Source organism: Paraconexibacter sp., assembly GCF_059438195.1.
This window is the reverse complement of the sequence record NZ_JBLKKY010000010.1, coordinates 1-84,790: the sequence shown is the minus strand read 5'-3', so window position 1 is coordinate 84,790 and position 84,790 is coordinate 1. Positions and strand designations below refer to the sequence as shown.

Below are 84,790 nucleotides of genomic sequence, written 5' to 3'. Positions count from 1 at the left end.
CGGGGCCGGGCGCCCGGGGCGGGCGGGACCGACATCCACGGCCGCATCGCCGCCGGCGTTCCGGGGCCGGGCGTCCGGGACGGGCGGGACCGACATCCACGGCCGCATCGCCGCCGGCGTTCCGGGGCCGGGCGCCCGGGCGGGCGGGCCGGCGTTCCGGGGCCGGGCGCCCGCCCGGCACCCGACCCCGGTTGCGGCGCCCATCTCGGGGCGCCGGTGCCCACCGGCCCTAGAGCGCGACGACTCCGCGCTTGCGGCTTGCGAGGAAGTAGCGCTCGAAGGCGAGCTTCGCCCAGTGCGCTTGAGGCCCGGAGATGACGCGTGCGGTCGGCTCGTGCCCGTCCGCGTAGCGACCGTGCGCGAGCACGTGGTCGGCCTTGAAGATGATCCCGCCGTTGCCGGCGTCGAGCACGCAGATCGCGGAGAGGTCGGAGAGCGGCATGTCCTTGTGCTCGCCGCCCTTGATGTCGGCGACGATGTTGTGCGCCGCGACCTTCGCCATGGTCTCGCTCATCTGACCGGTCTTCGGGACGCCCGCAGGCACCTCGGTGTCCTCGGGCGGTGCGATCGCCGACGCGACGCCGGAGGAGTAGACGTCCTCGAGGTCGGGATGGCGGAAGCGCTCGTCGATCGGGACGAAGCCCATCGGGTTCGCGAGGCCCTCGGCGTCCTTCACGGCGTCGACGCCGGCGAAGGGAGGCACGAACATCGCGTACTTGTAGGGGAGCCGCTCGCCGTTCGCGAGGACGACCTCGTCCGCGGTCACCGAGTCGAGCGCGGTGTTCGGGAACCCGCGGATGCCGAGCCGGTCGAAGAACTTGGTCACCTGCTCACTCGAGTCGCCGACGCCTCCGAGCCCGAAGTGGCCGAGGTAGGGCTCGGCCGAGACGAAGGTGACCGGCGCGACGTCCTCGAGGCCCGCCTTCTTGATGCGGTGGCGGACGTTGAAGAGGAACTCGTACGACGCGCCGAAGCACGAGCCGCCCTGGGCGGTCCCGATGACGACGGGCCCCGGATCCTCGAGGAAGCGGTCCCACGCCTCGCGCGCCATGACCGCGTGGTCGAGGTTGCAGACCGACTGCGTGTAGCCGCCCTCGGGGCCGAGCCCCGGGATCCGCTCGAAGGCGAGGCGAGGTCCGGTCGCGACGAGGAGCTTGTCGTAGGTGACCTCGCGCCCGCCGTCGGTCGTCACGACATGCCCGGCGGTGTCGATCTTCGCGGCGCCCTCGCCCACGAACTCGATGCCCTTGCGCCCGTAGAGCGGGGCGAGCGGGAACGTGACGTCGTCCTTGTCGCGGATGCCGAACGGCAGCCAGATGAGCGACGGGATGAAGGTGAAGTGGTCGCGGGGATCGAGGACGACGATCTCGTGCTCGTCGTCGAGCGCCTTGCGCATCTCGAGTGCGGCGGTCATCCCGGCGAAGCTCGATCCGAGGACGACGACGCGCTGGCGGCTGGTGGACATGTCGGCTGCTCCTTGAGTGGTGTCGCGGCGGGTGCCGAAGGGCGGAGACACAGCGTCGCGCGTCGCGGTCGCTGCGCCATCGGTACTGAGCCGACGTCCCCGCGGGGGACTACGGAGGGCGGCCGCGGAGCCTCCACGACCGCCCTGACGAGGCGTCAGGCGGTGAGCTCCGCCTTGCGCTTGCGCAGCTCCGCGGACATCTCGCGGATCGCCTCGGGCGTGCGCTGAGCGCGGATCGCGCGGCGTCCCATCTCGATCCGGGCGTCCTCGGTCGCGCGCTCGAGCGAGGACTGGAACTCGCCGAGCTCGTCGCCGGCCCGCGAGCGGGCGTCGTGCATCGCGGACCGCAGGCGCTCCGTCGCGCGGTCGAGCTGCTCACGGAGATCGTGCGTCGCCTGCTCCCTCGCGTGATCGATCTCGTCGAGCGCGCGCTGGAGGTGGTCGATCGTGCCGGCGTCCCCGGTCGTGCGGGTCGCCGGGGTCTTCTGCGGGCTGGCCATCGTGGGGCTCCTCTGGGGTGGGGTCAGCTGGGCGTGACGAACGGGTCCGAGGCCGACGCGTCGTAGAGCGCCTCGAAGCGCTCGGCGTGCGCGCGGTAGACGACCTCTCGCTTCACCTTGAGCGTCGGCGTGAGCTCTCCGGCGTCGCCGGTGAACGCGCGCCCGAGGACGGCGAAGCGCTTGATCTGCTCGATCGGCGCGAAGCGCGCGTTCGTCCGCGCGACCTCGGCGGCGAGGACGGCGAGGACGCGCTCGTCGGCGGCGAGCGTCGCGAGGTCGGCCTCGGGCACGCCGGCGGCGCGCGCGAGCGCGGGCGCCTCGTCGGGCTCGAGCGCGAGAAGCGCCACGAGGTACGGGCGGCGGTCGCCGAAGACGACGGCCTCGCCGATGTAGCGCGACTCGCGCAGAGCGGCCTCGATGACGAGCGGCGCGATGTTCTTTCCGCTCGAGGTGATGATGAGCTCCTTCTTGCGGCCGGTGATCCGCAGGTACCCGTCCGCGTCGATCTCACCGACGTCGCCGGTGCGCAGCCAGCCCTCGTCGAGCGTCGCCTCGGTGGCCTCGGGGTTGTCGAGGTACCCGGAGAAGACGCACGGGCCGTGCAGGAGGATCTCGCCGTCGGCGGCGATCCGCACCTCCATGCCGCGAAGTGGCCTGCCGACGGTGCCGACCCGCATCTCGTCCGGGACGTTGAGCGTCGCGGCGGCGCAGGTCTCCGTCAGCCCGTAGCCCTCGAGGACCGGGATCCCGCAGGCGCCGAAGAAGTCGATGACGTCCGGGGCGATCGGCGAGGCGCCGGTGAGCGCGAGCTCGAGACGATCGCCGAAGAGCGCGCGGATCTTCCGCAGCACCATGCGGTCGGCGATCGCGTGCCGCACGCGCAGCGACGCCGACGGCGACTCGGCGTCGCGCATCCGCGCGCCGGTCGTGATCGCGGACCGCGCGACGCGGGCGCGGAGCCCGCCGCCCTCGCCGAGGCGGTCGAGCGCCTGCGCGTGGATCTTCTCGAAGAGCCGGGGCACCGACGGCAGGTGGGTCGGGTTCGCCGCCCGCACGTCGTCGAGCAGGAGCGCCGGGTCACCCCTCCAGTAGGCGATCGTCGCCCCCACGTCGAGCGCGACCATCTGCGCCACGCGTGCGAGGGAGTGGGCGAGCGGGAGGAACATGAACATGACCATGGGCTCGGCGAGCGCGAGGCGCTCCTCATACATCCGCACCGCGGAGAGAACGGCGCGATGCGTGAGGACGCAGCCCTTCGGCGGCCCGGTCGTGCCCGAGGTGTAGATGATCGTCGCGACGTCGTCGGCGGCGATCTCGTCCTGCGCCCGGTGGACGCGCTCACGCTCCGTCACGCCGGCGATGCCGCGCAGCTCGTCGAGCGTGACGACGCCGGGGACGTCCGCGCCCTCGACGACGACGACGTCCTCGAGGAGCGGGCACTGGCTGCGGATCCCCGCGACGAGCTCGGCGTGGCGGCGCGAGCCGCAGACGACCATGCGCGAGCCGGAGTGCTTGAGGATGTACGCGCACTCCTCCGGCGAGCTCGACGCGTAGACCGGGACGACCGCCGCCCCCGCGCTGAGCACGGCGCAGTCGACGAGCGTCCACTCCGGCGAGGTGTCGGCGAAGATCGCGACCCGGTCGCCGGCGTCGATGCCCGCGACGAGGAGGCCCGCGGCGGTCTGCCGGACGAGCTCGCCGAACTCGCCGTAGGTCCAGCTCAGGCTCTTCCCGTCGCGCTCGACGCTCATCGCGACCCCGCTGTGCTCGGCGGTCGTGTCGAGCACCATGCGCCCGAGCGTCGGGGCGCCGACCGATCGCGTGCGCAGGGACGGGGGTGCGGTGACGGTCCTCATGGCTCAGCCCTCCGGGGCGTCGATGACGGCGAGCTGCCGACGCAGGGCGCGGTGCTCCTCGGCGAAGCTGCCGATCGCACGGCGCAGCGCGCGCGGGACCTCCCCGTCGGGGTAGTCCTCCTGACGGTCACGGAGCTCCGCGAGGACCTCCGCGACGCGAGCGGCCCGCAGCGAGACGCGGGCCGGGTCGTTCTCCTCCCCCACGCGAGCCATCAGGCGGCCGCAGGGGTCGTGGGGGTGCCGAGCAGCGTCGCGACCTCGTCGGCGAACGCGGCGACAGCGTTCCAGTCGGTGTACTCGTGATCGCGCGAGGTGTCGATCGACCCGCCGTGGCGGCGGGCGACGGCGCGCATGAGGAAGCGGGTGAAGACGTCGTACTCCCGGTAGCGGAGCGCTCCGGCGACGCTCGCCGTCCGGTCCGGCATCCATCCGGTCTCCTCGAGGACGTCGTCGACGTACCCGCGTACGATCTCCCGCGACTCGGCGTCGTCGTCGGCCGCCATGAGGGACACGCTGAAGAGGGCGGAGGGTCCCGAGGCGATGGCCCAGCGGTTCTGCTTCACCCACTCGTGGACGGCGTCCTGATGGTGCCCGACGTGGACCGAGGCGCCCACGACGACGGCGTCGTAGGCGCTCGGATCGGTGGACGGGTCGGCGCCGACGTCGGCGAGGTCGGCCTCGAGGCCGCACTCGCGGAGCCGGTCGGCGATGCGGTGCGCGATCTTCGCGGTCTGGCCGTGGGTCGTCGCGAAGGCGAGCAGGACGGAGGGCATGGGGCGCACGATCTCGTGCCGCGACCGGCGCGGCATCGGTGCAGCACCGCCGTCGCATCCGTGGAGACCACTGAGCCGCGGCGCTCACGGGTCCTCGGTCGTCTCCTCCGCGTGCTCCGCCGCCTTGCGCCGGTGCTCGCCGGCGTCGGGCCGCTCCTCGTAGAGCGCCTCGAGGCGCGCGATGATCTCGTCGGCCTCGCCGGTGACGCGCGTCCCGTCGTCGAGGACGAGGACGGGGATCTCGTCGGTGTCCACCGCCGCGCGCATCTCGGCGCGGTCGTCGCCGTCGGCGGCGACCTGCCGCGCGACGAAGGGGACGCCCAGCTCGGTGAGCCGCTGGCGGACGGCGTGGGAGTACGGGCACCACTCGGCCTGGTAGAGCTCGATCATGCCCGTGCTGTACCCGCGCACCGCGTCGCGATGCGCGGACCGGCGGCTCAGCTCAGCGCAGGCCGACGCGGGAGGCGAGCGCGGCCTTCGGGAGCGCCCCGACGATGCGGTCGGACTCGTGCCCGCTTCGGACGACGACGATCGTCGGCACCGACTGGACCCCGAAGCGCTGCGCGAGCACGGGCTCCGCGTCGATGTCGACCTTCACGATCTTCACGGCGCCGGCGTGCTCGGCGGCGATCTGCTCGAGGACGGGCGCGACCATGCGACAGGGGCCGCACCAGCTCGCGTGGAAGTCGACGAGCACGGGCACCGACGCGGCGACCTCGGCGTCGAAGCCGCCCGTCGTGGCGTCGACGAGCCAGGGGAGCTTCGCGTGGCAGCGCCCGCACGCCGGCGTGCCGGAGGGCGTGGGGTTGAGCCGGTTGCGCTGACCGCACGACGGGCACGTCGTGATCGGCGCCGACGGGCGCGCGGCGCGCGCGTGCGTGCTCACGAGGCCACCTCGTCCGCGGACTCGCCGAGGTGCCGGACGAGGTCGCTGTCGGCGAGGACCCCGAGCGCGGGGCCGTCCTCCGTGTCGGTGACGAGGACGTGGCTCACCTTCGCGCCGATGCAGACGTCGATCGCCTCGCGGAGCGTCGCGCCCGGCCGGATCGTCGCGGGCGCCTCGGTGACGGCGTCGCGCGCCCGGGCCCCGGCCCACTCGCCGAGATGGCTGTGGAGCATGCCGCGCGCGGTGATCCAGCCGAGCGGCTTCTCGTCGACGACGAGGACCGCGTGGACGTCGTGGGTGGCCATCGCGCGCGCGGCGAGGGAGAGCGGCGCGTCGGCGGGCAGCGTGACGACGCCCGCGCGCATCACCTCGCGGACGGGGCGGTCGAGACGCTGCGCGGATTTCATCGGGACGGTCGAGAGCATGTGGGCGGGTCTCCTCGGAGGGTGTTCGCGGGCAGCATCGTCGACCGCGCGTCGCCCGCCATCCGGTCGCTGCCCGGCGGCGTGTCCGTAGGAGTCCGCAGCCTCGACGGACGGCCGCGCTCACTTCGCGTTCGCCGGCTCCTTCGGCTGCAGGAACGGCTCGCGTCCCTCGGGCTGTCCCGCCTCGATCTCGCGGCCGCGCTCGACCTCGGCGTCGAACTCGGCGCCGAGGAGGATCGCGAGGTTCGAGACCCACAGCCAGACGAGGAACACGACGGCGCCGCCGAGCGCCCCGTAGGTCTTGTTGTAGGACCCGAAGTTCGCGACGTAGAACGCGAACCCCGCGGAGGCGATGATGAGGACGACGACGCCGACGGCCGCGCCGGGGGTGAGCCAGCGCCACCCGGGATGCCGGACGTTGGGCGCCGCCCAGTAGAGGAGCGCGAACATCGCGACGACGACGGCGAGGATGACCGGCCACTTGGCGATGCCCCACACGGTGACGGCCGTCGACCCGAGGCCCATGATGTCGCCGACCTGCTCGGCGAGCGGCCCGGTGACCGCGACCCCGATCGCGACGGCGACGAGCATGAGGAGAAGGGCGACGGTCGTGAGGACCCGGGTCCCGAGCGTCCGCCACAGCGGCCGCCCCTCCTCCACCTCGTACATCGCGTTGGAGGCGCGCATGAACGCCGCGACGTAGCCGGACGCCGACCAGAGCGCGGTCGCGAGGGCGGCGACGAAGAGGACTCCGGCGGTGCCCTGGCTGCCCTGGAGGTTCCCCACGGCGTCGACGAGGATCTCGCGCGCCGGGCCGGGCGCGAGCTCGGTGATGTTGTCGATGAGGGTCTCCGTCGCGGAGGTGCCGAGGAGCCCCACGATCGAGACCATCGCGAGGATGGCGGGGAAGATCGAGAGGATGCCGTAGTAGGTGAGCGCCGCCGCCCAGTCGGTGATCCCGTCCTCGCGGGCCTCGCTCCACGTGCGCTTCAGGATGGCCTTCCACGAGCGTCCCGCGAGGTCCGTCGGCTTGCGGGGGAGGCGGGAGTGATGCGTTCCGCGTGCCATGCCCGCCCCCCGTCAGCCGCGTCTCGCGATGCGCCAGACGACGAAGCCGGCGACGACGAGCCCGGCGACGACGAGGACGGGGGGGCCGCCGGCCTTCGACGCCGCCTCGTCGACGCGCGTCTTCGCCTCGTCGACGCGTGCCTTCGCGTGCGCCTTCACGTCGGCCTTCTCGGCGAGGGCGGCGACCGTGTCGCCCAGCTCCTCGCGCGTGTGCTCGATGTCGTCCCGGATGTCGTGCGGGGACCGCGCGCCCTGGCCGCTCACGACGCGCTCCGCGCTCGCTGCGCGCTGCTCTTCGCCCATCGGACGTCCTCCTTCGTGCTGTCGATCGCCTGCTCGGGCACGAGCGGCGCCGCCTTCTCGACGCGGCCCTTGCCGACGAGCGCGAGGACCCCCGCGACGAGCGCGTAGACGCCGCCCACGATGAGCGCGCCGAGCCACGCGTCGAGGAACGTCGCGAGGCCGAGGATCGCGGCGGCGGTGAGCGCGCCGAGCGCGAAGAGCCCGAAGAGGCTCGCGCCGCCGAACATCCCGGCGCCGATCCCCGCGCGCTTGCCCTTCTCGGTGAGCTCGGCCTGCGCGAGCTCGATCTCCTTGCGGACGAGGTCGCTCGTCTGACGGCTCAGATCCTTGGTGAGGTCGCCGATCGAGCGCTCGTCCGGCGCGCCGTTGCCGGTCGCCATCTCGCTGCTCCTTTCTCGCGGTCGGCCCGGCGGTGCCCGGAGTCCGCGGACCCGATGCGCGGCGTCGCGTCCGCTGGCGCGCCGGCGTCAGCTCGAGGTCGCGCCGTCGCGGCCCGTGGCGGCCTCGAGGACGCGCATCGCGTCGACGGAGATCTTCACGCCCTTGCCGACGCAGAACACCGCCACGAGCAGCAGGACCGACGCGATGAGGAGGCTGAGGAGCGACATGAGCCCGGCCGCGACGACGCCGAGGAGGCCGCGGATGAACCAGCCGCGGGCCGCCCGGCGGAGCACGATCGCCTCCGCCTCGGCCTCGCGGCGGCGCTGCTCGTCTCGTGTCCCCCGGCGGCGGGCCATCGCGGGGAGTCTGCCACCGCCGCGGAGCGGGCGGGCGTCAGGCGGCGGCGAGCCCGAGCGGGACGTCGGGGACGATCTCCCCGGTCCAGTCGAAGCGTCGCAGCTCGACGGCGCGGTCTCCGCGGCGCGCCTCGACGACGATGCCCCAGGTGCGCTCGTGGACGAGGACGACGGCCCCCGGATGCCGGTGCCGGAGGTCGAGGATGTCCCGCGCCTGCTGATGAGTGAGCTCCCGCTCCACGAGATGCTCATCGGCACCTGCGCGCCGGTCCTGGAGAGCCGGCCGCCCGAACCGGGGGATCAGCCGACGGTGCGGGCGAGGAGCCCCTGGAAGGACGCGGTCGCCTCCCGCAGCTGCGGCGAGTCGCCGCGCTCGACGAACTCGAGCACGAGCCCCTGGATGCTCGCGAGGATGAGGATCTCGGTCGCCTCTCGCGGATCCTCGAGCTCCCGGCCGCTCTCCAACGCGGCGTCGAGCCGCGCGGCGATCCGGCGCCGGAGGCCGTCGGTGAAGTGGCTGGCCGCCCGCGCGAGCGCCGGGTTCGTCGCCGCCTCGGCCCGGATCCCGAGCCACGCGACCACGAGCGCCGGGTCGTTCGTCATCCCCTTCCACATCGTCTCGAACCCCGTGACGGCGATGTCGCCGGGCTCGTCGAGGCCCACGACCGACTCGTCGATCTGCCGCAGGAGGCGGCGACCGAGATGGAGGACGACGTGCTCGAAGAGCCCCTCGCGCGAGCTGAAGTAGTAGAGGACGGCGCGCTTCGGGAGGTCCGCCTCGTCGGCGACCCGCTGGAGCGAGGTCCCGGCGTAGCCGTCGCGGGCGAGGCAGCGCAGCGCGGCGTCGACGATCTCGGCCGCGCGCCGCTCGCCCTTCCGCGTGAGACCCCCGTCGGCCCGCATGGGGCGCAGCGTACCGACCGCTGGACAAGAACGCACCGATCGGTACATTTCTTCTCGTGACCAGCGTACGCCCGGTTCCGCTCGACGTCCGGCACCCCGCACCGGGGATCGCGCGGTTCACCGTGCCCCTCCTCTTCCCCTCGCCCGACCACCTCCACGTCCACGTCCTCGACACGCCCGAGGGGCCGCTCGTCGTCGACACGGGCTGCGTCGGCTCGGAGGAGGGCCTCGACGCGGGCCTCGACGCGCTCGGCGTCGAGTCGCCGCAGGTCCTCATCACGCACGCGCACATCGACCACTGGGGCCTCGCGACGCGCATCACGGACCGCATCCTCGCCCACGACGGGATCGAGGAGGCGCTGGCGCTCGCCTCGGGCGCGCGGGCGCCCCGCGTCCGCTATCCCGGGCTTCCCGATCCCGACGTGATGCACGAGGCGTTCCGGTCGTACTCGAGCCTCCACGAGGGCGTGCCGCGTGTCTCCGCGCTGCACGACGGCGACCGCATCGGGGAGTGGGTCGTCCTCCACACGCCCGGCCACGACTCCGTCCACATCTCGCTCCTGCGCGAACGCGACGGGGTGCTCCTCTGCGGCGACCTCCTCCTCCCCGGCTTCACCCCGAACATCCAGCCGCACTGGGACGAGGACGCCGACAGCCTCGACGACTTCCTGCGCTCGCTCGACCGCATCGCCGAGCTGCCGATCTCCGCCGTCCTCCCCGCGCACGGCGAGCCCTACGCGGACGCCGCGGGCCGCGCGCGCGAGCTGCGCGAGCACCACGCCCGGCGCCTCGAGCGCCTGCTCGCCGCGCTCGAGCACGGGCCGCAGGACACGGCCGCGCTGCGCGACGCGGCGTTCGGCGAGCATCACGCCTCGGCGGCCGACCGGCTGCTCGCCGCGCTCGAGACCCACGCGCACCTCGACCACCTCCGGCGCCGCGCCGAGGTGAGCCTCACGCCCGACGAGCGCTGGGCGCTCGCCGCCTGAGCGCGGCCGAGAGCCGGCGGGTCCGCGTCAGCCGGCGACGAGGCGCTCGCGGAGGTCGACGAGGTCCGCCTCGTCGAATCCGTGGGCGTCGAGCCACTCGAAGGGACCGCCGTGGACGTCGTCGAGCAGCTCGAAGACGCGCTCCATGGTGCCCGGGCGGGGGGCGTGGATCTGCGCGTCGTCGACGCGGATCTCGGCGGCGTACGTCGGAGAGGCGGCGAGCCGGGCGACGATCGCCTCGATGTTGCTCGCCGTCGCGATGTAGTCGGCGGCGATCGCCTCGCGCTCGACGCCCGCGACGGCGAGCGCGAGGGCGACGACGACGCCGGTGCGGTCCTTGCCGGCGGCGCAGTGGACGAGGGTCGCCCCCTCGGTCCGCGCGATCGTGCGCAGGGCGCCGACGATCGAGTCGGGGCGGCGCTCGAGGTACCCGAGGTAGGCGCGCACGGTCGGCGTCTCGTCGGGGAGGTCGGCGCCGTGGCCGTCGCCCCACGGGATGACGGTCGTGAGATCGAGGTCGGTCCCGCCCCCCGTCTCGGGGTAGAGGGAGCGGTGCTCGATCCGCACCCGGGGCTCGTGCTCGAGCGGCCCGGGCCCCTCCGAGCGCAGCTCGAAGCCGGTCCGCAGGTCGACGACCGAGCGGACGCCGATGCGGTCGACGAGCGTCTCGACGTCGGCCGGCGTGAGGTCCTGGAGGTTGTCGGAGCGCACGAGGACGCCGGGCGCGACGTGTCCACCGGCGACGAGAGGCAGGCCGCCGACGTCCCGGGCGTTCACTGCGCCGTCGAGGTGGATCGTCGTCGTCGGGCGGATGGAGCGCACGCACCCAGGGTAGTCGCTGGCCGTCGCCGGCCCGTGAAGACCCCGTGGCCCGCCGACAGAACGGCGACAGCGCATGCACTTGCGCATCCTCTGCGCCGTGGGCGATGATCGCGGGCATGCGCACGACGCTCCTCGCCCTCGCCGCCTCGGCCGCCGCCCTCCTCGTCGCCGCCCCGGCCGCGACGGCCACGATCGTGCCGGGACAGGGCATGGCCGGCGCGGCGCTCGGGATGTCGAAGGACGAGGTGCGCGACGTCCTCGGCAGCCCGACGGAGTCCCGGACGAAGCGCGACGACTTCGGCCGCGTCACCCGCTGGTACTTCAAGGGACCCAAGATCCACGTCCTCTTCCGCGCCGGCGAGGACGGGATGCAGGCGACCTCGTTCCTCACCCGGCGCGGCGTGACCCGCACCGAGGAGGGCAGCGGCGTCGGGACCTCGTCCTCGGCCCTGCGACGCCGCCACGAGGGGATCGTCTGCGAGCGCTACCCGGGCGTCGACCGCCGGTCGTGCCACCTCGGGGACTTCCTCCCCGGTGAGACGGTCACCGACTTCCGCCTCGGCCGCAGCGGCCGCGTCGGCAGCGTCGTCATCGGCTACGTCATCGACTGACGCTCCCGCCCGCCGAACCGGATTCCTGGTGCGCCATGACGCCCACGGAATCCGGTTCGACCGCTCGCGGGACCGCTCAGCCGACGATGCAGCGGTAGCTCGCCGTCGCCGCGACCGCCTGCGAGGCGACTGCGCCGTCCTCGGCGACCGTGACGTACTCCGTCGACTCCGGCAGGTCGGGGAGCGGATCGGGCAGGTTGAGGCCGGCCTGCACGGAGACGTCCGAGGCCATCTCGCCGGCCCCGAGGTTCACGTTGTCGAGCGTCCGCGCGAAGGCGAGCTCGCTCGCCGACGGGAGGTGACGGCCCGCCTGACCGCACACCGCCGACGCCGTCGCCCAGTCGGCCGCGTCACGCGGCGTCGTCTCGATGCACGCGTCGCCCGCCTGCGTCGTCCCCTCCGGGCACGAGCCGCCGCCCTGCTGGCCGGCGGCGATGATCTGCGCCGCCGTGAGGCCGCCGACCTTCTTCGCGTCGGCGCTCGCCTCGGCGATGATCTCGGAGGCCTGCTTGTTGTCGAGGCGGTCGGCGTTGAGCCCGATGGCGATCGCGGTCGCGTTGGTGATGAAGGGCGCCGCGTTCGGCTTGGGCGTGAGGAGGCTGTTCCCGGCCTGGATGATGCCTCCGATCGGGCCGGTGTCGAACACGAAGTCGAACGCCTTGCCGCCCGAGAGGTTGTTGACGCGGATGCACGGCGTCGAGACGTCGGGATCGAAGATGTTCGGCTGCAGCGACGAGCGGCAGCCGTAGATCGCTCCGCCGCCGGCGCCCTTGTTCGACTGGCGCGTCCCGTAGGTGCCGCGCGCCGTCTCGGCGATGATCTCGGTCTCCTTCTTGGCCTCGACGCTCTGCCCGCCGCTCGGATTGCGCTCACCGAGCTCGATCGGCGCCGCGAAAGCGACCGCCGGCACCGTGGCGAGCGCGATCCCGGCGGCGACCGCGGTTGTCCGTGATGACGTGAAGATCTTCATATACCGATCGCAACTACCGTCACGACCGAGGGTTGCGGTGCCGCGCCCGGTTCCGGAGCGGCATCCGGGCTTCGGAACCGGGACGGACGGGGCCCCGGCCGCCACCGGGGTCCCCTCCGTCCTGGACGCACAACGTCGCAGACGATCCCCGTCCAGCTCGATCGGCCCTGGGGGGAGAACAGCCTGTCCGTTCGGGAGAGAACGGATCGCGACTGCGCCATGGCTGTCGCGCACGCGCCGGCCGCGCGCGTCAAGATCGGCCCATGAGCGTCGTCAAGATCAACGCGATCGAGGTCGCGCCGGGCATGGGCCCGGCGCTCGAGGAGCGCTTCGCGAAGCGCGCGACCGAGGTCGAATCCATGCCGGGCTTCGAGAGCTTCGAGCTGCTGCGCCCCGTCGAGGGCGAGGACCGGTACTTCGTCTACACGCGCTGGGAGAGCGAGGAGGCGTTCCGCGCCTGGGTCGAGAGCCCTCAGTTCACGCGCGGGCACGCGCAGGCCGCGCAGAGCTCCGGAGGCCCGGTCGCCACCGGCTCGAGCCTCCTCGCGTTCGAGGTCGTCGAGCGCACCGAGCACACGCCGGCGGACTGATCGCGCGAGCGCTCGCGCGCCACTTGCAATCGCGATTCGCGACGCGTTAGGTTCGGTCCAAGCGCGACCGGGGACGGAGAGGGCGCAGGACCTGAGGGCGAGGCCGCCCTCGGGGTATCCCGCCGTCCCCGGCCTGCGCCTCCATGCGCCGCCCGCGCCGTCGGGACCCGTCAGTCCCGGTCGTCGAGCCAGCGGGCGCGCTCGAGCGCGTCGGCGATCGCGATGCCTGCGATCTCCGAGCCCTTCGCGGTGAGGTGGATCCCGTCGTCGGCGCGGACCTTCACGACCTCGCCGCGGTAGGCGATCTTCTCGCGGTAGGCGCCGTCGGGCGTGAAGAGGGCGTGGAGGTCGAGGACGCGGACGTTCTCGCGCTCGGCGGCCGCCGCGCCGACGGCGGTGTTGATCGCCCGCGTGAAGCGCGCGCGTCGCGGGTCCCGGGGGATGGGCAGCGTGAGCCACAGCACGCGTCCTCGTCCCTCGCGGGCGTAGATCGTCATGAGCCCCCGGACGCGGCGGGCGTACTCGGCGGCCCACGGCGCGTCGCAGCAGCGGATGCCGTCCTCCCCGCCCGGGAACGCGTAGCCGTCGTTCGCACCGACCGTCACGACCGTGACGTCCGGCCGGTGCTCCTTCACCTGGCGACGGGCGAGCGTCGCCCACCTGCTGCGACCGGGGGTCGAGATCCCGCGGCCGGGGTGCGAGTCGCTGCGGACCCGCCCCGCCGACCCCAGGATGTCGGCGAGCACGCCGTCGAAGCCCTGGCTCGTCGAGTCCCCCGTGACGAGGACGAGCGGCCCGCGGCGACGCGGCCGCAGCCGCGAGGAGCCGACCGCGACGTACTCGGCGAGACGGTGGTCGGCGATCTCGATCGCGACGCGGAGCTGGCCGTCGCGGCGGACGCGGAAGCGCTTCGTCATCCCGCGGCTCGTCGGGGGCACATCGACGAGGCGGCAGCGGCGCCGGGTGTTCACGCGCGCCCCGCTCACGCACAGCTGCACCGGCGTGCCGAGCCGCCAGCGGTCGACGAGCCGGACGCTGACGACCTCGCCGCGGCGCGCGCGTCGAGGGACGTGGATGGCGACCCGGTTCGCGCACGACGGCGTGCGGATGTCGAACTCGTGGAACGTCGGCTCGGGCTCGCCGGGGGCGGTGGCCGCCGCGGCGAAGCGCCGGACGACGCGATCGCATCTCCAGGTCTCGGCGGCGGACTGGACCGCGATGCCGCGCCGGTCGGCGGAGACCGTGCCCAGCTGGCGGGGACGCCCCCCCTCGATCTCCGCGAATGCGACGACCGAGCCCTGCACACCGGAGAAGAACATGTCGAGCTGGCCCGCGTTCTCCTGCGAGACGGCGAAGGTCCGCCCCTCGAAGGGCAGCTGGGCGCTGGCCGCGGGCGGCCCGGCCAGGACGGCCGCGACGAGGGCCGCGACGGCGAAGACGAGTCGACGACGCACCGACGCGACGCTAACGGGCGTCGACGCGGCGCGTCGCAGTCGGAGGTGACCATGACGCGATCGGAGGTTCGGCCACCGCGCAGACGAAAGCTCCCGCTCGAGGCTCGGGGGTGGCACCATTGAGCGCGATGCCGTCGTACGTCAGCCTCGTGTCCGGCGCCGTCGGGCTGAGCCTGGTCCTCGCGGTCCTCGCCCCGGCCCCGCGCATCGCGCTCCACCGCGCGGCCGCCGCCTGCCGGCTGCTCATGCTCGGCGGGATCGCCGCGCTCGTCGTCGCAGCCGCGATGCCGGCCTTCGACGTCTGGTACCCCGCGATCGCGGTCTCGGGAGCGGCGCTCGTCCTGTGGTTCACGATGTTCTGGCTCGCGCGGCAGCCCGCGCTGTGGGAGTCGAGCACGCGCGAGGAGGCGGACCGCAGCGACGGCGACGACGACTCCGACGGCGGAGGCGGAGGCGGCCCGCCGCACGACCCCCGACCCGACCCGGACCGCGGCTCCGGGCCGTCGGAGCCGCTCCTCGACTGGGACGCGTTCGACCGCGAGCGCCGAGGCTGGGAGCGCGACCGCACGCCGGTCGGCGCCTGACGGCCCCGCGCTCAGCGCATGAGCCGGCGCTCGAGCGTGAGCCCGGCGGCGGACAGGAGCAGCAGCGTGCCCGCGCCGAGCGCGCCGATCGCCAGCGCCGGCGAGAGCGTGTAGAACGCCGGATCGAACCCGGTCACCGCCCCGATCTCCTGGGACAGGCTGCCGTCGAGCCCGATCGTCGACCCGAGCCCGGCCTGCGCCCAGCGCGAGATCGTGAGGTTCGCGAGCGCCTGCATCGGCTCGAACATCGACGCGTACGGGATCACCGCGCCGGCGAGCAGGAGCTGCGGGATGAGCAGGAGCGGCACCGAGCTCGTCGCCTGGTCCGTCGTGCGGACCGCGGCCGACAGCCAGAGCCCCGTCGCCGTCGCCGCCCACGCGCACACGACGCAGACGAGGTAGACCTGGACGTCCGTCGCGACGCCCTGCCCCAGGGGCTGGAGCGCGAGCACAGCGAAGACGAGGAGCGCGACCTGGAGCGCGACGAGCGGGAAGAGGACCGCGCACTTCGCGACGAGGTAGGCGTCGAGCCGCACGCCGACCGCCGTCTCGCGCTCGACGATCGCCCGCTCCCGCACGATCTCGCGGCAGCCCGCGATGATCCCGAGCCAGATGCTCCCGGTGAGGAGCAGGAAGCAGAGCATGACGGCGTAGTAGTCGCCGAGCGTGGCGTCGTCGATGATCCCGGGAGGGAGCGCGAGCCCGATGCCGATCCCGATGATCGGGGCCTGGCCGATGAGGATCGCGAGGAGCCTCCGGTCGCGGAGCATGCAGAGGCGGTAGCGCGACGCGAGTGCCTTCGCCTGCGCGCCGAGGGGCGGGATCGCGACCTCGCGGTCGCGCCGGGCACGCGGCGGGGCGACGGGCGCGGGGACGGCGGCCGCCGGCTCGGCGTCCTCGTCGTCGGCGACGAAGCCGAGCGCCTCGTAGACCTCGTCGTAGCTGGAGACCGCGAAGCGCGTGAGCATCTCCTGCGGCGACCCGACGAAGCGCAGCTCGCCGCCCGGCGCCAGCACCGCGACCGTGTCGCAGAGGCCGAGGCTGCTCGTCGCGTGCGTGGCGACCATGACGCCGCGGCCCTCGTCGGCGAGCCGGCGCAGCAGCCGCATCATCCGCGCCTCGAGGACGACGTCGAGGCCGGTCGCCGGCTCGTCGAGGAGGAGGACGGGTGGGCGGCCGACGAGCTCGGCGCCGCACGAGACGCGCCGTCGCTGACCGTCGGAGAGGTCCGCGATCCGCGTGTCGGCGCGGTCGACCATGTGGAGCTCCTCGAGCACCTCGTCGGCGCGAGCGTCGAGCTCGCGAGCGTCGCGGACCGACGGGAGGCGCAGCTCCGCGGCGTACCTCAGCGCCTCTCGCACGGTGAGCTCGGGGTGCAGGAGCGTCCCGAACGGCACGTAGCCGACGTCGATCGATCGCAGCCGGACCGGCTCGCCGCCGAGGGCGACCGTCCCCTCCACCGGCTCGATGACGCCGGCGAGCGCCCGGAGGAGCGTCGACTTCCCGGAGCCGCTCGGCCCGATGACCCCGACGAGCTTGCCGACCGGGACGTCGATGCTCGCGCGCTGGAGGATGACCTGGCCGCCGGCGACGACCGTCACGTCGCGCGCCTCGAGCCCCTCCGCCGCGACGGCGACCTGCTCCCTCTCCTCGAGCACGCGCATAGCCTCGCGCATCCGCGGCCCGCGCGTCGCGATCCCCCTTCCGCCGCCCCGAGTGAAGTTGACGCCTGCGTCACCTTTGCGCCGCCGGCCGTGCTCGTCCGCTACCTTCACACGATGTCGAACGCTCGTGACCTCCGCGTCGTCATCATCGGCGCGGGCTTCGGGGGGATCGGCGCCGCGGTCGAGCTGCGGCGTCACGGGATCCGCGACGTGACGATCCTCGATCGCGCCTCCGCGATCGGCGGCACGTGGCACCACAACACCTACCCCGGGGCGGCCTGCGACGTCCCGAGCCACCTCTACTCGTACTCGTGGGCGACGCGGCGCGACTGGTCGCGCCTCTGCTCCCCGCAGCCGGAGATCCTCGAGTACCTGCACGGCGTCGCGCGGGAGCGCGGCATCGACGAGCTCTTCGTCGGTGACACGGAGGTCGAGTCGTGCCGGTGGGACGACGAGACGCGCTCGTGGACCGTCTCGAGCGGCGACGGCCGCGTCTGGGAGGCCGACGCGATCATCATCGCGACCGGCCAGCTCCACCGCGCCTCGTACCCGCGGCTCGAGGGCCTCGACGACTTCGCCGGGCACAGCTTCCACTCCGCCGAGTGGGATCACGACTACGACCTCCGCGGCAAGCGCGTCGCCGTCGTCGGGACGGGCGCGAGCGCCGTCCAGTTCGTCCCGGAGATCGCGAAGGAGGTCGCGCACCTCGACGTCTACCAGCGCTCGGGCAACTGGTTCATGCCCCGCAAGAACCGCGCCTATCCCGCGCCGGTGAAGTGGGCGCTCGAGCACGTGCCCGGCCTCCAGGCGTTCCGGCGCCGGTTCGTCTACCACTACGGCGAGTTCCTCACGCGGATGATCCGCCACCCGAAGACGTGGGGCCGCCTCGGCCGCATCCGCTCCGAGCTCTTCATGCGCTGGCAGCTCCGCGACCCCGAGCTGCGCCGCAAGGTGTGGCCGGACTACACCTTCGGCTGCAAGCGCGTGCTCTTCAGCTCGCACTGGCTGCCCGCGCTCCAGCGTCCGAACGTGTCGCTCCACACCGAGCGCGTCGCCCGTCTCGTCCCCGAGGGCGTCGAGACCTCCGACGGCGTCGTCCACCCCGCCGACTGCCTCATCTGGGGCACCGGCTTCAAGACGACCGACTTCATGTTCCCCATGGAGGTGACGGGCCGGGACGGGCTGTCCCTGCGCGACGCGTGGGCCGAGGGCCCGCACGCCCACCTCGGCATGACGGTCCCGGGCTTCCCGTCGCTGTTCGTCATGTACGGGCCGAACACGAACACCTCGGGCGGCTCGATCATCGTCTACCTCGAGGCGCAGGCCCGCTACATCCGCGCCGCCCTCCAGGAGGTGCGCGACCGTGACGCCGCCGCGATCGAGGTCCGGCCCGAGGTCGAGGCCGCGAGCGACCGGGCGGTGCAGGCGCGGTTCCCCGGGACGGCGTGGACCCAGTGCGACTCGTGGTACCGCGACGCGTCGGGGCGCATCGTCACGAACTGGCCGGGCTACATGGTCGAGTACGAGGAGCTCACCCGCGAGCTCGCCCCCGAGGAGTACGTCTTCCATCCGCTGCCCGACCGGGAGCCGGCCGCGGCGTAGGACGACCGGCGACACTCGGGGCGGCGCGTCCCGTCACGCCCGCGACGCAGCGCCGTCGCGCCGCGGCGGGAACGCGAGGGAGATGCGCGCACCGCCGAGCGGCGACTCCCCGACGTCGATCCGCGCCCCGTGGTGCCGGGCCTGCTGGGCGACGAGCGCGAGGCCGAGGCCCGAGCCCGGCCGGTCGCCGCCCGAGAGGCGGTGGAACGGCTCGAAGACGCGCTCGCGCTCGGCCTCGGGGATCCCCGGCCCGTCGTCGTCGACGACGAGCTGCGGCCCGCGGTCGGCGCCGCCGGCCTCGACCGCGATGGCGACGGTCCCTCCGGGCCGCCCGTGCCGCACCGCGTTCTCGGCGAGGTTCTCGACGACGAGGCGCAGCCCCGGCTCCCACCCGTCGATGTCGACGCCCTCGTCGGGGACGGCGACCTCGAGCGTCGCCTCGGGGTGGCGCTGGCGCACCCGCGCCGCGGCGATGTCGGCGACCTCCGCGAGGTCGACGTGCCCGTGCTCGACGGGCGCCGCGTCTCCCCGGGCGAGGGCCTGCAGCCCGTCGAGCAGCTCGACGAGCCGGCGCTGCTCCTCGAGGGCGTCCGCGGCGAGCTGCGTGCGCTGCTCGTCGTCGAGCTCGGGGTGGCGCGCGATGATCGAGAGCGTCGCCTGGACGCTCGTGAGCGGCGTGCGCAGCTCGTGGCCGGCGTCGGCGGCGAACCGCCGGGTCGCCTCGAACGCCCGGTTGCGCTCGCGGACGCTCTCGGCGATGCGGCCGAGCGTCGCGTTGAAGCTCCGGGCGAGCGACTGCAGCTCGGCCGCCCCCTCGACGGGGAGTCGCCGCTCGAGATGCTCGTCGGTGACGATCTCGCTCGTGGCCTCGCGCAGCCGGCGCAGCGGCCGCAGGACGAAGTCGGCCGCGAGCCAGGTCCCGACGCCGGCGACGAGGAGCATCGCGAGGCCGATCGCGAGAAGCCGGGCGCGCCGGTCGGACACCCGCTCCTCCAGCGGGGCGAGCCGCGTCGCCGCCTCGATCCGCGCGAGGCCGCCGAGCTCCTCGTCGTCGAGCGTCTTGGCGAAGATGCGGATCTCCTCGCCGTCGACGGTGCGCGTCGAGAAGCCGAGCGGAGCGGGCTCGCGAAGCGGCACGGCGAGGCCGGAGCGCAGGACGATCGTCTCGCCGATCGAGATCCGCAGCGAGCTGCCGGTCGCCCGCAGGACGGCGTCGAGCCGCTCGTCGACGTCGGGGAGCGCCTCCTCGACCGCCGCGAGGGCGGCGGTGTCGGAGAGCTCGGCGGTGCGCACGAGGCGGTCGTCGAGGTCGTCGCGCTCGGAGCGCTCGACGCCGCGGGCGACGAGGACGCCGCCGATCGCGAGGACGAGGGCGAGGACGAGGACGACGCCGGCGGTGAGCCGACCGCGGAGACCCGAGGCGGGAACGCGCACGGCGTGAGGCTCTCAGACCCGCAGCACGAAGCCGACGCCCCGGACGGTGTGGAGCACGCGCGGCTCGCCCCCCGCCTCGAGCTTGCGGCGGACGTAGCCGACGAACACGTCGGCGATGTTCGTCCCGGGGTCGAACGTGTAGCCCCAGACCTCCTCGTGGAGGCGGGCGCGGTCGAGGATCTCCCCGGGGTGGCGCATGAAGAGCTCGAGGAGCGCGAACTCCCGCTTCGTGAGGCCGAGGTCGCGGCCGCTGCGGCGCGCGGTGAACGCGTCGGGGTCGAGCTCGATGTCCCCGGCGACGAGGGTTCCGTCGGCGGTCGACGGGCGCCGGCGCAGCAGCGCGCCGAGACGGGCGACGACCTCCTCGAGCGCGAACGGCTTCACGACGTAGTCGTCGGCTCCGCTCTGCAGGCCGGTGACGCGATCGTCGAGGTCGTCGCGGGCCGAGAGGATGCAGACGGGGACGTCGTCCCCCGCGTCGCGGATCCGCCGGAGGACCTCGAGGCCGTCGAGGTCGGGCATCGTGAGGTCGAGGAGCACCGCGTCGGGCTGGACCTGCTCGACGGCGGCGAGCGCCGCCCGCCCGCCGGAGGCCGCGACGACCTCGAACCCCTCGAGGTCGAGGCCCATCCCCAGGGTGCGCCGGATCGCCTCGTCGTCGTCGACGAGGAGGATGACCGGGCGGCGGCCGCCGTCGGGGCGGCCGTCACTCATCGTCGGCTCTTCTCGCCGCCTCTCCCCTTGCGGGGCCGATCGTCGCTGTCGCTCGCACGTCGCCGCACACGTTCGCAGTCGTCGCCGACGTCATCCTCGCGGTCGGCCTGGACGCGGTCGCGGCCGCTCCCGCACCGGATGCGGTCGCGCTCACCGTCACGGGAGTCGATGCTGTCGTCGCCGTCGCCGCCGACGATGACGTCGCGACCGTCGCCGCCGACGAGGCGGTCGTCGCCGGAGCCGCCGAGGAGCGTGTCTTCGCCATCGCCGCCGTAGAGGCGGTCGTCGCCGGAGTCCCCGGCGAGGAGGTCGTCGCCATTCCCGGCCGAGAGCCGGTCGCGACCGCGACCGCCGATGAGCCGGTCGTCGTCGTCGCCGCCGTAGAGCCGATCGTTGCCCGAGCGACCGCGCAGGACGTCCTCCCCGCCGCGACCCGAGAGGACGTCGGCGCGCGACGTGCCGGTGAGGCGGTCGTCGCCTGAGTCGCCGAGTCGCTTCGCGGCGGTCGCGACCGGAGCCGCGAGGAGGAGCGCCACGAGGACGGCGATGACGGAGCTGGCGCGGGGCATCTCGACGAAAGATGGACGAGAGCGACCGTTCACGCACGCGCGGGACCCGTCTTCTCACCGACCTCTCATGAAACGTGAGGAGTCTGTGAGAGCGGGCGCACCTGGGCGCGCGGAAGCGCCATAAAGAGGTCCGCACTTCCGCGCACAACTGCCGACCAGGAGGACCCACCACATGCCCCGCACCCTTCCCCGCCGCGCCGTCGCCGCGGCGATCGCCACCGCGGCGATCATCCCCGCGACCGCCCTCGCGGCGACCATCGACGGCACCGACGGCAAGGACCGCCTCCGCGGCACGACCGAAGCCGACGTCATCAACGCGCTCGGCGGCCACGACCGCGTCTACGCCCGCGCCGGGGACGACACCGTCAACGGCGGCGAGGGCAAGGACCGCCTCTGGGGCCACGCCGGCAACGACACGATCAACGGCGACGCAGGCAAGGACCGCATCTGGGGCGGCTCCGACGACGACACGCTCGACGGCGGCGACGACCGTGACCGCCTTGTCGGCGGCCCCGGCGACGACACGATGAACGGCGGCTCGGACCGCGACGACCTCTACGGCAACGAGGGCGTCGACGTCCTCGAGGGCGGCGACGGCAGCGACAGGCTCTGGGCGATGTCGCGCAAGGACGTCACGCCCGGCCCGAACGGCGAGACCGACACGACCGGCGACACCGTGAACGGCGGCGCCGGCAACGACAAGATCCGCACCCGCGACAACGAGGTCGACACCATCACCTGCGGTGACGGCGACCGCGACCGCGCGATCCTCGACCTCGTCGACGTCATCGCCGACGCCACGCCGGAGAACCCGGACGGCTCCTGCGAGAAGGTGACGCGCAAGGAGGCCCGCGGCCGCGCGAACGGCGAGGACGCGAAGGACAAGTCGCGCGGCGGCGACGACTCCGCGCGCGGCAAGTCGGACGACAGCCGCGGCCGGGGTCGCGGCAGCGACGACTGAGTCTCAGTCCCCCTCGCTCGCGCCGCCCGTCTCCCGGGCGGCGCGCAGCGACTCCCACCACGAGGCCGTGAGGGCCTCGACGACGGCGCCGGCATCGGCGCCGTCGTCGTCGTGGTGGACCGCCTGGCGGTAGCCGACGCGCTCGGTCATCCACACGAGGACGTACGCCCGCGCGAACGCCTCCTGCTCGCCGAGTCCCTCCTCGACGAGCCGGCGCCGCGCGACGTCGATGAAGCGCGCGACGACCGCCTCCCAGAAGCCGGCGACCTGGGCGTCGTAGCCCGAGGCCTCGACGACGGCCCGCACGACGGTGGCGTGCGCGCGGAAGCTCGCGACGAGCCCGGCGACGGTGCTGCGCAGCCCGTCGCGGTCGGGCTCGCCGGCGAAGAAGCCGTCGGCGAGCCCGAAGGCCTCGCTCTCGAACTCCTCGGCGAGGCGCAGCAGGATCTCGCGCCGGTCCTCGAAGTGCGCGTAGAACGCCGTCCTCGTGCGGTCGGCGCGCTCCGCGATGCGGCTCACGCTGAGGTCCGCGAAGGACTCGCCCTCGCCGAGCAGCTCCTCGGTCGCGCGCAGGAAGGCGCGCTCGGTCTCGCCGCGGCGCGGGTCGTCGCGCCTCCTGGGCTCGAGCACGGGCATCGCGGCCACGGTATCTCGCGACGGCGCCCCCTGCCGCGCGCGGTCAGCGTCCGGCGGGCACCGCCATCTTGAACTGGTGCGACAGCGCATCCGCGGCGTCCTCCGCCGCCTTCCGCGCCGTGTCGGACACCGCGAGCATCTCGACGAACGCGTGCGGCACCCCGGCGTAGTCGGCGAGCTGCGTCGGGACGCCCGCGCGACGGAGGCGGTCGGCGTACGCGCGCCCCTGGTCGCGGAGCGGGTCGAGCTCGGCGACGAGGACCATCGCGGGGGGCAGGCCCCGGAGGATCTCGCGCGGCGCCTGGTTGGGGGAGAGACGCACGTCCGCGGCCGGCACGCCGTCCGGCACGGCGTGCTGCCGGTACCAGTCGACGACCGCGGTGCCGAGCGGCTCGGCATCGGCGTTCTCCGCGTAGGACTCCCAGTCGTCGGTCGAGAGGTCCGTGAGCGGCGAGACGAGGAGCTGGAAGATCGGCTGCGGCTCCTCGTTCTCGCAGAGCGAGATGCACGTCGCCGTCGCGAGCGTCGCGCCGACCCCCTCGCCGCCGACGGCGACCCGCTCGGGGTCACCCCCGATCTCGGTCGCGTGCGAGGAGAGCCAGCGGATCGCGGCGAGGGCGTCCTCGTGCGCCGCCGGGAACCGGTGCTCGGGCGCCGCGCGGTGGTCGACGGCGACGACGATCGCCTGGGCGCGGTTGGCGAGGACGCGCGGGAGCGCGTCGTCCGAGTCGAGGTCCGCCAGGCCGAGACCGCCGCCGTGGAACCAGGCGAGCACGGGGTCGTGCTCGTCGAGCGCGCCGATCGCCGCCTTCGCGCGCTGGCGCAGGGTGCGCTTCGGGAGGTAGACGCAGAGGCGCAGCTCGCCCGCGGGGCCGGGGATGCGGAGCTCGCGGATCTCGCTCACCTCCTCGCGGGCAGGTCCGCCGCCGTCCCGCGCGGCGATCGCGGCCGCGGCGTCGGCCGGGGAGGGCTGTCGCCGCGCGGCTTCCGGGCTCAGCGTCTCGATCGGCCCCTCGCGCAGCGTCCCGAGCTCTTCGATGACCTTCTGCGTCTGATCGTCCAGCGGCATGCGTCGTCCCCCTCGCGGATACGGGTGTCGCGGGTGTACCCGCGGCCCGCCGCGCTCACTCAGAGACCCGCGCTCACGCGGCCGCGCGGCGCCGGGCGGCCCTCACCCGTGGGCCCCGTCGGGGCACCGGCGTCGCGCCGCCCCGACGCGATCCGCACGAGCGCCGCGCCGAGGATCGCGACGAGACCGAGGCTCACGAGGAGCACGAGCGCCGAGAACGCGGTGACGATCCACTCGGCGACGTCGTCCTTGCGCTCGCGCTGGAGGATCTCCCGGTCGCCGACGAAGTCGCGCGTGAACGTGGCGGGTGCAGGCACCTCGGTCGCGGGGATCGCCTCGTCCTCGGGGAGGAAGACCGGCATCGCGACCATCTCGCTGCCGCGATGGATCCGGACGGCGGACTTCCACGTGCCGTGCACGGGGATCGGCGCCGTCCGGTACACGCCGGGACCGAGCTCCTCGAGGTCGTCGATCCGCAGCGGCTCCTCGCCCTGGTAGGCGATCGTGTGGAGCCAGTCGGCGTCGCGCGCCGCGTCGAGCGGGTCGATCCGGACCGTCGCGACGACCTCGCGCTGCGGCGCGGGCCGGACCTCCTCCACGGTGACGCTGCCCTGGACGTCCGGCGTCTCGGTCCGCGTGAGAGCGGCGAGCACGCCGCCGACGACGAGGACCGACGCGAGCGCGGTCGCGAGCGCCGTTCGCGTCGCGACGAGGTCGCGCCGGCGTTCGAGGCCGCCGACGACGAACGCGCCGAGGAACGCGGCGGCCACGGCGACCGGCACCGAGAGGGCGATCGCCTCGGGGAGGAGGTGCGAGGGCCACGGGATCGGCGACCAGACCTGCGTCCAGCCGTACTCGGCGAGCACGCCGAGCGTGCCGATGAGCACGCCGCTCACGACGGCGAAGCGGACGGGGCGGGCGCGCGCCGCGAGGGCGAGCGCGGCGGCCTCGACGAGGAGGGCCTCGGCGAGGAAGAGCGGGAAGGTCGCGTCCGCCTCGCCGAGCACCGGGCCGACGAGGAGCGTGATGACGCCGCGCACGGCGCAGAACCACAGGGCCGCGAGGAGCGCGGTGCCGGGCCCCGCGAGGGCGCGGACCGTGACGAGGGCGAAGGCCGCGATGCCGGCGATGAGGATCGGGTGGTAGACGAGCCGGAACTGCGGGACGCCGAAGTCGAACTCGCCGAGGTAGATCGAGAGGGCGGCGAGGAGACCGCCGCCGAGGGTCGAGTAGTACGCGGCGTGGCGGAGCCGCTCGGCGCCGCCGGGGAGCCGGAAGGTCTCGATCGGACGCCCGGACCGAGCGCGCGCCCGGGCCTCGAGGAGCCCCTCGCGGAAGAGGATGACGAGGCCGAGGACGCCGGTCGCGACGCCGCTGAGCATCTGCAGGTGGGTCGTCCCCCAGAGCGAGACGTCCTGGCCGAAGAGCCGGTGCGAGACGTCGTCGAGCGGGAAGCCGGCGAGCGCGACCGCCGAGCAGGCGACGACGACGGCGCCGCCGACCGGGGCGTGCCAGCCGCGGCCGACGCGCAGGGGCGCCGGACCGGGGCGCGACCCCTTCTCGGGGAGCACGATCGCGAGCCAGCCCGCCGCGAAGATGCCGAAGAGCCCGACGAGGATGAAGTAGTGCGAGGGGTTCGCGAGCGGGCCGTCGTCGCGACCGTCGTCGATGTGGAGCGACTCGTCCCAGGAGAGCCCGAAGAGCGCGGCGAGGAGCGTCGGGATCGCGACGCCGAGGGGCAGGGCCGCCCACCCGGGGAGGCCGCTCACGCGCTCGGAGAACGCGGCGAGCCGGCCGAGGACGGCGATGCGCCCGGTGCGGTGCCCGAGTCCGAGCACGAGGAGCGCGGAGGTCACGACGAGCGCGCCGCCCGTCGCGATGAGGATCTGCGTCGTCTCGGCCCCACCCGCCGACGGGGCCTCGGCGGCGAGCGGGAGCAGCGTCGGGGTGCCCATGACGGCGATTCTTCCTACACTGTCGTAGGAAAGTCAACCGCGAGGCGCCCGCCGACGCCGCGCGACGTGGGAGGATCCCGCCCGATGGCCCGACGCGCACGCCGACCCTACGCCCCGCGGATGCCCGTCGAGGAGCGGCGCGAGCAGCTCCTCGACGCCGCGCTGGAGATCATCACGCGGGACGGCTGGGCGGCGCTCACGATCGAGGCTCTCGCGCGCGAGATCGACGTGACGCGACCGGTCGTCTACGCGGCGTTCCGGGACCTCGCCGCGCTCCTCGCCGCGCTCTTCGCGCGCCAGGAGGAGCGCGCGCGCAGCGTCGTCGACGCCGCCCTGCCGACGCGCGAGGATCTCGAGGACCCCGACGAGGCCCTCGTCGGAGCCGTGACGCAGTTCGTGCGGGCCGTCGCCGACGACCCCCGCGGCTGGCGTCTCGTGCTCCTCCCGCCGGACGGCACCCCGGCGACGATCCGCCACGTCGTCGAGAAGAACCGCCAGCAGTACGCGGACCGCATCACGGAGCTCGTCTCGTGGGGACTCGCGCAGCGCGGCGGCCCGTCCGGCCTCGACGTCGAGCTCACCGCGCGCGCCCTCCTCGCGGTCGGCGAGGAGGCGGGCCGCCTGCTCCTCGTCGACCCGGAGGCCTACGCGCCCGAGCGGCTGGAGCGCTGGGTGCGCACGATCATGGGCGCCCTCGCCCGCGAGTAGCCCCCTGCCCACTGACGAAACTCACGCTGGGAGTGAGTTTCGTCAGGCGCGTGGGGCGATCCGTGACCCTCACGGGTCATGCCGTCGTCGCCGGCTCGCGCTCCTCGCGCGAGGGCCCCGGCTCGACGATCCAGTCGCCGGGCTCCGGCTCCTGGAGGATCTCGCGGTGGTGCGAGGCCTCCCACGGCCACACCGACGGGAGCCCGTCCGCGCCGAGGTACCAGCTCTTGCAGCCGCTCGTCCAGATCGTGTCCGGGAGCGCCGCCTTCATGTCCTCGTTGAACCGGGCGGTCGCCTCGGGCGTCGGATGCATCGCGTCGATCTCACCGCGACGCCACCGCTCGATGCAGCGCATCGCGAAGTCGGCCTGCGTCTCGGAGATCGCGAAGAGCGACTGGTTGCCGAACGGCGAGTGCGGGCCGATGAGCATGAAGACGTTCGGGAAGCCCGGCACGGCGACCGACCGGTAGCCGTAGGGCTCGAGGTCCCAGACGTCGGACAGCTGCACGCCGTCGACGCCGGTGAGCTCCATCGGCCGGACGAACATGTGCGCGTCGAAGCCGGTCGCCATGACGATGACGTCGAGCTCGTGGAGGGCGCCGTCGGTCGTGCGGATGCCCTTGGGCTCGACGCGCTCGATCGGCGTGTCGACGAGATGGACGTGGGGCTTCTCGAACAGCCCGTAGAAGCCGGTGCCCATGACGAGCCGCTTGCACATCGGCTTGTCGGTCGGGGTGAAGCGGCGGCGCAGCTCCGGGTCGCGGACCGTCTTCAGATGGAGCTCGCAGAGCTTCGTCATCATCGTCCGCTGCCACCCGGGCCGGACGACCGCGATGCCGAACGTCCCCTCGGTCGCGAGCTGCCAGCCTCGGGAGGTGCGCCGGATGAGCCCCGGGAAGCGCCGCGCGATCCACTTGCCCAGGCGCGTGTACCGCCGGTTCGGCAGCGGGAAGATCCACTGCGGCGTGCGCTGGAAGAGCTCGAACGTCGCCGCCTTCGGCGCGAGCGCCTTCGTGATCTGCATGCCGGTCGACCCCGTCCCGACGACCGCGATGCGGCGCCCCTCGAGCGGGACGGTGTGGTCCCACTCGGCGGAGTGGAAGCGCGCGCCCTCGAAGCTCTCGAGGCCCGGGATGTCGGGCGTCTTCGTGTGGACGAGCCCGCCGGCCGCGGTGATGATGAAGTCGTAGGTCGCCTCGTCGCCGGCCTTCGTGCGCAGGTGCCACTCGCCGTCACGCCACGTCGCGTCCTCGACCTCGGTGTCGAACGACATCCGGCCCTTGAGGTCGTAGTCGGTCGCGACGCGGTCGAGGTACTCCCAGATCTCGCGGCCGGGCGAGAAGAGGTGCGACCAGTCGGGGTTCCTCGCGAACGAGAACTCGTAGTTGCGCGAGGGGACGTCGCAGTGGAGGCCCGGATAGGTGTTCGCGTGCCACGTCCCGCCGAGGCCGTGCCACTTCTCGTAGATGTGGAACGTCTCGATGCCCGCCATCCGCAGCTTGCACCCCATGCCGATGCCGGACATGCCGGCGCCGATGATCGCGACACGCGGGGTCCGCAGAGCGCTCCCGCCGTTGACCGTGCTCATGCGCCCATGGTGTCATGGCGCCGCGCCTCTGGGGTACGGTCGCGTTCACATGAGCCTGCGGACCCTTCCCATCGCCCTCCTCTGCGCCGCCGCGACGGCGATCGCCCTCCCCTCGAGCGCATCGGCGGAGACGGCGTGGCTCTGCGGCCCGCAGGTCCCCGCCGGCGTCGAGGACCCGTGCAGGCCGAGCCTCGACACGACGATCGAGGAGCGGGACGGCTCGACGCGCGTCGTCCGCGCGACGCCGCCCGACGACCCCGGGATCGACTGCTTCTACGTCTACCCGACGGCGAGCGAGCAGCTCGGCACGAACGCCGAGGCCGTCCGCGAGCCGAGCGTCGTGTCGATCGCCCGCTACCAGGCGGCGCGGTTCTCGCAGGAGTGCCGCGTCGTCGCCCCGCTCTACCGTCAGCTCACGCTCGCGTCGATCGCGGTGGGCTCGCCGACGGCGCGCGCCGCCGGGGCGCGCCTCGCCTACGAGGACGTGCGCGCCGCGTGGCGCGAGTACCTCGAGACGCAGAACGGCGGCCGCGGCGTCGTCCTCGTCGGGCACTCGCAGGGCACGGTGATGCTCCGGCGGCTCATCAGCGACGAGATCGACGGGCGGCCCGAGATCCGGGCGCGGCTCGTGTCGGCGCTCCTCCTCGGCGGCAACGTCGTCGTGAAGGCGGGCGAGCGGGCCGGCGGCGACTTCGAGAACGTGCCGCTCTGCGCCTCGCACGGCGAGACGGGCTGCGTCATCGCGTTCAGCGTGTTCGACGAGACGCCTCCGCAGCCGGCACGGTTCGGCCGGCCGCCCGCGGAGCCCTCGAACGGGCTCGGCGGCGGCCCCGGGACCGAGGTCGCGTGCACGAACCCCGCGTCGCTCGCCCGCAACGAGCGCTCGACGTTCACCTCGCTGCTGCGCGGCGAGCCGTTCGAGGGTCCGGTGCTCGGCGCGGGGCTTCTCGTGACGTTCGGAGGTCCACCGCCGTCGGCGCGGACGTCGTGGGTGCAGCCCCGGGAGCGCTACTCGGGCCGGTGCGAGCGGGTGGACGGCGCTCACGTCCTCATGGTCGCGCCCGAGCCGGGTGCGCGGGACCTCGACGTCTTCCCCGACGCCGGGTGGGGCCTGCACATCACCGACGGGAACATCGCGCTCGGCGATCTCGTGGACGAGGTCGCCGAGCAGAAGGCGACCTACCTCGCGCCGCCGCGACTGCGGCTGCGGTTCGACGCCGCGTTCGCGCGCGATGCGCGCGGGCGGCGCTGCAGCCGCTCCGGCGTCCGCGTGACCGTGACGGGCCCCGATCGCGCGGACGTGGAGCGGGCCGAGCTGCGCCTCCGCGGCCACCGGGTCGCCGTCGACCGGAGGGCGCCCTTCTCCGCGCGGGTCGCCCGCTCGTCCCGCCGGCTGCGGCCGGGCCGCCTCGAGCGCGTCGAGGCGCGCGTGACGACCCTCCGCGGGGAGACGGCGACCGTCGCTCGTCGCGTGCGCATGTGCGCGTGACCGTCGGACCTGGCGCACCCCGTCCTTCCCGTGGGCGTCCCTGCTCGGATACGGTCGGGTCGTGAGGAGGGGTCGATGCCATCGTGGCGTGCGGTGCGCCGTGCTCGGCGCGCTCGCTGCAGTCGCGGCGCTCGCCGTGCCGTCCCCGGCGGCTGCGGAAGGCGACGTCACGTGGCTGTGCGGCCCGCGCGTCCCCGAGGGCCAGCCGCACCCGTGCTTCGAGAGCCTCGACACGACGATCCAGGAGTCGCGGTTCAGCTTCCCCGTCGTGAAGGCCGAGCCCGACCCCGATCCGGCGATCGACTGCTTCTACGTCTACCCGACCGTCAGCGAGCAGCTCGGCCGCAACGCACGGCCGGTCCGCGAGCGCGGCGTCGTGGCGATCGCGCGACTGCAGGCGAGCCGGTTCGCGCAGGAGTGTCGCGTCGTCGCGCCGGTCTACCGCCAGCTCACGATCTCCGCGCTCTACCTCGGCCCGGAATCGCGCAGGGCAGCGGGGCTCCTCGACGCCTACGAGGACGTCCGGGCGGCATGGCGGAGCTACCTCGCCGAGGACAACCGCGGCCGCGGCGTCGTCCTCCTCGGGCACGGGCAGGGCGCGCGGCTGCTGCGCCGCCTCCTCCGCGAGGAGGTCGACCCGGATCCGGAGGTCCGCCGGCTCCTCGTGTCGGCGATCCTGCCCGGCGCGAACGTGCTCGTGCGCGAGGGAGCGCGCGACGGGGGTGACTTCGCCCATGTCCCGACGTGCACCTCGCCCGGCGAGACGGGGTGCGTCATCGCCTACAGCATCTTCAACGAGCCACCGCCCCGCGACCCGCTGTTCGGCCGCGTCCCGCCGGGACCGGAGGCCGACGGCCTGCCGGGCGGCCCCGGCCTCGAGGTCGCGTGCACGAACCCCGCCTCGCTCGGGGCCAACGAGCGGCGGATGATGACGACGCTCATGCGCAGCGAGGTGTTCCCCGGTGCCTACGGCGCGGGGCTCACGTACATGTACGGCAGCCGCCCCCCGTACCAGTACACGCCGTGGACGCAGGTCTACGAGCGCTACACGGCGCGCTGCGAGCGGATCGCCGGGACGCACGTCCTGCTCGTCCAGCCGGTCGACGACGCGCGGCGCCTGCGGCCGTTCCCGGATGCCCGCTGGGGCCTGCACCTCGTCGACGTCAACCTCCCGCTCGGCGAGCTCGTCGACATCGTCGCGCGCCAGAAGGCCGCCTACCTCGCCGCGGCCGCCGCGCCGCCCAGCGCCGCGGCGGCGCCCCGCCTGCGCCTGCGGTTCGACGCGAGGTTCGCGCGCGACCGGCGAGGCCGGCGCTGCAGCAGGTCCGGCGTCCGCGTCACGCTCTCCGGCGCCGATCGGGGCGCCGTCGTCCGCGCGGCCGTGCGGCTCCGCGGCCGGCGCGTCGCCCGCGACGTCCGCGCCCCGTTCACCGCGCGGCTCGCCCGCTCGCGGACGCGCCTGCGCCCCGGACGGTCGGAGCGCATCACGGTGCTCGCGCGGCTCGAGGACGGCCGGCTCGCCCGCGTGCGCCGTTCCGTGCGCATCTGCGCCTGAGGCCGCCCCTGACCGCGCTGAGTGTGGATCCACCCGGCTCTCCGCCGGGTGGATCCACACTCACGCCCTTGCGGGGGCCATGAACTCGGCGATGCGGTCGTAGACGGCGGGCTCGTCGTGCATGCACCAGTGGCCGGCGCCGGGGACGATCCAGGTCTCCGGATCGCTCCCGAGGGCGCGCGCATACGTCTCGACGTGCTCGGTGCCGACGTACGGGTCTTTCTCGCCCCAGACGATGAGCGACGGGCAGGTGAGGTCGCCGAGGCGCTCTCCGTGCCTCGCGAGGACGTCGGGGTCGGCGGAGCGGTAGAGGCGCAGGATCGCGTCCTTCATGCCGCGGTCGAGGTCGCGGTCGACGCGGTCGAGCCACTCGCCGTCCATCGACGAGAGGCCCGGGCGCTGCAGGCGCGTGAGGGTCTTCACGGTGAACCGGTTGAAGAGCATCATCGTCGTCTCGCCGACGACGGGCGGCCTCCACATGTACGTCGAGATCCAGTGCCACTTGTACGAGTCGCAGAGCGGGATCGCGTCGCTCACGACGAGCCGCGCCACCCGGTCGCCGCGGCGTGAGGCGGCGGGCAGCGCGAGCGCGCCCCAGTCGTGGACGACGAGCCGGAAGCGGTCGACGTCCAGCGCGTCGAGGAGGGCGTCGAACCAGCGGTCGTGCGCGTCGAGCGAGCCGTCGAAGACCGACGGGTCGGGCCGCTCGGAGCGCCCCCACCCGGGGAGGTCGGGGGCGATGACGCGGCCGATCTGCGCCGTGCGCTCGAGGAGCGGCAGCCACTGGTCGGCGGAGTCGGGATTGCCGTGGACGCAGATGAGCGGGACGTCGGAGGACCCGCTGTCGTAGAGGAAGGTGTCGACGCCGGCGACGTCGAGACGACGCGCCGGCGACGCAGCGATCGTGCCCATGCGCCCACCCTCTCACGTCCGGCGACATCCGTCGCGATGATGAGCCGTACGATCGGCCGATGACCTCGACCCCCGAGGAGGGCCGGCTCCTCGTGAGCTGCGCGGACCGGCCCGGCATCGTCGCCGCGGTCTCGCGGTTCCTCGCCGAGCGCGGCGCGAACATCGCCCAGTCCGACCAGTACTCGACGGACGTCCGCGGCGGCGCCTTCTTCCTGCGCATGGCCTTCCATCTCCCGTCGCTCGCCGCCGACCGCGACGCGCTCGAGGCCGACTTCGCGCGGGAGGTGGCGGCCCCGTTCGCGATGGAGCACCGCTTCAGCTACCCGTCCACCCCGAAGCGCGTCGCGATCCTCGTCTCACGCGAGGACCACTGCCTCGTCGATCTCCTCTGGCGCGTCCGGCGCGGCGAGCTCGACGTCCGCGTGCCGCTCGTCGTCTCGAACCACATCGACCTCCGCGCCCAGGTCGAGGGGTTCGGCGTCCCCTTCGAGCACGTGCCGGTGACGAAGGAGACGAAGCCGCAGGCCGAGGCCCGCCAGCTCGATCTGCTGCGCGGCGAGGTCGACCTCGTCGTCCTCGCCCGCTACATGCAGATCGTGAGCGGCGACTGGCTCGACCGCGTCGGCGCCCCCGTCATCAACATCCACCACTCCTTCCTCCCCGCCTTCCCCGGCGCCGGTCCCTACGCCCGCGCCAAGGAGCGCGGCGTGAAGCTCATCGGCGCGACCGCCCATTACGTCACCGAGGAGCTCGACGCGGGCCCGATCATCGAGCAGGACGTCATCCGCGTCACCCACCGGGACTCCGTCGAGGAGCTCGCCCGCCTCGGCGCCGACATCGAGCGCACGGTGCTCGTGCGCGCGGTCCGGGCCCACTGCGAGGACCGCGTGCTCGCGCACGGGAACACGACGGTGGTGTTCTGAGCGCTCGGCCTCAGCCGTGCAGCAGCTCGAGGAGCGCGTCGCCGTGCTTCTCGACGAAGGACGGGCCGATGCCCTTGATCGCGAGCAGCTCGTCCGCGGTGCCGGGCCGGCGGCGCACGACCTCGCGCAGCGTCGCGTCGGTCGCGACCGTGTAGGCGGGCTTGCCGGCCGCGCGCTCGCGGCGCCACGCCTTCAAGGGGGCGAGCTCCTCGTCGGGCACGGGCGGGCCGTCGTCGGCCGGGGCGCTCCGCGACCGGCGGCCCCCGCGGGCGGCCCGCACGTCGATCTCGGGGAGCCAGTCGACGGGGTCGTCCACGTCGCAGCAGCGGCCCGTCGGCGCGACGGGCTCGTCGTCGCCGAAGTGGTCGAGGAGCTGCCGGCGACGGCAGGTCTCGTCGCCGCTGGCGTACCGCTCGATCGAGCGATAGGCCTCCCAGCGGCGGTTCTTCGCCGCGCGGCACATCTCCGCGACGGCGCGGTGGTCGAGATCGCCGGGCCCCAGCTCGATCCGCAGGCGACCGCCCGCGCCGGGGGCGAGGTCGAGGGCGCCCGCCCGCTCGGCGATCGCGAGCGCGACGCGGTCGCGGTCGTCGCCGGCCTCGACGTCGACGACGCCGTCGGCATCGGCGCGCGTGCGCAGGCGACCGACGAGCGCACCGACCTGCTCGACGGTCACCTCCGCCTCCTGGATGAAGCGCACGAGGCGGCCGAGGTCCGAGCGCGACGCGAGCAGGACGGCGCGGGCGGGCCCGCCGTCGCGGCCCGCCCGGCCGGCCTCCTGGTAGTAGGCCTCGAGCGACGAGGGCAGCGCCCAGTGCCACACCGAGCGCACGTCGGCCTTGTCGACCCCCATCCCGAACGCGTTCGTCGCGACGACGACATCGGCCTCGCCGCGCATGAACGCGTCCTGACGGCGGGAGCGCACGTCGGCGGACATCCCCGCGTGGTAGGCGACGGCGGAGAGCCCCGCGCCGGAGAGAAGCTCGGCGACCTCCTCGGTGCTCTTCCGCGTCCCGCAGTAGACGACCGCCGGGCGGTTCTCGGGCATCGCGACGCCCGCGGCGAGCGTCGCGCGCTTGCGGGCGACCGAGCCCTCGCCGTCGAACCGCAGGACGTCGAACGAGAGGTTGGGGCGGTCGAAGCCCGAGCGCACGCGCTCGGGGTCGCGGAGGCCGAGGCGGCGGACGATCTCCTCGGCGACCTTCGGCGTCGCGGTCGCCGTGCACGCCATCACGGGCGGGTGGCCGAGCTCGCCGATGACGGGCGCGAGCCGCAGGTAGTCGGGGCGGAAGTCGTGTCCCCACTCGCTCACGCAGTGCGCCTCGTCGACGACGAAGAGCGCGATCGCCCGCGACCGCAGAGCCTGGCGGAACGCGCCCGAGGCGAAGCGCTCCGGCGCGGCGAAGCAGATCTTCGCGGTGCCGTCGCGGATCTCCGCGAGCGCGGCGCGATTGGCCTCGCCGTCGCCGCCGGAGGCGAGCATGACCGCCGGGTGGCCGAGGTCGGTGAGCCGGCCGCACTGGTCGCGCATGAGCGCGATGAGCGGCGAGACGACGACGGTGAGGTCGTCCCCCGCGAGCGCGGGGAGCTGGTAGCAGAGGCTCTTGCCGCCGCCGGTCGGCATGACGACGAGCGCGTCGCGCCCTTCGAGGGCCGCGCAGACCGCCTCGCGCTGGCCGGGACGGAAGGTCGACAGGCCGAGGAGCGAGAGGAGCCCGTCGGGGTCGACGTCGGCGAGCGAGCGACGGGCGGGCGGAGGCGACTCCGCCGGCTGCTCCTGCCATCCCTCCTGACGAAGCTCACGCTGGAGGTGAGTTTCGTCAGCGGGGAGGGGCGAGGTCGTGGGCTCGTCCCCGAAGGCCGCGAGGAGCGCCGCCTCGTCGTCGGCGCTCGGCTCCCAGTCGCCCTCCGACTCGCCGGACGGCGCCGCCGTCCGCGCGGCGGCCGCCTCGACCCGCCGCGCGGCGAGCCGTGCGAGCGGGGTGAGAGCCTCGCGCTCCTCGGCGTCGAGCCCGCGCCAGCGGGCGCGGACGTCGTCGAGCGCCGCCCGCGCACCCGGGGCGGACGGATCGGCGAGGATCGAGGCGAGCGCGGAGAGGACCGACTGCACGGCTGGACCGTAGCGAGGGTGTCGGAAGTCGACCCCCACGCCATCGTTATGCGAACGTGACGTCCCACCCTTCACCGTGAAGCCCATGCGCAAGCCCCCGAGCCTCTGGATCGACCGGCCCGACGACTGGCCCGACGGCCCGTCCGACGAGCCGCCGACGCGCGTCATGGACACCCAGGCGCCGGCTCCGCCGCCCCGGCGGCCGCTGCGCGAGCCGGCCGACTCCCCGACGCCCCCGCCTCCGCCGTCTCGCTCGCCCCGCCGCGGGCGGCGCATCGTGACGGCCGTCGCCGCCGTCGCGGTCCTCGCGGGCGGCGGCGGATACGTCCTGGGGAGCGCGGACGACGACGCCCCGGACGCCGCGGCCGACGCGGCCGCCCCTCTCTCCGTGCAGGGCTCCACCGTCCCGGCGACGCCCGCCCGCGAGCTCTACGCCGCGGCGAGCGAGGCCGTCGTGTCCGTCCAGGTCCGCGCCGGCTCGGGCGTCGGCTCGGGCACCGGCTTCCTCATCGACGACGGCGGCACGATCGTCACGAACGCCCACGTCGTCGGCGAGGCGCAGACCGCCGAGATCCGCCTCGACGAGGACCGGGCTCCCGTGACCGGGGACATCGTCGGCACCGACGTGTCCACCGACCTCGCGGTCGTCCGCGTCCCCGAGACGGCCGTCGAGGGCATCGACCCCCTCTCGCTCGCCGACTCCACGAAGGTGCAGGTCGGCGACGCCGCCCTCGCGATCGGCTACCCGCTCGGTCTCGACCGGACGGCGACCGCGGGCATCATCTCCGGGCTCGAGCGCGAGATCCAGGCGCCGAACGGCTTCAGCATCGACGAGGTCATCCAGACCGACGCGCCGATCAACCCGGGCAACTCCGGCGGCCCGCTCCTCGACGCCGCGGGCCGCGTCATCGGCGTCAACTCGCAGATCGCGACCGCCGGCGCCGGCGGCGGCAACGTCGGCATCGGCTTCGCCGTCCCGTCGGCGACGGTGCGGGAGGTCGTCCCGCGGCTCATCGCCGGTGAGACGATCGATCGCGCGTGGCTCGGCGTGAGCACCGCCGACTCGGGCGGCCCGGCCGGCGGCGCGACGATCGCGACGGTCGTCGCCGGCGGCCCCGCCTCGCGATCCGGCCTGGAGGCCGGCGACGTCATCGTCGGCGTCGAGGGCTCGCCGGTGCGCACCTCGAGCGACGTCGGCGCCCGCATCGACGAGCAGGAGCCGGGCGATGCGATCGAGATCCAGCTGCAGGACGGGCAGACCGTCGAGGTCGTCCTCGGGACGCGCCCGGAGTCCGTCCCGTGAGCTTCGAGGCCCCGGTCGTCCTCGCCGGGCTCCTCGTCGTCCCGCTCCTCGTCTGGGCCTACCTCTCCTACGAGCGCCGGTCGCAGACCGCGCGGGAGGCGTTCGTCTCGACGCCGCTCCTCGCGGCGGTCGCCCCCCACCGCCCGGGGTGGCGCCGCCACGTGCCCGTCGTGCTCCTCCTCCTCGCGGTGACGACGCTCGTCCTCGCGATCGCCCGACCGCAGACGACCCGGGCGGTGCCCATCGAGCAGGCGACGATCGTCGTCGTCACCGACCGCTCGGGCTCGATGCTCGCCGAGGACGTCCGCCCGAACCGGCTCGTCGCGGCCCGCGACGCCGCCCAGACGTTCGTCGACAACGTGCCGAACGACGTCCGGGTCGGCGCGATCGCGTTCAACCAGGCCCCGTCGGTCATCGCGAGCCCGACCCGCAACCACGTCGCGGTGCGGGCCGCCCTCGCGCAGGTCGACGCCGCGGGGAGCACGGCGACCGGCGACGCCCTCGCGGCCGCGCTGCGGCTCCTGCCGCCCGCGACCCCGGGAAGCATCGACGGCGACGAGGAGGCGCCGCCCGCGGCCGTCGTCCTCCTCTCGGACGGCAAGAGCGTCCGCGGGCGCGACGTCCTCGGCGTCGCCGAGGAGGCGGAAGCCGCGGCGGTCCCGGTCTACACGGTCGCGCTCGGCACCCCCACGGGCACGATCGTCGGCAACGACGGCGTGACGCGCGACGTCCCGCCCGACCGCGAGACGCTCGAGCAGGTCGCCGAGATCACCGGCGGCGAGGCGTTCGCCATCGACGACGCCGAGCGACTGCGGCAGGTCTACGAGCGACTCGGCTCGGACCTCGCGACGGAGGAGGAGGACGTCGAGATCACGAACGCGTTCGCCGGCGGCGCGCTCCTCCTCATGCTCTTCGCCGTCCTCGCGTCGATCCGCTGGTTCGGCCGGATCCTGTAGCCCGACCTCCCGCCTCCTCACCCTCGTCGTCCTCGGCCGCCCGGGACATCCGGGCGTGCTCCCACGACATGAGGACGACGCCGGCGAACACGACCGCGAACCCGGCGAGATGCGCGACGCGGAACGGCTCGGCCAGCAGCACGTAGGACAGCACGAGGGCGGACACCGGCATGAGGCTCATGAACCCCGCGGCGACGGCGCCCGAGGTGCGCGCGATGCCCGAGTACCAGAGCCAGGTGCCGAGCGCGAGCGTCCCGCCGCCGTACCAGCCCAGGGCGAGCCAGGCGTCGACGTCGACGTCCGCCGGCGAGAAGTCGCCGAGCTGCGAGATCGCGAGCGGCGCGAAGAGCGGCAGCGCCATGACCGCGGCGACGAAGGCGACGAGCACCGGATCGACGTGCTTGGAGACGCGCTGGCCGAGCAGCGTGTAGGCGACCTCGCAGAGCACCGCGCCGAAGACGAGCGCCGAGCCCAGGAGGACGTCGCCGCTCCCGCCGTCCCCCGCGCTGCCGATCTGCAGGATGCCCACGCCCGCGACGGCGAGCCCGATCGCCGCGACCTTGCGCCACGTCGCCGACTCGCCGAGCACCGCGATCGACACGAGCGCGGTCACGGCCGGCGTCGTGCTCATGACGCTCGCGCCGACCGCCCCCGGGACCTCGCGCATGCCGTAGAGCATGAGGGCCGAGAACCCGACCATCCCGAAGACGGCGATGAGCGCGACGAGGAGCCAGTCCCGCCGTGAGAGGTCGCGCAGCCCCGACCGCTGCGACAGCGCGAAGGGCGCGAGGACGAGCGCCCCGATGCCGACGCGCGCGAACGACGCGACGAACACCGGCATCGCCCCGGCGACGATCCGCGAGACCGGCGTCGCCGAGCCGAACGTCGTCATGCCGAGGGCGAGACGCGCGGTGGTCGACGCGGTGCTGTGGCGGGCTGGCTCCTCACCGGGCACCCTCCGGGCGTGCCCAGGACGAGGGCGGGCGACGCATCGGCGGCGGCGCGACCCCGGCCGCGTCGCTTCGTTATCCCGACCTGACGCCCCGCCCCTCACCATGACCGCCATGGACGAGAACGCCCCGCTCCTCGACACGGCCGCGCACGACGGCGACGACACCACCGGCGCCCGGCGGGACCTCGAGAAGGCGCTCTGGGAGTGCAAGCGCGTCGTCGTCGGGCAGGACGCCATGCTCGAGCGCGTCATCGTCGCGCTCCTCACCGGCGGCCACGTCCTCCTGGAGGGCGTCCCCGGCCTCGCGAAGACCCTCACGGTCCGCACGCTCGCGGACGTCCTCGGCGGCTCCTACAGCCGCGTGCAGTTCACCCCGGACCTCGTCCCGTCCGACCTCGTCGGCACGCGCATCTGGCAGCCGGACACCGGGGAGTTCCGCACGGAGCTCGGACCGGTCTTCGCGAACCTCGTCCTCGCCGACGAGATCAACCGCGCGCCCGCGAAGGTCCAGTCCGCCCTCCTCGAGGTGATGCAGGAGAAGCAGGTGACGATCGGCGGGCGGCCGCACCGCGTCCCCGACCCCTTCATCGTCCTCGCCACCCAGAACCCGATCGAGTCCGAGGGCACCTACGCCCTGCCCGAGGCGCAGGTCGACCGCTTCCTCTTCAAGGTCCTCGTCGACTACCCCGCGCTCGAGGACGAGGTGACGGTGGCCCGAGGGCTCGCGGGCGCCGTCGCACGCGCCCGCGAGGTGCTCGGCCCGCAGGACCTCCTCCGCCACCGCGCCGCCGCCCGCGAGGTGCACGTCGACCGCGTCGTCGCGACCTACGCGGTCACGCTCGTCGCCGCGACGCGGGACCCGGCCGCTCACGGCCTCGACCATCTCGCCGAGCACATCGAGTTCGGTGCGAGCCCGCGCGCGTCGATCGGCCTCGTCGAGGCGGGCCGCTCGCTCGCGCTCCTCCGGGGCCGCACCCACATGACGGCCACCGACGTCCACGACATCGCCCGCGACGTCCTGCGCCACCGCATCACGCTGAGCTACGACGCGCTCGCCGACGGCGTGGACGTCGAGGAGCTCATCGGCGAGATCCTCGACCACGTCGCGCCGGAGGGCCGCGCGCCGCTCGCCGAGGCCGCGTAGTGCCACGGACCTCGCAGGGCGCGACGGGGCTCGTCGTCCCACTCGGCCGCCAGGGCCGCGGCCGGCTCCCCGCCGACGCCGTCGGCCGCCTCGACGTCGCGCTGCGTCGTCGCGCGACCGGCGCCCTCCCGGGCGACCACGCGGCCGCCGGCACGGGCGCGGGCACCGAGCTCGCGCGCCTGCGGCCCTACGAGGCCGGTGACGACGTGCGTCAGCTCGACCCCGCGGCGAGCGCCCGGACCGGCGTGCCGCACATCCGCCTCCAGGTCCCGGAGCGCACGGTGACGACGTGGCTCGTCCTCGACGTCTCGGCGTCCATGGCGTTCGGGACCGCGGCCCGCCTCAAGTGGGACGTGGCCGACGGCGTCGCCGAGGTCGTCGCGCGCCTCGCCGTGCGACGCGGCGGCCGGATCGCGGTCGTCACCGCGGGCGAGCCGCAGCCGCGCCTCCTCCCGCCGCGCGGGGGACGCGGGGCGCTCGCGGCGGTGCGCCGCCTCGTCGCCGAGGGCGTCGTCCCGGACGGCGCCGCGCACCGGCCGCTCGACGCCGCGCTCGGCCGGGTCGGACGCCTCGCACGCGCACGTGGCATCGTGGTCGTCGTGTCGGACTTCCGCGACGCCCCCGACGGCCGCCCCTCCTGGGAGGGCGCGCTGCGCCGTCTCGGCGCTCGCCACACCGTCGTCGCCGTCGAGGTCCGCGACCCGCGCGAGGACGCCCTCCCCGACAGCGGGCAGCTCGCGGTCGTCGACCCGGAGAGCGGCGAGATCGTCCACCTCGACACGTCGTCGCCCGCGGTCCGCGACCGCTTCGCCCGCGCCGAGGCCGAGCGCCGCGAGAGCCTCGCCGCGGCTCTCGGGCGGGCAGAGGCCCGCCACGTCGTCCTGCGCACCGACCGGGACTGGCTCCGCGACCTCGGGAGGGAGCTCCGATGAGCCTCACCGAGCCCGCGTTCCTCCTGGCGCTCCTCGCGCTCCCGCTCGTCGCCTGGTTCTTCGTGCGCGAGCGCGAGCGGCGACGTCGCTACGCGGTCCGGCTCCCGGCGCTCGCGGGCATCCAGGCCGCCAGCGTCTCCCGCGGCTCCTGGCGCCGCGGCCTTCCGATCGGCCTCCTCGTCCTCTCCGCGATCGCCCTCGTCGTCGCGCTCGCGCGGCCGCACGTGACGGTCGCCGTCCCGGTCGAGCGCGCCTCGGTCATGCTCGTCACCGACCAGTCCGGCTCGATGCTCGCCGACGACGTCTCGCCGACCCGGATCGACGCGGCGGCGAACGCGGCGAGCCGGTTCCTCGACCGCGTCCCGGACGAGCTCCTCGTCGGCTTCACGAGCTACTCCAGCGGCGTCGAGGCGCTGCTCGAGCCGACGACCGACCACGACGACGTCCGCCTCGCGATCGCGTCGCTGCGCGCCGACGGCGGCACCGCGACCGGCGACGCGCTCCAGGTCGCGCTCGACCGCCTCGAGGCGCGCCGCGCGGAGGACGGGCGCACGGCGCCCGCGGCGATCGTGCTCCTCTCCGACGGCGCGACGACGGAGGGGTCGGACCCCATCGAGGCCGCCGAGCGCTCCGCCGAGCTCGCCATCCCGATCTTCACCGTCTCCCTCGGGACGCCCGACGGCATCGTCTACGGGCCCAACGGCGAGGTCCTCGCGGTCCCGCCGGACCCCGAGACGCTGCGCCAGATCGCCGCGGAGTCCGGCGGGGAGACGTTCGCCGTCGACCAGAGCGAGGAGCTCGACCAGATCTACGAGAACCTCGGCTCGCGGATCGGCACGAAGGACGAGGAGCGCGAGATCAGCGCGGCGTTCGCCGGCGGCGGGCTCCTCTTCCTCCTCCTGGGGATGGGCACCGGGCTGCGCTGGCGCAGCCGGGTGGTCTGAGCGCACGCGGGGCGCCCGCAGCGCCCGCGCGGTCGCGTCCCCATCCCGTTCCAGAAAAAAATCCGTCTCGATTGATTCATTTGCTAGCGTCGTGCTCCCGCGGCGCTCGCCGCGCTCGAGACGAGACAGAAGGAGAACCCCGTGTTCCAAGACAAGGTCGCGATCGTCACCGGCTCCGCCCGGGGCATCGGCCGCAGCACCGCCGAGATCCTCGCTGCGGGCGGCGCGAAGGTCGTCGTGTCCGACATCGACCCGGACGCCGCGAAGGCGGCCGCCGACGAGATCGAGGGCGAGGCCGTCGCCCACGCCGGCGACCTCGCCCAGGCGAGCGTGCCGGACGCGCTCGTGAAGACGGCGCTCGACAGCTTCGGCACCGTCGACATCATCGTCAACAACGCCGGCTACACCGTCGACTCGCCGATCCACAAGATGAGCGACGACGACTTCCAGGCGATGCTCGACATCCACACCATCGCGCCGTTCCGCCTCCTGCGCGCCGCGGCCCCGGTCATGCGCGAGGCCGCGAAGAAGGAGCGCGAGGAGGGCCGCGAGGTCTTCCGCAAGGTCGTCAACATCGCCTCGATGGCCGCCTACGGCAACGCGGGCCAGGCGAACTACTCCTCCGCGAAGGCCGGCGTCATCGGCCTCACGAAGACGCTCGCGAAGGAGTGGGGCTCCTTCAAGATCAACTGCAACGTCGTCGCCTTCGGGCTCGTCGACACCCGGCTCACGCAGGCGAAGACCGGCGAGACGACCGTCCAGGTCGGCGAGCGGACGGTCAACGTCGGCATCCCCGAGCAGGCGCGGCAGATGATGGGCGCCATGATCCCCCTCGGCCGCGGCGCGACGCCGACCGAGGCCGCGGGCGGCATCGTCTTCCTCTGCTCGCCCTGGAGCGACTACGTCACCGGCCAGGTCCTCAACGTGAGCGGCGGCCTCCCGCTCGGGATGTCGTCCTGAAGCCGACGGGCTCCGGCTGGCATCCTTCGGTCGCCTCCATGAGCAGCGCAGACGCGACGGATCCCGGCCGGAGCCCCACCGGCGCCCTCGAGCCGAAGCAGGCGCGCAGCCTGGCGACGCGGCGCCGTCTCCTCGACGCCGCCGTCGACGAGCTCATCGAGTCCGGCTACGCCCGCCTCACGACGGCGAGCGTCGCGAAGCGGGCCGGCGTCTCGCGCGGCGCCCAGCAGCACCACTTCCCGCAGAAGGCGACGCTCGTCGCGGAGGCGGTGCGGCATCTCGCGGTTCGGCAGCTCGAGAGCGTCCGCGCGGCATCCGCCGAGGAGAGCGACAGCCGGTCCCGCGTCGAGCGCGTGCTCGACCTCTTCTACGACTTCTACTCCGGCAGCCTGTTCGCCGCGATGCTCGAGCTCACGCTCGCCAGCCGCGGGGACGCCGAGCTCGCCGAGCTCGTGGCGCCGATCGACGGCGACGTGAGCCGGGAGGTGAACGAGCGCGCCACCGAGATGTTCGGCGAGGACGTGGCCGCCGTCCCGGACTTCGACGTCCGCCTGCGTCACGTCCTCAGCACGGTCCGCGGCCTCGCGCTCCTGCGCTTCATGGGCCGCTCGCGCTCGACGACCGACCGGCAGTGGGAGTTCAGCCGCGGCGAGCTGCTGAGGACCGTGACAGGCGAGTGACCGCGTGAGAGGATCGCGACCGTGATCCTCTACACGTGCGAGCTCGGCACGTTCGGCGGCGGGCTCCCGGCCCCGCTCGCCCATCCCTGCGGCCGGGCGGCGAAGGCGCTCGACGACGTCGGCGTCGCCTACGAGCAGCGGACGGTGAAGGGCGGCAGCATGAAGCCGTGGACGTGGCGGTCGCGCGGGGCGGACCGGGCGGAGATCGAGCGCCTCAGCGGCCAGCGGTCCGTCCCGATCCTCGTGCTCGACGACGGCGAGGTCGTCGTCGGGTCCGGCGAGATCGCCGCATGGGCGCGGCGGGCCGGCGCCCGGCCTGCGGCCGGCTGAGCGGCGACGCGCCCCCACGCGCGTGGGGTCCGGCGACTCCGGGCAGCGACCGGCATGGACTTTCTCACCCTCATCCTCGGCGGCACCGTCGCGCAGGGTGCGCTCTGGACGGCTGGCGTCGTCAGCCTCCTCTTCATCGGCTGGGTCGGCCTCCAGCTCGTGCGCCGCGTCCGCGAGTCCGCTGAGCTCACGGAGTCGACGCCAGGGTTCGGGGAGGACTCCCCGAGCGTCACCGGGCAGCCCAGCGCAGCCCGAGGCGAGGCTCGCGGTCGCCGTGTGAGCGACCCGACCCGAGCCACGCCCGCGCGGCCCACGCGCTGACCGGGCGAGCGGGCGCGGTCGAAGCGCGCCCGCTCGGACCCCGCTCCCGAACGAGCCGTCGGGCTCCCCGACGGCGATCCTCAGGCCGCCGTCCCGACCCCGAGCAGCTCGTCGGTGACGTGCTTCGCAGTGACGGCGCACGACTGCGTGCCGCCGTCACCGAAGTCGCGCACACCGTCGCCGACGTGGTGCAGGTTGTCGAGCGGCGTCGCGCGCGGCATCTCGTACCCCGACGCGGCGCGCTGCGCGGGCCAGTCGCCGCGCATGACGCGGACGTCGAGGACGCGCGTCTCGGGGTCCCGCATCCCGTCGAGCTCCTCCTCGAGCTCGGTGAGCATCGCCTGGACCTCCGCGTCCTCGTCGAAGTCCCCGACCGCCGGGCGCGGGACGCCGTAGACGACGGTGAGGTGCCAGCCCTCCGGCGCGAGCTCGGGGCAGGTCGCCGTCATGTTCCCGGCGTTGCAGATGCGCTCGGTCGCGCTGAAGACGATGAGCCCCGGGGTGTCGAGGAGCGGCTCGCGACTCGCGACGTGGATGATGACGTTCGCCGTCGGCCTCGAGGTCTCGCGGATGTCGCGGACGTAGTCGGCGCCGAGGACGTCCTCGCCGACGAGGTCGATCGTCGCGACCGGCCCGATGTTCGAGATCGCCGCGCCGCAGGTCACCTCGGCGGTCGTCCCGTCCTCGCGGCGGATCGTCGCGCCGGTGACGCGCCCGTCCCGCGTGTGCAGGGTCGTCACCTCGCTCGAGGTCCACACCTGCGCGCCGTCGCGCTGCGCCGCGCCCGAGAGCGCCTCGCAGACAGCGGCGGTCCCCTCGGGGTGGAAGCCGAAGTTGCGGAACGCGCCCTTCTGCATGAAGTACGTGAGGAACGCCTTCGCCGGGATCTCGTCGGCGTTCACGGCGAAGATCGCGGCCGAGAGGTTGCGGAAGAGGCGGTGGACGGTCTCGTTCGACGTCGCGCCGCCGATCCAGCCCTCGAGGGTGAGCTGCTCCTCGGGCATCTCGCCCTTGCGGGCGCTGCCGAGCTGGGAGAGGACCTTCGCGCCCTTCTTCGTGATCTGGTCGAGGAGGAACGCCCAGCCGCCCTTCGCCGGGTTGACGGTCTTGCCCTTCACCCGGAAGACGTTCGCCGGGTCGGGGTAGCGGAGGTCGAGCGTCGCCTCCACGTCCCTGAACGTCTCCTCCATCATGCCGCCGTTCTCGATCGCGACGGCGCCGGTGTTGATGACGAAGCCGTCCTTCTCGAACGACGACGCGCGCCCGCCGACGCGCTCGGCGCGCTCCACGAGGAGGACGGACTTCCCCGCGTGGGCGAGACGCGCGGCGGCGCACACGCCTCCCATGCCGGCCCCGACGATGAGGACGTCGACGTGCTGCTGGTCCGTGGTCATCTCTCTCCCTCCCCGCCCCTGACGGCGGATCGACTCAGCGTCCCTGCCAGTTCGGCGCGCGCTTCTCCGTGAAGGCGCGTGCGCCCTCGCGGGCGTCCTCCGAGCTCATGACCGGGTCGACGATCTCCGCCTGCCGGTCGAAGAACTCCTCGTCGCTCCAGCCCCACTGCTTCTCGATGACCTTCTTCGAGGCGGTGAGCGAGAGCGGTCCGTTCTGCGCGATCGCCGCCGCGAGCTCGAGCGCGGCGTCGAGCGCGCCGCCGGGCTCCGCGATGCGGTTGATCGCGCCGAGCTCGTGCGCCCGCTCGGCCGTGATGAGCTCACCGGTGAGCGCGAGCTCCATCGCGATCGCGGCCGGCATCCGGCGCGGGAGGCGGCGCAGCGCGCCCCCGGCGGCGACGAGGCCGCGCTTCGCCTCGGGGATGCCGATCTTCGCGCCCCTCGCGGCGACGATGAGGTCGCAGGCGAGGGCGATCTCGAGGCCGCCGGCGACGGCGAAGCCCTCGACAGCGGCGATGAGCGGCGTCTCGGACGGCCTGCGGACGATCCCGGCGAAGCCGCGGTCGCCCGCCCACGGGCGCTTCCCGGTCTCGCCGAAGGCCTTGAGGTCCATGCCGGCGCAGAAGCCCTTGCCGGCGCCGGTGACGACGCCGATGCGCAGCCCCGGGTCGCCGTCGAGCTCGTCGAGCGCGGCGGCCATCGCCTCGGCCATCGGCAGGTCGACGGCGTTGCGGACGTCGGGGCGGTTGAGGGTGATGACGAAGACGCCGTCGTCGCGGCGCTCCGTGAACAGCGGTTCACTCGACATGCGCCTACCCTAGTTCGGCGCCGACGATCGCGATGAACGACACGCACGTGCCGGGCCGGCCGCCGAGGTTGTGCGTGAGCCCGATCTTGGGATCGTGGAGCTGACGGTCCCCCGCCTCACCGCGGAACTGCGACCAGCACTCGAAGAGCATCCGCAGGCCGCTCGCCCCGACCGGGTGGCCGAAGGACTTCAGCCCGCCGTCCGGGTTGACCGGCAGCCGGCCGTCGAGGTCGAAGTCGCCGTTCAGCGCGTCGCGCCAGGCCTCGCCGCGCTCGCTGAAGCCGAGGTCCTCCATGAGGACGAGCTCGGTCGGCGTGAAGCAGTCGTGGACCTCGGCGAGCGAGATCGCGCCGCGCGGGTCCTCGATGCCGGCCTGCGCGTAGGCGTCCTGCGCGCAGTGGACGACCTCGTGGAAGGTCGTGTAGTCGTAGGAGGGGTCGATCGGGCCGCTCGCCGGGCCGGCGCACATCGCGAGGGACTTCACGTACATCGGCGTGTCCGTGTAGCGATGGGCGTCCTCGGCGCGGACGATGAGCGCGCACGCGGAGCCGTCGGAGACGCCCGAGCAGTCGAGGACCCCGAGCCGTCCGGCGACCTTGCCGGCGCCGGCGGCGATCTTCTCCTTCGCGATCTCCTTCTGGAACTGCGCGCGGGGGTTCTTCGCGCCGTTGACGTGGTTCTTCCAGGCGACGTGGGTCATCGCCTCGCGCATGTCGTCCGGGTCGACGCCGTACTTCTCGCAGTAGGCGGGGTCGAGGAGGCTGAAGGCGGCGGGTGCGGTGAGAGCGATCTCCGGGGCGGTGCCGTCGCTCGCGACGTTCGAGCGCACGAGGCCGGAGTAGCCGGAGTCCTTGAGCTTCTCGACGCCGACGGCCATCACGGTGTCGTAGGCGCCGGAGGCGACGGCGTAGCAGGCGTTGCGGAACGCCTCGGACCCGGTCGCGCAGAAGTTCTCGACGCGGGTGACGGGCTTGTAGTCGATGCCGAGCGGCTTCGAGAGGACGAGCCCGGACTGGCCGGAGCTCATCGTCCCGAGCCAGTACGCGTCGACGTCTGCCTTCGTGATGCCGGGCGTGCTCGCGAAGCACTCCTGCGTCGCCTCCACGAGGAGGTCGTCGGCCGACTTGTCCCAGTGCTCGCCGAACGGCGTGCAGCCCATCCCGACGATCGCGACCTTGTCCTTGATGCCCTTAGACGCCATGGGTCGGCCTCGCCTTCCAGAAGTAGTTGTGGACGCCGCCGGTCGTGTAGAGGCGGCGGAACGTGAGCTCCATCCGCGTGCCGATCTCGACCTCCTCGGGGCTCGCGTCGGTCACCTCGAGGGTGTAGCGGCCGCCGCCGTCGAAGTCGACGACGGCGTCGATCATCGGCGGCGCCGGAGAGAAGGCGAGGCGGTCGACGGTGTACGTCGCGACCCGGCCGTCGCGGTCGGAGAGGCGGGCGCGCTCCATCTCGTCGACGGCCCCGCAGCCCGCGCAGACGCGGCGCGGAGGGACGTGGACCTGCCCGCAGGCGGTGCAGCGCGTCCCGACGAAGCCGAACTTCCAGGCCTCGCCGCGCTGCGACGGCGGCGCGGCGGGACGCTCGGGCTCGGGACGGCGCGGCGGCTCGCGATCCAGCAGACCGCGCCACGTGAGGTACGTCGTGTACGAGATCTCGCGGCCGACCGAGGCCTGCTCGGCGACCGGGGCGCCGCGGCGGGCGGCGTCGATGCCCTCGCCGACGCGGAGGACGAGCGCGTCGGCGCCGTCGGAGGCGACGACGAGGAGGATCGTCTCGCCGGGCGCGGCGCGGTCGAGGACCGCGGCGAGGCGGACGCCCGGATCGGCCGTGCCCGCGTAGCCGATCGGCGGGGCCTCCTCGGGGTGCGTCGCCGGCAGCGCCTTCTGCGCGCTCTGGGCCGCGCGCTGGTGGGCGCAGGAGACGATGACGTGGTCGGGCGTCCCGATGCCGGCGTCCTCGAGGGCCCGCGCGGCGACGTCGGCGATGAGCGGCGCGTAGACCTCGAGCCCGAAGCGCTCCTCCCACTGACGCGAGGCGCTCTCCCCCGGGAGCCGCCAGCGGTCGAGGAACTCGGCGGTCGTCGAGGCCTGCGCGACGATCTCGGCCGCCGGCCGATCGGCGTCACCGAAGAGGAACGCCGCGGCGGCGTCGCCGCCCGCGCGCTCGTCGGCCGAGCCGGGGAGCCCGGTCCGGAGATCGGCGAGGACCGCGAGGCCGCCCGTCGCGGCGGCGGTGCGCAGGGCGCCGACGGCGCTGCGGGCCGAGCCGGCGGCGTCGACGGCGAAGCCCTCGTGCGGGAGGTCGAGCGCGACGTGGATCGCCGAGGCGTTCGTCTTGTCGAGGTAGGGCGGGGCCGTCGTCGCGAAGACGAGCGAGCCCGGGACCGGGCGCTCGCCCTCGGAGCCGTTGACGATCGGCCGCGCGGCCTCGACGCCGAGGGTCGTCGCGTCCTCGTCGTAGGAGGCGACGGCGCGCACGCCCTTCCCCCCGCCTCCGCCGAGCGCGGAGCCGATCTCGGCACCGGTGAGCCGGTGGCGCGGCACGTAGGCGGCGTAGCTGACGATCCCGTGACCCATCCGTCCTCGAATCAATCGTACTGCCCGGACACTCTGTCCGAGGGTATAGCATCGGCGCGTGACCGAGCGTTCAGGCCAGGACATCCGGCTCTCCGTCGAGGACGGCGTCGCGCACGTCGAGCTCCATCGGCCCGAGAGCCTCAACGCGTGGACGCCCGAGCTGGGCGGTGAGCTCACCCGCGTGCTCCGGGCGGTCGGCGCCGACCCCGAGGTGCGCGCCGTCCTCGTGAGCGGCGCCGGGCGCGCGTTCAGCGCGGGCGCGGACGTGAAGATCCCCCGCGAGTACACGCCGGAGGGCGACATCGACCTCCACACGCGCCTCGAGCGCTACTACAACCCGGCGATCCTCGAGCTGAGGACGATGCCGAAGCCCGCCGTCGCCGCCGTCCACGGCGCCTGCGCCGGGCTCGGCGTCTCCCTCGCGCTGGCGTGCGACCTCGTCCTCGCCGCGGAGTCCTCCTACTTCCTGCTCGCGTTCGTCCACATCGCCGTCGCGCCCGACGGCGGCGCGATCCCGCATCTCGTCCAGCGGATCGGCCCGGCGCGCACGGCGCAGCTCGTCATGCTCGGCGAGCGCCTCCCGGCCGCGACCGCGCACGAGTGGGGCATCGTCAACGCCGTCCACGCCGACGACGCGGTCCACGCCGAGGCGCGCGCCACCGCCGAGCGCCTCGCCGCGTCCCCCACGGTCGCCCTCGCGACGATGAAGGACCTCATCCGCGAGAGCGCGTCCCACGGCCTGCCGGAGATGCTCGCCCTCGAGGCGCGCCTGCAGCAGCGCCACGCGACGACCGAGGACTACGCGGAGGGCATCGCGGCCTTCAAGGAGAAGCGCAAGCCGGCGTTCCGCGGGCGGTGACCCGGGCACTCGCCCGCCCGCCGCCCCGCCTGGCGAGGTGTGACGTCAGAACCTCGCTTTCCGAGATTCATCCGTCACACCTCGTCGGGGTGGACGAGTGCCAGCGCTGCGAGGACGTCGGCGACGACGACCGCGGGGCGGTGGACGACGTCCTGCCACGTGAAGCGGAGGATCCGCCAGCCGGCACGCATGAGGAGGCGGTCTCGCTCGCGATCGAGCTGGAACTGGAGCTTCGTCCCGTGCGTCGCCCAGCCGTCGAGCTCGATGCCGAGCCGCTGATCGCGGTACACGAGGTCCACGAGGAGCGGCTGCCCACCGCGGACGAGGACCGGAGCGTTGATCTCGGGCGCGGGCAGCTTCGCCTCCTCGACGAGGAGGTGAGCGAGCCGCTCGAGGAAGCTGCGGTGGTCGGCCGGCGGGACGAGGAAGGGGACGAGGGCCCGTCGCAGCTTCGGGAGCCCGGCGCGACCACGCGCGTCGGCGAGCGCCGCATCGAGCGCGGTGAGATCGAGGAAGCCGGCGCGCTCGACGACGTCGAGCGCGCCTTCCAGCTCCGCGACCGTGAGATCGCGCGCGAGGTCCGTGAGCGTCCTCGCAATCGAGGTGGCCCGCAACCCGGCCGCGTTCACGTCGATCTCGTCCTCCGCGAGCCGACGGGTGCGCCGGACGTCGACGCCTCGGAGCTCGAGCGGCCCCTGCAGGACGACGACCTCCGGGACGAGCGGCCACGATGCGAGGCCGCGGACGGCGAGCGAGCTGCGGCGCGCGACCGCTCCGCGATCGCCGACGGCCAGGGCGGCGGCCCACGTCTCGCCCTCGGCCGACAGTCCGGGACGACCGTAGGCGTACACCCCCCAGTGACGCTCGAAGAGCTGACCGCTCTCCAGTCGCCGCGTGATGCCCGCGGCAGAGAGCCCGGCCGCGCGCAGCTGACGGTGACCGACCGCACCGCCCTGGAGGTCGGCGGCGCGCCCGGCACGCTCCCAGGGAGACGGGTCTCGGCGGACGCGACGGCGTGGCATGCCGCGAGCGTCGCCGCCGCACGCCCCGGACGGGGCCGATGTCGCCGCTTCTCCTGGGGTGTGACGTCAGAACCCCGCATTCCGAGGTTCTGACGTCACACCTCGCGCGGGGGCGCTCAGTCGCGCGCGTAGAGCGCGCCCCAGACGACGTCGGCGAGGCCCGTGGCGATCTGGTCGATCTTCTTCGGCGTCGCGCCCGGGCCGAGCTGCAGCGTCGTGCGCTCGATCATCCAGCTCAGCGCGGCCGCCGTCGCGGCGGGGTCGACCTCGCGGACGGTCCCGTCCTTCTGGCCGCGCTGGATGAGCTTGCGGACCGCGGTGACGAAGCCCTCGACGCTCTCGCGGTACATGTCGCCGACATCGGGGTCGTAGACGGCCGTCTCCGCGACCGCGACCATGACGACCTCGTCCTCGTGGAACGCGTCGAGGATGCCGCGCATCGCGTCCTTCACGAGGTCGTAGGTGACGCCGTCCCGCGCGTCGAACCACGGCCGCGCGCCCTCGTAGAACGTCCGCAGCGTCGACGCGCCGATCGAGCGCAGGAGCGCGCCCTTGTCCTCGAAGTAGACGTAGAACGTCGACCGCGCCATCCCGGCCTCGGCGACGAGGCGCTCGACGCTCAGCTCGGTGAAGCTCTCGCCCTCCGAGACGAGCGCCGTGATCGCCCTGCGCATCCGCGCCTCGATCTCGCTGCGGCGGTCTGCGCGCGCGGCCTTGCTGCGGCGTGTCGTCGATGCCATGACGCGGCATCGTACAGGCTGTCCGGACAGCGACCCGGACGGGCCGGGCTCAGTCCACCGCGGGCCGCTCCTCGCGCCAGCGGAAGGCGCTCGGGTCGAGCAGCGGCTCGAGGCCGCCCTTCGGCAGCCAGGCGAGCGTCTCGAGCTCGAGCGCGTCGAGGTAGCCGACCTTCCCCGTCTTGAGGTCCTCGATCCGCAGCCGCGCGTCGTTGCCGTCGTGATCGATGCTCAGCCGCACGGAGGCGAACTCGCTCTCGACGACGTCGTCCATCAGATGAGGAAGGAGAGCGTGTGGATCGGACGGTCGTTGTCGACGAGGACGACCTTCTTGCGCACCATGCGCAGGTCGCCGTCGACGCGGCGCAGGACGTACTCCGAGCGCCCCGCCCAGAACGTCGTCCCGCGCTCGCGGCTCTCGACGACGAGGAAGTTCGCGCCCGCGGCGATGTCGTCGGGCAGCTCCGGATGAGGGTCGAGCAGCTCGACGTTCGACACGAGCCGCCGCAGGTCGGACGGCGGCGTCTGCGAGTGCCGCTTCCCGGTGTGGAGCTGCTTGATCCGCGTCGCGATGCGCGACCGGTTGTCGAACAGGATCGACATCTGCTTCGTCGGATCGATGTCGGCGCCGTTGGCCGGGACCCAGTAGAGGGCGTCGTCGGTCCACAGCGACTCCCAGTCGTCGTAGCGACGCTCGTCTTGGAACCGCGCCTCGCGGTAGATGAACTGCTCGACCTCCTTGAGCAGATCGACGTCGAGCGCGGTCGTCATGCGCCTGCCTCCATGAGCGAGCGGTAGTGGCGCCAGATCCCGCGCTGCGGGACCTCGTCCGTGTTGTTGCCGATGAGGAACCCGTTCTCGTCGCGCCGCTCGCGGTGCGTCCCCCGCTTGATGACGAGCCACTCCGGCCGCAGGGCGGTGACGCCGCGCTGGTTGCGCTCGTACATCTCGGTGTCGTCGGCGAGGAGGAAGCCGGCGGGCCCGACGGAGCCGATCGTCTGCTGGAGCAGGCGCCGGTTCATGTCCTCGCAGCCGGGGAACTGCACGGCGGTCGAGTGCTGGATCGTCTCGTCGACCGCCGTCGGCTGGAGCACGAACATCTGGATCTCGGCGATGAAGAGGTTCGGGAAGACCATGACGTGCGGCGCGCCGTCGATGAGGACCTCGCGCGCCTTCTCCGCGCCGTAGGCCGCCTCCATCTTCGCGACGTAGCCGGGGACCTTCTCCGGCTTCGTCCCGAACCAGTAGAGGGGCTGGCCGATCCGGCGGAACTCCGGCCGCAGGTCGTTCTCGGTGTGCCCGTTGCCGTAGTCGCGCGACACGGCGATCGACTTCTCGTCGTAGAGCGCGCCGATGCCGCTCTCGGCCACCTCGAAGATCGACGAGTGGACGAACTGCGGGTGGTACCCGTCCGTCTCGTTCTCGAGCATCATCTTCCAGTTCGCCTTGGTGCGGTGCTTGAGCCACCCCGCGCTCACCTCGACCTCGCCGGTCGGGGACAGGGCGCAGAGCCGGTCGAAGGCGTCGCGCGCCGGGCCGAGGTGCTCGAGGAGCGTCGGCCCCTCCTCCGCGAAGGACCCGAAGACGAAGCCCTTGTAGATGCCGATCCGCGCGACGCGCCCGAGGCCGAGGTCCTTCTTCGCCTCGCGCCCGCCGTACCCCGAGTTGAACGGGTAGCCGAGCAGCCGGCCGTCGTTGGCGAACGTCCACCCGTGGTAGGGGCAGCGGAAGGCGCTCGAGTTGCCCTGCGCCGCGTCGCAGACGAGGTTCGCCCGGTGCGTGCAGCGGTTGAGCAGGAGGTGGATCTCGCCCTGCTTGTCGCGGGTCATGATCACGGACTGCGGGCCGATCGACTTCACGACGTAGTCGTTGGGCTCGGGCACCTCGCTGACGTGACCCACGTAGACCCACGTCCGGTACCAGATGCGCTCGAGCTCGGCCTGGTAGACGGCCGGATCGGTGTAGAGCGACCCGTGGACGCGGTCGTGCTCGATGAGCGCGTCCCAGTCCGGGGTGCGGGATTCGACGAGGCTCATGGCGCCAGGCTAGCACGTCTCGGGACAGCTCGACCGGACAGAATGTCCGACCTCCTGCCCCTCGATCGCGATCGCGCCCCGCTGCGGGCGCGGCCCGGGTCTTCGCGACTCACCCCCTGATCTTCGTCACCTCCGCGGCCGTCTTGTTCAGCTTCGCGATCCTCGCCGGCCCGAGCTTCCACGACGTCCTTGCACGGACGGCGACGTCCGTGGAGACCGACGCGTCGAAGCCGCGGAACGTCGTGCAGCGCTTCGCCGTGCGCCGCACGAGCGCGATCCCGTCGCTGCCGCGGACCTTCACCTCATAGGCCTTCGCACGGGCGACCGAGTTCCAGCAGACGCGCACGCCGTCGCCCTTCCGGCTCACCTGGACCCCCGACGGACGGGGCACCGCCGGCGGAGCGGGCTGCTCGTAGCGCGCCTTCTTCAGCGCGATCTTGCGCACCGGGACGCCGCCCTGCTCGATGATGGCGTGGAACCGGCGGACTCCGGAGGTGCCGACCTCCTCGGGGATCGGGAACGACCCCGTGCCGCCCTTGCCGGACCTCGTCCTGCCGACCTCACGCGTGTACGTCCGGGCCTGCTCGATGAAGCGCACGACCTGCCCGCGCGCCGCGCCGACCTTGTACTCGAGCCGCCGCTTCCCGTTCTTGCGGACGACCTTCGCAGTCGGCGTGAGCGAGGTCGGGAGCTTCTCGCGCGTCTGCACGGTCGTGAACGGGACCGAGCCGGGCCGCGCCTCGACGGTCCAGCGGCCGCGCTGCGCCTTCGGCACGGTGATGATCGTCGTCGGCTCGAACCCGGCCTGGACGCGCGGCAGCCCCACCGCCGGAGGCCGCCCCGGGGCGTCGGCCGGCCCGGCGGGGTCGTACCCGAGCGGGACCGGCGTCGCGAGCTGCTGCGGCGGGATCGCGTCGGCCACGAGGACGCGCGTCTGGGTCCTCGGGTTGAAGTCCCTCGCGTTCGTCACCACGGATCCGTCGGCGCGCAGCACGGTCATCCCGGGCTTGTCGGGGACGGTCACCGTCCGACCGCGAGGGCCGCGGAGCACGACCCGCGGGGCGCGTCCCTGCGTGCCCTTGAGCTCGAAGGCGAGCGGCCGCCCGGCCTGCTGCGCGGTGACGTTCACCGCCGCGCTCGCCGCGGCCGCGAGCGGCGCTCCTCTCCCCGAGCGGGTCCGCACGTCGATCGGGGAGACGAGGCTCGCCGCCGAGCGGATCCGGATCGACGTGAAGCGATCCCAGTCGCACCCGCCGAAGAGCTCGACGCTCTTGCCCCACGGGTAGATGAAGCCGCCCGAGAGGACGAACGCCTCGGCGCACGCGCCGACGCCCTTCGAGGAGACGAGCGCCTGCACCTTCACGCAGGCGGGACACGCGAGGTAGGCGATCTCGACCTTGCCGCCCACCTCGAACGCGAAGTCGGGCTCGACGATGAAGTAGCCGAACGCCTCACCGCCGATCCGGTACGGGCCGGAGTACGTCGGCGAGATGCCGAACTGCGCGCCGATCTCCAGATTGTCGTCGCCGGTGCGGAAATCGAGACCGCCGTTGACGTCGAACTCCTCGACGAGCTTCAGCTCACCGCGGACGGCGACCCACGTCTGGGCCTTCTTCGTCGGGATGCCGACGCCCTCGATGTCGACGCCGAACTCCTTCGTCTTGATCGCGCAGCCGACCGTCTTCTTGCCCTTGTCGAGGACGGCGACGAGCACGCAGACGTTGAATCCCACGATCTCCTTCTGCTTCTTGTCGCCGGGGCCCTGCGCCGGTGGGAACCGGCCGGCGAGCTTGCCCTGGATCGTGAAGTTCCCCGGGGCCCGCTGGACCTGCGCGGCGAAGCAGTCGAGCTGGACCGGCCCGAGGATGATCGGCGCTCCGCTCACGCGCGCTCCCGCGAACTCGAAGCCGGTGAAGTCGCCGATGCGCAGCCCCGCCGGGCCCACCTTCGTGCCGACGTCGGCGCAGCGCAGCGACGTCGACGTGCCCTCGGGGGGAGGGGGCTTGAACGGCGCGGCGAGATCGAAGGTCTTCGCGCCCATCGGGATCTTGAAGAGCCCGGCCCCGTACCAGCCGTCCGCGGGGTAGTGCGCGAGCCGGAACGTCTCGATGCCGAGGGGCCCGAGCGTCTTGCCGCTGAGGTCGAGCTCGAAGTCGGGTTCGGCGCCGGCCTTGACCCCCTTCTCGTCGACGGCCTGCGCGGCCTTGACGGGCGGGCCGTGACCGCCGAGGACGACCGGGGAGGTCCCGTCGCCGGTGATGACCTCGTTGAGCCCGATCCCCTCGCTGCTCTTCGTCGCGCTGGGGACCGCCGCCCCGTTGAAGAAGGCGCTGCGGCTCGGCGAGAGGTGGAGCCGGCCGCCGACGAGCCGGAAGCCGCTGAGGTCGACGTTCGGGGAGCCCTCGAGCGCGACCAGCCGCGAGGTCTTGCCGGGGACGTCGGGGTGGCTCTTCTGGCCGGGGATGACCACCATCCCCGCGCTGCGCCCGGCGGGGAAGCTGCGCGTGAAGAAGCCCTCCTTGTAGAAGAACTCCCAGTTGAGCGGACCGCCGTCCGTCGAGCGGACGCTGCCGTTCGTGTTGACGACGACCCGGCTCGAGTCCTCGTCACCCACGCGCCGCACCACGACGCCGTTGAGCGACAGGAGCGCACCGGTGCGGGGCCGCCAGTCGTTCGCGGCCTTCGGGTCGTCCTTGACGAGGCAGCCGGTGACGGCCGAGGACGAGAAGGGGTCGATCGCGTTCGCGCCGGCGACGGTGAAGGCGCGGAACGGGATGCCGCGCGTCGTCAGCGGCTCCTTCTTGCACACCGAGACGGTGACGTCGCGGCGCACGGTGACGAGGTAGGGGATGAGGACGCCCTTCTCGACGAGAGCAGGGACGTCGGCGTCGCCGCCGACGATCGTGATGCCACCGAGGAGCTCGGCGAGCTTCTCCTGGTAGTCGGGGTCGCCGTCCTTCGGGAGCTTCGTCTTGTCGAGGGCGAAGCGGCGCGCCACCATCGTGATGGTCCGGCGTCCCGCGGCCTGAGGGCCGTAGTTGTGCGCGACGACCGGCGCGACGACCGCGTTGAGGTCGCGGGTGAGGTCGCCGCGGCCCCCGCCAGCCGGCTCGATGACCGTGCCGTCGCCGAGGTCCCAGCGCACGGTCTGGGTGGCGAACCGCAGGCAGACTTCCTCGATCTGCCTCGTGGTGGCCTGCGCGGCCTTCGCCTTCCCCGCCGTCTTGATCGTCACGGCGCCGACGCCCGCGTAGGCGGCCGGGTCGAAGAGCTTCTCGGGAGCCGGGTAGGGGAGGTCGAGGACCTGCGTGGCCGACGGCTTTCTCGTCGCGAAGCCCTTGCCCGCCTTCACGCGCGCGACCTCGAAGCACATCTTCGAGCTCGCGGTGGCGTTCTCGAAGGTCTCGACGTCACCGATGATCGCCTCGGGCGGACCGGCGATCGCCCCGCACTCCATGACGGCCGCGACGCACACCGCCGCCTGGGAGAGCGTGAAGGGCTTCGTCGCGGCGCCCGGCTTCTTCCCGAACAGCGCGCCGCCCGCCCCGCTCTTGCTCACGGGGATCTCGACGCGGACGACGCGACGCGCGCCGTCGGCGGCCACCGCCGTCACGTCGACCTTCTTCACGCCCGCGGACGGGAAGCGCGTGGAGTACCGAGGCGCCGCGGTCGCGGCCGCGTCGGCGAGCGCGATCTCGATGGGCGCGCCCGACGACGCGGACGCCTTCGCCCCACCCGCCCGAGGCCGGCGCAGGGTCAGCCGGCGCTCGCGCGCGGCGGCCGCCGGCCGGCGGTCCGCCATGCGTAGAACAGCGGGCGGAAGCCGCGCTCGCCCCGCTGACGCAGGCGGATCGTCACCTTCTGGCCGGGCTTCGGCCGGGCCGGCGTGACGGTGACCTGGGTGAGGACCGGACGACCGACGGCGATCGGCAGCTCGCCCGTCGCCGTGCCGCCCGGACCGGTCGCGCGCACGCGCACGACGGTCGCCCCCGGCCGCCCGAACGACGTCTCGAGGACGGGCGAGGCCCCTGTGCTCCGCGCGAACGCGCCGCTGCCGTCGACGTCCCAGTCGTAGCGCGTCACCGCGCCGGTGAAGGTCGCCGTGTACGTGGCGGGCTCGGCGACCGTCACCGAGGTGGGGCCCCGGACGCCCCCGTCGCCGGGGGGAGGCGGGGCGGGAGCGGCCGGCGCCGGGGCCGCACCGGGGCCGGCACCCGGGCTCGGAGCGGGGTCCGGGGCGGGGGACGGCGCCGGATCGGGTGCGGGGTCGGGGGCCGGTGCGGGGACGGGCACCGGCGCGTCCTCGATCTTCGCGACGAACGCGTCGCGCATCCCGCCCGACGTCGGCTGGACGACCCCGGGCGTCGTCGTGAAGCCGTCGGTGCCCCCGGTGACGAGCGCATGGCCGTCGGGGCTCGCGGCGAGGCCCGCGATGCTCGAGGAGCGCTCCGCGGCGTCCGGCAGGCGCAGGTCGTCGATGCGCTCCGTGAGCGCGCGGTCGAGCCGCTCGACGACGGGCACCTCGAAGAACCCGCTCTCACCGATGGTCCTCGGCACGTCCTCCGTGCGTCCGACCCACAGCCGTCCCGGACCGGCGAGCGCGATTCCTCCGACGGCGTCCCCGCCGTCGCCGCCGAGATACGTCGAGGCGACCCGCGCGCCGTCCCCGACCTGCAGGGCCGCGACGAAGCCGTCCGAGGGTCCGCGTCTCGTCGCCTGGATCGGGGCGGCGAGCGGGAAGTTCGCCGAGGCGGTCGTGCCCGCGACGTAGGCGCGTCCGGTCGCTGCGTCGAGCCGGACCACGCGGCCGCTGTCGTCGTCCGCGCCGCCGAGATACGTCGACCACGTGAGGGCGGGGCCGTCGATCCGAGCGGCCCAGGCGTCCTGCCCGCCCCCGTTCGCCGTCTGCGCCTGGGGTCCGGCGGTCGGCAGGTTCGTCGAGGTCGTCGCTCCCGTCACCAGCAGGCCACCCGTGCCCGGGACGACGTCGACGCCGAGAGCGCGATCGATACCGCCGCCCCCGTAGCAGGTCGCGAGCGTGGTTCCCAGTTCGCCGGGCAGCAGGCGCGTGACGAACGCGTCGTCGCTCCCGAGGCCGCAAGCCTGCTGCGCGTCGACGCCGTCGAGGTTCGACGTCGTCGACCCGGCGACGACGGCCGCGTCCCCATCGGCGGCGATCGCGCTGCCTCGATCGGTCCCGGATCCGCCGAGATACGAGGACGTCTTCAGCGCCCCGTCCGCGCCGAGCCGGGTGACGAACGCGTCGGTGCCGCCCTGGGCGACGGTCGAGAGGTTCGTCCGCCTGAGCGCGAAGGGAGTCGTCGGGAAGTCGGCCGACGTGGTGCTGCCCGTCACCGCGACGTCGCCGCTCGAGAGCACCGCGACCGCCAGCCCGAAGTCGTTGCCGGAGCCGCCGAGGTAGGTCGAGAACAGCCGGGTCGACCCGTCGGGCGAGAACTTGGTGACGAAGGCGGTGCGAATGCCGCCCGGGTTGGTCGACTGCGCCGCACCCGCGGTGACGGGGAGGTCCGGCGAGCCGGTCGAGCCGACGACGACGGCGGCGCCCTGCGCATCGACGGCGAGGCCACCCCCGCTCTCTCCCGCCGACCCGCCGTGGTAGGTCGCGTAGAGCACGACCGGATCGATGACGAGCGGACGCGAGCGGTCGTAGTCGCCGACCGCGAAGGACACGTCCCGGCCCTTCAGCACGAAGCGGCCTGGCACGCGGGCGCGGCCTCCCTCGGTCTCCTGGAAGACGACCGGCCGCCGCTGCGTGAGCCGGCCGGCGGGCGTGGAGATCGCGAGCGCGCCGTCACCATCGATGCGTGGCCTGGCGGCGCCGCCGACGCGGAGTCGCACGGCGGATGGGTTCGACCCCGGTGCGACGACGAAGTCGTACTCGAGCGCCCCTCGCTCGGAGTGCACGTGCAGATCGACCCCGGGCCACACCTCGTCGTAGCGCACGCGGCCGTAGGTGGGGACGTCGGTGCGCCAGCGCGCCGGGTCGTCGCCGCGGTAGTCGTGGATGACGCCGGCGAGTCGGCGATCCGCGGTGGGGGCGAGCCCCCTGCGCGCGCCCGGGAGGGCGAGGCGAACCCGGTCCTCCGGCGCACCACCGCGCGAGAGGGCGAACGTGAGGGCGCGATCGCCGAGCAGCAGCGTCGCTCCGCTGCCGCGCGCCACGTACCGGGCGTCGGGGTCCGCCGCAGACGCGGGCTCGAAGGCGACGGGCGCCGTCGGGCCGGCGGAGAGCGCCGCGTCCTCGGTGCTTCCGCAGCCTCCGAGGGCCGCGACCGCGAGAGCCGCCGCAGCGGCGACGGCGGGAGACCTCCACGGTGCGTGCGACATCCTGGCGCCTTTCATGCGCCGAGATTCTCATAACCGGGCTGATGCCGACCCGGATTTCAGGGTAGACCTGAGATCGCCCCGACGGGGCTCAGCCGACCATCCCGACGGAGAGCCCGCCGCTCACGTTGAGCGTCTGCCCGTGGACGTAGTCGGACCCCGGCGAGCAGAGGTAGTAGATCCCGCGCGCCGCCTCGTCCGCCGACGCGCCGCGCCCGAGCGGGATGTGCGCGGCGAGACCCTCGCGCGCGGCCTCCGGGAGGTCGGCCGTGAGGCGCGTCTCGATGAGCCCGAAAGCGACGGCGTTGACGTTGATCCGCAGCGCGCCCCACTCCTTCGCGAGCGCGCGCGTGAGGCCGACCGCCCCGCCCTTCCCCGCCGCGTAGGCGACCTGGCCCGCGTTGCCCATGACGCCGGCGAGGGAGACGACGTTGACGACCTTGCGGAAGACCTCACGGCCCTCGGCCAGGTCCTTCTTCGCCGGCTCGCGCAGGTGCGGCGCCGCCGCCCGCAGCAGGCGGAACGGCACGACCGTGTGGATGTCGAGCATCGCCTGGAACTGCTCGTCGGAGATCTTGTGGAGAGGGCCGTCCCAGGCGTAGCCCGCGTTGTTGACGACGATGTCGAGCTTGCCGAACGTCTCGACGGCGTGCGCGACGAGGTCGTCGCACGCCCCGTCGGCAGTGAGGTCGGCGACGTGCGCCGAGCCGTCGGTGGCGAGCGAGCCCGCCACCGCGCGCGCCTCGTCACCGTCCCTGTCGCTCACGACGACGTGCGCGCCGGCGTCGGCGAGCATCCTCGCCGCCTGCTCTCCGATGCCGCGACCGGCTCCCGTGACGATCGCGACCTTGCCGTTCATCTCAGCCATGGTCGGACACACTATCCGGTCATACTGTCCCCTGTTACTGTGGACAGCCTGTCCGATCGAGCTGGAGGAGCCATCGCATGACGCCCACCGCGACCGACGTCGACCTCGCCGGGATCGACCTCTTCGACATGAAGTGGCACGCCGACGGGCCGCCGCACGAGCTGTTCGCGCGGATGCGCGCCGAGGCTCCCGTCCGCTGGAACCCGCTCCCCGACGGGACGGGCTGCTGGTCGGTGACGAAGCACGCCGACGTCTCGGCGATCAGCCGGGACACGGAGACGTTCTCCTCGCACCAGGGCGGGATCTTCCTGCACCCCGACCAGGTCGTCTCGATCGACCTCACGCGGAACCTCCTCCTCTACATGGATCCGCCGCAGCACACGAAGTACCGGCTCCTGCTGCAGAAGGCCTTCACGCCGCACACCGTCGCCCAGATGGAGGACGACATCCGCGCCCGCGTGACGAAGACGATCGACGAGGTCGTCGAGAAGGGCGAGTGCGACTTCGCCCAGGACATCGCGGTCCCGATCCCGCTCGGCGTCCTCACCGAGCTCATGGGGGTCCCCGAGGAGGACATCGCGAAGTTCTACGAGTGGACCGAGCACATCGAGGAGGCGCAGCGCTCGCCGGAGCCCAACGCGGCCGCCGAGGTCTTCGTCGAGATGGCCGGCTACCTGCACCAGCAGATCGAGCGCCAGACGCAGGAGGGCATCGAGGACTCCCTCGTCATGAAGCTCCGCCGGGCCGAGGTCGACGGCGAGAAGCTGTCCGATCCCGAGATCCTCGTCTTCTTCGGCCTCCTCGCGTTCGCCGGCAACGACACGACCCGCAACACGCTCGCGACCGGCATGGAGACCCTGCTCGCGCACCCCGACCAGCTCCAGGAGCTCGTCGACGACCCGTCGCTCATCCCGAACGCGGTCGAGGAGATCCTGCGCTACACGAGCGTCGTGCAGTGGTTCAACCGCACCGCGACGAAGGACACCGAGCTGCGCGGCGAGCAGATCAAGGAGGGCGACCGCGTCGTCATGTGGTACACGAGCGCCTCGCGCGACGAGGAGGTCTTCGACGATCCGCAGACCTTCGACATCCACCGTGACAAGCCCGACCACAAGGCCTTCGGCGGCGGCGGCCGCCACTTCTGCCTCGGCGCCGGCCTCGCGCGCGCGGAGCTGCGGATCGGGCTCGAGGAGATCACCCGCCGCATGAAGGGCCTGCAGCGCGCCGGCGACGTCGAGCGCCTGCCGTCGCACTGGGCGCACGGCCTCGTCCACATGCCGGTGAGCTTCACCCCGGGCGACCGCGAGTCCGCCTAGGTCCCGCCTCTTTGCATCTCGACGGCCAACGGCGGCCGTCGAGATGCAAAGTCCGGCGCGCGCGCTCAGCGGCGCAGTGTGGCGAACGCCTTCTCCATCCGCTCGGTCACGTCGGGGTGCCAGATGACCTCGCGGTACATGCTCGTCTCGAACGAGAGCGCGCTGATCGGGTCCATCGCCGGGGAGCGGAGGATGAGCTCCTTGTTGAACATCGCCGACTTCGTCGTCGTCTCGGCGATCTCGCCCGCGAAGGACGTCGCGGCCGCGACGACGCCGTCGTCGACGAGCCGGTCGACGAGCCCGATGCGCAGCGCCTCGTCGCTGTCGATCCGGGTGCCCGAGAGGGTGAGGAGCTTCGCCTGGCTGAGGCCGATGATCTTCCACAGCGGCGAGAAGTACGGCGTGAGGCCGAACTTGATCTGCGGGTAGCCGAAGACCGCGCCGCGCGCGCCGAAGCGGATGTCGCAGAAGACCGCGATGTCGAGGCCGCCGCCGAGCGTGGGACCCGCCACCGCGGCGATCGTCGGCTTCGGGTAGTCGAGGAGCTGACCGTACGCGCGCAGGCAGAGGTCGCCGTACTCGAACCGGGTGTCGTCGGTGAAGGTCGACTGCAGCTCGAGGTCGAGGCCGGCCGAGAAGACGTCGTCGCCGCCCGTGACGACGACGCACGCGACGTCGTCGTCGGTCCGCCACTCGATCAGCTGGTCGGTCATCTCCGTGAAGATCGCTGGGCTCAGCGCGTTGCGGCGGTCGGGCCGGTCGAACCGGATCGTCCCGATTCCGTCGGCGACGCTCGCCTCGATGTCGGTCCAGGAGCTCATGCGCGACCTCCCGCGAGCGAGACGAGGTAGCGGCCGCCGAGCTCGCCCCGGCGCGGCGGCAGCAGATCGACCTGGCGCATCATGTCGACGATCTCGTACGACGACAGGTACTGCGCGAGCTTGCCGTCGACGAACCGCAGGAAGATGTCGCAGCCGTGCGTGTCGAACCGCTTGCCCGAGTCGACCCCGGGCGGCGGGCCGCCCTGCTGGCGGAAGAGGACGACGCCGCGCGTGCCGTCGGGATCGAAGAAGCGGCCGATCTCCTCGAACGACACGTCCGGCATGACCCTCCAGATCTGATCGGTGTAGCGACGCACCCCCTCGATGCCGTGGATGACCTCGGGCCAGAAGACCCGGTCGTCCCACTCGATGTCGTCGTGCAGCAGCGCGAGGACCTCGTCCGTGTCGTGCGAGTTCCATGCGGCGAGCCAGCGCGACGCGAAGTCCTCGAGGAACGCGTGGCGCTCGGCGAGCGCGCTGTCGGGGGCGATGGCGGGGTCGGGCGGCACGGGCTCCTCCTGCGGTCGGGCGACTGAATAGATCAAAAACTCTATTACGTGCCGCCCGACGTTTCCAGTCCGACCGCATCGAACTCGACATGCAGTATGAACTCGGTGTACAGTCGCGCCACGGAGACGCCGTCGCGGGACGGCAGGAGGGAGGACGGGGTGAAGGCCGCGCTCGACCCCACGCGCACAGGCCGTCGGCTGCACGACAGGGACGCCGCTCTCATGCGGCTCTCCGCGGCCCTCCTGCGCGTCGAGCTCCGAGAGGGGCACGTCGTCGTCGTCGAGGGCCCGCCCGGCATCGGCCGCTCGCGCCTGCTCGACGAAGCCGCCCGGCTCGCCGGCAGCGCCGGCCACGCCGTCCTGCGCGCCCGCGGGACGGCGCTCGAGGTCGGACACGCCCTCGGCGTCGTGCGCCGCCTCGTGCCCGACGCCTTCGCCGACGGCGACGCGGCGCACGACCGCTTCGCGCGCTACGCCGCGATTCAAGCGCACCTCTGTGAGCTCGCGCGCGAGCAGCCGCTCGCGCTCGTCATCGACGACGTCCAGTGGACCGACGACGAGTCGGCGGCCGCGCTCGACTACATCGCCGAGCGCATCGCCGAGCAGCCCATCGCCGTCGTCGTCGCGATGCGCACGGGAGATCCCGCGGGCGACCGTCCGGCGATCCGCCATCTCCTCCACCGCGCGCAGGCCGACTCGCGCGTGCGGCCGGCGTCCCTCGGCGCCGACGCCGTCGCCCGCTGGACCGAGGACGTCGCAGGCACCGAGCCGGACGCCACGCTCGTCCGCGCGATCCACCGCGCGACCCGCGGGGTCCCCGCCCTCGTCGACGCCGTCCTCGGCGCGCTCGACACGAGCCGGGGCGGGCTGCGCGACGCCGACATCATCGGGACGCTTGCGCCGGAGGCGGTCGGACGCGACGTCGCGATGCGCGCCGCCGCCCACGGCGCGGAGGCGGTCGCTGTCCTCGAGGCCACCGCCGTTCTCGGTGAGGCCGCGACCCCCGCCCGGGTCCGGCGCCTCGCCGGCGGCGAGGCGGGCGCATTCGCCGCGCTCGTCGAGCGCCTCGTCGCCGCGGACCTCCTGCGCCGCGACCGTGAGCGCCTCGTCTTCGCCCAGCCCGTTCTCGGGCGGGCGCTGGGCCGCGCTCTGCCGCCCGGCGACCGCCCGCGGCTGCACGGCGCCGCCGCGCGCCTCCTCGCCGCCGAGCAGGCCGATCCGGAGGTCGTCTGCGCCCACCTCCTCGATGCCGAGCCCGTCGACGAACCCTGGGCGCTCGCCGCGCTGCGGGCCGGAGCGCGCGAGGCCGAGCGCCGCGGTGCCCCCGCGATCGCGGCCGCCTCTCTGCGCGCGATGCTCGACCGCCTGCCCGCCGAGGACTGGCCCGCCGACGTCCTCATCCGCCTCGGCCGCGCCGAGGCGGCGAGCGGCGCGCCGACGTCGACGCATCGCTTCACGCAGGCCCTCGAGCGCGTCGACGACCCCGCCGAGCGCGCCGCCGCGTTCGGCGCCCTCGGCGAGACGCAGTTCCGTCACGGTCGCCAGTCCGACGCGGCAGAGACGTTCCGGCGTGGGTCGGAGGACCTCCGCGACCTCGCGCCAGACCTCGCGCTCGACCTCGAGGCCTCCTACATGTGCGCGGCGCTCTATGTCGACGGCATCCACGATGCCGCGATGGCGCGACTCGAGGCGATCGCCGAGGACATCGGCATTCGCGCGACCCTGCGCACGAGCGAGCGGATCCTCCTCTCGGTGCTCGCGCTCCACCGCGCGATGACGACGCCGCCGGCCCGCGACGCCGCCGACATCGCCCGCCGCGCGCTCGGAGACGGCGGCCTCTTCCACGAGCCGCCGTCCGTCCTGCTCGGCGCCCACATCGCCGCGTTCGCTCTCTCCTGCTGCGGCCAGGCGGCCGAGGCCCAGCCCCACGTCGCCGCGGCGTGCGCGTCGGCGGCGGCCACGGCGGATGCTCCCGCGCTCGCCGAGTTGCGCGTGACGAGCGCGATCATGTGGTGGGCGCGCGGCCGACTCGACGAGGCCGCCGACGACGCGCGCGCGGCGATCAGGGAGACCTCTCACCGGCCGCTGGGCTTCGGGCCGATGGCGCACGGCATCCTCGCCCAGGTCCTCATCGAGCGCGGCGACCTCGACGGCGCGCGTCGCACGATCGACGCCGCGCTCGACGGCGCGATGGCGCCCCCCGAGATCCCGGGGCCGAACGCGTGGCTCTTCTTCGCACGCGGCCGCCTGCACCTCGCGGAGGGCCGTGCCGACGAGGCGCTCGAGGATCTCCTTGCGGTCCGCGCGGCGTTCGGCCCGTACTCCGCCGTGAGCCCGGGGCTGCTGCCGTGGCGCTCGACGGCGGCGCTCGCGGCCGCCCGCGTCGGCGGCGAGCACGTGCACCTCGTCGACGAGGAGATCGCGCTGTCGGAGCGGTTCGGGCTCGACGTTCAGCTGGGGGCGGCGCTCTGCGCGAAGGCGCGGGTCTCACCCGACGCGGACGCCGCGGGGCTGCTCACGCGGGCCGTCGACATCCTCGAGCGCTGCGATCACCCGCTCGAGCTCGCCCGCGCCCTCTGCGACCTCGGGAGTGCGCACCGCCGGGCGGGTCGGCGCCGCATCGCGCAGGACCACCTGCGCCGTGCCGTCCAGATCGCCCACGAGTGCGGAGCCGCCGAGCTGCAACGGCGCGCCGAGGAGGAGCTGCGTTCGTGCGGCGCCCGCCCGCGACGCGTCGCGGTGACGGGAGCCGACAGCCTCACCCCGAGCGAGGAGCGGATCGCGCGGCTCGCCGCCGCCGGCCGCTCGAACCGCGACATCGCCGACGAGCTCTACCTCACGCGCAACACCGTCGCCTGGCATCTGCGCAACACGTACCGCAAGCTCGCGGTCGGCTCACGCGCCGAGCTCGCCGGCGCCCTCGGCGACGCGTAGCGCGCCCGCGTCCGGCTCGTGCAGGACGGCGCGGCGCATCGCGACGAACATCGCGACGAACCAGATCGCGAACACGCCGACGGCGACCCAGAAGCCGAGCAGGCCGTCCCAGGCGAGCGCGCCGTCCCGGAAGAACGGGATGAAGCCCGCGGGGACGAGCAGGACGGCGACCCACACGTTGACGTAGCCGAGCCAGCGCGGCAGGACGGGCGTCGCGGACCGGTCGGCGAGGATCGCGAGGCCGATGAGCGCGTACTGGAGGCAGAAGGGCTGGACCGGGGCGAACGTCATCACGAAGCCGACGTCGTTGAACGCCTGCACGATCTCGGCCGGCTGCTCGGGCCGGTAGGCGACGATCGCGAGCATGAGGAAGTTCCACGCGAAGAACGCGATTCCGAAGAGGCCCATCGCGAGCTGGGCGACCGAGAACAGCGGCCCGGCGGTGCCGACGCGGCGAAGCGTGATCGCGACGGCGACGGCGAAGAGGACGTAGAGACACCCGCCCCACACCGCCATGAGCAGCCCGAGGCGCTTGAGATCGGTGTCCGTCTGCCAGAGCGCCTGGACCTCGGTGGCGGACAGCTCCGGGGAGGGCGGCGGAAGGAAACCCGCGAAGCCGCAGAACCCCGCGAGAACGAGGACGATCGCGACCGGCCCGCACCACATGAGCGCGAGGTGGAGGCGTGCGGGCACGTCGAGTCCCTGTCCCGGTCCGCCCATCAGCCGACCCCGACGACGAGCCAGACGACGAGGAGCGCGCAGACTCCAACCGTCCACGCTTCGTAGAGGAGGCGGAGCGGCCCGCGGAGGTGACGCACCTCCATGAACTCGCTCATGACGATCCGCACCTTCACAAACGCGATGACGAGGACGGCGGCCGACGCACCCGTCGCGGCGTCCCCGTCGTCGGCGCCGAGGACCGCGGAGGCGATCGTCGCGACCACGAGGAGGCCCCAGGCGACGACGGCACGGCTGGTGGGCGCGCGCAGGGACATCAGCGCACGAGGTAGAGGAGCGGGAAGAGCACCAGCCAGAGGAGGTCGACCATGTGCCAGAAGCACGCGCCCCCATCCACGTACGCCGCGTCGATCGACGCGGTCGCGCCGCGTCGGAGCCGGTGGGCGAGGAAGGCGAGGACCGCGAGGCCGATGAGCACGTGCATGAGGTGCAAGCCGGTGAGGGTGAAGTACGAGGTGAAGAAGGCGTCCTGCTCGACCACCACCCCCGCGCGCCCCTTGTCGACGTACTCGGCGACCTTCACGACGACGAAGGCCACGCCGAGCCCGGCAGCGGCGAGGACGAGCCGCCGCGCCCGTGCGAGCTCCCGGGCGCGGAAGGCCGCGACGGCGAGGACGACGACGAGCGAGCTCGTGAGGAGCAGGAGCGTGTTGGCGGCGCCCGCCGCGACGCTGAGCGTCTCCTGTGAGCGGCGGAAGACCTCGGGCTCCTGCGCGAGACCGTCGAGATGCGCTGCGAAGAGGAGCGCGAACACCGCGAGCTCGCCGAGAACGACGATCCAGAGGCCCGTCTCGGTGGCGGGGCGGCGAGCACGAGCCGGCTCACCCGCTCTCACCGTCTCCCGCGTCGGTTCCACGTCGTCGTTCTACGGCGAAGGACGGTACGCGCGCGCCCTCATCCCATGAGGGTCTTTGCGTCGTAAATAGATCAGACGCTACATTCATGCCACCAGTCCCGGTGAGAGGAGAGCCCGTGTCCGACCCCCGATACCTCCGCACCAGCGTCGCCGACGCTGTCGCGATCGCGCAGCTCGATCACCCCGAGAAGCGCAACGCGCTCGGCTGGGAGCTCCACCACGAGATCATCGCCGCGCTCGACGCGTGGCGGCACGACGACGAGGTCTCGTGCGTCCTCTTCATCGGGACCGAGGAGATCTTCTGCGCCGGCTGGGCCCTCGACGTCCTCGACGGCATCACCGCCGAGGACCGGCGGCGGTTCACCGACCTCGCGCTCGAGCTCATGGTCGCGATCGAGGACTTCGGGAAGCCCACCGTCGCCGCGGTTGCCGGGATGGCCCCGGGCTACGGCATGGACATCGCGAACATGTGCGACGTCACCGTCGCCGCCGAGAACGCGGCGTTCGGCTCCACCCAGGTGAAGTACGGGATGAACGGCTACTACTTCGGCCTCCAGAAGAAGATCGGCGCGGGGGCCGCGCGACGCCTCTTCTTCACCGGCGACCCGGTCGACGCCCACGAGGCCTACCGGCTCGGCCTCGTCGACGTCCTCGTCCCGACCGGGACGCTCCGTCAGCGCGCCCTCGAGCTCGCGCGCCAGATCGCCGAGATGGGCCCCGAGATGGCCGTCGTCCTCAAGGAGGTCGCGCTCCGCGCCCAGAACATGGACCACCTCGGCGCGCTGCACTACGAGCTGCGCGTCACTCACGATCTCACGCAGCGCGAGACGTTCCGCGACCGCACGCACCGCGGCCTCGCCCGCATCCGCGCGGGCGACAGCGCCGCGACGGAGCGGCTCGGGAGCGGTCGGTCCTGAGCCGGTCAGCCGCCCAGGCCGCTGCGGGTCCCCGCGCCCCAGCGGTCGGGGTGCAGCGGCTCGAGGACCGACGGGTCCGCGCCGAGGAAGGCGGCGACGTCCTCGTCGGACCACGCGCCCTCGCGCCGCGCGGACGCCGCTGGCCGGGGGTGCGTCCACACGGTGAGCTCGCGCCCGTCGAAGTGCAGGACCTGGCCCGTCACCGCGCGCGCGACGTCGGAGAGGAGGAAGGCGACGAGCGGGACGACGTCCTGCGCCGGGCCGAACGGCACCTGCGCATCGTCGCCGCCGCGCTCGCGCATGAGGTCGACGACGGGCTGCGTCATGTCGGTGAGCGCGACCGGGTAGAGCGCGTTGACGCGAATTCCGTCCCGAGCGAGCTCGAGGCTGAGGGCGCGGGTCATCGCGATGAGCCCGCCCTTCGCGGCGGCGTAGTTGCTCTGCCCGACGAGCCCGAAGAGGGCGCTGCCGGACACGACGTTGACGATCCCGCCGCCGCCGGTCTCGCGCATCGCGCGGACGCCGGCCCGGCTCAGCGCCCACGCCCCGCGGAGGTGGACCGCGACGACCTCGTCGAAGTCCTCGCCGCTCATCTTGCGCAGCGTGCGGTCGCGCGTGAGTCCCGCGTTGTTGACGACGAGGTCGACATGGCCGAAGCGCTCGATGGCCGCCGCGACCATCCCGTCGGCGACGACCTCGTCCTGGACTGCACCGGGGACCGCGGTCGCCGCGCCGCCAGCCGCCTCGATCGCCGCGACGACCTCGGCGCAGCGCTCCGGGTCGCGGCCGTTGACGACGACCGCCGCGCCGCGCGCGGCGAGCCCCTCGGCGAACGCGCGGCCGAGACCCCGCGTCGAGCCGGACACGACCGCGACCTTGCGGTCGGACGAGCTGGTGGACGACACGGGGCGGCAGGCTATCGAGCATCGCCGTGCTCCCGCCAGCGGCAGGAGTACCGTGGCCACGTGTTCGTCGTCACCGCCCGCGCGACCGCTCCCGGACGTCCGGCGGTCGGATGACGCCGCCACCACGTCCGCCCGCACGCGCCGCGGGCCGGCCCCCCGGCCGGTCCGGCGCGGCCCGAGGCGACCTCCTCGCGGCGGCCCGGGACGAGTTCGCCCGCAACGGCTACGCGGCGGCGCGGATGCGCGACATCGTCGACGCGGCCGGCGCGTCGTTCCCGACGCTCTACCACCACTTCGGCAGCAAGGCCGGGCTGTACGCCGCGGTCGCGCGCGAGGTCAACGACGTCGTCCTCGGAGCGTTCGAGGACGCCATCGCCCCACACCGAGAGGTCGTCGAGCGGGTCGACGCGGTCATCGAGGCGACCGTCGCCCTTCAGGCGACCGAACCGACGATCGCGGACTTCGTCGCCGCGGCGCCGGTCGACTTCGCGCGCCATCCCGAGCTCGAGGTCGCCGCCGACGAGATGCACCGGCTCGGCACCTTCGTCGATTCGATCGTCGACGGGGGCGAGCTGCCGCGCGGCACCTCCCGCGCCGAGGCGGCGCAGGCGGCCCTGCTCCTCATCTTCGGGCTCAGCCGGCTTGCGGTGACGACGCCCGCCGACGAATACGCCGCGGCCGCGCAGACGGCGCGCCGCCTCCTCCACGGGACGCTCCTGCGCTGAGCGTCAGCCGGCCGGCGGCCGTGCCTGCGCCGCCTCGAGCGCGCCGACGATCGCGTCAGCGACCTTCGCCGGGGCCGACAGCCCGGGGGCGCCGGTGAGGTGCCCGTGGACCGTGCGCTCGGCGCCCCATACGGCGACGGACGCGTACGCGCGAGCCTCCTCGGCCGTCCAGGCCCGCGTCTCGGGGGCGGAATCCGCCATGATCGCGGCGGCGACCGCGGAGGCGAGACGGTCCACGGCGGCGAGGTAGCGGATACGCAGCGGCTCGACGCGCGGCCAGGCCTGCATCGCCGTGAGGACGAGCTCGCGGTGGGCGCCCGCCTGCCGCACGGCGCGCCGCACTCCGCGTCGCAAGGCCTCCCCGTGACGCATGTCCGCGTCGCCGAAGATCGCGGTCAGGCGGTCGCCCGCCGCGTCCAACGACCCCGCGATCGCCGCGACGAACGCGTCGTCGCAGTCCGAGAAGTGCGTGTAGAACGTCGTGCGGGAGACACCAGCCGCCGCGATGACGCGCGCGACCGTGAGATCCTCGCGTCGCGCGCCGTCCTCCAGGAGACCCGCGACCGCGGCGAGGATCGCCGCCTCTGCGCCACCGGCCGTGCTCACGCGACTACCGCGTGCGTGCTGCCGTAGACCGCCGCGATCCAGCTCTCGCGGATGGCCCGGACCGTCGCGTCGCCGTCCGGGAGCCCGGCGTCGACGCCGCGATGCCCGATGTAGAGCGCCCGCTCCGTCCCCCAGACGAGCATCGCCGCGATCGTCTCGGCCGGCGCGCCCGAGGGGGCCGCGCCGCGTCGCCGCTCGCGACGGATCTGCCGGGCGATCGCCTCGGTGAACGCCCGCGCGATCTCGTCCCACACCTCGCGCAGCGCGGGGTGCACGTCCATCGACTCGACGAGAGCGGCCATCACCGCCCCGTGCTCGAGCCACAGATCGACCGACACGCGCAGGGCAGCGAGCATCGGCTCCGGCGGCGGCGCCGCGTCATCACCGTCCCATTCGCCCGCGCGCGTGTAGATCTCGCCGAAGATGTCGCCGGCGAGCGCGCCGACGACGTCGTACTTCGACGCGAAGTAGAAGTAGAAGCTGCCCTTCGAGACCTCAGCCTCGCGGATGAGCTCGGCGATCTGGATGTCGTGGAGAGAGCGCGTCCGCAGCAGCCGCTCGAGGGCGCTCATGGCAGCACGTTCGACGGAGCTGTCACCACGATGCCGCCGCGGGCGCTGGCGCGGAGGGTGGAGGCCGGCCACCGCGCGAGCCTAGCGCAGGACCGCGCGGAGTCCAGACCGGATGTTCGGTCTGGACTCGCGCGTCAGTGCGCGAGCGCGTGACCGCGGAGCGCGCCCGCGATCGTGCGCGCGACGAGCGCCGGCTCGTCGAGGCCACGGGCGCCGGTGAGGTGACCGTAGACCGCACGCTCGGCCATCCATGCGATCGCCGCGGCGTCGGACGCCGCCGCGCCCTCGGGGAGGAGCAGTTCGCCGACGGTGTCCGCGACGTTCCCGATCGCCGCGAGATACGGGCCGCGCAGCTGCGCGAGGCGCGGCCATTCCTCCATCGCGACGAGAAGGAGCCCGCGATGTCGGGCCGCCGCGACGACGGCCTCCTCGATGACCCGCTCGGCGCTCCCTCCTCCGTTGGGCCCGCAGGCCCGCAGCCCGTCGACGATGATCTCCGTTCCGCGCGCGAGGAACGGGGTCATCGCGGCCGCGAGCGCCGCGTCGACGTCGTCGAACTGGGCGTAGAACGTCCCGCGCGATACGGCGGCGCGGCCGATGATCGCGCGCACCGACAGGTCGTCCCGGCCGTGGCCGTCGGCGAGCAGCGCGAGGACCGCCGAGCGGATCGCCGCCTCGGACGCCGGTCGCGTCGCCGTCCTCACGCGACGGCCCCGACGTCGGCGCCGCGGAGGACCGCCGTCCACAGAGCACGGAGGGTGTCGGTGACGTCGGGCGACGCCGGCGCCGGGGCGCGGTGGAAGACGTAGAGGACACGTTCGGTCCCCAAGGCAAGCGTCGCCGCGACGGTCGCTGCAGGAGGCCCCGGAGGGAGCGTCCCGGCGCGACGCTCCCGCGCGACGAGCGGTTCCAGGGACAGCGCGAAGCGGCCGACGAGCTCACGGTGGACGTCGCGCACGGCCGGCTCGGACGCCGCGCACTCGATGATCGCGACGATGAGATCGGTGTGCTCATCCCACTTGCCCAGGAGCGTGTCGAGGGCATCGAGCACGGTCTCATCGCCGGCACCGTCCGTCCGCGGCGTCGCGAACACGTCCCGGGCGAGGCGCGCGAGGACGTCGTACTTCGACGCGAAGTGGAAGTAGAAGCCCGCACGCGAGACCTCCGCGCGCTCGATCACCTCGGCGACCGCGATGTCCCGGATGCCCCGCTCCGCGAGCAGGCCGGCGAGCGCGCGGGTGCAGGCGCCGTCGACGCCGCCCGGGCGCTCAACAGGCCGCCGTGACCCGCTCATATGTGCCCTGGGCATCGTTCGGCCCGGACTGCTTCGCGCCGGTGGTGATGTCGTTCGCCTCGCCCGGCTTCGGGTACGGGTTCCACCCGGTGAGGTGGACGCCCTGGAAGATCCCGGCGTTGAGGAGCTGGCTGATCGAGTCGCTCGCCTTCACGGTCGGGGAGTCCGCGCCGATCCCGACGTACAGCCGGGCGGCGTGGCCGCTCGCGTCGTAGTAGTTCGTCGCCGAGGCCATACCCGCGACGAGCGACGTGACGTCCTTCGCGTACGGCGCGAGGTAGTCAAGCGCGGGCCGCGCCTCGCAGAGGGTCCGCTCGAGACCGGGGAGGGTCGTCCGCAGCGGGCCCGCCGTCCGCTCGAGGCGGTCGAGGACGCCCTGCAGCGGCGGGGCCGCGCGAGAGATCTCTGCCGTGAGGCGCCGACCCTCGAGCGCGGTCGGCCGCAGCCGTCGGACGGCGGGGTCGAGGTCGTCGATCGCCCGCGAGAGGTTCACGAGGACCGGCGCGACATCGCCCGTCGTCTCGCGCAGGACGCCCGATGTCGACCGCGCCTGGCGGAGCGTCGCGGGGAGCTCGTCGATCACCGTGCGCAGCGCCGCGTCGCGCTCCGCGATCGCGGTGAACGTGCCACGCGCGTCGCGCGCGAACGTGCGCAGCTCGGTCCCGCGAGTGGCGACCGAGCGACCGAGAACGCCGAGGTTGTCGACGAGTCGTGCGACCTCGCGGCGGTCGTCGTCGAGGAGGGCCGCGAGGTTCGACCCCTCGTCGAGGAAGTCGCTGCCGCCCTCGACGAGCGCGTTGAGCTTCTCACCGCGCGAGCCGACCGCGCCGCCGAGGTCCTGGAGGAGCGTGCGCGCCCTCTCCCGGGTCTCCCCCTTGAGGACCGAGAGGATCTCGTCGATCTCGACGTACTCGTTCGCCTGCGCGATCCGCATCGTCGCGCCCTCGGGGAGCATCTCGGCCGAGCGTCCGGGGACGACCTCGAGGTGGTTCTCGCCGACGAGCGAACGCAGCCGAACGCCGACCCGGCTGTCGACCGGGAGGGGCCCGTGATCGGCGTCGACCTCGAGATCCACGCGGACCGCGCTGCCGGCCCGCTCCACCTCGGTGACCCGGCCGACGGTGAGACCGGCGATATGCGCACGTTCGCACCGGGCGCGAGCGTCACGGCGGACGGGACAGTCGCCGACAGCTCGTACGTGTCCTCGCCGAACGACACCCTGCCCGCCGACCACACGACCCAGAGGGCCACGACGAGGGCCGCGATGGGCAGGCTCACGAGGAGCGTGGGGGCGCGGGAGACGCGACTCATGGCGTTCCCGCCTTCGGCTTCGTCGTCGTGCAGGTGTCCTTGCCGGGGACGAGGCTCGGGTCACGCGCGAGCGTCGCGGAGCCGAGGCTCGCGACGAGGTCACCACGCACGGTCGCGCCATGGTCGTCCTCGAACTTCGTCACCGAGGGCGTCCACTGGAAGAAGTTCTGGACCGCCTTCGTCACGGTGCAGCGGTCGAGGGCCTCCGTGACGTGGTCGATCGCGCCGATCTGCGGTCGCAGGGCGCCGATCGCCTCGTCGAGACGAGCGGCGACGGGGCGCAGCTCGACGGTGAGCGGTCGCAGCCGCTCGACGGGCTCCTGGAGCGCGTCGACGGCCGGGGCCGCGTCACCCGCGAGCCCACGGACGGCGGAGAGTCCGTCCGGGAGCTGCCGAGCGGTCGGCCCCAGGCCGGTGAGCGCCGCGTCGACGTCGGGAAGGACCTCGCGTACGGTCGCGAAGCTCGACTCGAGCGCCCCGAGGGTGCCGGGCAGCGCGGCGAGCGTGCGGTCGAGGTCGCCGTCGGCGGACTCGAGGGTCCGGAGCGTCGCGCCGCCCTCCCGGACGAGCTCGCGGATCGCCTCCTCGCGGCGGGCGAGCTCGTCGGTGAGGACCCCCGTGTTGGTGATGAGCCGCCGCGTCGCGCGCTGGCGGCGCTCCACCTGGCGGGCGATCCGATCGACGATCGCGACCGTCGGGGCGAGCTCGGCGAACGCCGCCCGCAGCCGTGCACCCCCGTCCTCGAGGCCGCCGCCGAGCTCGTCGAGCATCGTCGAGAGGTTCGCGCGCACCCGCGGCTCGAAGACCCCGAGCACGTCGGCGACGTCCTCGGAGGTGTCGGTCTGGGCCGGCGCGAGCGGCTCGTCCTCGTCGGCGAGCCCGGCCTCCGGCGTCCCGCGGTCGACGACGTCGATGATCATGTCCTGGAGGGCGGTGTTCGGCCGCAGCCGTGCCTGCGCGTCCTTGTAGATCGGGCCGAGGTCGCCGTCGAAGTCCGCGGTGATGACCGCCACTCCGTCGCGCAGCTCGACGTCGCCGATGCGCCCGGCCGGCAGGCCCTTCACGGTCACCTCGTTGGCGCTCGGGACGACCGCGCGCGCCGTGTCGACCTGGAAGGCCACGGTCTGGCGCTCGGCGAGGGGATCGACGCCCACCTCCGAGAGGACGTACCCCCAGAGGCCGAGCGCGAGCGCCGTCGCGACGACGATGACGACGACCGGACCACGCGAGCGCTTCGCCTCGAGCCGGAGGCGGTCAGCGGTGATGCGGTCGCTGAGGTTCTCGCGCACGCGGCTCACGGCGCACCTCCGAGCAGGTCGCCGAAGCCCTGAGTGAGGAGCTCGCAGCTCACGAGGTCGTCCGCCCGGGTCGGGTCCGTGAGGAACGTCTTGCACGGGAGCGCCTGGATGGGACGCTCCCCGAACTGCGCGGAGAGCTTCACGAGGTGACCGCCCTTGTCGAAGCGGGACGCGACGCTCGTGAGCCCGGCGAAGGTCGGGCCGATCATCTGGTAGGCGGGCCGCTCGGAGATCGGGTCGATCTCGGCGAGCCGCGGGAGGATCTTCTCGTCGAGGCGGGCGATGCTCGGCGCGATCGCCTCGAGCATCGGGGAGCCGTTCGTCGCCGCGCGGGCGAGCGACGTCACGGCCGGCCGCAGCGAGACGAGAAGCGGCTTCGCGCGGTCGAGCAGGCGGTCTGCATCGACGAGCACGGGACGCAGCGCGTCGACAGCGGGAGCGATCTCACCGGCGGGCTCGCGCAGGTCGGCGAGGAGCGGGTCGGCGAGGGCGAGGGTCGAGTCGAGGCGCGCGAGCGTCTCCCTCGCCTGCGGCATGACGCGCGCGCCGCGCGTGAGCACCGCGCGGATGTCGGCCTCCCGACGAGCGGTCGTGCGCAGGGTCGCCGCGGCCCCCTCGACGACGTCGCGCAGCGGCTCGTCGCGACCGTCGAGGGCGTCGACCGCGCGGCGCGTGCTCGAGACGAGGGCGGGGAGATCGCCGGCTCGCTCGCCGCGCAGGGCGCGCACCGCGGCGCTCGCCCGCGGCGATGTCTCGCCGAGAGCGTCGAGCACGCGGGCGGGCGCGTCGGGATCGTCGAAGGCCTCGGGCACCTCGGCGAGCGTCGACCGCAGGCCGGCGATCTCGCGCTCGCGGAACACCTGCAGCACGTCGTCGACATCGACCTGACCGTCGGTTCGCGAGGCGGGCAGGACGCGATCGCCGAGGACGGGCGCCCCGGGCGACCCGCGGTCGAGGTCGACCGCGAGCGAGCCGCCGAGGACGGTGCGGGCGCGGACGACGGCGCGCGCGTCCTCGTGGACGGGCATCGCCTCGTCGCCCACCTCGAGCTCGACGGTGGCCGTGCGGCCGTCCTCGTCGAGGTTCATGTCGGTGACGCGCCCGACCTGGACGCCGGCGACGCGGACCGGGTCTCCCACGTTGAGGCGACCGGGGTTCTCGAACTGGACCCGGACCTTCTCGCCACCGCCCTGGAAGGCCCCCGGGAGGACGCCGCCGAAGACGAGCAGGGAGATCGCGGCGATCACGAGGAGGACGAGCAGTCCGAGCCGCTCCTTCGCGGCGGTTCCGAGGCGCTCGGTCATGGCTGCCCGTTCCCGGCGACGACAGGAAGGAGGTCGCCCGTGTACTCGCGGCCCGGCGAGTACTTGCAGGCGCCGGGGTAGACGTCCTGCTCGACGAGCGGTTCCGGGGTGAGGGTCTGCCCGAGGCCGGAGATGAAGTCCGGCCCGGCGATCGCGGTGACGCGGAAGTTGTGGAGCGGGCCGAAGTCGAAGCCGGCGTCCTGACCCCAGCCGAGAGCGCTGTGCCAGTTGTCGCCGAGGTTGACGAGGTCGCAGCCGTACGGACCGACCGTGCGGACGATCTCTCCGATCGGGTCGAGCGCCTCGCCGGTCGGCGCGAGCTGAGGACGCAGCGCGGAGGTGAGCCCGAGGGTCGGCGGGATCGCCTCACGGGCCGCCCCGACGAGCGCGGCGGCGCGACGCAGCGGGACGTCCGCGGTGTCGAGGAGGACGCTCGTCTCGCGCAGCGCCTGGGGAGCCACGGGGAGCGTGCGGTTCACCGATCGCGCGAGGGCGCGGGCCGACGCGAGGACGCGACGGCCGTCACGGAGCGCGGGGGTCGCCGCCGCGAGCGTCGGGGGCAGCTCGTCGAGCGTCTCCCGGACCCCGTCGCGCTCCTGCGCGAAGACGCGCGCGGTCGCGGAGGCGGGAGGGAGCATCCGCGCGAGGTCGTCGGACGACGCCTCGGTCGCCTCGGCGGCACCCGCGAGCGACGGGACGAGCGTCCGCGCGGCGTCCGCGCGGTCGAGGACCGCGTCGATGACGCGGCGTGCGTCGCGCTGCCCCTCGGGGAGCACGCGGAGCCCGTCGTTGAGACCGTCGCCCCGCGTCGCGAGGCCCTGCCCGAGCCCGCCGAGCGTCGCCCGCAGCCCCCCGCGCGTCTCGGCGTCGAACGTGTCGAGGACGTCGGGGACGCCGGAGGTGAGCGAGTCCTCGCCCCCCTCGAGGGTCGCGCCGTCGGCGAGGGCGTCGGGGCTCTCGCCGGCGACGATCTCGAGGTAGCGCTGGCCGAGGAGACCGCGGGCCCGGACCGCGACGGTCGAGTCCGCCGGGAGAGACCCGGTGCCGGGATCGAGCTTCAGCTCGACCTCGGCGCGGCGCCCACGAGGCCGGACCTCGATGACCTGGCCGATGCGGATGCCGCGCACCCGGACCTCGTTGTGGGGCTGGAGGTTGCCCGCGTCGGGGACGACGGCGGTGAGCTCGGTGTAGGCGCGGCCGGGGAGGCCGTCGGGCGACCGCAGCGCGATCCCGACGAGGACCGCGAGGACGACGGCGACGACGAGCCCCACGAGGGCGACGGTCGTCGCGGGGGGATGGTCGCGGCGCGGCCGGCGTGTCGTGCGACCGCTCATGGGGCGAGGAGGAAGTCGAGGAGATCGTCGGATCCGGAGCCGCCCGACGGAGCGGCGGTCGACGCCTCCGGCGGACGCTTGGCGCCGAGTCCGCCGAGGACGCCGTCGAGCACCCCGCCGACGGCCTCGAGGGGCTTCTCGAGCGCGTCCTCGACCGGACGCAGCAGCTCGGGGACCGGACGCTTCTCCGGCGTCGCGGGCGCACCGGACTCCGGCGCCGGGGTCGTGGGCGTCGACGGCGCCGCCTTCTTCGGCCGCGTGCGCCGCGGGGTCGCCGGATCGTCGGCGGTGAGGCGCTTCGTGAGGCTGTCGATGAGGTCGCGCGTGATCGTCACGTGTCCGCGGAAGGCGTGGCCGACGGCGTCACGGGCCTGGATCGTGCGGGCCCAGCCCTGAAGGAGCCCGAGGAGGTCCTCGATGCCGTCGTCGGCGGCCTTCGTCACCGCGGCGCTGTCGCCGATGACCTCGGCCGCCTCGGCGGCGACGGGGCGCGCCTCGGCGAGCACGGGCGTCGCGTTCCTTCCGAGGTCGGTGAGGAGGGGCGCCGCCTTCCGTGCCTGGGAGAGCGCCGGGCCGGCGGCGGTTCGGAAGCCCGGGAGCTCGGCGAGCGTGCGCTCGAGCTGCGGCGCCGTCCGGGTGAGGGTGCGCGCCGCCGGACCGAGCGGGGCGGCGGTCGCATCGAGGTCGGTGAGGAGCGCCCGCAGCTCGCCGAGGGCGCCGGGGGCGCGGGCGAGGGTCGCCCGCAGCTCCGCGCGCCGACCCGAGACGGTCTCCATCGCCTCGCCGGCGTCGTCGACGAGCTGTGTGAGCGCCTCGCGCTCGGCGGTGAGGCGCGAGATCGCCGCGTCCGAGGAGGTGAGGAGCCGCTCGAGGGTCCGGTTGTCGGAGACGAGATCGCCGAAGAGGGCGTTGATGTCAGCGATGAACGGGGGGAGGTTCCGGATCGACGCGCGCAGGTCCGCGCGGCGGCCGCGGAAGGCGCCGCCCGCCTCGTTGAGGAGGATCTCGAGGCGCGTGCGGGTATCGGCGTCGAGGACGTCGAGCACCTCGTCCAGCTCCGTGGACACCCCGATGCGCTGCCGCGGGATCCGCGCGCCGTCGGCGAGCGGCTGCGCCGCCTCCCCCGGGTCGAGGTCGACGAACTTCGCGCCGACGAGGTTGACCGAGCTGATCGACGCACGCGCCCCCTTCCCGGCCGTGACGACGTCGTCCTGCAGCTCGAGCTCGGCGACGACGCGATCCGCCGCGTCGAGCCGGAGCTCGCCGACCTCGCCGACCTCCGCCCCGCCGACCTTCACCGGCGACCCCTCTCGGATACCGGCGGCGTTGTCGAGCTCGAGGAGGACGGACGTCGTGTCGGACCCACCGACGTCCGACATGGACGCGACGACGCCGATGAGGACGGCGACGAGAGCGGCGAGCGCGAGGCGCGACGCGGTCATCGCCCGCCTCCGGGCGCGATCTTCAGCTCCGGATCGTTGGCGACCTCGAGCACGCCCTCACCGACCCCGCACTCCTCGAGGTACCACGGCTGACCGAGGAGCTGACCGGGCGGCCGCGGGAACGCGATGTTGACGAGCGAGTCGAGCGCCGGCGGGACGACCGGGAGTGCGTTGGGAAACGGGAGCGCCGTCGCGACGATGCGGGCGTACTTGTCCTGCGGATCCCCCTGGGAGAGGAAGCTCGTCCACGTCGAGGCCATCCCGGCGATCTCCGGCGCGTAGGGCCGGATGCACTCGAGCTGGCGTCCGGCCTCGGTGAGGACGGACGCGATGCCGGGCGACAGCCCGCGCAGGCGGTCGAGGAGCCCGCCGATGTCGGGGGAGGCCTCGCGCGCCGTGCGCAGCGTCGCGCGGGCGGTCGGCGCGACGTCGGTGAGCGTCATGAGCGTCCCGTTGAGCGGGGCGGCCGCCCGCCGCACGGACGCGACCCCCGGTCGCAGGTCGCGGGTGACGTCGCGCGCCGCACGCAGCGTGCCGTCCGCGCGGGCGAGCGTCGCGCGGCCCTGGGTGAGGAGGGCGGGGGTGCGCTCGAGCAGCTCCTGCAGCCGCTCGGCGCGGTCGTTCGTCGCGGCGAACGTCGCCGCCGCGCCGTCGAGGATCTCGCCGATGCCGCCGTCCGACGTGACGAGGGTGTCGACGACGCGGTCGGTCGACACGAGCAGCCCGTGGAGATCCGCCTCGTTCGCGCTGAGGTCGCGGAAGAGCGCGTTGACCTGCGCGAGCGTGTCGGGCGTGCGGTCGATCGTCGCGGCGAGGCCGTCCCGCGCGCGGTCGAGGGTGCGTGAGGTGCTCGCCACCGTGTCGCGGAGGTCCCGGCGGGTGGGTCCGTCGAACGCCCGCAGGAGCTGGTCGACCTCGACGGGGCTCACCGTCTCGACCTCGCCGCCCTCGGGGATCGACCCACCGGAGGCGCGCGGGAGATCGAGCTCGATCCAGCGCCCGCTGTAGGCGATCGTGCTCCCGAACCGCGGCCGGGCCTGCGCCCCCTCGGGCAGCGGCCAGATCCGGTCGTCGATCCGCAGGACGACCTCGGCGCGGCCGTCCGGAGTCGCCTCGACGTCGGCGACCTCGCCGACGACCTGGCCGGCGCTGCGCACCTCGATCCCGGCGATGACGTCGCCGGCGGATGCGAAGTCGGCGCGGACCTCGTGGCCGTCGTCCCCGCCGGAGAGGGCGAGGACGGCGACCACCAGGGCCGCGACGGCGGCGACGAGCCAGCGCCCCACGACTCAGCCGCCGATCGGGAGCTTGAGGTCGGTCCCGTACACGCCGAGGACCGCGACGCCGGTCACGATGTGGATGAGGACGAGGTTGACGAGGAGCGATCGGGCGACGGCGCGTCCGACGCCGGCGGGGCCGCCGCTCGCGCGGTACCCGTAGTACGTCGAGACGAGGACGATGACGACCGCGACGAGGACCATGAGCCCGAAGCCGAAGAGGAGCGTCGGGATCGACTGCATCGTCCAGTTCGACCGGAAGAACGCCTCCTCCGGGAGCGCGTTGAGGACCGGGATGGCGTTGAACCACGCGCCCGCGAGGAACGTGACGATCGCGACCGCACACGCGATCGGGACGAAGACGAGCGCGCCGACGAGCCGGGTCCCGACGATGTAGCGCATCGGGTTGACGCCCTCGGACTCGAGCGCGTCGATCTCCTCGTTGATGCGCATCGCGCCGATCTCGGACGTGAGACCGCAGCCGACCTTCGCCGCGAACGCGTAGCCGAAGATGACGGGGATGGCGAGGCGGATGCCGCCGATCCCGGGGACGATGCCGGTGAAGTCCGCGGCGCCCGCGGCCCGCAGGAAGTAGTAGCCGAAGTTCGTCGCCGAGAAGCCGATCGCGAAGGCGAGGACCGCGATCATGAGCGTGCTGCCGCGGATGAGGATCGACGCCTGCCGCAGGATCTCGGAGAAGTAGCGCGCGGAGGTCGGGGCGAGGCGGACCGCGTCGGCGGAGAACGCGGTGAGGTCACCGGCCTCCCGGCTGAGGTTGCGCAGCGGCGACGGCTTGCGGGCGAGCGCCACGTCAGCCCCTCAGCTCGAGCACGGTCGGGAACGTCGAGAGGAACACGGCGTTCCAGAGGCTGTTGAGCAGCCAGATGCTCACGAAGGTGATGACGACGCTCTCGTTGACCGCGCGGCCGACGCCCTCGGTCCCGCCCTTCGCCGTGAGGCCCTTGTACGCGGAGACGACGCCGACGATCGCGCCCGTGAGCATGAGGCGCAGGAGGAACGAGAGGAGGTCGGGGATCGTGAGGAAGTCCCGCATGACGTCGACGTAGACCGCCGGCTCGAGGTTCTCCATGAGGACCGGCGAGACGAGGTAGAGCAGGCCGATCGCGTTGAAGAGCGCGAGGAGCCCGAGGAGCGGCGCGAGGAACACGAGCGCCATGACGCGCGGGACGACGAGGCGCAGGACGGGATCGACGCCGAGGACCTTCACCGCGTCGAGCTCCTCGCGGATCTTGCTCGCGCCGAGGTCGGCGGTCATCGCGCTGCCGAGGACCCCGGCGAACACCATTCCCGTGACCCAGTAGCCGGTCTCGCGCGTCCATCCGACCGCCATCGCCGCACCCATGCGGTCCGAGGTGCCGAGCACCTCGATGATGCCGCCGATGACCGCGATGATGAGCCCGACGGCGAAGAACGACATCGAGAGGACGAGCGGCGGGATGCAGCGCCGGATGCCCGTCTCGCACTCGGCGAGGCACTCGCGCCGCCAGCTGAACGGCGGCCGCAGCACCGCGCGCCCGATCGCGACTGCGAGCGACGCCGTCCCGTGGAGGGTCTCGAGGCTCTTGAAGCCGGGCGCGGCGCGCAGGCGCTCGTCCGTCGTGCGCGGCACGGCGGGAGCGGCGATCCGCGGGCGGGACCCGGCCTCCATCAGTCCATCCCGAGGGGGCCGGAGGAGAGCGCCGAGAGGAACTGCTGGACGAAGGGATCCTCGGACTCCCACAGCTCGTCGGCGGGACCGGATTCGACGACCCGCCCGTCGTAGAGCACGTAGACGTGGTCGCAGATCGCCCGTACGAGACTGAGGTTGTGGGTGATGACGAGCATCGTGCCGCCGAGGGCGGCGTGGCGGTCGACGAGCAGATCGCCGAGCAGCGCGGTGCGGACGGGGTCGAGGCCGGAGTCGGGCTCGTCGCAGATGACGATGGGCGGGTCGAGGGCGAGCGCGCGGGCGAGTCCCGCGCGCTTGCGCATGCCGCCGGAGAGCTCGGACGGGGAGCGGTGCGCAGCGTCGGCGAGACCCACGGCGTCGAGCTGCTCGTGCGCGATCTCGAGGATCTCCGGCTCGTGGAGCGAAGTGTGCTGGCGCAGCGGGAACGCGACGTTGTCGAGGACGTCCATCGAGCTGAAGAGCGCCCCGTCCTGGAACATGAGGCCGATGTCGCGCCGGAGGGCGAGGATCTCCGCGTGCGACATCCCGCCGAGGTCGCGGCCCTCCACGAGGACATGGCCGGCGTCCGGCTTCCACAGCCCGATGAGGTGGCGGATGAGCACGCTCTTGCCGGTGCCGGACGGGCCGAGCACCGCCGAGATGCACCCGGTCGGGATCTCGAGGTCGACGCCGTCGAGCACGGCGCGGCCAGCGAGGACCTTCTTGAGGCCTCGGGTCTCGATGACGTGTCGCGTCTCCGTCGCCAGGGTCACGATCGATCGCCAACGTAGTCACGCCCCTCCGCCTTCGCGCCCCCCGCCCATGAGGGGATTAGGAGGAAGGGCGCGAGCGGCCGACGAGTCGTCAGGACGGGATGTACGTTCCGGCGCGTGGACTCTCCCTTACCGCCCCCGTCCGCCGACGCCGTCGAGCGCGCCTACCACGACCACAACGCGCGCTGCCTCGCCTGCGGGGCCGACAACCCGCTGTCGCTGCGCTTCGCTCCGCCCCATGAGCCTGACGGGCTCGTCGCGACGGTCCGCTTCACCGAGGCGCACGAGGGCGGCATCGGCGTCGCGCACGGCGGCGCCGTCGCGACGGCGATGGACGGGGCCCTCGGTCGCGCCGCCTGCGTCCTGCGGGTGGAGCACTGCGTGACCGCGCGACTCGAGCTCGACTTCCGCGCGCCGGTCGGCCTCGGCGAGTACCTCGTGCGCACCCGCGTCGTGGAGACGGACGGCCGCAAGAGCTGGATGACGGGTGAGCTGCTCGGTCCCGGGGACGCGGTGCTCGCGCAGGCGCGCGGCCTCTTCGTCGCCGTCGCCCCCGCCCTCGCGGGCCCGCCGGGTTGACGGGCGGCCCCCGTCCCTGCTCTGATGTGAACATGGCGTCCGAACCGAGCGTCAAGTCACGCGTGCCGGAGCTCTTCGCCGTCGGCGCCGCCGCACGACCCGACCAGCCGTGCCTCGTCCACGAGGGGGCGACCCGCACGTTCGCGCAGGTCGAGCAGCGCATCGCGCAGACCGCCGGCGCGCTGCGGGCCGCAGGAGTCGATGGGGGTGACCGGGTCGTCCTCCTCGCGTTCAACGAGATGGAGTCCTTCGAGCTGCAGGCCGCCTGCCAGCGGATCGAGGCGATCTTCGTCCCGGTCAACTTCCGGCTCGCGGCCGGCGAGGTCGCCGACGTCCTCTCCGACGCAGACCCCGCGCTCCTCGTCCACGGCCCTGGGCTCGACGCGCTCGTTCCCGGCGGGCTCGCCCACCCGGTCTGGCACCTCGGTGCCGGCGGGGTCGGAGACTCGCACGAGGACGCCCTCGTCGCCGCCGACCCGATCGGTCGCCTCCCCGACGGCCTCGACCCCGACGCCGTCGCCCACTTCCTCTACACGAGCGGCACGACCGGCCGCGCGAAGGGCGCGATGGTGACGAACGCGGCCCTCGCCTGCCGGGTCGACGCGATCGCCCGCGGCCTCGAGGCGCGGCCCGACGATGTCCTCCTGCAGTCCGGCCCGCTCTTCCACCTCACATGCACGATCTCGCTCGCCACACTCGGCGCCGGTGGGACGCACGTCTCCCTGCGCGGCTTCGACCCGGGCGGCTGGTTCGACCTCGTGCGGGAGCACGGCGTGACCAAGGCGTTCCTCGCCCCCGCGATGATGCAGGCGGTCGTCGCCGCCGACCCCGGCCCGCACGACACGTCGCTCGAGCTCGTCATGTACGGGGCGTCGCCGATGACCGAGACGCTGCTGCGCCGGGCCCGCGAGGCGTTCGCCTGCGACTTCGTCCAGATGTACGGCATGACCGAGACGGGCGCCGCCACCCTCCTCGGGAGGGCCGAGCACCGCGACGAGTCCTCTCCGGTGCGACTGTCGGCCGGGCGCACGAGCGAGGTCTACGACGTCGAGGTGCGGCGCGCCGACGGGTCGACCGCGGACCCGGGCGAGACCGGAGAGGTCGTGCTGCGCTCCGCCGGGCTCATGACCGGGTACTGGCGCGCCGAGGAGGCGACGGCCGAGGCCGTCCGGGACGGATGGATGCACACCGGGGACGCCGGGCACCTCGACGCCGACGGCTACCTGTTCATCACCGACCGCATCAAGGACATCGTCATCACCGGGGGCGAGAACGTCTCGGCGCGCGAGGTCGAGGAGGCGCTCTCCGCCCACCCGTCCGTCGCCGACGTCACCGTCATCGGCGTGCCGGACGAGCAGTGGGGCCAGCGGGTCCACGCCGTCGTCGTCCCGGCCGGCGAGGAGCCGCTCGACGAGTCCGTGCTCGACGGATGGTGTCGCGAGCGGCTCGCGGGCTACAAGCGGCCGCGCAGCTACGAGACGATCGAGGCGCTCCCGCGCAACGCGATGGGCAAGGTCCTCAAGCGCACGCTGCGTGACGAGCGCGGCGCCGGGATCCGCTAGATGTAAGTCCCGAGCAGGTTGTTCAGCCGTTGGACGGGTGGTTGTCGGCCGATGGC

Annotated in this window: 85 protein-coding genes; 26 read left to right on the top strand and 59 right to left on the bottom strand. The window is 73.8% G+C overall.

The window, feature by feature from the left end; all coding sequences use genetic code 11:
- Positions 1-229: 229 nt before the first annotated feature.
- From ACME2J_RS05790 to ACME2J_RS05725, 14 genes are all read right to left on the bottom strand, one after another.
- Complete coding sequence (locus ACME2J_RS05790; RefSeq protein WP_495543935.1) at positions 230-1,465, bottom strand: NAD(P)/FAD-dependent oxidoreductase; 1,236 nt, start codon at positions 1,463-1,465, stop codon at positions 230-232.
- Between the two features lie 155 nt (positions 1,466-1,620).
- The gene (locus ACME2J_RS05785; protein ID WP_495543934.1) at positions 1,621-1,965 is read right to left on the bottom strand and encodes a hypothetical protein; all 345 of its coding nucleotides are present in this window, start codon (positions 1,963-1,965) and stop codon (positions 1,621-1,623) included.
- A 23-nt stretch (positions 1,966-1,988) separates the two neighbouring features.
- Positions 1,989-3,821 (bottom strand): AMP-dependent synthetase/ligase, encoded by a 1,833-nt coding sequence (locus ACME2J_RS05780; RefSeq protein ID WP_495543933.1) that lies wholly within the window; start codon positions 3,819-3,821, stop codon positions 1,989-1,991.
- 3 nt (positions 3,822-3,824) lie between these two features.
- Positions 3,825-4,034, bottom strand: coding sequence for a hypothetical protein (locus ACME2J_RS05775; RefSeq protein ID WP_495543932.1), 210 nt, complete (start codon positions 4,032-4,034; stop codon positions 3,825-3,827).
- Positions 4,034-4,594: a flavodoxin domain-containing protein gene (locus ACME2J_RS05770; protein WP_495543931.1), complete on the bottom strand. Its 561-nt coding sequence runs from the start codon at positions 4,592-4,594 to the stop codon at positions 4,034-4,036. Before ACME2J_RS05770 ends, ACME2J_RS05775 begins: the two co-directional genes overlap by 1 nt.
- An 84-nt stretch (positions 4,595-4,678) precedes the next feature.
- Complete coding sequence (locus ACME2J_RS05765) at positions 4,679-4,984, bottom strand: glutaredoxin family protein (RefSeq protein ID WP_495543930.1); 306 nt, start codon at positions 4,982-4,984, stop codon at positions 4,679-4,681.
- Positions 4,985-5,036: 52 nt separating this feature from the next.
- Positions 5,037-5,480, bottom strand: a complete 444-nt coding sequence (gene trxA, locus ACME2J_RS05760) for a thioredoxin (protein WP_495543929.1) — start codon at positions 5,478-5,480, stop codon at positions 5,037-5,039.
- On the bottom strand, positions 5,477-5,905 hold the full coding sequence (locus ACME2J_RS05755) for a CBS domain-containing protein (protein WP_495543928.1): 429 nt from the start codon (positions 5,903-5,905) through the stop codon (positions 5,477-5,479). Before ACME2J_RS05755 ends, trxA begins: the two co-directional genes overlap by 4 nt.
- Positions 5,906-6,025: 120 nt before the next feature.
- Positions 6,026-6,973, bottom strand: a complete 948-nt coding sequence (locus ACME2J_RS05750) for a YihY/virulence factor BrkB family protein (RefSeq protein ID WP_495543927.1) — start codon at positions 6,971-6,973, stop codon at positions 6,026-6,028.
- A gap of 12 nt (positions 6,974-6,985) precedes the next feature.
- Positions 6,986-7,276 (bottom strand): DUF3618 domain-containing protein, encoded by a 291-nt coding sequence (locus ACME2J_RS05745; protein ID WP_495543926.1) that lies wholly within the window; start codon positions 7,274-7,276, stop codon positions 6,986-6,988.
- Positions 7,234-7,656: a phage holin family protein gene (locus ACME2J_RS05740; RefSeq protein WP_495543925.1), complete on the bottom strand. Its 423-nt coding sequence runs from the start codon at positions 7,654-7,656 to the stop codon at positions 7,234-7,236. Before ACME2J_RS05740 ends, ACME2J_RS05745 begins: the two co-directional genes overlap by 43 nt.
- Before the next feature lie 87 nt (positions 7,657-7,743).
- Positions 7,744-8,013: a hypothetical protein gene (locus tag ACME2J_RS05735; protein WP_495543924.1), complete on the bottom strand. Its 270-nt coding sequence runs from the start codon at positions 8,011-8,013 to the stop codon at positions 7,744-7,746.
- Positions 8,014-8,050: 37 nt separating this feature from the next.
- Positions 8,051-8,254, bottom strand: a complete 204-nt coding sequence (locus ACME2J_RS05730; RefSeq protein WP_495543923.1) for a hypothetical protein — start codon at positions 8,252-8,254, stop codon at positions 8,051-8,053.
- 59 nt (positions 8,255-8,313) lie between these two features.
- A complete protein-coding gene (locus tag ACME2J_RS05725; RefSeq protein WP_495543922.1) occupies positions 8,314-8,916 on the bottom strand; it encodes a TetR/AcrR family transcriptional regulator in 603 nt (200 codons plus the stop codon).
- Positions 8,917-8,972: 56 nt separating this feature from the next.
- On the opposite strand from ACME2J_RS05725, the gene ACME2J_RS05720 reads away from it, so the two are divergent.
- Positions 8,973-9,902, top strand: a complete 930-nt coding sequence (locus tag ACME2J_RS05720; RefSeq protein WP_495543921.1) for an MBL fold metallo-hydrolase — start codon at positions 8,973-8,975, stop codon at positions 9,900-9,902.
- A gap of 27 nt (positions 9,903-9,929) precedes the next feature.
- Here ACME2J_RS05720 and ACME2J_RS05715 read toward each other — a convergent pair whose 3' ends face one another.
- The gene (locus ACME2J_RS05715; RefSeq protein WP_495543920.1) at positions 9,930-10,724 is read right to left on the bottom strand and encodes a tyrosine-protein phosphatase; all 795 of its coding nucleotides are present in this window, start codon (positions 10,722-10,724) and stop codon (positions 9,930-9,932) included.
- A gap of 116 nt (positions 10,725-10,840) precedes the next feature.
- Here ACME2J_RS05715 and ACME2J_RS05710 point away from each other — a divergent pair, with 116 nt between their 5' ends.
- Positions 10,841-11,335 (top strand): hypothetical protein, encoded by a 495-nt coding sequence (locus ACME2J_RS05710; protein WP_495543919.1) that lies wholly within the window; start codon positions 10,841-10,843, stop codon positions 11,333-11,335.
- Positions 11,336-11,411: 76 nt separating this feature from the next.
- On the opposite strand, the gene ACME2J_RS05705 is transcribed toward ACME2J_RS05710, so the two are convergent.
- Positions 11,412-12,305 (bottom strand): hypothetical protein, encoded by an 894-nt coding sequence (locus ACME2J_RS05705; protein ID WP_495543918.1) that lies wholly within the window; start codon positions 12,303-12,305, stop codon positions 11,412-11,414.
- Positions 12,306-12,568: 263 nt separating this feature from the next.
- On the opposite strand from ACME2J_RS05705, the gene ACME2J_RS05700 reads away from it, so the two are divergent.
- On the top strand, positions 12,569-12,895 hold the full coding sequence (locus ACME2J_RS05700; protein WP_495543917.1) for an antibiotic biosynthesis monooxygenase family protein: 327 nt from the start codon (positions 12,569-12,571) through the stop codon (positions 12,893-12,895).
- A 170-nt stretch (positions 12,896-13,065) separates the two neighbouring features.
- Here the strand turns inward: ACME2J_RS05700 and ACME2J_RS05695 are convergent, their stop codons facing one another.
- Positions 13,066-14,349, bottom strand: a complete 1,284-nt coding sequence (locus ACME2J_RS05695) for a DUF459 domain-containing protein (RefSeq protein WP_495543916.1) — start codon at positions 14,347-14,349, stop codon at positions 13,066-13,068.
- Between the two features lie 128 nt (positions 14,350-14,477).
- Between ACME2J_RS05695 and ACME2J_RS05690 the strand changes: the two genes are divergently transcribed.
- Positions 14,478-14,933, top strand: a complete 456-nt coding sequence (locus ACME2J_RS05690; RefSeq protein WP_495543915.1) for a hypothetical protein — start codon at positions 14,478-14,480, stop codon at positions 14,931-14,933.
- An 11-nt stretch (positions 14,934-14,944) separates the two neighbouring features.
- Here the strand turns inward: ACME2J_RS05690 and ACME2J_RS05685 are convergent, their stop codons facing one another.
- Positions 14,945-16,591 carry an ABC transporter ATP-binding protein/permease gene (locus ACME2J_RS05685; RefSeq protein ID WP_495543914.1) on the bottom strand — a complete coding sequence of 549 codons (1,647 nt, stop codon included), beginning with the start codon at positions 16,589-16,591 and terminating at the stop codon, positions 14,945-14,947.
- 120 nt (positions 16,592-16,711) lie between these two features.
- Between ACME2J_RS05685 and ACME2J_RS05680 the strand changes: the two genes are divergently transcribed.
- Positions 16,712-18,199: a flavin-containing monooxygenase gene (locus tag ACME2J_RS05680; protein ID WP_495543913.1), complete on the top strand. Its 1,488-nt coding sequence runs from the start codon at positions 16,712-16,714 to the stop codon at positions 18,197-18,199.
- Between the two features lie 33 nt (positions 18,200-18,232).
- Here ACME2J_RS05680 and ACME2J_RS05675 read toward each other — a convergent pair whose 3' ends face one another.
- The 3 genes from ACME2J_RS05675 to ACME2J_RS05665 are packed head-to-tail and all read right to left on the bottom strand — an operon-like array spanning position 18,233 to position 20,916.
- Positions 18,233-19,633 (bottom strand): HAMP domain-containing sensor histidine kinase, encoded by a 1,401-nt coding sequence (locus ACME2J_RS05675; protein WP_495543912.1) that lies wholly within the window; start codon positions 19,631-19,633, stop codon positions 18,233-18,235.
- A 12-nt stretch (positions 19,634-19,645) separates the two neighbouring features.
- On the bottom strand, positions 19,646-20,347 hold the full coding sequence (locus ACME2J_RS05670) for a response regulator transcription factor (protein WP_495543911.1): 702 nt from the start codon (positions 20,345-20,347) through the stop codon (positions 19,646-19,648).
- The gene (locus ACME2J_RS05665) at positions 20,344-20,916 is read right to left on the bottom strand and encodes a calcium-binding protein (RefSeq protein WP_495543910.1); all 573 of its coding nucleotides are present in this window, start codon (positions 20,914-20,916) and stop codon (positions 20,344-20,346) included. Before ACME2J_RS05665 ends, ACME2J_RS05670 begins: the two co-directional genes overlap by 4 nt.
- A 172-nt stretch (positions 20,917-21,088) precedes the next feature.
- Between ACME2J_RS05665 and ACME2J_RS05660 the strand changes: the two genes are divergently transcribed.
- The gene (locus tag ACME2J_RS05660) at positions 21,089-21,877 is read left to right on the top strand and encodes a calcium-binding protein (protein WP_495543909.1); all 789 of its coding nucleotides are present in this window, start codon (positions 21,089-21,091) and stop codon (positions 21,875-21,877) included.
- Positions 21,878-21,880: 3 nt separating this feature from the next.
- Here the strand turns inward: ACME2J_RS05660 and ACME2J_RS05655 are convergent, their stop codons facing one another.
- From ACME2J_RS05655 to ACME2J_RS05645, 3 genes are read right to left on the bottom strand one after another with little or no spacing between them, the layout of a single operon-like run.
- Positions 21,881-22,513 (bottom strand): TetR/AcrR family transcriptional regulator, encoded by a 633-nt coding sequence (locus ACME2J_RS05655; protein WP_495543908.1) that lies wholly within the window; start codon positions 22,511-22,513, stop codon positions 21,881-21,883.
- A gap of 43 nt (positions 22,514-22,556) precedes the next feature.
- Positions 22,557-23,582 (bottom strand): alpha/beta hydrolase, encoded by a 1,026-nt coding sequence (locus ACME2J_RS05650; RefSeq protein WP_495543907.1) that lies wholly within the window; start codon positions 23,580-23,582, stop codon positions 22,557-22,559.
- Between the two features lie 59 nt (positions 23,583-23,641).
- A complete protein-coding gene (locus ACME2J_RS05645) occupies positions 23,642-25,537 on the bottom strand; it encodes a hypothetical protein (protein WP_495543906.1) in 1,896 nt (631 codons plus the stop codon).
- 84 nt (positions 25,538-25,621) lie between these two features.
- Between ACME2J_RS05645 and ACME2J_RS05640 the strand changes: the two genes are divergently transcribed.
- Positions 25,622-26,245, top strand: a complete 624-nt coding sequence (locus ACME2J_RS05640) for a TetR/AcrR family transcriptional regulator (RefSeq protein WP_495543905.1) — start codon at positions 25,622-25,624, stop codon at positions 26,243-26,245.
- 76 nt (positions 26,246-26,321) lie between these two features.
- Here the strand turns inward: ACME2J_RS05640 and ACME2J_RS05635 are convergent, their stop codons facing one another.
- A complete protein-coding gene (locus ACME2J_RS05635; RefSeq protein WP_495543904.1) occupies positions 26,322-27,833 on the bottom strand; it encodes a flavin-containing monooxygenase in 1,512 nt (503 codons plus the stop codon).
- 49 nt (positions 27,834-27,882) lie between these two features.
- Between ACME2J_RS05635 and ACME2J_RS05630 the strand changes: the two genes are divergently transcribed.
- On the top strand, positions 27,883-29,322 hold the full coding sequence (locus ACME2J_RS05630; RefSeq protein WP_495543903.1) for a DUF3089 domain-containing protein: 1,440 nt from the start codon (positions 27,883-27,885) through the stop codon (positions 29,320-29,322).
- A gap of 88 nt (positions 29,323-29,410) precedes the next feature.
- Complete coding sequence (locus ACME2J_RS05625) at positions 29,411-30,877, top strand: DUF3089 domain-containing protein (RefSeq protein ID WP_495543902.1); 1,467 nt, start codon at positions 29,411-29,413, stop codon at positions 30,875-30,877.
- A gap of 60 nt (positions 30,878-30,937) precedes the next feature.
- On the opposite strand, the gene ACME2J_RS05620 is transcribed toward ACME2J_RS05625, so the two are convergent.
- On the bottom strand, positions 30,938-31,789 hold the full coding sequence (locus ACME2J_RS05620; protein ID WP_495543901.1) for an alpha/beta fold hydrolase: 852 nt from the start codon (positions 31,787-31,789) through the stop codon (positions 30,938-30,940).
- 59 nt (positions 31,790-31,848) lie between these two features.
- On the opposite strand from ACME2J_RS05620, the gene purU reads away from it, so the two are divergent.
- On the top strand, positions 31,849-32,712 hold the full coding sequence (gene purU, locus ACME2J_RS05615) for a formyltetrahydrofolate deformylase (protein ID WP_495543900.1): 864 nt from the start codon (positions 31,849-31,851) through the stop codon (positions 32,710-32,712).
- 10 nt (positions 32,713-32,722) lie between these two features.
- On the opposite strand, the gene ACME2J_RS05610 is transcribed toward purU, so the two are convergent.
- Positions 32,723-34,822 carry a RecQ family ATP-dependent DNA helicase gene (locus ACME2J_RS05610; RefSeq protein WP_495543899.1) on the bottom strand — a complete coding sequence of 700 codons (2,100 nt, stop codon included), beginning with the start codon at positions 34,820-34,822 and terminating at the stop codon, positions 32,723-32,725.
- Between the two features lie 85 nt (positions 34,823-34,907).
- Here ACME2J_RS05610 and ACME2J_RS05605 point away from each other — a divergent pair, with 85 nt between their 5' ends.
- Both ACME2J_RS05605 and ACME2J_RS05600 read left to right on the top strand, forming a co-directional pair.
- The gene (locus tag ACME2J_RS05605) at positions 34,908-36,125 is read left to right on the top strand and encodes a S1C family serine protease (protein WP_495543898.1); all 1,218 of its coding nucleotides are present in this window, start codon (positions 34,908-34,910) and stop codon (positions 36,123-36,125) included.
- Positions 36,122-37,081, top strand: coding sequence for a VWA domain-containing protein (locus ACME2J_RS05600; protein WP_495543897.1), 960 nt, complete (start codon positions 36,122-36,124; stop codon positions 37,079-37,081). Before ACME2J_RS05605 ends, ACME2J_RS05600 begins: the two co-directional genes overlap by 4 nt.
- On the opposite strand, the gene ACME2J_RS05595 is transcribed toward ACME2J_RS05600, so the two are convergent.
- Positions 37,029-37,973: a DMT family transporter gene (locus ACME2J_RS05595; RefSeq protein ID WP_495543896.1), complete on the bottom strand. Its 945-nt coding sequence runs from the start codon at positions 37,971-37,973 to the stop codon at positions 37,029-37,031. The two genes, ACME2J_RS05600 and ACME2J_RS05595, sit on opposite strands and share 53 nt — an antisense overlap.
- A gap of 172 nt (positions 37,974-38,145) precedes the next feature.
- On the opposite strand from ACME2J_RS05595, the gene ACME2J_RS05590 reads away from it, so the two are divergent.
- From ACME2J_RS05590 to ACME2J_RS05560, 7 genes are all read left to right on the top strand, one after another.
- Complete coding sequence (locus tag ACME2J_RS05590) at positions 38,146-39,177, top strand: AAA family ATPase (protein ID WP_495543895.1); 1,032 nt, start codon at positions 38,146-38,148, stop codon at positions 39,175-39,177.
- Positions 39,177-40,109 carry a DUF58 domain-containing protein gene (locus tag ACME2J_RS05585; RefSeq protein WP_495543894.1) on the top strand — a complete coding sequence of 311 codons (933 nt, stop codon included), beginning with the start codon at positions 39,177-39,179 and terminating at the stop codon, positions 40,107-40,109. Before ACME2J_RS05590 ends, ACME2J_RS05585 begins: the two co-directional genes overlap by 1 nt.
- On the top strand, positions 40,106-41,053 hold the full coding sequence (locus tag ACME2J_RS05580) for a VWA domain-containing protein (RefSeq protein ID WP_495543893.1): 948 nt from the start codon (positions 40,106-40,108) through the stop codon (positions 41,051-41,053). The genes ACME2J_RS05585 and ACME2J_RS05580 overlap by 4 nt, the downstream gene beginning before the upstream one ends.
- 141 nt (positions 41,054-41,194) lie before the next feature.
- The gene (locus tag ACME2J_RS05575) at positions 41,195-42,013 is read left to right on the top strand and encodes an SDR family NAD(P)-dependent oxidoreductase (protein WP_495543892.1); all 819 of its coding nucleotides are present in this window, start codon (positions 41,195-41,197) and stop codon (positions 42,011-42,013) included.
- Positions 42,014-42,051: 38 nt separating this feature from the next.
- Positions 42,052-42,693 carry a TetR/AcrR family transcriptional regulator gene (locus ACME2J_RS05570; RefSeq protein ID WP_495543891.1) on the top strand — a complete coding sequence of 214 codons (642 nt, stop codon included), beginning with the start codon at positions 42,052-42,054 and terminating at the stop codon, positions 42,691-42,693.
- A 21-nt stretch (positions 42,694-42,714) separates the two neighbouring features.
- Positions 42,715-43,023, top strand: coding sequence for a glutathione S-transferase N-terminal domain-containing protein (locus ACME2J_RS05565; RefSeq protein ID WP_495543890.1), 309 nt, complete (start codon positions 42,715-42,717; stop codon positions 43,021-43,023).
- 54 nt (positions 43,024-43,077) lie between these two features.
- Entirely contained in the window at positions 43,078-43,344 is a 267-nt protein-coding gene (locus ACME2J_RS05560; protein WP_495543889.1) for a hypothetical protein, read from the top strand.
- An 80-nt stretch (positions 43,345-43,424) separates the two neighbouring features.
- On the opposite strand, the gene ACME2J_RS05555 is transcribed toward ACME2J_RS05560, so the two are convergent.
- Genes ACME2J_RS05555 through ACME2J_RS05540 form a run of 4 tightly spaced genes read right to left on the bottom strand, consistent with a single transcriptional unit; the run spans position 43,425 to position 48,125 of the window.
- Entirely contained in the window at positions 43,425-44,738 is a 1,314-nt protein-coding gene (locus ACME2J_RS05555) for a phytoene desaturase family protein (RefSeq protein WP_495543888.1), read from the bottom strand.
- 34 nt (positions 44,739-44,772) lie between these two features.
- Positions 44,773-45,546, bottom strand: coding sequence for a crotonase/enoyl-CoA hydratase family protein (locus ACME2J_RS05550; RefSeq protein ID WP_495543887.1), 774 nt, complete (start codon positions 45,544-45,546; stop codon positions 44,773-44,775).
- A gap of 4 nt (positions 45,547-45,550) precedes the next feature.
- Positions 45,551-46,747 (bottom strand): acetyl-CoA acetyltransferase, encoded by a 1,197-nt coding sequence (locus ACME2J_RS05545; protein ID WP_495543886.1) that lies wholly within the window; start codon positions 46,745-46,747, stop codon positions 45,551-45,553.
- Positions 46,737-48,125, bottom strand: a complete 1,389-nt coding sequence (locus ACME2J_RS05540) for an OB-fold domain-containing protein (RefSeq protein ID WP_495543885.1) — start codon at positions 48,123-48,125, stop codon at positions 46,737-46,739. The genes ACME2J_RS05545 and ACME2J_RS05540 overlap by 11 nt, the downstream gene beginning before the upstream one ends.
- A gap of 58 nt (positions 48,126-48,183) precedes the next feature.
- On the opposite strand from ACME2J_RS05540, the gene ACME2J_RS05535 reads away from it, so the two are divergent.
- Positions 48,184-48,984 carry an enoyl-CoA hydratase/isomerase family protein gene (locus ACME2J_RS05535; protein ID WP_495543884.1) on the top strand — a complete coding sequence of 267 codons (801 nt, stop codon included), beginning with the start codon at positions 48,184-48,186 and terminating at the stop codon, positions 48,982-48,984.
- Positions 48,985-49,058: 74 nt separating this feature from the next.
- Here the strand turns inward: ACME2J_RS05535 and ACME2J_RS05530 are convergent, their stop codons facing one another.
- The 8 genes from ACME2J_RS05530 to ACME2J_RS05495 all read right to left on the bottom strand — a co-directional run bounded on the left by ACME2J_RS05530 (position 49,059) and on the right by ACME2J_RS05495 (position 59,992).
- Entirely contained in the window at positions 49,059-50,006 is a 948-nt protein-coding gene (locus ACME2J_RS05530) for an endonuclease domain-containing protein (RefSeq protein WP_495543883.1), read from the bottom strand.
- 116 nt (positions 50,007-50,122) lie between these two features.
- On the bottom strand, positions 50,123-50,746 hold the full coding sequence (locus tag ACME2J_RS05525) for a TetR/AcrR family transcriptional regulator (RefSeq protein WP_495543882.1): 624 nt from the start codon (positions 50,744-50,746) through the stop codon (positions 50,123-50,125).
- 49 nt (positions 50,747-50,795) lie between these two features.
- Entirely contained in the window at positions 50,796-51,017 is a 222-nt protein-coding gene (locus ACME2J_RS05520) for a hypothetical protein (protein WP_495543881.1), read from the bottom strand.
- Entirely contained in the window at positions 51,017-51,514 is a 498-nt protein-coding gene (locus ACME2J_RS05515) for an aromatic-ring-hydroxylating dioxygenase subunit beta (protein ID WP_495543880.1), read from the bottom strand. Before ACME2J_RS05515 ends, ACME2J_RS05520 begins: the two co-directional genes overlap by 1 nt.
- Positions 51,511-52,779 (bottom strand): aromatic ring-hydroxylating oxygenase subunit alpha, encoded by a 1,269-nt coding sequence (locus tag ACME2J_RS05510; protein WP_495543879.1) that lies wholly within the window; start codon positions 52,777-52,779, stop codon positions 51,511-51,513. Before ACME2J_RS05510 ends, ACME2J_RS05515 begins: the two co-directional genes overlap by 4 nt.
- Positions 52,780-52,888: 109 nt before the next feature.
- Positions 52,889-56,581: a hypothetical protein gene (locus ACME2J_RS05505; RefSeq protein ID WP_495543878.1), complete on the bottom strand. Its 3,693-nt coding sequence runs from the start codon at positions 56,579-56,581 to the stop codon at positions 52,889-52,891.
- Positions 56,536-59,127 (bottom strand): DUF7948 domain-containing protein, encoded by a 2,592-nt coding sequence (locus ACME2J_RS05500; RefSeq protein ID WP_495543877.1) that lies wholly within the window; start codon positions 59,125-59,127, stop codon positions 56,536-56,538. The genes ACME2J_RS05505 and ACME2J_RS05500 overlap by 46 nt, the downstream gene beginning before the upstream one ends.
- Before the next feature lie 88 nt (positions 59,128-59,215).
- Entirely contained in the window at positions 59,216-59,992 is a 777-nt protein-coding gene (locus ACME2J_RS05495) for an SDR family NAD(P)-dependent oxidoreductase (protein ID WP_495543876.1), read from the bottom strand.
- A 77-nt stretch (positions 59,993-60,069) separates the two neighbouring features.
- Here ACME2J_RS05495 and ACME2J_RS05490 point away from each other — a divergent pair, with 77 nt between their 5' ends.
- Positions 60,070-61,308, top strand: coding sequence for a cytochrome P450 (locus ACME2J_RS05490; RefSeq protein ID WP_495543875.1), 1,239 nt, complete (start codon positions 60,070-60,072; stop codon positions 61,306-61,308).
- A 65-nt stretch (positions 61,309-61,373) separates the two neighbouring features.
- Here the strand turns inward: ACME2J_RS05490 and ACME2J_RS05485 are convergent, their stop codons facing one another.
- Both ACME2J_RS05485 and ACME2J_RS05480 read right to left on the bottom strand, forming a co-directional pair.
- Positions 61,374-62,129 (bottom strand): enoyl-CoA hydratase/isomerase family protein, encoded by a 756-nt coding sequence (locus ACME2J_RS05485; protein ID WP_495543874.1) that lies wholly within the window; start codon positions 62,127-62,129, stop codon positions 61,374-61,376.
- Positions 62,126-62,638, bottom strand: a complete 513-nt coding sequence (locus ACME2J_RS05480; protein ID WP_495543873.1) for a nuclear transport factor 2 family protein — start codon at positions 62,636-62,638, stop codon at positions 62,126-62,128. Before ACME2J_RS05480 ends, ACME2J_RS05485 begins: the two co-directional genes overlap by 4 nt.
- Positions 62,639-62,734: 96 nt before the next feature.
- Between ACME2J_RS05480 and ACME2J_RS05475 the strand changes: the two genes are divergently transcribed.
- Positions 62,735-65,572 (top strand): ATP-binding protein, encoded by a 2,838-nt coding sequence (locus ACME2J_RS05475; RefSeq protein ID WP_495543872.1) that lies wholly within the window; start codon positions 62,735-62,737, stop codon positions 65,570-65,572.
- Here ACME2J_RS05475 and ACME2J_RS05470 read toward each other — a convergent pair.
- The 3 genes from ACME2J_RS05470 to ACME2J_RS05460 are packed head-to-tail and all read right to left on the bottom strand — an operon-like array spanning position 65,534 to position 67,166.
- Positions 65,534-66,265, bottom strand: coding sequence for a hypothetical protein (locus ACME2J_RS05470; protein WP_495543871.1), 732 nt, complete (start codon positions 66,263-66,265; stop codon positions 65,534-65,536). The genes ACME2J_RS05475 and ACME2J_RS05470 overlap by 39 nt on opposite strands.
- A 26-nt stretch (positions 66,266-66,291) precedes the next feature.
- A complete protein-coding gene (locus ACME2J_RS05465; RefSeq protein WP_495543870.1) occupies positions 66,292-66,567 on the bottom strand; it encodes a cytochrome C oxidase subunit IV family protein in 276 nt (91 codons plus the stop codon).
- Positions 66,567-67,166, bottom strand: coding sequence for a cytochrome c oxidase subunit 3 (locus tag ACME2J_RS05460; protein ID WP_495543869.1), 600 nt, complete (start codon positions 67,164-67,166; stop codon positions 66,567-66,569). The genes ACME2J_RS05465 and ACME2J_RS05460 overlap by 1 nt, the downstream gene beginning before the upstream one ends.
- A 116-nt stretch (positions 67,167-67,282) precedes the next feature.
- Here ACME2J_RS05460 and ACME2J_RS05455 point away from each other — a divergent pair, with 116 nt between their 5' ends.
- Positions 67,283-68,083, top strand: a complete 801-nt coding sequence (locus ACME2J_RS05455; protein ID WP_495543868.1) for an enoyl-CoA hydratase/isomerase family protein — start codon at positions 67,283-67,285, stop codon at positions 68,081-68,083.
- 5 nt (positions 68,084-68,088) lie between these two features.
- Here the strand turns inward: ACME2J_RS05455 and ACME2J_RS05450 are convergent, their stop codons facing one another.
- Positions 68,089-68,988 (bottom strand): SDR family NAD(P)-dependent oxidoreductase, encoded by a 900-nt coding sequence (locus ACME2J_RS05450; protein WP_495543867.1) that lies wholly within the window; start codon positions 68,986-68,988, stop codon positions 68,089-68,091.
- Between the two features lie 110 nt (positions 68,989-69,098).
- Between ACME2J_RS05450 and ACME2J_RS05445 the strand changes: the two genes are divergently transcribed.
- The gene (locus tag ACME2J_RS05445) at positions 69,099-69,713 is read left to right on the top strand and encodes a TetR/AcrR family transcriptional regulator (RefSeq protein WP_495543866.1); all 615 of its coding nucleotides are present in this window, start codon (positions 69,099-69,101) and stop codon (positions 69,711-69,713) included.
- A gap of 3 nt (positions 69,714-69,716) precedes the next feature.
- On the opposite strand, the gene ACME2J_RS05440 is transcribed toward ACME2J_RS05445, so the two are convergent.
- The 13 genes from ACME2J_RS05440 to ACME2J_RS05380 all read right to left on the bottom strand — a co-directional run bounded on the left by ACME2J_RS05440 (position 69,717) and on the right by ACME2J_RS05380 (position 82,593).
- Entirely contained in the window at positions 69,717-70,319 is a 603-nt protein-coding gene (locus tag ACME2J_RS05440; protein WP_495543865.1) for a TetR/AcrR family transcriptional regulator, read from the bottom strand.
- Positions 70,316-70,891 carry a TetR/AcrR family transcriptional regulator gene (locus tag ACME2J_RS05435; protein ID WP_495543864.1) on the bottom strand — a complete coding sequence of 192 codons (576 nt, stop codon included), beginning with the start codon at positions 70,889-70,891 and terminating at the stop codon, positions 70,316-70,318. Before ACME2J_RS05435 ends, ACME2J_RS05440 begins: the two co-directional genes overlap by 4 nt.
- A gap of 134 nt (positions 70,892-71,025) precedes the next feature.
- Positions 71,026-71,595 (bottom strand): hypothetical protein, encoded by a 570-nt coding sequence (locus tag ACME2J_RS05430; RefSeq protein WP_495543863.1) that lies wholly within the window; start codon positions 71,593-71,595, stop codon positions 71,026-71,028.
- Positions 71,592-72,185 carry a TetR/AcrR family transcriptional regulator gene (locus ACME2J_RS05425; RefSeq protein WP_495543862.1) on the bottom strand — a complete coding sequence of 198 codons (594 nt, stop codon included), beginning with the start codon at positions 72,183-72,185 and terminating at the stop codon, positions 71,592-71,594. The genes ACME2J_RS05430 and ACME2J_RS05425 overlap by 4 nt, the downstream gene beginning before the upstream one ends.
- Positions 72,160-73,419 (bottom strand): MlaD family protein, encoded by a 1,260-nt coding sequence (locus ACME2J_RS05420; protein WP_495543861.1) that lies wholly within the window; start codon positions 73,417-73,419, stop codon positions 72,160-72,162. Before ACME2J_RS05420 ends, ACME2J_RS05425 begins: the two co-directional genes overlap by 26 nt.
- A 73-nt stretch (positions 73,420-73,492) precedes the next feature.
- A complete protein-coding gene (locus ACME2J_RS05415; protein WP_495543860.1) occupies positions 73,493-74,794 on the bottom strand; it encodes an Mce/MlaD family protein in 1,302 nt (433 codons plus the stop codon).
- Positions 74,791-76,098: an MlaD family protein gene (locus ACME2J_RS05410; RefSeq protein WP_495543859.1), complete on the bottom strand. Its 1,308-nt coding sequence runs from the start codon at positions 76,096-76,098 to the stop codon at positions 74,791-74,793. The genes ACME2J_RS05415 and ACME2J_RS05410 overlap by 4 nt, the downstream gene beginning before the upstream one ends.
- A complete protein-coding gene (locus tag ACME2J_RS05405) occupies positions 76,095-77,432 on the bottom strand; it encodes an MlaD family protein (protein ID WP_495543858.1) in 1,338 nt (445 codons plus the stop codon). Before ACME2J_RS05405 ends, ACME2J_RS05410 begins: the two co-directional genes overlap by 4 nt.
- Positions 77,429-78,874, bottom strand: coding sequence for an MlaD family protein (locus ACME2J_RS05400; RefSeq protein WP_495543857.1), 1,446 nt, complete (start codon positions 78,872-78,874; stop codon positions 77,429-77,431). The genes ACME2J_RS05405 and ACME2J_RS05400 overlap by 4 nt, the downstream gene beginning before the upstream one ends.
- Entirely contained in the window at positions 78,871-80,160 is a 1,290-nt protein-coding gene (locus ACME2J_RS05395) for an MlaD family protein (RefSeq protein WP_495543856.1), read from the bottom strand. The genes ACME2J_RS05400 and ACME2J_RS05395 overlap by 4 nt, the downstream gene beginning before the upstream one ends.
- Positions 80,161-80,163: 3 nt before the next feature.
- On the bottom strand, positions 80,164-80,961 hold the full coding sequence (locus ACME2J_RS05390) for an MlaE family ABC transporter permease (RefSeq protein WP_495543855.1): 798 nt from the start codon (positions 80,959-80,961) through the stop codon (positions 80,164-80,166).
- Position 80,962: 1 nt separating this feature from the next.
- The gene (locus ACME2J_RS05385; protein WP_495543854.1) at positions 80,963-81,820 is read right to left on the bottom strand and encodes an MlaE family ABC transporter permease; all 858 of its coding nucleotides are present in this window, start codon (positions 81,818-81,820) and stop codon (positions 80,963-80,965) included.
- Complete coding sequence (locus tag ACME2J_RS05380; RefSeq protein ID WP_495543853.1) at positions 81,820-82,593, bottom strand: ABC transporter ATP-binding protein; 774 nt, start codon at positions 82,591-82,593, stop codon at positions 81,820-81,822. The genes ACME2J_RS05385 and ACME2J_RS05380 overlap by 1 nt, the downstream gene beginning before the upstream one ends.
- A gap of 117 nt (positions 82,594-82,710) precedes the next feature.
- Here ACME2J_RS05380 and ACME2J_RS05375 point away from each other — a divergent pair, with 117 nt between their 5' ends.
- Both ACME2J_RS05375 and ACME2J_RS05370 read left to right on the top strand, forming a co-directional pair.
- Positions 82,711-83,172, top strand: a complete 462-nt coding sequence (locus tag ACME2J_RS05375; RefSeq protein WP_495543852.1) for a PaaI family thioesterase — start codon at positions 82,711-82,713, stop codon at positions 83,170-83,172.
- Positions 83,173-83,204: 32 nt separating this feature from the next.
- Positions 83,205-84,734 carry an AMP-binding protein gene (locus tag ACME2J_RS05370; protein WP_495543851.1) on the top strand — a complete coding sequence of 510 codons (1,530 nt, stop codon included), beginning with the start codon at positions 83,205-83,207 and terminating at the stop codon, positions 84,732-84,734.
- Positions 84,735-84,790 lie beyond the last annotated feature (56 nt).

Excerpts from the sequence above, each read along its gene's own strand:
- ACME2J_RS05790 (WP_495543935.1), bottom strand. The coding sequence starts at position 1,465 with ATGTCCACCAGCCGCCAGCGCGTCGTCGTCCTCGGATCGAGCTTCGCC.
- ACME2J_RS05785 (WP_495543934.1), bottom strand. The coding sequence starts at position 1,965 with ATGGCCAGCCCGCAGAAGACCCCGGCGACCCGCACGACCGGGGACGCC.
- ACME2J_RS05780 (WP_495543933.1), bottom strand. The coding sequence starts at position 3,821 with ATGAGGACCGTCACCGCACCCCCGTCCCTGCGCACGCGATCGGTCGGC.
- ACME2J_RS05775 (WP_495543932.1), bottom strand. The coding sequence starts at position 4,034 with ATGGCTCGCGTGGGGGAGGAGAACGACCCGGCCCGCGTCTCGCTGCGG.
- ACME2J_RS05770 (WP_495543931.1), bottom strand. The coding sequence starts at position 4,594 with ATGCCCTCCGTCCTGCTCGCCTTCGCGACGACCCACGGCCAGACCGCG.
- ACME2J_RS05765 (WP_495543930.1), bottom strand. The coding sequence starts at position 4,984 with ATGATCGAGCTCTACCAGGCCGAGTGGTGCCCGTACTCCCACGCCGTC.
- ACME2J_RS05755 (WP_495543928.1), bottom strand. The coding sequence starts at position 5,905 with ATGCTCTCGACCGTCCCGATGAAATCCGCGCAGCGTCTCGACCGCCCC.
- ACME2J_RS05750 (WP_495543927.1), bottom strand. The coding sequence starts at position 6,973 with ATGGCACGCGGAACGCATCACTCCCGCCTCCCCCGCAAGCCGACGGAC.
- ACME2J_RS05745 (WP_495543926.1), bottom strand. The coding sequence starts at position 7,276 with ATGGGCGAAGAGCAGCGCGCAGCGAGCGCGGAGCGCGTCGTGAGCGGC.
- ACME2J_RS05740 (WP_495543925.1), bottom strand. The coding sequence starts at position 7,656 with ATGGCGACCGGCAACGGCGCGCCGGACGAGCGCTCGATCGGCGACCTC.
- ACME2J_RS05735 (WP_495543924.1), bottom strand. The coding sequence starts at position 8,013 with ATGGCCCGCCGCCGGGGGACACGAGACGAGCAGCGCCGCCGCGAGGCC.
- ACME2J_RS05725 (WP_495543922.1), bottom strand. The coding sequence starts at position 8,916 with ATGCGGGCCGACGGGGGTCTCACGCGGAAGGGCGAGCGGCGCGCGGCC.
- ACME2J_RS05710 (WP_495543919.1), top strand. The coding sequence starts at position 10,841 with ATGCGCACGACGCTCCTCGCCCTCGCCGCCTCGGCCGCCGCCCTCCTC.
- ACME2J_RS05705 (WP_495543918.1), bottom strand. The coding sequence starts at position 12,305 with ATGAAGATCTTCACGTCATCACGGACAACCGCGGTCGCCGCCGGGATC.
- ACME2J_RS05700 (WP_495543917.1), top strand. The coding sequence starts at position 12,569 with ATGAGCGTCGTCAAGATCAACGCGATCGAGGTCGCGCCGGGCATGGGC.
- ACME2J_RS05690 (WP_495543915.1), top strand. The coding sequence starts at position 14,478 with ATGCCGTCGTACGTCAGCCTCGTGTCCGGCGCCGTCGGGCTGAGCCTG.
- ACME2J_RS05680 (WP_495543913.1), top strand. The coding sequence starts at position 16,712 with ATGTCGAACGCTCGTGACCTCCGCGTCGTCATCATCGGCGCGGGCTTC.
- ACME2J_RS05670 (WP_495543911.1), bottom strand. The coding sequence starts at position 20,347 with ATGAGTGACGGCCGCCCCGACGGCGGCCGCCGCCCGGTCATCCTCCTC.
- ACME2J_RS05665 (WP_495543910.1), bottom strand. The coding sequence starts at position 20,916 with ATGCCCCGCGCCAGCTCCGTCATCGCCGTCCTCGTGGCGCTCCTCCTC.
- ACME2J_RS05660 (WP_495543909.1), top strand. The coding sequence starts at position 21,089 with ATGCCCCGCACCCTTCCCCGCCGCGCCGTCGCCGCGGCGATCGCCACC.
- ACME2J_RS05655 (WP_495543908.1), bottom strand. The coding sequence starts at position 22,513 with ATGCCCGTGCTCGAGCCCAGGAGGCGCGACGACCCGCGCCGCGGCGAG.
- ACME2J_RS05650 (WP_495543907.1), bottom strand. The coding sequence starts at position 23,582 with ATGCCGCTGGACGATCAGACGCAGAAGGTCATCGAAGAGCTCGGGACG.
- ACME2J_RS05645 (WP_495543906.1), bottom strand. The coding sequence starts at position 25,537 with ATGGGCACCCCGACGCTGCTCCCGCTCGCCGCCGAGGCCCCGTCGGCG.
- ACME2J_RS05640 (WP_495543905.1), top strand. The coding sequence starts at position 25,622 with ATGGCCCGACGCGCACGCCGACCCTACGCCCCGCGGATGCCCGTCGAG.
- ACME2J_RS05635 (WP_495543904.1), bottom strand. The coding sequence starts at position 27,833 with ATGAGCACGGTCAACGGCGGGAGCGCTCTGCGGACCCCGCGTGTCGCG.
- ACME2J_RS05630 (WP_495543903.1), top strand. The coding sequence starts at position 27,883 with ATGAGCCTGCGGACCCTTCCCATCGCCCTCCTCTGCGCCGCCGCGACG.
- ACME2J_RS05620 (WP_495543901.1), bottom strand. The coding sequence starts at position 31,789 with ATGGGCACGATCGCTGCGTCGCCGGCGCGTCGTCTCGACGTCGCCGGC.
- purU (WP_495543900.1), top strand. The coding sequence starts at position 31,849 with ATGACCTCGACCCCCGAGGAGGGCCGGCTCCTCGTGAGCTGCGCGGAC.
- ACME2J_RS05605 (WP_495543898.1), top strand. The coding sequence starts at position 34,908 with ATGCGCAAGCCCCCGAGCCTCTGGATCGACCGGCCCGACGACTGGCCC.
- ACME2J_RS05595 (WP_495543896.1), bottom strand. The coding sequence starts at position 37,973 with ATGACGACGTTCGGCTCGGCGACGCCGGTCTCGCGGATCGTCGCCGGG.
- ACME2J_RS05590 (WP_495543895.1), top strand. The coding sequence starts at position 38,146 with ATGGACGAGAACGCCCCGCTCCTCGACACGGCCGCGCACGACGGCGAC.
- ACME2J_RS05580 (WP_495543893.1), top strand. The coding sequence starts at position 40,106 with ATGAGCCTCACCGAGCCCGCGTTCCTCCTGGCGCTCCTCGCGCTCCCG.
- ACME2J_RS05570 (WP_495543891.1), top strand. The coding sequence starts at position 42,052 with ATGAGCAGCGCAGACGCGACGGATCCCGGCCGGAGCCCCACCGGCGCC.
- ACME2J_RS05560 (WP_495543889.1), top strand. The coding sequence starts at position 43,078 with ATGGACTTTCTCACCCTCATCCTCGGCGGCACCGTCGCGCAGGGTGCG.
- ACME2J_RS05555 (WP_495543888.1), bottom strand. The coding sequence starts at position 44,738 with ATGACCACGGACCAGCAGCACGTCGACGTCCTCATCGTCGGGGCCGGC.
- ACME2J_RS05550 (WP_495543887.1), bottom strand. The coding sequence starts at position 45,546 with ATGTCGAGTGAACCGCTGTTCACGGAGCGCCGCGACGACGGCGTCTTC.
- ACME2J_RS05545 (WP_495543886.1), bottom strand. The coding sequence starts at position 46,747 with ATGGCGTCTAAGGGCATCAAGGACAAGGTCGCGATCGTCGGGATGGGC.
- ACME2J_RS05540 (WP_495543885.1), bottom strand. The coding sequence starts at position 48,125 with ATGGGTCACGGGATCGTCAGCTACGCCGCCTACGTGCCGCGCCACCGG.
- ACME2J_RS05530 (WP_495543883.1), bottom strand. The coding sequence starts at position 50,006 with ATGCCACGCCGTCGCGTCCGCCGAGACCCGTCTCCCTGGGAGCGTGCC.
- ACME2J_RS05525 (WP_495543882.1), bottom strand. The coding sequence starts at position 50,746 with ATGGCATCGACGACACGCCGCAGCAAGGCCGCGCGCGCAGACCGCCGC.
- ACME2J_RS05520 (WP_495543881.1), bottom strand. The coding sequence starts at position 51,017 with ATGGACGACGTCGTCGAGAGCGAGTTCGCCTCCGTGCGGCTGAGCATC.
- ACME2J_RS05515 (WP_495543880.1), bottom strand. The coding sequence starts at position 51,514 with ATGACGACCGCGCTCGACGTCGATCTGCTCAAGGAGGTCGAGCAGTTC.
- ACME2J_RS05510 (WP_495543879.1), bottom strand. The coding sequence starts at position 52,779 with ATGAGCCTCGTCGAATCCCGCACCCCGGACTGGGACGCGCTCATCGAG.
- ACME2J_RS05505 (WP_495543878.1), bottom strand. The coding sequence starts at position 56,581 with ATGGCGGACCGCCGGCCGGCGGCCGCCGCGCGCGAGCGCCGGCTGACC.
- ACME2J_RS05500 (WP_495543877.1), bottom strand. The coding sequence starts at position 59,127 with ATGTCGCACGCACCGTGGAGGTCTCCCGCCGTCGCCGCTGCGGCGGCT.
- ACME2J_RS05495 (WP_495543876.1), bottom strand. The coding sequence starts at position 59,992 with ATGGCTGAGATGAACGGCAAGGTCGCGATCGTCACGGGAGCCGGTCGC.
- ACME2J_RS05490 (WP_495543875.1), top strand. The coding sequence starts at position 60,070 with ATGACGCCCACCGCGACCGACGTCGACCTCGCCGGGATCGACCTCTTC.
- ACME2J_RS05485 (WP_495543874.1), bottom strand. The coding sequence starts at position 62,129 with ATGAGCTCCTGGACCGACATCGAGGCGAGCGTCGCCGACGGAATCGGG.
- ACME2J_RS05475 (WP_495543872.1), top strand. The coding sequence starts at position 62,735 with ATGAACTCGGTGTACAGTCGCGCCACGGAGACGCCGTCGCGGGACGGC.
- ACME2J_RS05465 (WP_495543870.1), bottom strand. The coding sequence starts at position 66,567 with ATGTCCCTGCGCGCGCCCACCAGCCGTGCCGTCGTCGCCTGGGGCCTC.
- ACME2J_RS05445 (WP_495543866.1), top strand. The coding sequence starts at position 69,099 with ATGACGCCGCCACCACGTCCGCCCGCACGCGCCGCGGGCCGGCCCCCC.
- ACME2J_RS05435 (WP_495543864.1), bottom strand. The coding sequence starts at position 70,891 with ATGAGCGCCCTCGAGCGGCTGCTGCGGACGCGCTCTCTCCACGACATC.
- ACME2J_RS05425 (WP_495543862.1), bottom strand. The coding sequence starts at position 72,185 with ATGAGCGGGTCACGGCGGCCTGTTGAGCGCCCGGGCGGCGTCGACGGC.
- ACME2J_RS05410 (WP_495543859.1), bottom strand. The coding sequence starts at position 76,098 with ATGACCGAGCGCCTCGGAACCGCCGCGAAGGAGCGGCTCGGACTGCTC.
- ACME2J_RS05405 (WP_495543858.1), bottom strand. The coding sequence starts at position 77,432 with ATGAGCGGTCGCACGACACGCCGGCCGCGCCGCGACCATCCCCCCGCG.
- ACME2J_RS05400 (WP_495543857.1), bottom strand. The coding sequence starts at position 78,874 with ATGACCGCGTCGCGCCTCGCGCTCGCCGCTCTCGTCGCCGTCCTCATC.
- ACME2J_RS05385 (WP_495543854.1), bottom strand. The coding sequence starts at position 81,820 with ATGGAGGCCGGGTCCCGCCCGCGGATCGCCGCTCCCGCCGTGCCGCGC.
- ACME2J_RS05370 (WP_495543851.1), top strand. The coding sequence starts at position 83,205 with ATGGCGTCCGAACCGAGCGTCAAGTCACGCGTGCCGGAGCTCTTCGCC.